Raw genomic sequence first — 115343 nt, 5'->3', positions numbered from 1 at the left:
CGGTCAGCGCCCGCACCTCGCGCTTGACGTTCTCCAGCCCGACGAGCGCGTCCAGTTCCGCCAGCACCTCCCGGGCGGGCCGGGCCGCGGGCTGCGCCTCGACCGCCTGCCGTACGGCACCCGCCGCACCCGCCTGCTGCGGCGCGAACGCGCCCAGCAGGCCGTCAGGTTCCGGCTCGGTGCGGGCGGCGGGCACGGTGGGGCGGGCGCTCGCCGTCTCCGCGCTCTCGTCGCTCGTGCAGTCCTCCACGACGGGGCCGCCGCCTGAGCCCTCGGGCGCGGACGGGCCCGCGTCCGCGAACTCGTAGCCGCCGCGCGCGCAGCGCTCCGTACGGCAGCGGGTCAGGGTCGAACGGCAGCCGTCGATGACGTGGAAGCCGTACCCGAGGCTCCCGGTGACGCGGCAGCCGGTGAACGAGCCGCGCCCCGCCGCGGAGACGAACACTCCGGCCTCCGTGGGCGAGGTGATCGTGCAGCCCTCCACCGCCGGGTCCGCGCCTTTGGTGACGATGATCCCCGAGGCGACCGAGTCGACCGTGGTGTCCCGCACCGTGCCGCCGCTGCCGTGGTCGCGGAACCAGGCGCCGGTCGCCGCGTCCCGGATCCGGCACTGCTCCAGCGCGACCGTGGCGCCGTCGCTCACCGACACCGCCGTGCCGCGGATCTGCGCGAGGTCGGTGTCCGTCGCCTCGACCGCCGAGCCGCGGTCGAGGACCACGAGCGCGTCGGGCACGTCGTGCACCCGGCAGGACGTGAACGACGCGGCGGCGCCGTCGCTCACCCACACCGCGGGATAGTCGCCGGTGCTGTCGTGGATCTCGCACTGCGCCGCCTCGGCGCGCGTGCCCGCGTCCCACACCGACAGGCCGTTGCGCCCGAACCGGCGCACGGTGACCCGCGCCAGCTTCGCCTGCGCGCGCGAGCGCAGGTCCACGGCGTTCTCCGGGACGTCGTGGACCTCGCAGTCGGTGAGCGTGACGACCGCCTCGGTGTCGAGCGAGATGCCGTCCCCTGAGGTGCGGTGCACCGTGCAGTCCGTCAGCTCCCCGGTGGCGCGGGACGTCAACTGCACACCGGCGCCCTTGATCTCGTAGACCTCGCAGCCCACCGCCTCGACCGTGCTGCCCTCGCCGGTGAGCAGCAGCCCGGCGCCGCCCGCGTGGTGGATGCGGCACTGCGACAGGTGGGCGCTCGAACCGCCGCGCACCGCGACGCCGCTGCGCCCGGCGGCCAGCACCTCGCAGCCCTCCAGCGCGCCGCCGGACCCGTCGGCGAACGTGACCCCCGTACCGGCCGGGTTGTCGACGGCGCAGCGGCGGACCGTGGGCCGGGCGTCGCCGCGGACCTCTATGCCCGCGGCGGAGCGGGTGACGACCCGCAGCCCGGTCAGCTCCGGCCGGCCCGACTCGACGAGCACCGCCGGGACCGCCGCGTCCTCCCCCTCGACGTGCAGCCCCTCGACCACCGCGGACGCCCGGACGGTCAGCGCCACGCCGTCGGCCGGCGCGATGCGGACGGAGCCGACCGCGCCGCCCGGGCCGCGCAGCGTCACCGCCCGCTCCAGCACGACGTTTTCCCGGTACGTGCCCGGGGCCAGCGACAGCACGTCACCGTCGCCCGCGGCCTCCAGGGCCGCCGCGAGCGACCCGTACTCCCCGGTGCGCCGGCGCCATCGCCCGGTCCTTACGGAGCCGGTGTGCGTGACCTGGACGGAGCCCTGTGCCATGTCCTGCTCTGCCCCCACCTCGTGCGTCGGCTTGGCTGAGGCACCACCGTAGCGCGCGCGGCGAGGTCGGCCGGCCACTGTTCAGGGCCGGCCGGTGCTCAGTAGCGCTGTCCGTCCTGGTAGTACGGCCTGGCGTACTGATCCGCGTACGTCTGCGGGGACGCAGGACGGGCGGGCTGGGCCGGCTGCGGCGGCGCGGGCCGCGGGGCGACGGGGCGCATCGCCTCGTATCCCGGGGGCGCCGACTGCTGCTGCGGGCGCGGCTGTTGCGGCTGGGGGCGCTGCTGCTCGTACCCCTGGTCCCAGCGGGCGGGCTGAGGCTGCTGCGGTATGAACGGCTGCGGCGGGGCCGGCTGGGGGGCGGGCTGGTGGCCGTAGACCGTCGGCTGCGGGGTGTGCGCGATGTGCGTCCCGTGCGGCTGGTGGGGGTGCGGCGCGGGAGCGGGCGCCGGCGCCGGTACCGGGGCGGGCGGCAGGGCGGCGCGGGGCGCGGGCAGGGCCGGCAGGTGGGGGCCGGAGTCGTACGAAGGCACCCGGATCGGGGCGATCTGGGGGGTACCCCGCTCTTCGACCAGACTGTCGTAGATCGGGGTGTCGGGGAAAGCAGGCGCGGCATAGTAGCCACTGCCGTACGGGCGGGGGGAGGTCATACCCCATAAGTTAAGCCCACGATGTGGTCGTTGGGGAGACCGATAAGAGGGTTGTTTTGCGGGTTCCAAGTGACCGACCCTTATCAATGCGTGTCAACAAGGGTAAATCAGGCTTCTCGACGTGTTGAGATTCTGTAAAGAGCAGGTGGACGGGGGGAGTTGAGCTACTCGTGCGTACGTACGCGTGCGTTCACGCGTACGTACGCCCCTTCCACGCGGCGCCCTTGCCGCGGTGGTGCCGTACGGCCGAATCCACCGTCATGAGCAGATACAGCCCGGCCGTGAACGGCAGCAGCGCGGCGGCCCACGGCGGCTGTCCGTAGTACCGCAGCACGGGCAGGTACGTCCCCGCCATCACCGCCCACGCGAGCGCGCCCGCGACGGCGACGGCGGGCGCGCCGCCCAGCAGCCCGGCGGCCACCGCCAGCGGCGGCACGAGGTACACCAGCGCGAGCCCGCCCACGGCGGCGGCCAGCAGCAGCGGATTGTGCCGGAGTTGGGCGTACGCGCTGCGCGAGACCATCCCCCACAGCTCGGCGAGGCGCGGGTAAGGACGCACGCTGTCGACCCGCTCGGCGAGCCCCAGCCAGATCCGTCCGCCGGTGCGCTTGACCTCCCGCGCGACGGACACGTCGTCGATGAGCGCCCCGCGCACCGCCTCGGGGATCCCCGCCCGGCGGGCGGCGTCGGCCTTGAGCAGCACGCAGCCGCCGGCCGCGGCGGCTGTCCTGCCGCCGGCGCGGTTGACCCAGCGGAACGGGTAGAGCTGGGCGAAGAAGTACACGAACGCCGGCACGACCAGCCGCTCCCAGCCGGTGGCGGTACGCAGCCGGGCCATCTGCGACACGAGGTCGTACCCGCCGGCCTCGGCGGCGGCGACCAACTCCCGCAGGCTCTCGGGCCGGTGGGCGATGTCGGCGTCGGTGAGCAGCAGATACTCGGCGTCGGCCCGGTACGCCTGCTCGATGCCGTGCCGCAGCGCCCAGAGCTTCCCGGTCCACCCCTCGGGAGGCTCACCGGGGGAGGAGACGGTGAGCGGAAGGGCGCGGTCCCCGGCTTTCTCCGCGAGCGCACGGGCGGTCTCGGCGGTGCCGTCGGTGCTGCCGTCGTCGACGAGGAACACCCGGGCCTCCCCCGGATACGCCTGCGCCAGCAGGGACGGCAGGCTGTCGGGCAGCACGGCGGCCTCGTCCCGCGCGGGCACGACGACCGCCACGGAGGGCCACTGCGCGGGGGGCGGCCGCAGCGGCAACCGCACGTCGGTCCGCCAGAAGAGCCCCTGCCCGAGCAGCAACCAGCCCCAGGCGGCAAGCGAAAACAGGACGATCCACGCCAGAAGAGTCACGCGCCAAGTCTCCCGCGCCGCCGCCGCCGGGGCGAGCACCACGGGGCGGGTCGCGGCGGACGCCGGTGCGGGAGCCGGCCGACCCTCATGCCGGTCCCTGCGCGCGGCCACCCGCCGCCCGGCTCACGCCGCGGCGAATCGTGCGCAGCCCGCGTACGCTGCCCGCCCCGGGGCGCTGCGTCCCTGGTCCGTGCCGGGGCGGCGAGCTGCCGGTGGGTCGCGGATCGGCCGGCTCCGTCGCCCTGCCGGAGGCACTACAGTGACCGGCGTGAAGATCGCGCTTGTGGATTCCGGGCTCGGGCTTCTGCCCGCCGCCGCCGCCGTGCGGCGGTTGCGGCCCGATGTCGAGCTCGTGCTGTCCTCCGACCCCGACGGCATGCCCTGGGGGCCCCGGGAGCCCGGGGACCTGGGGGAGCGGGTGCTCGCGTGTGCGCGGGCCGCCGTCGCGTACGGGCCCGACGCGCTCGTCGTCGCCTGCAACACCGCCTCCGTACACGCCCTGCCCGCGCTCCGCGCCGAGCTGGAGCCCGCGCTGCCCGTCGTCGGCACCGTGCCCGCCGTGAAGCCCGCCGCCGCCGGCGGCGGCCCGCTGGCCGTCTGGGCGACGCCCGCCACCACCGGCAGCGACTACCAGCGCCGGCTGATCCGCGACTTCGCCGGCGGTGTCGCCGCCACCGAGGTGCCCTGCCCCGGCCTCGCCGACGCCGTCGAGCACGGCGACGAGGCGGCCGTCGACGCCGCCATCGCCGCGGCCGCCGCCCGCACCCCCCGCGACGTCACCGCCGTGGTCCTCGGCTGCACCCACTACGAGCTGGTCGGCGAACGCATTCGCGCGGCCGTCCGGCAGCCCGCCGCCCCGGCCCCGGCGCTCTACGGCTCCGCCGGCGCCGTCGCCGGGCAGGTACTGCGCCGTATCGGCGCCGCCCCCGACCCCGCCGCGGCGCCCTCCGGCGGTCTCACCGTCCTCCTCTCCGGCCGCCCCGGCGCCCTGCCGCCCGCCGCCCTCGGGTACGCGGAGGGGCGGCTGCTGGCCGGTGCCCCGGCCCGCTCCGGGGCCGTACCCGGATAGCCGCCGGCCGCACTGCCGCCGCCGCCCGGCTGGCGTACCCTCGGGGGTATGAAGGACGACCGCCCCTTTGTCTGGACCGGGCGGGCCACGAGCCGTGTGCAGTGGCTGCTCGCCCTGGTCGGCGCTGCCTGTATGGCCCTCGGCATCGAGCTGGCCATCGAGGCGCCCTGGACCGGCGGGCTCGCCCCGCTGGTCATGTCCGTCGTCGGCTGCATCGCCGCGGGACTGCTGGTTCTGGCCGGCACCCTGGCCTTCGTGCACGTGGCGGTCAGTGTCGACGACCACGCGCTGGAGATCCGCTGCGGCCACTTCGGCCTGCCGCGCCGCCGCATCCCCCTGACCGAGGTGCTCGCCGCCGACTTCGAGCCCCGCGTCACGCCCCGCCACTGGGGCGGCTGGGGCTACCGCTGGCGCCCCGGCAAGGGCACCGCCGTGGTCGTGCGCCGCGGCGAGGGCCTGGTGCTGCGGCTCGCGAACGACCACGACTTCACGATCACCGTCGACAACGCGGAAGAGGCCGTGCGCGCCATCCGCGACCGCCTGCGCCACCCCCTCACCGGCGGCACGGCCGAGGCGTAGTCTGCCGGTCACACGGCGTTTCCCGGCCGCCCGCCGGGCTCGTTTACGCTTACGACCATGGCGACACCCGACTTCATCCGCGAGCTGCGCGCGACCGCCGGCCAGCAACTGCTCTTCCTCCCCGGCATCAGCGCCGTCGTCGTCGACGACGGCCGGGTGCTGCTCCACCGGCGCGCCGACACGGGCCGGTGGAGCATCGTCGGCGGCATCCCTGAGCCGGGCGAGCAGCCGGCGCAGGCGGCGGTCCGCGAGGTGCGCGAGGAGACGGGCGTCGTGTGCACGGTGGAGCGGGTCGTGGGGGTGGAGGGGCTGGACCCGATCGAGTACCCGAACGGGGACAAGTGCCAGTTCATGGACATCACGCTGCGTTGCCACGCGACGGGCGGTGAGGCCCGGGTCAACGACGACGAGGGGCTGGAGGTCGGCTGGTTCGCCCCGGACGCGCTGCCGGCCGGCCTGGAGGACTTCGCCCGCCACCGGATCCGGCTGGCGCTCGCGGACGGCCCGACGTGGTTCGCGGAGGCGGCGGCGACACCGGGCGCGTAGAACGCTGCCCACGCCCCCTCAGCCGCTCTGCCGGCCCTCCGCGCCCCTCTCAGCCGTTATCTCAGCCCTCCGCGCCCCCCAGCCCTCGGCCGCTCCCTCAGCCCCCCGCGCCGCCCGTCACCGCCGTCAGCTCCGCGAGCAGTTCCGCGCCGCCCCAGTGGCGCCGCTCGCCCGGCTTGCTGGACTCCGCCTCCAGGACCAGCTCCGCCAGCCGCGCGTTCGCCGGTGCCCGCAGGCCGTGGCGCGCCGCCAGCCCCGTCACCTCGCCCTGCAGCGTGTCGATCTCGGTGGGGCGGCCCTGCTGGAGGTCGTCCCACATCGACGAGCGGGCCTGCTCGTCCACGCGCAGCGTCGCCGCCGCCAGGCGGCGGAAGAGCCAGTCGGGCAGGCGCAGCACCAGCGGCATGAGGCCCGGCGGCACCGGCCCCAGGCGGGCGGGGGCCAGGTTCGCCGCGCGGAAGGCGGCCAGCGCCTCGCGCTGGCAGAGCGCCAGGCAGGCGCGGTACGCGCGCTGCCCCAACTGCTCCCGCAGCGGCAGCCCGGACAGCGCGTTGATCGCGTTGTTGAGGTTCATCAGCAGCTTCGCGTGCTGTACGTCGGGCATGTCCTCGCGCTGCTCGATCTCCAGCCCCGCCTGCGTCATCGCCACCACCAGCGGTGCCGAGCGCTCGCCCCCGTCGACCATCAGCACGCCCGCCGTCCCCTGGTGGAACACGCCGGGGGCCGCCTGCACCACGTTGTACGGGACCATCCCCGTGACCACCGCCCGCCCCGGCAGCCCCTGGCTCAGCACCGCCGGGTTACGCAGCCCGTTCTGGAAGCTGACGACCGTCGCGCCGGGGGCCAGGTGCCCGGCCAGCTCGCGGGCGGCCTGCGCGGTGGCCGCGGACTTCACGGTGACCAGTACGTAGTCCGCCCCCGCGGCGGCCTGTGCCCCGGTCGCCAGGCGTATCTCGGCCGGTGCGACGCGGCGGTCCGCCCGCCCGCCGCCGGTCAGCAGCAGGCCGCGGGAGCGCAGTACGTCCATCGCCGCCGGCCGGCCGACTAAGGTCACGTCGGCCACCTCCGCCAGCATGCCGCCGAGATGGCAGCCGATGCTGCCCGCACCGAACACGGCTATCTTCACGGTCCCGCCCCTTCGTTCCCGGCGGCGCCTCCGCGCGCACGCCGACTCCGGCGGCGCACGCCGGCGCCGCTCATACCTTCGACTGCCTTCCCCGCCGCGAGCGCTCCCATCCGGACCACCACCGACGGGATCCCCCGGCGCACGTCTGCCCCGGCCGCCCCTAGGACGCCGCGGGCCCGCTCAGACCTTGCGGTACCCGTACGCCTCCTGCGCCGCCGCCTCCACCGCGTCCAGGTCCGCCCCCGTCGACGCGGTGACCACGGCCGCCACCGCGCCCTCCACGAACGGCGCGTCCAGCAGCCGCGCTCCCGCCGGCAACTCCTCGTCCTCCACCAGCGACTTCACCGTCAGCACCGCGCTGCCCAGGTCCACCAGCAGCCCGACGCCCGCGCCCCGGTCCGCCGCCCGCGCCACCGCCGCGATGCGGTCCGCGTCCGTGCCGAAGCCGCCGTCCGCCGTGCCGCCCGCGTGCTCGACGGCCACCGTGTCCACGCCCGCCAGCGCGACCGCCATCCCGGCCACCGACTCGGCGACCGCGGCGCTGTGCGAGACCAGCACGAGGCCGACCAGCGGGCCCTCAGTCACCGGACACCGCCTCCACCGCGTCGGCCAGCGCGCCGACCAGCAGCGCCGACGACGTCGCGCCCGGGTCCTGGTGGCCGATGCTGCGCTCGCCGAGGTACGAGGCCCGGCCCTTGCGGGCCCGCAGCGGAATGGTGTCCTCCGCGCCCTTGTCGGCCGCCGCGCGCGCCGCGCCGTAGCCGTCGCCGAGCGCCGCCACGGCCGGGGTCAGTGCGTCGAGCATCGTCTTGTCACCGGGCGCCGCACCGCCGAGCTTGGCGACCGCGCCCACCCCCTCGTCGAGCGCCGCGCGCAGCGCCGCGTCCGTGACCTCCGTGTCGTCGCCGAGGGCCTTGCCGGTGGCGCGCAGCAGCGTCCCGTACAGCGGCCCCGAGGCGCCGCCGACCTTCGAGATCAACTGCCGCCCGGAGAGCACCAGCACCGCACCCGGCGTCTGCGGTGGCTCGTCCTCCAGCGCCGCGCGCACGGCGGTGAAGCCGCGCTTCAGGTTGGCGCCGTGGTCAGCGTCGCCGATCGCCGAGTCGAGCTCGGTGAGGCGGTCGGCCTCCTGGTCGACGGCCGCCGCGGTGGTGAGCATCCAGCGGCGGAAGAATTCCGCGTCGAGCACGTGCCGCATCCCTTCTCGTACCTGCTTCTGCACACTCCGTCGGACCTGCCGCTACGGGACCGGTGTGCGGGCCCCGTACCGCGGGACCTCACATCCCCCAGCGCAGCCCCGGCGTCCGCACCGGCGCGTCCCAGAGCCGCAGCAGCTCCTCCTCCGCCTGGCACAGCGTCAGCGAGACCCCCGCCATGTCCAGCGACGTCACATAGTTCCCGACGAGCGTACGGGCCACCGACACGCCCCGCTCCGTCAGCACCCGCTGCACCTCCGCATTGAAGCCGTACAGCTCGATCAGCGGGGTCGCGCCCATGCCGTTGACCAGCGCCAGCACCGGGCCCGAGGGCCGCAGGTCCTCCAGCACGGCGTCCACGGTCACGTCCGCGATCTCGTGTGACGTCATCATCGGCCGCCGCTCGCGGCCAGGTTCGCCGTGGATGCCGATGCCCAGCTCCAGCTCGCCGTCCGGCAGGTCGAACGTGGGGCTGCCCTTGGCCGGCGTCGTGACCGCGCTCAGCGCGATGCCGAAGCTGCGCGAGGACTCCACGACCTTGCGGGCCAGCGCCTCCACCCGCTCCAGCGGCGCGCCCTCGTCGGCCGCCGCCCCGGCAATCTTCTCGACGAACAGCGTGGCGCCGACGCCGCGCCGGCCCGCCGTGTAGAGGCTGTCGGTCACCGCCACGTCGTCGTCCACGAGCACCTTGGCGACCTGGATGCCCTCGTCCTGGGCGAGGTCGGCGGCCATGTCGAAGTTCAGCACGTCGCCGGTGTAGTTCTTCACGATGAACAGCACGCCCCGGCCGGCATCCACGGCCGCCGCGGCGCGCGTCATCTGGTCGGGGACGGGCGAGGTGAAGATCTCGCCGGCGCACGCGGCGTCCAGCATCCCGGGGCCGACGAAGCCGGCGTGCAGCGGCTCGTGCCCCGAGCCGCCGCCGGAGACCAGGCCGACCTTGTCGGTGACGGGCGCGTCCCGCCGGACCACCACCCGGTTCTCGACGTCGACCGTCAGGTCGGGGTGGGCGGCGGCCATGCCGCGCAGGGCGTCCGGCACGACGGTCTCCGGCACGTTGATGAGCATTCGCATGGGTACCTCCGGTGGCGTTCGTGCCCGGTGACGATCGGCTCTGGCTTGCCCAGTATCACGGCAGCGGCGGTCCCGGTCACTCCCTGGGCAGGCGTCGGAGGTACACCCGTACGGGAAGTCGGGCAACCGTCGCCCGAACGGACGCTCGTCGGTGCGGCCCGCTTGCGTATGCGTGTTCGGCACCTAGACTCTGCGGCCACCGTCCGGCCCGTACGACTGACGTCCCCCATCCCTCCCACGCTCGTTCCACCGCAATTCACCAGGGGTGCACCTTGCCGCGGAAGAACCTGACAGCAAACCGGACAACCCTCACCCACCGCGTCCGCTACGCCGCCCGCCACCCTGGCCGCGTCCCCCGCTACCTCGCCCGCGCCGGCCGCGACGCCTGGCTGCGGCTGCGCCACCCCCGCGACCACGTCGCGTACTACCGCGCCGTGATGCGGTCCGACTCCGCCGACCCGGAGGCGGCCGTGGGCAGCAAGTCGCACGACCGCTGGCTGGCGCTGGGCAAGATGCAGTTCGACTACCTCGTGGAGCACGGGCTGCGGCCGGGCGACCGCATGCTGGAGATCGGCTGCGGCAACCTGCGGGCCGGCTGGCGCTTCATCGACTACCTGGAGCGCGGCCGCTACTACGGCCTCGACATCTCCCCTGACATCCTCTTCGCCGCCCAGGACACCATCGTGCGGCACGAACTGCAGGACAAGCTGCCGCGCCTGACGCCCGTACGCGACCTGACCTTCGCCTTCCTCCCGGCCGCGCACTTCCGCGTCGTCCACGCGCACAGCGTCTTCTCGCACTCCCCGCCGCACGTCATCGACGAGTGCCTCGCGCACGTCGGCCGCGTGCTGCGGCCCGACGGGTGGTTCGACTTCACCTTCGACCGTACGGAGACCGAGGAACACCACGTGCTGCGGGAGGACTTCTACTACCGCACCGAGACGCTGGTGGGCTTGGCGCAGAAGCACGGGCTGCGGGCGGAGTTCATGGCGGACTGGGAGAAGCTGCCGCACGGCCAGTCCAAGATCCGCGTACGCCCCCCGGCCGCCACCTGACCCCGGCCGCCACCTGACCCCGGACGCCCCCTTCGCCCGTACGAACCGGGCCGGAACCCGGGCTCCGGCGTGCGCGCCCGGCGGGTGACAATGGACCCGGCGCACGGCGGGCGCCCGCGCGCCGTTGGGGAGGGGTCCGTATGGGCGTGCCCGAGGGGGAGCCGGATCCGGGGCTGTTCGGGCCGGCGTCCGTGACCTGGCAGTTGCACAGCGACCCGGTGATGTGGATCGGCGGGGTCCGCGCGCTCTACCTCCAGGCGCTGCACCCGCGCGCCGTCCGCGGCGTCATGCAGAACTCCGACTTCCGCGCCGACGCCTGGGGCCGGCTCATGCGCACGGCCGCCTTCGTCGGCACCGTCACCTACGCCGCCGCCCCCGCCGCGGAACGCGCCGGCGCGCGCGTCCGCGGCATCCACCGCCGGCTGCGCGCCGTCGACCCCGACACCCGCGAGCAGTACCGCGTGGACGAGCCCGCGCTGCTGCTCTGGGTGCACTGCGCCGAGGTCGGCTCCTACCTCGACGTCGCCCGCCGCTCCGGCCTGACGATCCCCGACGCGTACGCCGACGCCTACCTACGCGAACAGCGCACCGCCGCCCGCCTCGTCGGCCTCGACCCGGCCGCCGTCCCCGGCGACACCGCCGACCTCGCCGCGTACTTCTCCGATGTGGCCCCCGAGCTGGCCGCGACACCCGAGGCCGCCGACGTCGACGCCTTCCTGCGCCGCCCGCCCGTCAACGCGCTCCTCGTCCCCGCCCGCCGCCTGCTCTGGCGCCGGGTCGCCGGCCTCGCGTACGCCACGCTGCCGCCGATCGCGCACGAACTCTACGGCCGCCCCGCGCCCCCGCCCGCCGTGGTCGACCGCAGGCTGCGCGCGACGGCCGCGCTGCTGCGCGCCGTACCCGCCGGGCTGCGCTGGCGGCTGCCGCCGCGAAACATCCTGAAAGCCGTGGACCGCCTCGGTCCCACATCGCGGCCCTCGCCTTCCACCCTCGTACGAACGGCAGCCATACTGGACGAGTCGGGGGATAAGGCCACGGGTAACAGCCACGAGTGACGACGAGGCGGCGGCAGCGACAGCGGGGGCGGCAGGGGGAGATGGCGGAGACCAGGCTGATCCAGGGCCGCTACCGGCTGCTCGAACTCCTCGGCCGCGGCGGCATGGGCGAGGTCTGGCAGGCCCGCGACGAGTCCCTGGGCCGCCGCGTGGCCGTCAAGTGCCTGAAGCCCGCGGGCCAGCACCGCCAGGGACACCCGCTGTCCACGGCGATACAGGAACGCTTCCGCCGCGAGGCCCGTGTCGCGGCGCTGCTCCAGCACCGCGGCGTCACCGTCGTGCACGACTTCGGCGAGGACGAGGGCGTGCTGTATCTCGTCATGGAGCTGCTGCAGGGCCGCAACCTCAGCCAGTTGCTGGAGGCGGGCGGCCACCGGCCCTTGCCGGTCGAGGAGATCATCGACATCGCGGAGCAGGTCGCGGCGGCGCTCGCGTACACCCATGACCAGGGCGTCGTGCACCGGGACCTGAAGCCCGCGAACATCATGCGCCTCGGCGACGGCACGGTGAAGATCCTCGACTTCGGCATCGCGCGCCTCGCGCACGACATCGGCTTCACCTCGCGCCTCACCGGCGCGGGGGGCATGGCCATGGGCACGCCGCACTACATGTCGCCGGAGCAGATCTCCGGCGGCGGGGGCATTGACCACCGCAGCGACCTGTACTCGCTGGGCTGCGTGCTGTACGAACTCGCCACCGGCGTCCCCCCGTTCGACATGGACGACGCCTGGGCGATCCTCGTCGGCCACCGCGACACCCCGCCGGAACCGCTGCGCACGCACCGCCCGGAGATCCCGGAGCCGCTGGAACGGGTGGTGCTCGACCTGCTGGCGAAGGCCCCGGAGGACAGGCCGGCGGACGCGGGCGACTTGTCGACGCGGCTGCGCGGGAGCCGCGCGGCGGCGGAGGCCGCGGGCCGGGGTAACGGGACGGGGCAGGGGAGCGGAGGAGGCCGGGAGAGCGGGGAGGACGGGCAGGCGCGGGAGGAGGGAGCGACCCCGAGGGAGAGCCGCGGGAGCGGTGAGGCCGGGTTGCCGGCGTGGACGGTCGGCCTCACGGCGGGCGCCCGCTCCGTACGCGCGCCCCGCGCGACCCCGGAGCACGGCCGCCCGGAGGACGCGCTGCTACGCACCTGGCCCCCGACGAACGGCACGCCCCCGCCCACGTGGCCGGAGCGGGGCACGGGCCCGGGCATCCCCACGAACGGTACCTACGGCCCGGGCGGCACGCCGAGCCCGGCCACCGCCTACGCCGCAGGCCCACCCCCGCCGTACGGCCCGGGTCCCGACGTGGCGTATGGCGTGGGTGGGCCCGCGGCTGGTGCCGACCCTTCCCGAGACCCCGCCCACGGCTCTGGCGGCGCCCCAAGCGTGTACGGGCCCCTCCCCGACAACTCCGGTGCCCCCACCGGGCACCACCCCTTCTCCCACGCGCCCCCCTCCTTCCACACCCCGCCCCACTCCACCCACCCGCCGCACCCCTACGCGCCCCCCACCACCCAGCCCGGCCGGCCCTCCACCCCCCAGCACGTCCTCGACGCCTTCGCCGGGCGACACGACGCGGCCGTCAGCCTCGCCCGCCTCGGCCGGTGGGAGGAAGCCGCCGCCGCCCACCGCGCCCTCGGCGCCGAACGCGGGGCCGCGCTCGGCGGCGACCACCCCGACACCCTCTCCTCCCGCCACCAGACCGGCCTGTGCCTCGCCCGGCTGGGCCGCACCGCCGAGGCGCTGGAGGAGTTCAGGACCGCCGCCGCAGGCAGGGAGCGGCGGCTCGGCCGGGAGCACGTCGACACGCTCGCCGTCCGGCAGGAGACCGCGTACGCCCTCGGGCAACTCAACCGGCACGCCGAGGCGCTGGAGGTCTACGGCGGCGTGCTCGCGGACCGCGAGCGGACCATGGGCTACGAACACCCCGACACCCTGCGCTGCCGCCACAACCTCGCGTACACCCTCAGCCGCCTCGGCCGCTACGAGGAGTCCTACCGCGTCGCGAGCGAGGTCACCGCCGTCCGCACCCGCGTGCTCGGCGCCGACCACCCCGACACCCTCGTCACCCGCTACGAGGTCGGCCACGCGCTCGGCAGCCTCGGCCACTGGGAGCAGGCCCTCGCGACGTACCGCGAGGTCGCCGCCGCCCGCGCCGCCACCCTCGGCCGCGACCACCCCGACACCCAGGCCGCGCGCTACGAGGCGGGCATCTGCCTGGGCCGCCTCGGCCGGCACGAGGAGGCCCTCGGCCACTACGAGACCCTCATCGCCGACCGCACCCAGACCCTCGGCACCCGCCACCCCGAAACGCTCCGCGCCCGCCACATCCGCTGTGTCACCCTCGGCCGCCTCGGCCGCTGGCAGGAGGCGCTGACGGAGGCCCGCGAGGTCACGGCGGTACGCGAACGGGCCCTCGGCCCCGAACACGCCGACACGCTCGCGGGCCGCCGCGAGATCGCGGTCGCGCTGGGCTGGCTGAACCGCTGGGCGGAGGCGCTGACGGTCCACCGCGAGGTCGCCCGCGCCCGCGAACGCACCCTGGGCGCGGCCCACTCGGAGACCCTGTCGAGCCGCCACGACGAAGCCCACTGCCTGGAGCAACTGGGCCGCACGGCAGAAGCGGCGGAGGTCTACCGCCTGGCGGCCTCCCGCCGCGCCTCGGGCTGAGGCGGCCCCGGCGCCCGTGGCGCCGCCGCGTCACGCACGGGCCGTATGCGGCCCGGCCGACGCACACCCGGCCCCGCCCCCTCGCACCGCCGCCCGCTTACGTCCCCACGCGGACCGATCCGACGAGCCCCTGACCTCGAAACTCTCTCCACGGCACGCTCCCGGCACCCCGCCCGCCGGCACCCGCCCCCGGTCGCCGCCCGCAGGCGCCCCGTGTCCCTCTGGCCCGCCGCGATCTTCCGTGTTACCAAGAGCCATGTCCCTCCGTAGCAGCTACGACGCCGTCGTCGTCGGCGGCGGTCACAACGGGCTCGTCGCCGCCGCCTACCTCGCCCGTGCCGGGCGGTCCGTGCTCGTGCTGGAGCGTCTGGACCACACCGGCGGTGCCGCCGTCTCCGCCCGTACGTTCCCGGGTGTCGACGCCCGGCTGTCGCGCTACTCGTACCTCGTCAGCCTCCTGCCCCGCACCATCGTCGACGACCTCGGGCTCGCCTTCGCCGTGCGCAAGCGCGCCGTCTCCTCCTACACCCCCGCCGTCCGCGCCGGCCGGCCCACCGGGCTCCTCGTCGAGACCGACCCCGGCTCGGTCACCCGGGAGTCCTTCGCCGCCCTGACCGGCGGTGACCACGAGTTCGACGCCTGGCAGCGGTTCTACGGCATGACGCAGGACGTCGCCCGGCGCGTCTTCCCCACCCTCACCGAGCCCCTGCCCACCCGCGGCGAGCTGCGCGCCCGTATCGGCGACGACGACGCCTGGCGCGCGCTCTTCGAACGGCCCCTGGGCGAGACCGTGGAGGAGACCTTCGCCGACGACCTGGTGCGCGGCGTCGTGCTCACCGATGGACTCATCGGCACCTTCGCCTCCGCCCACGACCCGTCCCTCGCCCAGAACCGCTGCTTCCTCTACCACGTCATCGGCGGCGGCACCGGCGACTGGGACGTCCCCGTCGGCGGCATGGGCGCCTTCACCGACGCTCTGGCGACCGCCGTCCGCGCGGCGGGCGCGGAGATCGCCACCGGGCACGAGGCCGTCGCCCTGGACACGGACGGCGAGCAGGCGGAGGTCACGTACCGGAACGCGGAGGGCGAAGGGACCGTCGCCGCGCGCACCGTGCTCGTCGGCGCCTCACCCGCCGCCCTCGCCGAACTCCTCGGCGAGGACCCGCCGCGCCCCGCCCCCGAGGGCGCGCAGCTCAAGGTGAACATGCTGCTGCGGCGCCTCCCGCGGCTGCGCGACGAGCGCATGGACCCCCGGCAGGCATTCGCCGGTACGTTCCACATCGCCGAGGGCTACGCGGACCTGGAGACCGCCTATCGGGAGGCCGCCGCCGGCGGGCTCCCGCAGGCGCCGCCGTCCGAGATCTACTGCCACTCCCTGACCGACCCGTCGATCCTCGCCGACGACCTGGTCCGCGACGGCTACCAGACCCTCACCCTCTTCGGCCTCCACACGCCCGCCCGCCTCTTCGCCGCCGACAACGACGCCACCCGGGACGAGCTGCTGCGCGCCACCCTCGCCCAGCTCGACGCCCACCTCGCCGAGCCGCTGGCCGACTGCCTCGCCACCGACGCCGAAGGCCGCCCCTGCATCGAGGCGAAGACCCCGCTCGACCTGGAGCGGGACCTGCGGCTCCCGGGCGGCAGCATCTTCCACCGCGAGCTGGCGTTCCCGTACGCGACGGAGGAGACGGGCCGCTGGGGCGTGGAGACGCAGCACGCGAACGTGCTGCTGTGCGGGGCGGGCGCGGTACGAGGCGGGGGAGTGAGCGGGATCCCGGGCCACAACGCGGCGATGGCGGCGCTGGGACAGTAGGTCGGGGCGCGCGCCCGCCACCCCGTCCCGTACGAACCCGGCGCGGGGGCCGCCGTGAAGCGCCCCCCGCGCCCGCGGGCTCAGTCCGCCGACGCCGTCCAGCCGTCCAGCTCCACCCGCTCCGCGTCGCCCCGCCGCCCGTCGTCGAAGAGCACCCGGCGCCCGTCCGTCACCCGTACGTCGTCCACGTACACCCCGCGACCCACGTACTGCCGGTCCGTCACATACCGCCACCGCACCCGCAGCGGCCGCCCGCGCCACGCGCCCAGCTCCGCAGACGCCCGGTGCCACACCCGCCCGGACCACCCGTCCGCCGTGCCCTCCGCGTGCTCCTGCACGCCCCCGCCGCGCAGGCGGCGGCTCGTGAACGGCACCGGCTCCCACGTCCCGCCGTCGTCCGCCGACGCCTCCAGGTAGACCTTGTCCCACTGCGGCTCGGTGTCCCACCACAGTGCGAACTCCAGCGCCGCACGCGCGTCCCGCACCGTCACCTCGGGCAGCGTGAGGGTCGACGTCTGCTGATTCGCCATCCCGCTGAACCACGCCGTACGCCCGTCCTCCGGCCGCACCGCCACCGCACGCGCCAGGTTCTTCCCCGCCGCCACCCGCGGTGCGCTGCCGCTGCGCCAGCTGCGCACCGGATGGACGGAGTTGCCGAGAAGAACGAGGAAGGTGTCGGTCGTCGGGTCGATGACCAGCGCCGTGCCGGTGAAGCCCGTGTGCCCGGCGGACTCCGGCGTGGCCATGGCGCCCATGAACCAGTGCTGGTACAGCTCGAAGCCGAGCCCGTGCTCATCACCCCCGAAGTCGGTGTTGAAGTCGGTGAACATCAGCTCCACCGACTCCCGCTCCAGGATCCGCGTCCGCCCGTACGCCCCGCCGTTGAGCAGGGTCCGGCAGAGGATCGCCAGGTCCCACGCGGTGGAGAACAGCCCGGCGTGCCCGGCGACCCCGCCGAAGGAGTACGCGTTCTCGTCGTGCACCTCCCCCCGCACCATCCCCCGGTCCAGCCCCGACCACGGCTTGCGCGCGTCCTCGGTGGCGGCGATGCGGGGAAGCCAGGCGGCGGGCGGGTTGTAGCGCGTGTGGTCCAGACCGAGGGGTCCGGTGATGTCGTCGGCGAGGAGGCGGTCCAGGGACTTCCCCGTGATCTTCTCCAGTACGAGCTGGAGGCTGATCAGGTTGAGGTCGGAGTAGAGGTACTTGGTCCCCGGCGGATTGACCGGCGCCTCCCGCCACAGCCGCGCGAGCTTGGCCTCCCACGTCGGCTCGGCGTACAGCGGGATCCAGGAGGCGAAACCGGAGGTGTGCGTCAGTAGTTGAAGGATGGTGATGTCCTGCTTGCCCGCGGCGCCGAACTCCGGGAGGTAGGAAGCCACGGGTGCTTCGAGGGTGAGAGCACCGCGCTCGATCTGCTGCACGGCGAGGAGAGAGGTGAAAAGCTTGGAGACGGAAGCGAGGTCGAAGACGGTTTCCATCGACATGTCGACCTGCTGCTCGGGCGGCAACTCGACACCCGTGTCGGTCGCCTCGTCGTACCGCTCGTAGCGCACGGCCTTCCCGATCGCCCGCTCCAACGCGACCGTCCGCCCACGCCCGGCGAGAATGACGGCCCCCGCGTACCACGGATACTTCGGCGAAGGGCCGAGGAACGTCTCCGCGTCGGCCACCAGTTGCCGCAAATGCGGCTCCAGCAAGCCGGCCCGCGCGCCGCTCCCGCGCCGCAGCACGGGCGCGCCGGACGGTGCCTCTGCGGCGTGAGCGGGGAGTCCGGTGGAACCGGGGACCACGAAGAGCGCACCTCCAGTAGCAACAACACCGGCGGCGAAGCGCCGCCGGCCCAACTGACCCGTCATGATCCCAACCCCTCCTGAAAGAATCCTTCCGAACGCGCGGGAACGGTGAAACTTTCTTCCAGGGGGTTCGGCCTGTCAAGACCGGCGCACAACGACGGTTGTAGGCACCGCACATGGACTAGGGGGAGTACCGGGTCACCTGTACTGACTACTGTCGGTTGTCGACCGATGACACAGGAGGTACTGGTGGTGGCGAACTCCGACGAACAGTGGGTACGGCAGGATCCGTCCCACTCCACGCGCGCATTCTTCGGCGACGAACTCAGGTATCACCGCGAGGCCGCAGGGCTCAGCACGAAGCAACTCGCCGACATGCTCTTCGTCAGCACCTCCATGGTGGGTCACATGGAGACGGGTAGGCGGCGGATGCAGCCGGAGATCGCCGAACTGGCGGACCGGGTGCTGGAGACGAACGGGTTCTTCGCCCGGCGATGCAACGACGCGAGGCCGGCGGGCATCGCGAACCATTTCGCGGAGGCGTACGACGCGGAGCAGCGGGCGGTACGGATCAGGGAGTTCGCAGGCACTTTGGTTCCGGGGTTACTGCAGACGGAGGCGTACGCACGGGCGGTCTTCCGGGCCGTGTTCCCCACGATGCCGCACGACGAACTGGAGGAGTTGGTGCGGGCGAGGACCGCCCGAGGCGGCATTCTGGACGATCCCAGGGCACCCGAATACACGGTGGTGCTCGACGAGGCCGTACTCCACCGGCCTGTCGGAGGCAGGCAGGTGATGGCGACCCAGCTCCGCCATCTCGCAAGGCTCATCCGTAACCATCGCGTACGTGTACATGTATTGCCGTACATCATCGGCGCCCATGCGGCCCTGGGAGGTCCCTTGCAGCTCTTCACCTGCGCTGATGAGCCACCCATGGCGTACGTGGAAGGTCTCGCCGTCGGAAAGCTCCTGGACGAGCCGGTCATGGTGGCTCACCATGAGGAGTTGTATGCGCGGCTAATGGCGGAAGCCTGGCCGTGTCAAGCCTCCCTGGAGCGGATCGAATCCGCGGCGAAGGAGCTGGATGACTACCCAGAGCTGGCGCAAGAGTAGTTACAGCGACGGGCACGGCGGTAACTGCGTAGAGGTGCACGACGGCCACCCCGACCGTCTGCGCGTTCGCGACAGCAAGGACCCCCTGGGCCCACAGCTCGCCTTCACCTCCGACGGCTGGACCGCGTTCGTGTCCGCCGTCAAGAGCGGCGAGTTCGGCGACGTCTGAGACCGAGGCGGGTGGCTGTCCGGCCGCCCGCCCGGCGTCTTTTCACTCCGGTACGAGGCAGAACGGATGGCCCGCCGGATCCTCGTAGACGCCCCAATCGCCCTCGTCCCGCAGGACCTTCGCGCCGTTGGCCAGCGCGTCGCGCTCGGCCGCCGCAACGTCGTCAACGGCGATGTCGAGGTGGAACTGCTGCGGGTGGGCCGGGTCCGGCCAGCGGGGCGGCCGGTAGTCGTGGGCCCGCTGGAAGCCCAGCACCCCGCCGTCCGGCAGGTGCAATGTCGACCAGTCGTCATCGAGGGACCATCGCGGGTCGGCCCGGTCGACTTCCCCGCCGAGAAGGGCTTGGTAGAACGCGGCGAGTTCCCGGGGCCGCGGACAGTCCAGCACGGTGCACTGCAAACTGCGCGTCATCCCCCGACTCTATAAGTCCGAGTCTCCTTGATCGGCCCTCAGGAACGCGGAGCGGTGTATCGGTGAGTGCGGTCGGACTTCCCAGGTCGGCCGGTGGATGTGATCGTTGTACACGATGATGTCGGCGTGGTCGGTCGGGCGGGCTGTGGCGAAGTAGAGCTGCTGGGCGGGGATATAGCGGTCGTTCCAGGACCGTTCGATGTCCGCTGCGTCGACGGTGGATTCCCGGTCCCGGGCGCGCTCTACCGTCTGCTCGAAGGGGACGGACACGAAGATGCGCAGGTCCCACCGGTCGATGAGTTCCGGGCGCAGGAGGAAGACGCCGTCGAAGAGCAGGACGGCGTCTGCGGGGGCGGTCGTGGCCGGTGGGGACGAAGGGGAGTCGGTGTCCCTGTCGTAGACCGCGTGCTGGAACCTTCGGTCTCCGGCTGGACCCAGCGGATCGAGCAGGACCCGGCACAGCGCGGCGTGGTCGTGGGCGTCGAGGTAGCAGCCTTCGGCCGAGTACCGGCCGCGCCGGTAGCGCTGTGCACGGGGGACCAGGAAGTCGTCGACGGACGCGCGGACGACGTCGCGGCCCTCCGCGCGCAGGACGACGGCAAGCTCGTCGGCCAGTGTGGTCTTCCCGGCGGCGGGCGACCCGTCGATGGCAACCCTCAGCGGATGCGCGATCGCGACGGACCTGATCGCCTCGCCCAGCCGACTGATGAACTCGCCCCGGGCGCCTTGGCCCTTAGCTGCCTCTCTCACGGTGTCCCTGTCTAGCACCACCCTTGTCCGCTCACACAGTGGCCTCGAATGTCCAGCCGAGACAGCTCGGTGGGCGTAGTCCCACCCTCAAGGCGGTCCAGCACCGGTCGAGCGCAGCCAGTGTCCGCGAAAGCCCTGGCGTCGAACGGGACCAGGGGGTCAGGATCTTGAGCCATGCGTGCGGTTGTCTTCGATATGGACGGGACGCTCTTGGCGAGCGTCCCCACGGTGTCCCGGGCATACGCCGACGCGATTCAATCGCTCGGCGGCCTGCCGGTGACGCCGGATGACGTGGTCGCCGGCTGGCATGTCGGCCACACGGAGCTGGTTCTGGCACACTTCCTCGGCCGCGCATGCCGCCCCGCCGAGGTCGAACGCTCTGGTCGCCTTGCTGGCGCCGCCAGGCAGGCACACCGTCAGCCCTGTCATAGCCACTTCTTGATCGCCGCGACCAGCACGGTTGCGTTATAGCGGACGGTAAGCTTGTCGTACTTGCTGGCAGTGCCGATACAAGTCGTGCACCCCGGCCTCACGGCCCTCATACCGCTCTGTCGATGAGCGGTCTCGCCCTTCTCCTTGCCGTCCGGCAAAGTACGGGTTCGTACACAGAAGCCGGCTTCGCCACAGCGGTGTTCGGGATCGCGAATGTCATCGCCGGAGAGTCGCGGATATCTGGTTTCTCGTGCTCAGCACAGTCGCCTTGCCGTTCGCCCGACTACGCAATGCCCCCCAATCCCCGGGCGGAACTTCCTGATTCGTAGGCCGGGCGAGTGATCAAAGGCTGGATTTCCTTACGCGTCGATCTTGCGCGTGGTTCCCTACCGTATCTGCCCATTCCGAGGGCAGAACAGCGAAGGAGAGAACATGCGGAACGTCAGGAAGATCGCAGGGGTGGCCATGGCCACCTGCGGAATCCTCTTCGCCACGGTCGGCGTGGCCGGTGCCAGCAACGGTAAGGGGACCGAGGCGAACAACATCCCCGTGCTCAGCAACATCGACGAGTTCGACTGGGAAAACTCGCCCTTCTGCGGGTTCCAGATCAAGACCAAGGAGACCGCGCAGGAGACGTCGTGCCCGGTGGTCACCCTGGAGAACAGCCCCAACAGCGTGGTCGTCCTGTTCCCCAACTAAGAACCACACGCGGATAGACGCGAGGGAGCACCCCAAAAGCAGAACAGCCAGAGGATCTAGTGATCACACTGTTGCGACCCTCTGATCTCCCTGCGCATCCTCATCCGTCGTGCTTGGACCACCCGCTGCTGGGACGATCGCCCCACCCGGCGACCATGACCCCATGCCTATCTGCGCGGCCTCTTGAGCCCGCGTGAACGCGGATTGCGGTGAACACTCTCGGACGGCTTTCCGTCCGGGAGTGTTTCGCTTTCAGCGCTCGTCACACGATCTGCACCGGGACCACATCAGCGGCGAATCACAGAGATCGTGTTGCGCGCTCTCACCCGCCCAGCGCCCGCCGCAGGCGGCGGGCCTCGCTCGGAATGAGGTTGGGGTCGGCCAGGCGGGCGGGGAGGGCGTGGGGGTAGCCGGGGGTGGGGTCCGCGGAGGTCGTGCGGAGGAGGGTGCGCAGCAGGACGCGCAGGCAGAGGGTTTCCGGCGGGTTGAGTTCGACGCCGCGCAGGATGCACACCGTCATCGCCACGTCGCACGCCGGGGCGCCCGCGGCCGCGTTGGGCCAGTCGATGACGTACGGGCCGCGCGCGGTGAGGATCACGTTCTCCGGATGCAGATCAAGGTGGAGCACCCGGTCGCCGCTCCCGGACGCGGCGGAGGGCGGCAGGAACTCCGGGGCGGGCACGGTGTGCAGCCGGTCGTGGAGCCGGGCGAGCATCCGGCCGTAGGCGGCGCAGCGCCAGGGGCGGCGGCGCAGCGCGGTGGCCATGGTCGGGCCTTCGAGGCGTTCCATCACGAGGTCCGTGGCGTCCGCGTCGTACACCTGCGGCACGGGGAAGCCCCGCTCGCCGAGGTGCGTCATCAGCCGGGCCTCCGCGGCCGCCTTCCGCGGGCCGCCCGCGCGGTAGCGCCTCAGCACCCGGCCCTCGGCCAGCGCGTACACGTCCGCGTCTCGTCCCCGCCCGATCAGCTCCATCCGCGTGACTCTCGCACATCATTCCGGGCTCGTAGAGATAGCCTCTGATCGCAAAGCCGGCCCGTGGTTGGGATACGAACGCATGATCCGCGTCATGACCTGGAATCTCTGGTGGCGCTTCGGGCCGTGGCAGGAGCGGAGCAAGGCCATCCTCGAGACCCTCCGCGACGAACGCCCCGACGTCGTCGGGCTGCAGGAGGTCTGGGGCCGGGGCGGCGACAACCAGGCCGGGTGGCTCGCCAACGAGCTGGGCATGTACTGGGCCTGGGCGCCGTCACCCGAACCCGGCCGCTGGCAGCGGCGTATCGACGATCCCACGGTCGACGTCGGCAACGCCGTGCTCTCCCGCTGGCCGATCACCGAGCAGGAGACCGCCGTGCTGCCCGCGGGCGAGGAGGAGCCGGACGGGCAGCAGGCGCTGTACGCGCGCGTGGCCGCGCCCGGGGGCGTGACGGTGCCGTTCTTCACCACCCACCTGATCTCCTATCCCTACGCCTCCGCCACCCGCTGCGCGCAGGTGTCGGCGCTGGCCCGGTTCGTGCACGAGCGGCGCGGGGACGGTGACTTCCCGCCCGTGGTGACCGGCGACTTCAACGCCGAGCCCGACTCCGACGAGATGCGGCTGCTCTGCGGCACCAAGACCGCGCCCGCCGTCCGGGGGCAGGTCCTCCTCGACGCGTGGCGCTACGCCCATCCGACCGCGGTCGGCGCGACCTGGGACCTGGCCAACCCGTACGCGGCGCGGACCCTGGAGTGGCACACGCGGATCGACTACGTGCTGGTGGGGCCGCCGGGACCGGTGGGGGAGGGGCACGTACGGGAGGTGCGGCGGGCGGGGGACGGGCCCGTCGACGGGGTGTGGCCCTCGGACCACTGCGCGGTCGTCGCGGACCTGGCCACGGAGGCCGAAGGACCCGTCGGCTGAACCGCGCGATCCGGCGGCCCTTACCACCTTTCCCGGTCCCTCTATCGTGGCCTGTTCCGTCGCCCGTCGTCGTGGATACCCTGGCTGCGGACGACGCTCACCGGGAGGAGCAGGACGTGGCCAACAGCACCACTCAGCAGCCGGCGGCGGGCAGCGGGAAACCGCAGCTCGATCTGACAGGCGCCACGTGGCAGTCGAGCAGCCAGGGGGCGGGGGACGTCGAGATCGCGTTCGTGGAGGGATACATCGCCATGCGCGACGGGCGGAACCCGGAAGGACCGGCGCTGATCTTCACCCCGGGGGAGTGGCGTGCCTTCGTCCTCGGCGCCCGTGACGGCGAGTTCGACCTGACCTGACGCCCGCCCCCGCATGCCGGATCCGGGACCGCCGGCGTGACCCGACCCGTCCGTCACGCCGGCGGTCCCGTCCCGTCACACCAGCACGACGCAGCCCCGCTCGCGCAGCGCGACGAGCGGGGCTTCGGTGCCTTCGACCTCGTTCCAGCGCAGATCCAGCTTTTCCAGCGCGGGCATGTGCGCCACCCACGGCGGGACGTCGCGGATCTTGTTGGCCCGTAGATCCAGGCGGCGCAGCATCGGCAACTCCGCCAGCACGTCGGGCACCTCCGGCAGCGCGTTCTCGCGCAACTCCAGCTCGCGCAGCTCGACGAGCCCCGCCACCGAGTCGGGCAGCCAACCGAGCGCGTTGCCGCGCAGCCACAGCTCGCGCAGGGCCGGCAGCCGCCCGATCGACTCCGGCAGGAAGGCCGGCCCGCTCGTCCCGCACTCCTGCGCGCGCAGCTCCACCAGGCCCGTCATGTCGCCCACCTCCTCGGGCAGGGCGTGCAGCGGGTTCGAGCCGACGTTCAGGTAAGTGAGCGCGTGGAGCTTGCCGAGCGCGGCGGGGAGCACGGTCAGGTGGTTGTGGTGCAGGTACAGGCAGCCGCTGAGGTCCGGCAGCTCCCCGATGGCCTCGGGCACCGAGACGAGTGCGTTGTGCCCGAGGTCCAGGGTGTGCAGCCGGGTCAGGGCGGCGATGTCGTCCGGGACATGCGTCAGCGCGTTCTCGGCCAGGACGAGCACTTCGGCGTCCGTCTCCTGCCACACCTGCGGCGGTACGGCGCTGAGGCCGGCCCGCCACAGGTTCACGACACGGGTCACGGCCAGGGACCCAGCTCGGGCAGGCGGCCGTCGAGCTGCTGGTGCGGCTGGCGGCCCGCGAGCCACGAGGCGAGGTCCGTGAGCCGGCCCCTGACCACCGCGGCGCGGCCGACGGAGTCGTCACCGGCGACAGTGCCGTAACTGCCCGCGCCTCCCACGCTGAACGTGTGCCGTAGGGACCCGTCCGATTCGACCAGCGTGAGCCCCGCGGGTGCGCGCGGTGCAAGGAAGTCGAAGAGGTGCAGGCACAGCTCGCGCGGCCAGGCCGCCGAGCAGGTCGCCAGATTCACGTCCGCGGTGTGCACCTCCAGCTCGCGCCACCAGCAGTGCAGCGCGCCCAGCAGGTCGCCCTCGCGATAGCGCACCGGGCGGTCCCAGTCCGCGTCTCCCACCGACCCCCAGACGGCCTCCGCCTCCGCCAGGGTGGCCGTGACCGCCGCGGTCAACTCCGCGGCGGTCCGTACCGCACCGGCCTCGATGCCCGCGTCGCGGGCCGGCCGGCCGCCGTCGTACACCTCGATCAGCTCGCCCTTCAGGGCGTACCGCGCCTGGCGCGTCTGCGCCCGGCAGACGCCTTCGATGTGCGACAGCACGTGCGCGCGTGTCCAGCCCGGCAGTCTGGACGATCCGCGCTCCTTTCCTTCGGTGAGCTCTGCCAGCGCGATGCGCAGCCGTTCGTGCCCGTCCAGCACGTACGCCCACACCTCCGGTCCCCGCAGCAAGCCCCCGGCAGCCGCCATCCGACCCCTCCTCTGTCGTCGACGGGGAGACACTACTCGCGTAGCAGCAGGCGTACGCCTCTTCCGGCAATGCCGGATCGGCAATGGGGTGGAGGCCGCCCCAGGCGGCCGGCGGTGCCGCGGGACCCGTACGATTGGTGCATGGCATTTCTCCGCCGCCGCAGCAGCGCCGCCAAGCCCGCGGGCCCGGACTTCGACGTCCTGGCCATGGACCCGGGCGACTGGCCCGGTGACCTCGGCGCCGGCCTGCTGCCCGGGCCCGACGGGAGCTGCCAGGGCGTCTTCCTGCGGTACGACCTGTTCGGCGGCCGCGGCCCCGCGATGATCATCGGGAACCTGCCCGAGGGCTCGCCCGCGCGCGACGTGCCGGAGGGCCAGCCGCCCTTCGAGGTGGCGCAACTGCTGCTGGCGCTGGAGCACGAGGAGCCGGTCACCGTCACGGAGGTCGAGGACGCGCCCGTGATGCAGGGCGACAATCTGCTGATCGTGCGCCGGCTGAAGCTCTCCGAGAGCCGCGTCTCGTGCGTGCAGTTCGACCGCAGTGACCACGTGCTCGTCACCATCGCCGCGTGGGACCGGCCGATCTCCGAGGACCTGTACGCGCTGCTCAAGCCGCTGCCCGCGGAGCTGTTCCAGCAGGGCTGAAATCCGCCCCGCCCCCGCCTCACCCCTCCCACCGGCAACGTCCGGCACTGCGCGATGTCTTGTCATGCAGTCATCGGACCTCTAGCGTGACGCGTCATGACTGAGGGGATCTCGCGAAGAACCACTGTCAAGTCCGCTATCGGTGCCGCAGGCGCGATAGCCATGGGACCGGCCGTCTTCTCCGGGGAGGCGTTCGCTTCCGAGTCCGTTGATTCCTCCGATGAATTGAGCCTCTGGTACGACAAGCCCGTCGCCGACTGGGAGCGCGAATCGCTGCCGCTGGGCAACGGGGCCCTGGGCGTCGGCGTGTTCGGCACGCTCGGCTCCGAGCAACTCAGCCTCAACGAGAAGACCCTGTGGACCGGCGGCCCCGGCTCCCCCGGCTACGACTTCGGCAACTGGACGGAGCCGCGGCCGGGCGTGCTGGAGGCGGTGCAGGACAGGATCGACGCCGAGGGGCGGCTCAGCCCCGAGACCGTCGCCGCGGAGCTGGGCCAGCCCAAGCACGGCTTCGGCGCGTACCAGGTGCTCGGCCACCTCCGGCTCGACCTGGCCGCCGCCCCCGGCGCCCCGGACGCCTCGTACCGCCGCGGGCTCGACCTGCGGCGGGCGGTGGCCACCGTCGCGTACGAGCACGAGGGCGCCCGGCACCTGCGGGAGTTCTTCGTCTCCTACCCGGACGGGGTGGCCGTGGGCCGGCTGAGCGCGGACCGCCCCGGGCGGGTGGCGTTCACCCTGCGCTACACCTCGCCGCGCAACGACTACACCGCCACCGCGAGCGGCGACCGGCTCACGATCCGCGGCGCGCTCCAGGACAACGGGCTGGTCTTCGAGACGCAGATCCGCCTGGTCACCGAGGGCGGCAAGGTCACGGCCGGGGACGGCACGCTGACCGTGACCGGCGCCGACGCGGCCTGGTTCGTGCTGGCCGCGGGGACCGACTACGCCGACACCTACCCCGACTACCGCGCCGCCGACCCGCACGAGCGGGTCACGCGCGCCGTCGACGGGGCGGCCCGCTCCCCGTACGCCGAGCTGGTGCGACGCCATGTCGCCGACCACGGCGAGCTGTTCGACCGCGTCGCGCTCGACGTCGGCGGGCAGGTGCCGGACGTACCGACGAACGCGCTGCTGGCGGGGTACGGCAGCGGCTCGGCGGCCGACCGGGCGCTGGAGGCGCTGTTCTTCCAGTACGGGCGCTACCTGCTGATCGCCTCGTCGCGGCCCGGGTCGACGCCGGCGAATCTGCAGGGCGTGTGGAACAACGTCACCAACCCGCCGTGGAGCGCCGACTACCACGTCAACATCAACCTGCAGATGAACTACTGGCCCGCGGAGATCACCAACCTCGCCGAGACCACGATCCCGTACGACGAGTTCGTGGAGGCCCTGCGCGCCCCCGGCCGGGTCAGCGCGAAGGAACTGTTCGGCACCGACGGGTGGGTGGTGCACAACGAGACCAACCCGTACGGCTTCACCGGCGTGCACGACTGGGCTACCGCCTTCTGGTTCCCGGAGGCGGCGGCCTGGCTGACGCAGCAGATGTACGAGCACTACCGCTTCGACGGCTCGACGGACTACCTCCGCAAGACCGCGTACCCGGTGATGAAGGAAGCGGCCCAGTTCTGGCTCGCGAACCTGCGCACCGACCCGCGCGACGGCAAGCTGGTGGTCACCCCCAGCTACTCGCCCGAGCAGGGCGACTTCACCGCCGGCGCGTCGATGTCGCAGCAGATCGTGTACGACCTGTTCACGTCCACGCTCGAAGCCGCCCGCACCCTGGGCGACGACCGGGCGTTCCGCGGGCGGCTGGAGCGGGCGCTGCGGGACCTGGACCCGGGGCTGCGGATCGGGTCCTGGGGGCAGTTGCAGGAGTGGAAGGCGGACCTGGACGACCAGAACAACGACCACCGGCACGTCTCCCACCTCTTCGCGCTGCATCCCGGGCGGCAGATCGAGGTGGGCAGCGAGTGGGCGGAGGCGGCGAAGGTGTCGCTGACGGCGCGCGGTGACGGGGGTACGGGCTGGAGCAAGGCTTGGAAAATCAACTTCTGGGCGCGGCTGACGGACGGCGACCACGCGCACAAGATGCTGAGCGAGCAGTTGAAGTCCTCCACCCTGCCGAACCTGTGGGACACCCACCCGCCGTTCCAGATCGACGGCAACTTCGGCGCCACCTCCGGCATCGCCGAAATGCTGCTGCAGAGCCAGCACGGCCCCATCGAGGTGCTCCCCGCCCTCCCGGACGCCTGGCCCTCGGGCTCGGTACGCGGCCTGCGCGCCCGCGGCGGCGCCACGCTCGACATCACCTGGGACGAAGGCCGGGCCACCCGCATCGCCCTGCACGCCGGCCGGACGCGGCGGCTCACCCTGCGCAGCGACCTGCTCCCCGGCGGGGAGGAGATCGTCAACGCGCGTGCGGGGCGCAGCTACACGTTCGGCTGACCGCCGCTCCGGGGCCGCACCACGGTCACGTCCGCCGCCTTCACGTACCCGATCCGGTGGCCCACCTGGATCTGGTGCCACAGGGTGCGGCCCCGGATCACGCGGCTCGCGGCGCCGGTCTCGTCGGTGAGGCCGGGGGCGTGGAAGTACTCGCCGGGCATGGTGTCGCCGACGACGTAGCGCTGGCCTGGGCGCAGTTCGTACGGCAGCGGCCGGGGCTCCTGGGGCTCGACGCCCTCGGGGTACGCGGACGCCTCGGGCAGCGCGCGGCCGTAGACCCGGACGGGGCCTGCGCCGGGGCGCGGGGTGAGGGTGGTGCCCTCGTCCGGGATGGCCGTGGGGGCGGCGGCGGGGTTGTGGAACCACGCCTTGCGGCCCAGGTACCAGATCGCCGTCCAGTCCCCGCGGCGGCCGGCGACGGCGAACTGCTGGCCCGTCGAGGCGCGGGCTCCGGTGTCGTTGACGCCCGTGGACGCGGGGGCGTCACCGTGCAGCCCGGGGTCGCCGGCCAGCGGGGCGTCGGGCGCGGGGCGGGTGCGGAGGCGGACGGCGCCGGAGCCGTGGGGCGGGCAGGGAGCGGCGGCGTCCTTCGCGCAGGCGGTGTAAGCGGGGCGGTGGGCGGCGTAGTCGGGGCGGATCGTCACGATGCCGCCGTCGGTCCGTGCGGCCGGCTCCAGCGGGGCACCGAGCAGGTCGAAGTAGTGCGCCCAGTCCCAGTAGGGGCCCGGGTCGGTGTGCATGTCCGGGACGTGCTCCGGGTCGGGGGCGGGGACGTTGTCGTGGCCGATGATGTGGTGCCGGTTCAGCGGCACGTCGTACTCCCGGGCCAGATAACGCACCAGCCGCGCCGACGAGCGGTACATCGCCTCCGTGAACCAGGCGTCCGGGTCGGTCAGCCGCGCCTCGTGCTCCAGGCCGATGGACTGGGAGTTGACCTGCCAGTTGCCCGCGTGCCAGGCGACGTCCCCGGTGCGTACGTGCTGGGCGACATGGCCGTCGGAGGAGCGCAGGGTGTAGTGCCAGGAGACGAACTCGGGGTCCTGCACGGCCCGGACGGAACCGTCGTAACCGCCCTCCGTGTCGTGCACGACGATGTACCGGACGCGCTGGTCGTGGGGGCGGCGGGCCTTGTCGTGGTTGCCGTAGTCGGGCTTGCCGTCCTTGCCGCCGTAGACCTCGTACGGCGCGGGCAGCCACTCGCAGGCCAGCTCGCGGGGGCACTCGGCCGCGGCGGGGGCGGCCCGGTGGGCGGCGGGGGCGGCCGCGGTACGGGCGGCGGTACGGGCCGCGGCGTCCGCCGGGAGCGTGACGGTCTCGCCCGAGTCGGTCGTACGGCGCACGCCCGCACGCAGCACCGCGTACACCTCGTCCGCGAACACCCGCGCCGTCGCCGCGTCCCTGGCCTGCGCGTACGCCGCCACCGCCGGGTACCACCCGGCCGCCCCGCCGGCGCGCGCCGCGCCCAGCCGGCGGCCGTGGTCGGCGAGGAGCGCCGCGCCGCCGCGCACGTTGGCGGTCGGGTCGCTCCGCAGCCGGGCCGCCGGGATCCCCGACAGCCGCGCCGCCCGCCGCACCGTCTGCGTACCCCGCCCGCCGCTCTCGCCCGTCGCCGCGCGCAGGTCCGTCAGATGCATCGGCCCGTAGCCGCCCGCCACGCTCGGCGCCCCCTCGTGCGCGTCCCAGCGCGACTCCAGGTACGCCACCCCCAGCAGCACGCTCTCCGGCACCCCGTACTGCCGCGCGGCCGCCGCGAACGACTCCTGGAGCGCACCGGCTCCGGAACGCGCACTGCCCGCGGCGGGCGAGCCCGCGGCGAGCAGCGGCAGGAGAACGGCGGTGGCGGCGGCGCAGCGCGCGAGGCGTCCTGGCACGGGGTCCTCCGAGGTGCGTGGGCGAACGATCACCCAGCACTATCGGCAGACTGACAGACCGTCAATCATTTGAATGGCGAGTCGCCGCACGTCAGGCCGATGCGCGGAACCGCGGAACCGCGGAACCGCGGAACCGTGCTACCGCGGGGCGAGAGGGCGGGGTGGCGCTGTCACGGCGCGCCACCCCGCCGGGCTCACCGTGTTCCGACCGCCGCCCGCACCGCGCGGCGCGCCATCTGCACGTCGTCGTGGAGCCGGCGCAGCAGCAGCCGGTGCTCCTCCCCGGCGCTCATCCCGCTGTGCACGCCGACCGGCGGCGCCGGGTCCTTCATCGTGCGCTGCACGGCGGCCTCGTACGCACGGACCTCCCGTACCAGCACCAGCATCAGGTTGACCAGGAACCCGTCCCGGTGAACCGTTCCGCCTGCCTGGGCGAGCTGGCTGATCTGCCTGCGCGCGGGCGAACCCTCGCCCAGCACGGCCCAGAGCGTCGCCAGGTCGTACCCCGGGAGGTACCAGCCGGCCTGCTCCCAGTCCACGAGGACCGGGCCCGCGGGCGACAGCAGCACGTTCGACAGCAGGGCGTCGCCGTGGCAGAACTGCAGGTGCCCCGGGCCGATGCCGTGCAGCAGCGTCTGCAGGTCGCCCATGTCGCGGTCGGTCAGCAGGCCCAGCTCGTGGAACCGGCCGAGCTGCGTGCCGTAGTCCAGCGGCGCGCCGAACGCCCCGGCGGGGGGCCGCCACATCCCGATCCGTACCAGCGCGGCGAGCGTCGCGCGCACGTCGGCGTGCGGCGGGACCTCCAGCGGGTGCCGCTGGAGGGCGGCGGCGCGGCCGGGGGTGCGCTCGATGACGAGCGTGCAGCTCTCCGGGTCGGCGGCGATGAGCCGCGGCACCCGCACGGGCGGCCGGGCCCGGACGAACGTACGGTAGGCAGCTATTTCCTGCTGCAGCTTCTCCACCCGCGCGGCCGATTGGTCGACCAGGCACTTCGCCACCGCCGTGGTCCGTCCCGTGGAGCCGACCAGCAGCACCGTGCGGCTGCTGCGGCGCAGCACCTGCACGGGGTGGAAGTCGGGGACGACGCGGTGCACGGAGTCGACGGCGGCGCGCAGGAGCGCGCCGTGCGGGCCGGTCAGGTCGAGCCGGCCGCTGACGGGACGGCGTGCGGTGGCGGGAAGCTGTCGCAGGCGTGCGCCGGCGGCCGGCGCGCGGCCCGGGTCGAGGAACGGCGCGCCGCCGGCCGCGGTCCGGTGCGGGGCCGGGGGGCGTACCGTACGGACGGGTGCGGACACGGATGCCGATGCTGCATACATGGGCGAGACAGATCCCTTCAGGCACGGGCCGGTTGCGCGCCGCGGGCCACCGTCCGCTGCCGTACCCTCCCTGGTCACTCGTCCGGGTGGCCGGCTGGGGTCCGGTCCCCGGCCGTGGGGCCCGGGTTATGCGGATGGACGGTGCGGCTGGCATGTGCCCCGATCTCCGGGGCCGGTTGGCGCAGTCATAGCCCACACCGCTATACGGGTGGCACACCATCTGGCGAACCCTGGCGAACCCTGGCGAATGCTCGCCGGGCCTTGGGCGCGTCGGTACTGTCAAGTGAGCCGAGACCCTGGGGGCTTGACGTGAGCAAGGGACCCAACACCAGGCTCGCCGACCTGTTCGGGATGACCGGCTGGTCGAAGGGCGAGCTGGCGAGGCTGGTCAATCGGCAGGCGGCGGCCACCGGCCACCCCCAGCTCTCGACCGACACCTCGCGGGTGCGGCGCTGGATCGAGACGGGCGAGATCCCGCGCGAGCCGGTGCCCAAGGTGCTGGCGGTCCTGTTCACCGATCGACTCGGCCGTGTCGTGACCACCGAGGATCTCGGTTTCGAACGGGCCGGAGGGCCCGGGCGGGTCAGGCGGCAGTCCGATGACGCACTGCCCTGGGCACCCGAGCAGACGGCCGAGGTCCTCACCGAATTCACGGGAATGGACCTCATGCTCAATCGACGCGGCCTGGTGGGCGCGGGAACGGCGCTCGCGGCCGGCTCCGCCCTGACCAGTTCCCTGCACGAGTGGCTGCACTCCGATCCCGCCGCCCCGGGCACCGCCGCCGGGAGCGGCCCGTTCACCGTCGAACCGGCACGCTACGGCAGATACGAGGCGACGCCGGTCGGCGCTCAGGAGGTCGACGCGCTGGAACGTTCCGTCGAGGTGTTCCGCGCCTGGGACGCCGAGCGCGGCGGCGGACTGCAGCGCAAGGCCGTCGTCGGCCAGCTCAACGAGGTCGGCGGCATGCTCGCGTACCGGCACCCGGAGCCGCTGCAGAGCCGGCTGTGGGGCGTCGCCGCCAACCTCGCCGTGCTGGCCGGCTGGATGTCGCACGACGTGGGCCTGGAGCCCACCGCCCAGCGGTACTTCGTCATCGCCGCGCACGCCGCGCGCGAGGGCGGCGACCGGCCGCGCGCCGCGGAGGCGCTGTCGCGCGCCGCCCGCCAGATGATCCACCTGGGCCGGCCGGACGACGCGCTGGAGCTGATCGGACTGGCCAAGTCCGGGACGGGGCCCGGGACTCACCCGCGTACGCGCTCCATGCTCCACACCATCGAGGCGTGGGCGCAGGCGGCGAAGGGCCGCACGGGGGCGGTGCAGCGCACGCTGGGCGAGGCGGAGGACCTGTTCGCCGCGGACGGCGGTGACGCGGCGGCGCCCACCTGGATGCAGCTCTTCGACGAGGCCGACCTGCACGGCATGCAGGCCCTGGCCTACCGCACGCTCGCAGAGCACGGCCCGTCCGCGGCGCTCCGCGCCCGCGAGCACGGCGAACTGGCCCTCGCCAAGCGGCCGGACGGGCGTCAGCGCTCCCAGATCCTCGACTACGTGTCCCTGGCCGCGGCGGGCTTCCTCGCCGACGACCCGGACCGGGGCGAGGACTACGCCCGGCTCGCGCTGGAGCGCATCGGCGAGAACTCCTCGCACCGCACCTGGGACCGGTTACGGGAGACGTACCGGCTGACCGCGCCGTTCTCGGACGATCCGGTGGTCAAGGCGCTGCGCGAGGAGATGAAGGACACGCTGGCCAGGGCGCCGAAGGGGCGCACGAGCCCCATCTGACGGCGGCTCCGGCGCTGCCGGAGGCTGCCGTACGGGGACGGGTGGGGGTGACGGGCCGGGCCGCCGGGGCGCGGTGGCTCAGCCCGTCACCTTGGCCACGAGCACGCAGGCGTCGTCCCCGCGGCGTCCGCCGCCGAACTCCTCGACGACGGCGCGCAGGCAGTCCTGCGCGCCGGGTGCGGCGGCGAACCGGGGGGCGAGCGCGAGCAGCCGCTCGCGGGCCGGCTCCGGGCTGCGGGCACCGAGGCCCGGGGTGTGCAGCAGGAGCAGGTCGCCGGGCTGCAATGGCTCGCTGACCTGCGCGTACGACGTGTCCGCGGTGGCGCCGAGCAGCATGCCCTCGGGGGCGGTCAGGGGGCGGCCCGCGCCGTCGCGGAAGAGCAGCGGCGAGACGTGCGCGGCGCGGGCCCAGCGCAGGGTGCGCGTCGCCGGGTCGTAGCGGCAGCAGACCGTGCCGACGAGCACCGGCTGCGCCGACACCTCCAGCAGCTTGTTGGCCCGGCCGAGGAGCGCGGCGGGATCCGTACCGCCGAGGGCCATGCCGCGCAGGGCGCCGAGGAGCATCGTCATCCCGGCGGCGGCCGGGACGCCGCGGCCGGCGACGTCGCCGACGCCGAGGAGGGTGTGGCCGCCGGGCAGCGGCAGCGCGTCGTACCAGACGCCCCTGACAGGGGTGTCGGCGGCGGCCGGAAAGTGATGTCCGGCCACGGTCAACGAGGCCGGGTCGCCGGCCGGCAGGTGGAGGGCGCCGCGCCACGGCGGCAGCACCGACTCGTGCAGCTCCTGGGCGATGCGCCGGTCGGCGGCCGCGAAGTGCCGCTCGCGCTGGAGCGTGGACTCCGACTCCCGCACCGCCTGGCGGCTGCGGCGCAGCTCGGTGACGTCCCGTACGACCGTCCACATCGACTCCGTCGCGCCCCCGGCGTCCAGGACTGGCTCGCCGACGACGTGCAGGGTACGCGGCGCCCCGTCCGGGCGGCGGATGCGGAACTCGCCGTCGATCGGCTTGCCGTCGACCAGGCAGTCCGTGACCATCGCGGTCAGCCGCGGCTGGTCGGCGGGGTCGAACCAGGACGGCAGGTCGTCCAGTGACAGCGGGCCGTCGCCGGGGTCCCTGCCGAAGATGTCGAAGAGGTCGTCCGACCAGTCGACGATGTCCGAAAGCAGATGCCACTCCGCGCTGCCCACCCGGGGCTGCGGGCGGTCCAGCGGGTCCGCGGGGAACTCCCCTTCCGGTCCATCGACCTCGTCGCGGTCCGCGTCGACCGGGTGACCCGCGCGCAACTGCCCGAGCTGGATCGTCAGCGAGTCGAGCTGCCGCGCGGCGAGGTCGCACAGCGCGCGCTGCCAGCGCAGCTCGGCCTCCTCGGCGTCCCCCGCGGCGGCGATCGTCTCCCGCCGTACCGCCTCCAGGCTGCCGCGCAGCCGGGCGATCTGGGCGAGGAGCGTGGCCACGGCGCTGCGCTCGGGCTGCTGCGGAGCGTGCGGGCCCGCGGCGCGGGGGAGTCGTGAGGCGGCGGCCATGGCGTGATCTCCGATACCTTCCGGCCCGAGCTCCGGCGTCGTTGCCGGCCTGCGGTTCGCCGTTACGACTGTGGCACAGGCGACGACGCTGCGTAAGGCGTTTCGCGAGACCGAGCAGATGCTTGTGGCATATGCCCTCCGGCCGGTTCACCACCGCACTTCACCCGCCCTCCGCACTCCAGTAAGCTGCCGCGGCAATGGAGCCGGCAGCCGGTCGGTGGCCCGGTCTGTCCGTTCCGCGGAAAATTCCGTTGCCAGCGGTCCCACCACCCCGGATGCTGACGTCATGTTCGAGCCAGCCATAGCGCCCAGCGGCACCCTCCTCGGCCTCCTCCAGCGAGGCCGGGGCGACGGGACCCTGCACGCACTCGCCGCGCCGAGGGCAGAAGCCCTCCAGGCGCTCTACGAGTGCGTGATCGACGACCCCAGGCACGACTGGCAGGTGGAGAACCGCTCGCTCTATTACGCCCGGCTCTGCCTGGAGCTGGACGCCCCCGTGGACGCCCTCGCCGACCACCTCTTCGCCCCCGACGACGTGCTGCGCCCCGACGAGCAGCGCACCGGGCTCACCCTCTCCGTCCTCGGCCACCTCGCCTCGTACGGCCGCGACGACGCCCTGAAGCTCCTCCGCCGCTACGCCGCCGCCGGCGGCTGCTGGCAGTGGGCGCTCGACGAGCTCGCGCTGCGTGACGACGACGCCGGGCTGCGCGCCCTCGCCCCGCACGTGCTGGCCCGCTTCCCGCGCACCCCCGAGGGCGAGCGCGAGCTGGCCGCGGAGATGCGCGGCGCGTTCGAGCCCCGGCCCTGGCGGCTGTGGGCCGAGGACCCCGAGCTGGGCGCCCGGGTGCGCGCCGCACAGGAGCAGGAGAGTTTCGACCGCTGGCAGCGCCAGCTACGCTCCCGCGGCCCGCGGCCCGGCTGGAGCGTCGCCGAGATCCTCCAGTGGGCGCAGGACGGCCTGGAGCAGTACCCGGCGCAGCCCCGGCACGCCGCCGCGGCCCGCTGCCTCGCCGCCGTCGCCGGGCCCGAGGACCGGCCGGAACTGCTCGCCGCGGCCCGCGCCGGCGGCGACGGCGCCCGCGCCGCCGCCGTCGCGCACCTCGCGGCGACCGGCGACCCCGAGACGTACGACCTCATCGAAGCCGCCGCCTGCGGTCCTTCCGAGATCCTCGCCGAGGCCGCGCTCGCCACCTTCGGCCGCATGTGCTCCACCGCCGCCCTCGGCACCGCCCGCCGCTGGGCGGGCCGCGAGGACGCGCTCGGCACCGCCGCCGGGGTGATGCTCGCCCGCCGCGGCGCCGCGCGCGACGCCCGTGCCGTACGGGCCGTGCTGCTGCGCCGTGTGCGCGACGGGGGTCCCGGCGCGCCGGAGTTGTGCGATCTCGTCGCCGGCGCGGGCCGGCTGGCGATCACCTCCGCCGCGCCCGTGCTGCGGCACATCTACCGCGAGACGGGCAGCTCGCAGCTCCGCGGAGTCACCGCCCGCGCGCTGGCCGCGACCGACCCGTCGTTCCCCGCCTCCTTCGCCGTCGAGTGCCTGTGGGACTGCGAGGACACCACACGCGAGATCGGCGCCCGGCACGCCGAGACCGCCGACGCCCGTGTCGTCGCCCGGCTGCGCAGCCTGGCCGCCGACCCGGCGGAGGACGGCGACGTGCAGAGCACCGTGCGCACCCGCATCACCCCCGACGGCGCCGCCGGCTGACCCGTCACGCGTCCTTCGCGTACGGTCGCGCCCTGCGACAATGAGCGCATGACGGCGCGCTGGCAGTTCTGGATCGACCGCGGCGGCACGTTCACCGACGTGGTGGGCAGACGACCGGACGGCACCCTCGTCGCCCGCAAGCTCCTCTCGCACGACCCGGGACGCTACGGCACCCACGACGACGCCGCGGTCGCGGGCGTGCGACTGCTGCTCGGGCTCGGGCCCGACGAGCCGGTGCCCGCGGAGCACGTCGAGGTGGTCAAGATGGGCACCACCGTCGCCACCAACGCGCTCCTCGAACGGAAGGGCGAGCCGACGGTCCTCGTGGTCACCGAGGGGTTCCGGGACGCGCTGCGGATCGCGTACCAGAACCGGCCGCTGCTCTTCGAGCGCCGCATCCTCAAGCCGGAGGCGCTGTACGAGCGGGTGATCGAGGTCCCCGAGCGCGTCGGCGCCCACGGCGAGGTCGTCCGCGCGCTGGACCTCGATGCCGCGCGGGCGGCGCTGGCGGACGCGTACCGCGACGGGTACCGCAGCGCGGCCGTCGTCCTCGTGCACGGCTACCGCTACGCGGATCACGAGCGGGCCGTCGCCGAGGAGGCCCGCCGGGCGGGCTTCACGCAGATCAGTTGCGGGCACGAGGTCAGCCCGCTGATGAAGCTCGTGCCGCGCGGCGACACGACCGTCGTCGACGCCTACCTGTCGCCGATCCTGCGCCGGTACGTCGACCGCGTGGCCGGCGAACTGCCCGGCATCCGGCTGCAGTTCATGCAGTCCAACGGCGGCCTGCGCGAGGCCACGCACTTCCGCGGCAAGGACGCGGTGCTCTCCGGGCCCGCGGGCGGGGTCGTCGGCATGGTCCGCTCCTCGGCGGAGGCGGGCCACGACCGCGTCATCGGCTTCGACATGGGCGGTACGTCCACCGACGTATCGCACTACGCGGGCGAGTTCGAGCGCGACTTCGACACCCGGGTCGCGGGCGTACGGATGCGCGCGCCGATGCTCAGCATCCACACCGTCGCCGCCGGCGGCGGCTCCATCCTGCACTTCGACGGCCGCCGCTACCGGGTCGGCCCCGACTCCGCGGGCGCCGTCCCCGGGCCCGCCTGCTACCGCCGCGGCGGCCCGCTGACCGTGACCGACGCCAACGTCATGCTCGGCCGCGTGCAGCCGCAGCACTTCCCCGCAGTCTTCGGCCCCGGCGGCGACCAGCCGCTCGACGGCGAGACGGTGCGGCAGGCGTTCACCGAGCTGGCCGAGACCACCGCCGCGGCCACCGGCGACCGGCGCTCGCCGGAGGAGGTCGCGGCCGGGTTCCTCGACATCGCCGTGCTCAACATGGCCAACGCGGTGAAGAAGATCTCCGTGCAGCGCGGCCACGACGTCACCCGCTACGCGCTCACCAGCTTCGGCGGCGCCGGCGGCCAGCACGCCTGCGCCGTCGCGGACGTGCTCGGCATCTCCACCGTCGTCGTCCCGCCGCACCCGGGCGTGCTCTCCGCGTACGGCATCGGGGTCGCCGCGGCGACGGCGATGCGGGAGCAGGCCGTGGAGGCGGAGCTGACCGGGGAGTCGATGCCGCGTATCCGGGAGGTCTGCGCGGAGCTGGCGGAGCGGGCCGCGGCCGACCTCACCGACGAGGGCATCCCGGCCGCCGCGGTGGACACCGGGGCGCGGGTGCACCTGCGGTACGCGGGCACCGACTCGGCGATCGCCGTGCCGCTGGCGGCGGAGGCGGAGATGCGGGCGGAGTTCACCGCCGTGCACCGCAGGCGGTTCGCGTTCACGATGGACAAGCCGATCGTCGCCGAGGCCGCGTCCGTGGAGGCCGCCGCCGAGCAGGCCCCCACCACGCGGGAGGAGGTCGGCGAGGCCGCCCGCACCGGGGGCGCGCCGCAACCCGCCGACTGCCTACGGATCTTCACCGACGGGCAGTGGCGCGAGGCCGGGCTGTTCCAGCGCGCGGAGCTGCGCGCCGACGACACCGTCACCGGACCCGCGATCATCGCCGAGGAGGGCTCCACCACCGTCGTCGACCCCGGCTGGCAGGCCGCCGTGCACCACCGCGGCCACCTCACGCTCACCCGCGTCCGGCCGCGGCCCGCGACACAGGCGGTCGGCACGGGCGTGGATCCCGTGATGCTGGAGGTCTTCAACAGCCTCTTCATGGCGATCGCCGAACAGATGGGCGTACGGCTGGAAAGCACCGCCCACTCCGTCAACATCAAGGAACGGCTCGACTTCTCCTGCGCCCTGTTCGACGCCGAGGGCAACCTGATCTCCAACGCGCCCCACATGCCCGTGCACCTGGGGTCGATGGGGGAGTCCATCAAAGAGGTGCTGCGGCGCAACCGGGACGGCGGCCACGGGCTGCGGCCGGGTGACGTCTACGCGATCAACGACCCCTACCACGGCGGCACCCATCTGCCGGACGTCACCGTCGTCACGCCCGTCTTCGACGCTGTGACATCAGCGGCTGGCGCCGCGGGGGGGCAACAATTGCTGTTCCTCGTCGCCTCCCGCGGCCACCACGCCGAGATCGGCGGGATCACGCCCGGATCGATGCCCGCGTTCAGCCGCACGATCCAGGAGGAGGGCGTCCTCTTCGACAACTGGCTGCTCGTCCGCGACGGCGAGCTGCGCGAGGCCGAGACGCGCCGGCTGCTGACCTCCGGCCCGTACCCCTCGCGCGCGCCCGACGCCAACCTCGCCGACCTGCGCGCCCAGATCGCCGCGAACAACAAGGGCATCGACGAACTGCGCCGCATGATCGGCATGTTCGGCCTGGACGTGGTGCAGGCCTACATGGGGCACGTGCAGGACAACGCCGAGGAGTCCGTGCGGCGCGTCATCGCCGCCCTGGGGGACGGCACGTACCGCTACGAGACCGACGCCGGCGCGGTCATCGAGGTCGCCGTGCGCGTCGACCGCGACGCGCGCGGCGCGGTGGTCGACTTCACCGGCACCTCGCCGCAGCAGCCCGGCAACGCCAACGCGCCCAGCTCGGTCGTCATGGCCGCCGTGCTCTACGTCTTCCGCACCCTGGTCGCCGAGGACATCCCCCTCAACAGTGGCTGCCTGAAGCCCCTGGACGTGCGCATCCCGCCCGGTTCGATGCTGGCGCCGGAGTTCCCCGCGGCCACCGTCGCCGGGAACGTCGAGACCTCCCAGGCCGTGACGGGCGCGCTGTACGCGGCGCTCGGCGTACAGGCCGAGGGCTCCGGGACGATGAACAACGTCACCTTCGGCAACGACAAGGCGCAGTACTACGAAACCATCGCCTCCGGCTCCGGCGCGGGCGACGGCTTCCCCGGCGCGGACGTGGTGCAGACCCACATGACCAACTCCCGCCTCACCGACCCCGAGGTGCTGGAGTGGCGCTACCCGGTGCGCGTCGAGGAGTTCGCCGTACGGGACGGCAGCGGCGGCCGGGGCCGCTGGGAGGGCGGCCGCGGTGCGGTGCGGCGCATCCGGTTCCTGGAGCCGATGACGGTGGCGCTGCTGACCGGCCACCGCAGGGTGGCCCCGTACGGGATGGCGGGCGGCGCGCCGGGCGCACTCGGCCACAACGCCATGGAGCGCGCGGACGGCACGGTGGAGCCGCTGAAGGGCTGCGACACGGTGGAGGCGGCCGCGGGGGACGCGCTGGTGGTCGAGACCCCGGGCGGCGGCGGCTACGGCGGACCGGAGTAGGCGACCGCGGGGCCCGGCGTCGCCGGGCCCTCGCCGGTCGCCGGGCTCAGGTCGCCGCCCCTCCCCGCCGTCCGGGCCGGAAGCCGGTCGTGCCGTTTCGGCCGATGTCGGTGGCACCGCCTAATCTGTCCGTCGTGACTGCTCCGACCACCGCGACGCCCGCGCCCGGCGCGCCGCGGCCCGCTCCGGGTCCCGCCGCCGACGAGGGGCTGGCCCGCCGGCTGCGCGCCCTGGCGTGCACGGCTCCGCTGCACGACCTGGACGCCCGCAAGGCGATGCTCGCCGGCGAGTTCGGGGTGTACGCGATGGCGGAGGTGGCCCTCTCCGCCATCGATCTGGTCACCCTGCAGATGGACTTCGACACCGGCGCCGAGCCCGACGAGGTCATCGCCCGGCTGCTGCCGCGCGTCGCCGCCCAGGCACCGCTGCGCCCCCGCGCCGAGCACGAGCGGGTGGCGCACTGGGTGCTGGACAGCCTCGTCAACGTCGGCAGCGTCGACCGCGGCTTCCGCGCGGTGTACGGCACCTTCGGCCACGACGGCGCGTACGTGCGCAGGGAGTACGACTTCAAGCTCCTCGAAGAGGTCCCGGGACCCGGCGGCGCCGTCTATCTGCGCACCACCGACGAGGCGGTCAACGTGCTGGTGGGCGCGCTCGACACCGACGTCACCAGCGCGCAGATCGCCGCCGAGGTCAAGCTCGAAGTCCTCATCAGCCGCGGTCGGCTCGCCGACGCCCAGCTCGCCGCCGAGCAGGCCCGCTACCGCACCGTGCAGTACGCCGAGACGCTGCGCCGCGCCCTGGAGGCCACCCGGCGCAACGTGCGCGCGGTCGACTGGCTGCAGACCGTGCCGGCGATGATCGACGAGGCGCTGGACCACGTCGCCGACCGGTACCGGCACGAGAACGCCATCCTCACCAACATCCGCCGCGCCCGCGACGAGGCAGAGGATCCCGACCACAAGCGCCGCGCCGCCGAGCTGGTCGACATCGTCAAGGACTGCATCCGCCGCCACACCCAGCTCCAGACGCGGCTGCTGGACGCCGGCCCGCTGTTCCGCGCCGAGCAGGACCGGCAGGCGTTCGCACCGCCCGCCGCCCGCACCGGCGTCGACCTCTACGGCCAGCTCCTCGCCCCCGTGCTGCCGCTGCCCGTCTCCGCCGCCCACCGCGTCACCGACGCCTTCTTCGCCCGCGGCACCGGGCTGCGCGCCCCGCACGCGGTGCGCCTCGCCGACCTCGCGGAGCTGCTGCTGACGCCCCCGCTGGAACGGGCCCACCTGGGCGCCGAGATGCCCGAGCCTGACCTCGTCGCCACCCCGGACGACAGCCGGTTCAGCGAGGAGCAGCTCGCCGCCGCGGGCGAACTGCTGGACCTGCCGCCGGACGCGCCGCGCCGGCTGTCGGGGCTGCTCGCCGACGCCCGCCGCCGTGACCCCGAGCTGCCGTATCTGGTCGCCCTCCTCGCGGTGCACGCCGCGGGTCCCGCGGTGGGGACGGCGTACCGGCAGGGCGACGAGCGGCTGCTGTTCGCCGTGGACGACGGGACGCAGATGGAGGACGCCGAGTTCGGCGGCGCCGACCTCATCGTCGGCACGGCACTGCTGGACGCCGCCGGGATGGCGGCAGGTCGAACGGAGGCCGCCTCGTGACCCCCGACCCCGCGACCGCCCCCGGGGCGGCCGCCTCGGCCGGGAGTGCCGACGGGCACTCGCCCGCGGTCACCCCGGCCGACGCCGCCGACGCCGCCCGCCTGGTCTCCTTCGGCCTCCAGCCCAAGCTGCTGCCCGCGCGCGACCTGGAGTACGCGGAACTGCTCCGGCGCTACCGGGAAGAGCCGCCCTTCGCCCGCCTCGCCGACGCCGTCGCCACCGGCCTCGGCCTCGTCGTGCTGGAGGTCTCGACCCGTACGGGCATGGCCGTGACCGCCGCCGAGGACTCCGTCTTCGCCGTCCGCATGGGCGACTACGCCCGCCGCGCCGCCACCGACTCCGCCGACCGCTTCCTGCACGGCCTGGCCCATCTCGCCGTCGCCGCCATGGCGTTCCCGCGCCCCGAGGACCTGGCCGACGACGGCTACATCGGCCGCGTCAGCGTCAACGGCGTCGACGCCTTCGTCCGCCAGGCGTGCCGCCGCCTGGAGGAGCGCGCGGAGGAGGCCGGCGAGAACACCGACCCGGCCGAGGGCGAGCGCGGCCTGGAGGCCGCCTGGCGGGTGTACGCGCGCCGCAGCGCCACCGGCGCCACGAAGGACGCCCGCCGGCTCGCCGGCTCCACCACCGGCATCATCGGCAAGGCCATGGCGTTCCTCACCGACTCCGGCTTCCTCCAGCGCACGTCGGACGACGCCGGCGGCACGTACCGGACCACCGCCCGCTACCAGTTGCAGGTGCGGGACATGGCGGGCAGCGCGGCCATGTCCGAGCTGCTGGAGCTGGGCGTCGTGCCCGTCGCCGACGGCAGCGCGACCCTGGTGCCCGCCGCCGACGACGGCGAGATCGCCGGCGGCGCGCTGCCGTTCTTCCCCAGCCAGCACGAGCGGGCCTGACGGCCGGTCGAGACGTCACGAGCGAAGGCCGCAATCGCATGTACGAGCTGTCCCGCATCCGCCTCTACTCCATCGGACCCGCCGGTGCGCGGTACGCCGACACCGTGCTCGACCTGCGCGGCGTCGGCGCCGAGGTGCCCCAGCCCGCACCCGCCCAGGGCGACTTCTTCGCCGCCGAACCCACCGGCCCGCCGCGTCGGCCCGCGCCCGCGGGCGTGCTCTTCCTGGAGAACGGCGGCGGCAAGTCCGTCCTGCTGAAGCTGATCTTCTCCGTGATGCTGCCCGGCCACCGCAACACCCTGGGCGGTGCCAGCTCCGGCGTGCTGCGCAAGTTCCTGCTCGCCGACGACACCGGGCACGTCGCGCTGGAGTGGCAGCACACCGTCACGGGCGAGCAGATCGTCGTCGGCAAGGTGAGCGAGTGGCGCGGCCGGCAGGTCTCCGGCGACCCGCGGAAGTTCGCCGAGGCGTGGTACTCGTTCCGTCCCGGGCCCGGGATGAGCCTGGACGCGTTGCCGGTCGCCGAGTCCGCGGCGGTGCGCCCCGCCGCCGAGGGCGTCTCGGGCGCGCGCGGGCGGCGCCGCACCATGAAGGGCTTCCGGGACGTACTGACCGAGGCCGGCAAGGCGTACCCGCACCTGGACGTGGCGTGGGAGGAGATCCACGAGCGGTGGAACGAGCACCTGACGCGCCTCGGACTCGACCCGGAACTCTTCCGCTACCAGCGGGAGATGAACGCTGACGAGGGCGAGGCCGCCGGGCTGTTCGCGGTGAAGAACGACTCCGACTTCACCCACCTGCTGCTTCGCGCCGTCACCGACACCCGCGACACCGACGGCCTCGCCGACCTCGTCCACGGCTTCGCGCACAAGCTGGGCCGCCGCGCGGAACTGACCGCGGAACGCGACTTCACCGCCGGCTCCCTGGACCTCCTCGAGCACATCGTCGCGGGCGCGGAGCAGCGCGCCCGCGCCCGCGACATCCTCGGCGGCGCCGAGCGCCGGGCCCGGGCGCTGGCCGCACGGCTCACGGCGCGGGCCGACGCGGAGCGCGCCCGGGCGGCGGAGCTGGCGGGGCAGGAGCGGACGGCGGCGGAGCGGGTCACGGCGGCTGAGTCGTCCCGGCGGGGCAGCGAGCTGATCGCCGCGGAGCTGGCGTACCGGCACGCGTCGCTGGCGCTGGCCGCCGCGGAGAAGAGCGCGGCGGGCAAGCGCCGCGAGCTGACCGACGCCCGTACGCTGCACGCCGCCTGGCAGGCCGCGGAGGCGGTGCTGCGGCACCGCGCCGCCGCCGACCGGGCGGCGCGCGTCTCCGCCGCCATCCGCGAGGCCGAGCGCGACGCCGCCCCGGCGCTGGCCGCCCGGGCGACGGCGGCCACCGGGCTCGTACGCGCGCTGCACGCCGCCGCCCGCGACGGCGAGACGCTGGCGGCGGAGCAGGAGGAGCGCTCGGCCGTCCTCCAGCAGGAGTCGGAGACGGCGCACGCCGATGCGGTCGCCGCGGCCACGCGGGCGCAGCGCGCCCGCAGCGAGACCGACCATCTGCGCCAGCGGCTCGCGGAGGTCGAGCAGGAGACGGCGGAAGCGGTACGGGCCGGCTGGCTCGACACCGACCCCGCCGCCCCCGACACGGACCCGGCCCGCGCGGCCCTCGTCGCCGGGGACGCCGAGAAGGCGGCTGTCGCCGCCTGGGACGAGGCCCGCGAAGCGGCCCGTACGGCGACGGACCGCGCGCGCGAGACGGCGGCGGCCCTGGCCCGCGCCGAGCTGGCGGCGGCCCGCGCCACGGACGCCGCGGAGGCGGCCGAGGCGGCGTACGGCACCGAGCGCCGCGCTGCGGAGTCGCTGGCGGGGGAGCGGCGGCTGGTGGAGCTGCTGGGCCTGCCGGAGGCGGACGGCGAGGGCAGAGAGCAACGGGCGCTGAGCGCCGTGGAGTTCGACCGGGCGGCCGACGAGCTGCGGACGCTGCTCGACGCGCGGGTCACGGACGACGAGCGGCGGCTGTTCGACCTGCGCACCGCCGCCGGGGACGACGCCCGGATCCTCGCCGCGCTCGGTGACGGCGGGCTGCTGCCCCCCGGCCCCGACGTGCTGGCCGTCGTGGACTGCCTCGGCGAGCACGGCATTCCCGCGCTGCCCGGCTGGCGTTACCTCGCGCAGGCCGTCGACCCGGCCGACCACGCCGCCGTGCTCGACGCCCGCCCGGAGCTGGTCGACGGCGTCGTCATCACCGACCCGGACACCCACGCCCGCGCCCGCGAGGTGCTGCGCGAAGCGGCGCTGCTGCCCCGCTCGGCCCTCGCCGTGGGGACGGCCGCCGCGCTCCTCGCACCGCCGCCGCCCACCGGGGAGCGCGACGGCGGCGTGTTCCTCGTGCCGCCCAACCCGGCCATGCACGACGAGCGCGCCGCCGACGACGAACGCCACGCCCTGCGTGCCCGCGCCGCCGACCGGGACGAGCGGATCCGCGACCTGGCCGCCCGCCTGGCGGCCGACCGAACGCTGGCGGCCCGGCTGGCTTCGTGGCGTACGGGCTGCCCCGCCGGCCGGCTGGCGGAGCTGGCGGCCGCCGCGGCGTCGGTCCGTACGGCATCGGCCGCGGCGGACGAAACGCTGACCCGCGCCCGCGCCGAGGCCGAGGACGCCGCGGCCGCCGCAGAGGAGACCGCCCGGGCCCGCGAGGAGCGCCAGGACCAGGCCCAGCGCGCCCGCCGCAGCGCCGACGCCCTCGCGGGCCTGGCCCACCGCCTCCGCGAACGCTCCGGCTGGCAGGCCCGCCTCCGCGAACTCGCCGACGAGGCCCTGGAGTACGAAGCCAGGGCCGCCGACTGCACCGCCCGCGCCCGCGCCGCCGACGAGGACCGCCGCGCCGCCCAGCGCGCCGCGGACGACGCCCGCCGCACGTCGCGCGCGCTCCGCGCGGAGCGCGCGGAGATCGCGGGCGTGGCCGAGGAACTGGAGGCCGAGGCGGCGGACGAGGCGGCGGAGGCCGGTGGCAGCCCGTCACCCGGGACGCTCCAGGAGCCGGAGCCCACGGCGGCGGACGGCGGCACCGACCCCGACGCCGCCCATCGCCCCGAGGGCGGCGCCCGGCGCCGGGCCCGGCTCGCCCAGGCTGCCGCCGCGGACGCGGCCCGCGCCTCGCTGCCCGCGCTGCGGGAGGCGTACCGGGCCGCCTCCCAGGTCTACGAGAAGGTCGGCGTCGGAGCCGATCTGCGCGCCGAGCAGGCGCGGGCCGAGAGCGAGGAGTCCGCCGCGCTGGCGGAGCTGAACCGGCTCAGCAACAAGGTCCGTACGCGCGCCGCCACCCTGCTCGCCGGGCCCGACGGCGCCGACGCGCCGTCGCGGCAGGCCGCCGCCGCCCGCGCCGAGTCCGTCGTGCACCTGCTGGAGTCCCGCTCCGCCGCCGCCAGCGAGACCCTGGGGCGGCTGCGCGGCGACGCGGAACGGCTGGCGCCCGCGGCGGGCGAGGCGCACACCGAGCTGCCCGAGGACCTCGTGCCGGACGGCGCCGAGCAGGCCCAGGCGCTGCTGCGGTCCGCCGCCGCCACCGCCGCCGAGCGCGCCGACGAACTCACCGCCGCCACCGAGGCGCACGCCGGGCTGCGCCGCGCCTGCGCCGCCGCCGAGGACGCCGCCGGCGCCTTCGCCGAGACCGCCGCCATGCTGCGCGACCTGCTCCGCGGGCCCGCCGCGGGCGAGGAGCAGGACGACGCGGGCGAGGCGGAGCCGTTCCCCGGCGGGCTGGACGGCGCCCGGCAGGCCGCCGCCGAGTCCCGCCGCTCGCTGCGCGGCTGCGCCGCGGACCTGGCCACCGCCGAGTCCGCCCTGCGCGACGCGTGCGACGTCCTCGTACGGCACGCCAACTCCACCCGCTACGAGCAGGTCCGCACCCCCGCCCGGCAGCAGATCCGCGAACTGCCCGCCGCCGCCCTCCCCGAGCACGCCGCCGCCTGGGCCGCGGCCTTCGCGCCCCGGCTGCGCGTACTCACCGACGAGCTGGCGCAGTTGGAGCGCAACCGCGACGGCATCGTCGACCGGCTGCGCGGCCTCGTCGAGTCCGGCCTCGCCACGCTGCGCGCCGCGCAGCGGCTGTCCCGGCTGCCGGAGGGGCTGGGGGAGTGGTCCGGGCAGGAGTTCCTGCGCATCCGCTTCGAGGACCCCGACCAGGCGACCCTCTCCGAGCGCCTGGGCGAGGTCATCGACGAGGCCACGCGCGCGGCCGTACGCAAGAACAGCGACCTGCGCCGCGACGGCACGACCCTGCTGCTGCGCGGCGTGGACGCCGCGATGGAGCCCAAGGGCGTGGCGGTGGAGATCCTCAAGCCGGACGCGGTGCTGCGCGCGGAGCGGGTGCCGGTCGGGCAGATGGGCGACGTGTTCTCCGGCGGCCAACTGCTCACCGCCGCCATCGCGCTGTACTGCACGATGGCCGCCCTCCGCGGCAACGACCGCGGCGACGACCGGCACCACCACGCGGGCACGCTCTTCCTCGACAACCCGATCGGCCGTGCCAACGCCACGTATCTGCTGGAGCTGCAACGCGCCGTCGCCGACGCCCTCGGCGTGCAGCTCCTCTACACCACGGGCCTGTTCGACACCACGGCGCTCGCGGAGTTCCCCCTGGTGATCCGGCTGCGCAACGACGCGGACCTGCGCGCGGGCCTGAAGTACATCACCGTCGAGGAGCACCTGCGCCCCGGACTGCCGGCCCAGCGCGACGGTGAGGAGCCCTCGGTCGGCGAGGTGACGGCCACCCGCATCTTCCGCCGCCCGCCCGCGGTGACGTAGCGGCGGCCCCTTCGGCTACGGAGCCGGGGCACCGCACTCAGCGGCCCGGCTCCACCGCCCGCCCCGGCCCCCGGTCCGCGGCCAGCGCCTCGACCACCTCGGCCTTGTCCCGGTACCGGGTGCGCAGCAGTTCCTCGATCGCGTCCCGCAGGCGGCGGGTCTCGTCCAGGTGGCCGCCGTCGCGGTGCAGGTCGCGGTCGATGCGCAGCAGCTCCGGGCCGTCCGCCTCCACGACGAAGCTGCGCAGCTCCGCCAGGTCCAGGCGGCGGTTGAACTCCCGTACCGCGTCCCGCCACTTGTGCAGCAGCGCCAGCAGTTCCTGGTGCTCCCGCCCGGCCAGCACGCCGGAGACCAGCGTCGCGTCCGTCGCGGACAGCATCGGCCGCGGGAAGACCCGGTGCACCGGGCGGGCCGGGTCGAGGGGCGCGAAGCGCGGGTCGTCGAGGACCGCGGTGTTCTTCACCAGTTCCTCGGCGAGCGCGCGCAGCGTCTGCTTCTCCCGCTCCCGCGCCGCGGCCCGCCGCTCCGCGATCACCCCGCTCATCGCCGCGAGGATCGCCGGCACCTGGATCGCCGGCTCCCACCTCCCGCCGTCCGAGGCGCGCACCAGCCAGGCGACGCACAGCCCGAGGGCGACGACGAGCGCGGAGGCCGTGAACACCCCGTAGAACGCGCTCCGTGACGGACGCACCATTCCCCGCGCGCCCGGCTCAGCCGAACGGGTTCGGGGCCGGGACCTCCGCCGGCGCCTCGTCGGCCGCCTCCGCCGCGGGGCGCAGCAGCACCAGGTCCATGCCGAAGCCCGTCTCGCCGAACCCGGAGTGCAGGCCGGAGCTGGTCCGGGTCACCTCCGCGGCCCCGGCGTCGGCGAGCAGCTTGTCGAGCCCGGCCGCCGAGTACTTGCGGGTGGTCAGGAGGCGGATCGTGTCCCCGTCGGGGAACTCGACGCCGCTGCGGTCGGGCAGGGTGAGGAGCACCTGCTCGCCGGTGCGGTTGCGGTAGACGACCTTGACCTTCAGCGCCCGGTCGTCCTCGACCGATGGCTCGTACTCGACGCTGGCCATGTCGATGTGCAGATCGGTGTACTCCATGACCGCGCTGGTGACGAACTCGGCGAAGCGCGGGCTCGACCGGTACTCGCGGGCCGCCTCGTGCGCGGCGTCCTCGTCCAGCGCGGCGGAGCGGGCGACCTCCAGCAGGAACCGGTCCTGCGGCCGCAGCAGGCTGCCGGTGAGCATCGTCAGCAGCCCCGTGTCGTCGGTGAAGTTGGCCAGCGTGTTGCCCAGCAGCGAGTACAGCACCGGCTCGTCGCCGACGAGGCGCTCCACCAGCCGGCGCAGTTCGCGCACGCTGCGCACGTTCGCGAAGTCGAGCTGCACCGGTACGACGCCGCCCATCGGCAGATCGAGGTGGCGCAGCGCCTCCCGCTGCCCCAGCCGCAGCATCTCGGGGCTGACGTCCACGGGGACGTACGTCAGCGAGCCGGGCTCCCGGCCGCGGCGCAGCCGCTCCAGGATCGTCTGGTCCTTCTGCCCGGTGCCGGTGCCCAGGCTCACGTAGTGGCGGGGCGCGCCGTCGAGGTCGCCGGCGATCTGCCGCCAGCGCTGCGCGAAGGACTCGATGCTCTCCCGCATCACCGGATAGAACAGGTCGGAACAGGCGTGCACCCACGCCATGGTCGACGCGACGCCCCAGTACGAGAACCCGGACGCGATGTACTTCCCGTCGCCCGTCTCGGAGTACGGCTCCCGCAGTGCGCTGCTCATCTGGGAGAACTTCTGCGACTGGTCCTCGCCGACCATGCAGAGGGACCAGGGGGAGTCCCACCCGGACAGTGCGGCCTCAAGGCGGTGAAGCCCCCTGCTGCCTGTGGTCATACGAAACGGCCGCCCTATGAATAAGTTCCGACTCCTGCTGGTAGAACCGTAGTTGGCGGATGCAACGACAACAAGCCGAAACCGCCGGGGGGCGTTCGGGTTCGGTCACCGCACAGGGGCGCGACGGCGCGGCAGCCGCCGGTGGGCCCGGTCAGACTCTCAGACTCCCGCGGGCACCGCTCCGGGCGGCCGGCCGCGCTGCGTACGGCGGCCGCCGCGGCGCTCCCTGCGGGCGCGGCGGGCGGCGCTGCTGGGCCGCGACTCCACCCCGTACCGCTGCTTCCACACCTGCCGTGTCACCCACACGTCCAGCACGCCCCAGGTCGCGACCACGGTGCTCACGACCGTGCTCAGCAGCAGCGGAAAGGCCGGCCACGACCCGCTGACGGTGAACAGCAGGGCGGCCATCGCCTGGCTCAGGGTCACGGCCACGATGATCACGGCGCGTACGGCCGCCGTCCGCACCGGGTCGGGAAGCCTCGGTGTGCCGACCGGCTCCTCGACCCAGAGCGGCGATTCGGGGCGCCGTAGCTCCTCCTCCGCAGCCATCAGGTTCCTCTCCCGCTCGACTGCCGGGTGCCCAGGGTCACTGCCCCGCACGCGGGGTGACGAAAGCCCGGGGTACCCATGTTCACACGTTCCGATGTGTCAACGTTCGAAGGGGGCTACGAGTTGCCGGGGCGACGGTAGTAGGCTGCGCCGACTGGGGAAGGGACGCGGGCATGGTTGTGCAGGGTGGGAACAGACGGCACCCGGCCGGGGGCCGGTTGAACTGGCTGCTCGACGATCTGGTGGGACGGCTGGCGAGCGTGCGGATGGCGCTGGTGCTGTCCTCCGACGGGCTGCCGATGAGCGTCTCCGAGGACGTGAGCAGGGAGGACTCCGAGCATCTGGCGGCGGTCGCCTCCGGCATCCACGGCCTGGCCAAGGGCGTGGGCACGCACTTCGAGGCGGGTTCCGTACGGCAGACGCTCGTGGAGCTGGACGACGCGTTCCTCTTCGTCACCGCCGCGGGCGACGGCAGTTGCCTCGCGGTGATGGCGGCGTCGGACGCCGACATCGGGCAGATCGCGTACGAGATGACGCTGCTGGTCAAGCGGGTCGGCGAGCATCTGGCGGCGGCGCCGCGGGGCAGCAGGTCCTGACGGCGGACGGCCGCGCCGCGGCGCCGCGGCGTCAGCCTGCGCCGTCCTCCTGGTCGTCCTGCCAGCCGAAGCTGCGCTCGACGGCCTTGCGCCAGTTGCGGTACTCGCGCTCCCGCGTGCCCTCGTCCATGCGCGGCGTCCACTCGGTGTCGCGCTTCCAGTGGGAGCGCAGCTCGTCCTGGTCCCGCCACACGCCCGTGGCCAGGCCCGCGGCGTAGGCGGCGCCGAGGCAGGTGGTCTCGGAGATCACCGGCCGCATCACGGGCACGCCGAGGACGTCCGCCTGGTGCTGCATCAGCAGATTGTTGGCGGTCATCCCTCCGTCCACCTTGAGGTCCGTCAGGCGTACCCCCGAGTCCTGGTACATCGCGTCGACGACCTCGCGCGTCTGCCAGCTCGTCGCTTCCAGCACGGCGCGCGCCAGGTGCGCCTTGGTGACGTACCGGGTCAGGCCGGTGACGACGCCGCGCGCGTCGCCGCGCCAGTACGGGGCGAACAGCCCGGAGAACGCCGGGACGATGTAAGCGCCGCCGTTGTCGTCGACGCTCGCCGCCAGCGTCTCGATCTCCTCGGCGGCGGAGATGATGCCGAGTTGGTCGCGGAACCACTGCACCAGCGCCCCGGTGATGGCGATGGACCCCTCCAGACAGTAGACGGGCGCCTCGCCGCCGATCTGGTAGCCCATGGTGGTCAGCAGCCCGCTCTTCGACGCCACCGGCCGGGTGCCGGTGTTGAGCAGCAGGAAGCTGCCCGTGCCGTACGTGTTCTTGGCCTCGCCGACGCCGTAGCAGGTTTGGCCGAAGATCGCCGCCTGCTGGTCGCCCAGCGCGGAGGCCACGGGCACGCCGTCGAGCTGTCCCGTGCAGGTGCCGTAGACCTCGGCGGAGGAGCGGATCTCCGGCAGCATCGCGGCCGGGAGGTCCATGGCCGACAGGATGGACTCGTCCCACTGATGGGTCTCGATGTTCATCAGCATGGTGCGGGAGGCGTTGGTGACGTCGGTGACGTGGACGCCGCCGTCCACGCCGCCGGTGAGGTTGTAGATCAGCCAGGAGTCGACGGTGCCGAAGGCGATCTCGCCGTTCTCTGCGCGGCGGCGCAGACCGGGCACGTTGTCGAGCAGCCAGGCGGCCTTGGGTCCTGAGAAGTAGCTGGCGAGCGGCAGCCCGGTGCGGTCGCGGAAGCGGTCCTGGCCGTCCTCGCCGCCGAGTTCCGTGCACAGGGCGGCGGTGCGGGTGTCCTGCCAGACGATGGCGTTGTGCACCGGCTTGCCGGTGGCCCGGTCCCACAGCACGGTCGTCTCGCGCTGGTTGGTGATGCCCACGGCACTCAGCTCGTCGGCCCGCAGCCCCGCCTTGGCCAGCGCCCCGGCGACCACGGCCTGGGTCTTGGCCCAGATCTCGGTGGCGTCGTGCTCCACCCAGCCGGGCCTGGGGAAGATCTGGCGGTGCTCGCGCTGGTCGACGGCGACGATGGCGCCGTTCTGGTCGAAGACGATGCAGCGGCTCGATGTGGTGCCCTGGTCGATGGCGGCGACGTACTTGTCCGTCATGACGTCCCCTTGCTGCTAGAAGGCGAGTTTGTAGATCAGCGCGCTCAGCACGCCGCCGATCAGCGGGCCGGCCACGGGTATCCAGGCGTAGTTCCACTCGCTGGTGCCCTTGTTGGGTATCGGCAGCAGCGCATGGGCGATACGGGGACCCAGGTCGCGGGCGGGGTTGATGGCGTAGCCCGTGGGGCCGCCGAGTGACAGGCCGATGCCGACGACGAGCAGCGCGACGATGAGCACCTGGGTGCCGGACTCGGCCAGCCCCTCGGTGAGACCGAAGGCGAGGATCGGCAGGACGAGGCCGACGGTGGCGATGATCTCGGTGACGAGGTTCTGCCACGGCTGATAGATCTCCGGGCGGGTGGAGAAGATCCCGAGCGTCTCGACGGACGTCTCGCGGTTGGCGTTGCGGGCGAACTGGCCGTAGTAGACGAGCCAGGCGAGCACGGCGCCGATGAGCGCGCCGAGCATCTGCGAGACGATGTACAGAGGCACCTTCCCCCAGTTCTCGTTGCTCTCGACGGCTACGCCGAGGGTCACGGCCGGGTTGATGTGCCCGCCGGACAGCGGCGCGGCGGTGTACGCGCCGGCCAGCACGGCGAAGCCCCACCCGAAGGCGATGACGACCCAGCCGGACGCTTTGGCCTTCGATTTCTCCAGGGTGACGGCGGCGCAGACGCCCGCGCCGAACAGGATCAGAATGGCGGTGCCGATCACTTCACCGGCGAAGATGTCCCCATTGGGATAGTCCACTGCGGCTCCTCGATCAACCACCGGGATCGCCGTCCCGGCCGAGACGAAGGGTGCGTTCTTCCCTGGCTGTTGCCATGACGTCGAGCGCCGGCAGGGGAGGGAGGTGCACACCCCGACCGGCGTCGCTGCGAGCGCGCGTCAGCGAGGCGTATCGCCGGTGGGAGACAGAGCGGCGGAGGCCGTCGTGCGGCGATGCCCGACTGACATCCGGCAGTGTTCACCTGCCCTGATGGGCCGTCAAGACACTGGACACGACGGCCTCAAATGTATTTTCGACACCGCTGGTCCGGGGCCGGACCGTGCGCGTCACGCCGGGCGGAGGAGCCTCGCGCCGTCGCGTAGCAGGCGGTCGATCGCGTCGGCGGAGAGGGTTCCGGCCAGCGGCTCCCAGAAGCCGTCGTCGGGTTCTGCGGCCACGTCGACGCGGCTGCCGTCGCGCCAGGAGGCGTCGAAGCCCAGCCGCCAGGAGTGCAGATGCGTCCGCAGGCCCGCCGCCGCGGCGGCCTTGTCGAAGAGGGGGTCGCCCAGGATCGGGTGGCCGATCCAGGCGAGGTGGACGCGGATCTGATGCCGCCTGCCGGTGACCGGGCGGGCGATCAGCACCGAGTGCTCACCGTCGCTCCAGAGTGTCCGGACATGCGTGGTCGACGGGTAGTTCTTCCCGTCGAGTACGTCCTCCTCCGCGACCCACCAGCGGCCGTCCGCCGCGTCGGCCCGGATCGCCTCGCGCGCCGCGGCGATACGCACCTTGTTCTTCCGCCCGACTCCGAGCGGCAGCTCGATCGTCCCCTGGTCGGGCAATCCGGTGGTCGCGGTGACGACCAGATACGCCTTGTCGACGGTCCGCTTGTTGAACTGCCGGGTCAGGCCGCCGTGCGTGGCCAGGTCCTTGGCGAAGAGAACGACGCCGGAGGTGACCTTGTCGACGCGATGGGCCGGATAGAGCTGCTCTCCCGCCTCCGCGGCAAGTTCCACGAGATCGGTGCCGTGCCGCTCGCCCATCACGGAAATCCCGGCGGGTTTGTTCAGCACCAGGACCGACTCGTCCTCCATGAGTACGCACGCGTCGCGGATTTCCCGCCAGCTCGGCACCGTCATCAGCATGTCTCTCATCGAATTCGGGCGTGTTCCGGATCAGCCTTCGGGGTACTGTTTGCAGTACTCGTACAGCGCCATGGCCGTCGCGGTCGCGACATTGTAGCTGTGCGGCATTCCCCAGACGGGAATCTCGACGCAGTCGTCGACGAACTTCAACTCCTCCTCGGTGAGGCCGAGCCGCTCGTTTCCGACGGCGAGGGCCGTTTTCCGGGGGAAGGAAAAGCTGTGCAGAGTGTGGGAGTTGGTCGTCTGCTCCAGGCCGACGACCCGGTAGCCGGCCGCGCGGAGATCCTTCAGCACCGGCGGAAGGGTCCTGCGGACCTCGATCGTGACGTGGTCCGTGCTGTCCCGGGCGACATCGGGGTCGACTTTCGCATTGCCGCACGCGATGACCCTGGTGATTCCGCAGCATCCCGCGGTGCGCACGATGCTGGACAGATTGGCGCGGGTGCGAAGAGGAGCACATGCCACGACGATTTCGCGCTCTCTGGTGAGCGTGGCCGGCGGCCGATGCCGAATGTGGTCGAACATAATCGGCCCAGTCTACAAGGGCGGACTGGGCCGGCAGGCCGCCGGCCGCGCTCCGTCAGCGTCCGTTACCGGACAGCGAGCGGCGGTGGACCGGGAAGTCGAAGTATGTGTCCGGGAACGGCTCGCCCGCGAGAGCGAAGTGCCACCACTCGTACGCGTAGTTCACGAAGCCCGCCGCCTCCAGGCCGTCCTTGAGCCGCAGCCGGTTCGCGCGCTGCTCGCCCTGGACCCGCTCGTCCAGCGTGTGGCTGAGGGTGTCGAAGCAGTCGTAGCCGGTGCCCATGTCGATCGAGTTGTCGGGGAAGCGTTCCTTCTGCGGGGCCGCGCAGTCGACGAGCGGTTCGCCCGGCTCGTACGGGCGCGTGTTCGCGGCCGGCAGCTTCACCAGGGTGAGGTCGACGACGCTGCCGCGGCTGTGGCCGGAGCGGGCGGCGATGTAGCCGTCCTCGAAGAGCCGGGACTTGTCGACGCGCGGGTAGAACTCGTCCTTCATCCGCTGGTCGCCCAGGTCCTCGGCCCAGGTGACGAACTGGTCCACGGCACGCTGCGGGCGGTAGCAGTCGTAGACCTTCAGGGTGTAGCCGTCCCGGAGGAACGCCCGCTGCGCCTTCTTCAGCGCCCGGGCCGCGTCCTCGGTGAGGATGCACATCGGCTTGCGGTAGCCGTCGATGCGCTCGCCGGTGAAGTTGTGCGGGGTGACGTAGCGGATGTCGTGCAGGATCGTCGGGTCCACGTCGGAGAGCGCGACGAACTCCTTCGGAGCCTTCGGCTCCGGCTTCGCGGCGGCCGGGGGTGCCGTGGTGGCCGTGACGGCGAGGGCCGCGGCGGCGGCCAGGACGGCGAGCCGGGAAAGGGGGCGCGCGAGGGCGGCGTTCATTGGCATGGCCCTTTCACTATCGCAGCGGGCGCGCGCGGGGAAGGGGACGGCACAGGGCTGTCCGGGTGTACGGAAGGGGGCGGCCCGCCTGTACGGGCTGCTACTCGCCCCGTACCCGCACCGGCAGGTCCGGCTCCGTGCCGTCCTCGCGCTGCACCGTCGTACGGCCCGTCCACCGCGTCACGTACCGCTCCAGCCGCGGCGCCTCCCAGCCGTCGCCGTCGTCCCGTACGACCACGCCGCCACCCGTGACGCCGGGCGGCGGCGCCCAGACCTCCAGCTCCGTACCGCCGTCCGCGCCCGCCACCGGCAGCACCGCGCCCGCCCGGGCCAGCACCGGCACCCGGGCGAGCGGCGCTTCCAGCTCCACGGTGCCCGGGCCCGTCAGGGCGCGGCCCGTCGCCGTGTCGTACCACCGCCCCAACGGCAGCCGCACCGCACGGCGGCGGGCTCCCGCGGCCAGCACCGGGGCCACCAGCAGCGCGTCGCCGAGCAGAAAGGCGTCCTGCGTCTCGCGCAGCGCCCGGTCCGTCGGGTCGTACCACCACAGAGGACGGACGAAAGGTGCACCGGTGCGTTCCGCGAGCCGGGCGAGCGTGGCGAGATACGGGCGCAGGCGCTCCCGCTCGCGCAGCGCCGCGCCGGCGTGCTCCAGCACCTCGGGCCCGAACTCCCACGGCTCGCGCCGGCCGGCGTCGAACGCGCAGTGGGTGCGGAAGAGCGGCAGGTACGAGCCGAGCTGGAGCCAGCGCAGATACAGCTCAGGATCCGGCCGCCCGCTGAACCCGCCGACGTCCGGGCCCGAGTAGGGCACCCCGCACAGGCCCAGGCCGACGACGAGCGCCAGGGACGCGGACAGGCCGGGCCAGCCGGTGGCCACGTCGCCCGACCAGGTGCCGCCGTAGCGCTGGAGGCCCGCCCAGCCCGAGCGGGAGAAGAGGAACGGGCGGCGGTCCGGCTGCAGTCCGGTCAGCGCCCCGTACGCGGCGCGGGCCATCTGGAGGGCGTAGACGTTGTGCGCCTCGCGGTGGTCGCCGCCGCGGCCCTCCAGGGCGTGCCGGGCCGAGCGGGGCAGGGTCTTCTCGCCGAAGGCGGCGAAGGACGCGGGTTCGTTCATGTCGTGCCAGAAGCCGGTGAAGCCCTGCTGGAGCCGCTCCGCGTAGAGCCCGCCCCACCACTTGCGCGCCCGCGGGTCGGTGAAGTCGGGGAAGACCGCGTCGCCCGGCCACACCACGCCGCGTACGGGGCGGCCGCGCGTGTCCCGTACGAAGGCGTCGGCGGCCACGCCCGCGTCGTACACCGGATAGCCCGGCTCGGCCTTCACGCCCGGGTCGACGATCGAGACCATGCGCACGCCGTCGGCGGCCAGCTCGCGGGCCAGCCGGGGCAGGTCGGGGAAGCGGTGCGGGTCGGCGGTGAAGACGCGGTGGCCGTCGTAGTGGTCGATGTCCAGGTGCACCGCGGCGAGCGGCAGGCCCCGCTCGCGGTAGCCGCGCACCACGCGGCGTACGCCGTCGGCGCCGCCGAAGTCCCAGCGCGCGTGCTGGTAGCCCAGCGCCCAGGCGGGCGGGACGGCCGGGGCGCCGGTGAGCGCCGTCCAGCTCTGCAGGACGCGGGCGGGGGTGCCGGCCATCACCCAGTAGCGCAGCGGGCCGCCGGCCATGCGCACCTCGACGCGGCCCGGTTGGTCGTGGCCGGAGCCCGCGCCCTCCGCGCCGCGGTACAGCTCGACGCTGCCGTCCCAGGAGTTGTCGTGGAACAGCAGATGGCAGCCGGCGTCGGAGACGACGAACTGCACGGGCATCGTCAGGGACAGCGGGTCGTCGCCGGGGGCGAAGGCGCCGCCGGGGTCGCTGTTCCACAGGCGGTAGCGGCCGTCCGGCAGGGAGGGGCCCGCGGAGCGGCCGCCGAGGCCGAAGAACCGGGCGTCGGGGCCGACGTGGGCGCGCTGCACCCAGCGCCGCACCTCCTCGCGCGCGTCGTCCTCCGGGGCGCCGGCCGGCGACTCCCACCAGCGCGGCGGCTGCTCCCGGCGCAGCACCACGCCCGCCGGCGTACGCACCTCCACCGCCCCGCGCCGCGACACCGCCACCGTGACCCGCTCCGACACCACCCGCCAGCCGCCGCCCGCCGCGTCCGGTTCGAGCTCCACGCGCGCGTCCGTCTCCGGCCCGCGGGCGAGCGCGTACGACGGCTCCGGCTCCGCGCCGTCCCAGCCGCAGAACACCGCGCCGGTCGTCGTCACCCGCAGTTGCAGCGTGGAGCGGGCGAAGCGGATCACGCCCCCGCCGGGCGCCGGCTCGGCCCCGGCCGCGAGCCCCGGCACCCGGGCCCGCTCCACACGGCGGCGGGGGAGCGCGGCGGCGTCGGCCCGCCGGTTCCGCACGGCGGCGCGCAGGGCGCGGGCACGCCGGGTGAGGGCGGAGGGATCCATGCTGATCAGCCTGCCACCGCACACCACGGCGGGCGAGAGAGTTCAACCGCTGTTCACCGGGAGTGCGGTCGCGCGCCCCCTGCGCGGGTCGTCCGACGGCTCGGACGGGTCGTACTGGTGCCGCTTTCGATCACGTGGCATCGTCTCACCGGAGCACCGGCCACCCTCGCCGGGCGCTCCGTGCGCGCCGCGGCCGCCCCACCGGGCCGGCGGCGGCGCAGACCCTCATGCGGATGCCGTACCACGGGAGTCACGCCATGCCGAGCCAGCCGCCCACCGAACAGTCCGCGCCGTCGGCGCCGTCTGCGGGCTCCGCGTCGCCCGAGCCGTCCGAGCCGCCCGCGGCGCTGTGGCGGCCGGGTCCGGAGCGCGTCGAGAAGGCGCAGCTCACCCGCTTCCACCGCTGGGCGGCGGAGCACCACGGCGCGCCGGCGCCGGTATCCGGCGACCCGGAGGCGAACTACGCGGCGCTGCACCGCTGGTCGGTGGCGCCGGACGGCGGCCTGGAGCGGTTCTGGCGGGCGGCGGCCGAGTGGTTCGACGTCCGGTTCTCCAGCCCGTACGAGACGGTCCTCGCGGACGCCGCGATGCCGGGCGCCCAATGGTTCCCCGGCGCCCGGCTCAACTACGCGGAGCACGCGCTGCGCGACGCCGGCGCCGCAGCGGGACCCGCGCTGCTGCACGTCGCCGAGGGCGCAGAGCCGCAGCCCGTGAGCCGGGCGGAGCTGCGGGCGCAGGCCGGCTCGCTGGCGGCGGAGCTGCGCCGGCTCGGCGTACGGCCCGGGGACCGCGTGGGCGCGTACCTGCCGAACATCCCGCAGGCCGTCGTCGCGCTGCTGGCGACCGCCGCGGTCGGCGCCGTGTGGACCTCCTGCTCCCCGGACTTCGGCGCCCGCAGCGTCCTGGACCGCTTCCGCCAGGTCGAGCCGGTGGTGCTCGTCACCGTCGACGGCTACCGCTACGGCGGCAAGGAGCACGACCGCCGCGAGACGGTCGCGGAACTGCGCCGCGAACTGCCCACCCTGCGCGCCGTCGTACACGTCCCGCTGCTCGGCACCCCACTGCCCGAGGGCGCGCTGGAGTGGGACGCGCTGGTGGCCACGGGCGCGGAACCGGTCTTCGAGCAGGTGCCGTTCGACCACCCGCTGTGGGTGCTGTACTCCTCCGGCACGACCGGCCTGCCCAAGGCGATCGTGCAGTCCCAGGGCGGCATCCTGCTGGAGCATCTGAAGCAGCTCGCGCTGCACTGCGACCTCGGCCCGGGCGACCGCTTCTTCTGGTACACCTCCACCGGCTGGATGATGTGGAACTTCCTCGTCTCCGGCCTCCTGGTGGGCGCCACCGTGATCACGTACGACGGCAGCCCCGGCCATCCGGACGTCGCGGCGCAGTGGCGGGTCGCGGAGCGCACGGAGACGACGTTCTTCGGCACCTCCGCGGCGTACGTCATGGCCTGCCGCAAGGCGGATGTGCACCCGGGCCTCGACCTGGACCTGACGCGGGTGCGGTGCGTGGCCACGACGGGCTCGCCGCTGCCTCCGGACGGATTCCGCTGGATCCACGACGAGTTCCACCGGGCGGGCCCCGCGGGTCCCGCGGACATGTGGATCGCGTCGGTCAGCGGCGGCACGGACGTGTGCAGTTGCTTCGCCGGCGCGGTGCCCACGCTGCCGGTGCACACCGGCGAGCTGCAGGCGGCGTGCCTGGCCACGGACCTCCAGGCGTGGGACCCGGCGGGCGAGCCGGTCACGGACGAGGTGGGCGAGCTGGTGGTGACGCAGCCGATGCCGTCGATGCCCGTACGGTTCTGGAACGACCCGGACGGCGAGCGCTACCGGGACAGCTACTTCTCCACATACCCCGGTGTGTGGCGGCACGGCGACTGGATCACGCTCACGTCGCGCGGCTCGGTCGTCATCCACGGGCGCTCCGACTCGACGCTGAACCGGCAGGGCGTGCGGATGGGCTCCGCGGACATCTACGAGGTGGTGGAGCGGCTGCCGGAGGTGCGGGAGTCGCTGGTCATCGGCGTGGAGCAGCCGGACGGCGGGTACTGGATGCCGCTCTTCGTCCAACTGACCACGGGTGCACGGCTGGACGACAGCCTGCGGGACCGGATCCGCGCCGCGCTCCGCGAGCAACTGTCGCCGCGGCACGTGCCGGACGAGGTGATCGAGGTGGAGGGCGTGCCGCACACGCTGACCGGCAAGCGGCTGGAGGTGCCGGTGAAGCGGATGCTGCAGGGCACGCCGCTGGAGAAGGCGGTCAATCCGGGGTCGGTGGACCGGGTGGACCTGCTGAGGTTCTACGAGCGGCTGGCGCGGTCGCGGAGCTGACCCCGCGGGGATTGTCAGACCCCTCGATTACGGTGCGTAGTGATTGGTTGCGTTCCGTAGAGGGGGAGTCATGGCGCGTACGAGGACGGATGCCCGGCTGCTGCGCCGGGAGATGCCGGGTGCGGTGGGGCTGTTGGCGGATGCCGCGGACTTCGCGGCGATGCGGCGGTATGCGAGCTTTCTGTTCGACGATCACGCAGCGTATCTGCGGCAGGTCGAGGGCGTCCTGCGGGCCCGGGCGACGCAGGGGGCGTACACGACGGTGGCGCTCTTCGACCCACCGGGCTTCGCCCGCTTCTGCGCGGAACGGGGCCTGGAACCGGACACCCCGGCGAGCCGCTGCCGCTACGTGGCGGAGTCCGCCGCCCGCGGCCCGGCGGTGCCGTACGGCGGCCAGCCGATGGACCGCCTGGTGCCCCAACTCCTCGACGCGGCAGCCCGCAGCCGCTCCCGCGAGCGCGCGGCGACGCTGCTGGCGGCGGCGGGCCGCTGCGAGGACTGCGGCGAGCACCGGGCCGACGCGGCACTGGCCCGCGCGGGCCTGCTGGTCGACCGCCTGACGGAGGCCCTGGGCCCGGGCGCGCAGCACGTGGTGACCACGGTCCGCTCGGCGGGCTTCCCGCTGGTCGCGGTGGCCCGCAGCGTGGACCCGCCGGGCCCGCCGGGCCCGCCGCGCCTCCGCCCGCCGGACGGTGAGGCGCTGCGGCTGGTGCTGGCGGCGGGCATCGCCACGTCGGGCACGGGCGGGGTGGTGGCCCGCACGACGGGCGCGGACGGCAGGGAGCGGGTGCGGGGCTGGCGGCTACGGGACGGCTGGCTGGCCCCGTTGACGGAAAAGGAGGTCTACGCGGCGTACTGCACCAACGCGAGAACAGGCGCCCCCCTGCCCCCGGAACCCGACGTCACCTACAGCGCCGGCACCCCGCTGCCCCGCCCGGAGAAGGGCTGCCACCGATGACGGCGGGAGGGGGACGGCGGCTGTCGGCGAGGCGCCGGGGGCCCGAAGGGCCAAGCGACACCGCAACGCCGCGCCGGCGGGCCCGAAGGGCCCTGCCGGATGGTTCGGATCCGGGAGGGGCGTCCCTATCCGCCCATCTGTGCGCGGGCGGGACCGCCACCCGCCTCCGGCGGGCCCGGAGGGCCGCGCCGTGCGGGGTCCGGGGCGGCAGCCCCGGTTTCGGGAAGGGGCGGGGTCGGGGAACAGCCCCCTCGCCGCAACCCCGCGCACAACCCCCGTGGCGCCCTCCGCAGCCCCGCCCGAGTCGGCACCCCGGCCCGGAACAGCCCCTACTCGCCCGACAAGACCGCCCGCGCCGCCTCCCTGGCCTCCTCCGCCGTGTCTGCCGCCCGCGCCGCCGACGCCGCGCGCTCGCACTGTGCCAGCGTGTGCTGCGCCAGCGTCGCCCGGACGTACGGGATCGCCGCCGCGCCCATCGACAGCGACGTCACCCCCAGCCCCGTCAGCACGCAGGCCAGCAGCGGATCCGACGCCGCCTCGCCGCACACCCCGCAGCTCTTGCCCTCCGCCTTGGCGCCCTCCGCCGCGAAGGACACCAGGTCCAGCAGCGCAGGCTGCCACGGGTCCTGGAGCCGCGACACCGCCCCGACCTCCCGGTCGGCGGCAAAGGCGTACTGCGCCAGGTCGTTCGTGCCCAGCGACAGGAACTCGACCTCCTGGAGGATCGCCCGCGCCCGCAGCGCCGCCGCCGGGATCTCCACCATCGCCCCGGCCTTCGCCGCCAGCCCGGCGGACCGGCACGCCGCCGCGAAGTCCGCGGCGTCCTGCCGGTCCGCGACCATCGGCGCCATCACTTCGAGGTACACCGGCAGCCCGGCCGCCGCCTTGGACAGCGCGGTGAGCTGCGTGCGCAGCACGTCCGGGTGGGCCAGGAGAGACCGCAGTCCGCGGACGCCGAGCGCCGGGTTCGGCTCGTCGGCCGGGGTGAGGAACTCCAGCGGCTTGTCGGCGCCCGCGTCCAGGACGCGTACGACGACGCGCCCCTCCGGGAACGCCTCCAGCACCTGGCGGTACGCGTTGATCTGCGCCTGCTCCGACGGCGCCGTCCTGCTGTCGTCCAGGAACAGGAACTCCGTGCGGAACAGCCCCACGCCCTCCGCGCCCGCCGCGACGGCCGCCGGCACGTCCGCCGGGCCGCCGACGTTCGCCAGCAGCGGCACCTTGTGCCCGTCGGAGGTCGCCCCGGGGCCGTTGGCGGCAGCCAGCGCCGCCTTGCGCTCGGCCGCCATCTGCTCCATCTCCGCGCGCTTCTCCGGCCCGGGTGCGACGAACACCTCGCCGGTCGAGCCGTCGACGGCCACGACCGTCCCCTCCGCCAGTTCGACGGCGCCGGGCAGCGCCACCACCGCGGGCACGCCGAGCGCGCGGGCGAGGATCGCGCTGTGGCTCGTCGGCCCGCCCTCCTCGGTGACGAAGCCGAGGACGAGCGAGGGGTCGAGGAGCGCGGTGTCGGCGGGCGCGAGGTCGCGCGCGATCAGCACGTACGGCTCGTCGCTGTCGGGCACCCCCGGCATCGGGACGCCCAGCAGCCGGGCGATGATCCGGTTGCGTACGTCGTCCAGGTCGGCGACCCGCCCGGCCATGTACTCGCCGGCCCCGGCGAGCAGTTCGCGGTACGCCGCGAAGGCGTCGTACGCCGCGCGCTCCGCGGAGGAGCCGACGGCGATCCGCCGCTCCACGTCCGCCGCCAGCTCCGGGTCCTGCGCGATCATGGCCTGCGCTTCCAGCACGGCCTGCGCCTCGCCGCCGGCCAGGTTGCCGCGCGCCACCAGGTCGGCGGCCACCGCCTCCACGGCCTTACGCACCCGCTCCTGCTCGCGCGGCGCCTCCGCCGCGGGAATCTGCCTCGCCGGCGGTTCGAGCACCGCCGTGCCCATGTGCCGTGCCTCGCCGATCGCCACCCCGTGGCTCACGCCGACGCCTTGCAGGGTCGTCTCCATGTCACCAGTCTTCCGCAAGTGCGCGGCGGCGTCCCGCCGAGGCTGTCGTACGCGCACGGGTCGCAGCGCCGGTGCCCGCCGATGGGTCACCGCCGGCCCGTCACTTCCAGGTGAACAGCGTCTCGCCGGCCTTGATCTCCCCGTCCTCCGCCACCGCGGACAGTGCGCCCTCGGCCGCCTCCAGCGCCACCACCGGCGAGATCGGCGACTTGCCGGCCTCCTCGACGGCGACGGTGTCCCAGCGGATGACGGGCTGCCCGCGCTCGACCCGGTCGCCCTTGGCGACGAGCAGTTCGAAGCCCTCGCCGTTGAGCTGCACGGTGTCGATGCCGAGATGGGTGAGCACCCCGTGCCCCTCGTCGTCCACGACGACGAAGGCGTGCGGGTGCAGGGAGAGCACCAGGCCGCCGATCGGCGCGACCGCCTCGGAAGGCCCGCGCTCGGGGTCCACGGCGGTGCCGGGACCGACCATCGCCCCGGAGAAGACCGGGTCGGGTACGGCGGCGAGCCCGATGGCGCGGCCGGTGAGCGGAGACGAGACTTGGGTCATGCCGGGGCCTCCAGAAAACAGCGGGGGGTCGGCGCCGCCCGCATCCGTGGGGGCCGCGCCGCTCCTGAAGCGTAACCAATCGGAACTTGCCATTCCGAACCGAGGGAAGCCGGCCGCGCCCGGCCCCCTCCCGCCCTCCGGGCAGCCCGCAGGGCCGCCTCCCACGCTGCCCCGTGCCCAGCCTCCCGAACCGGCCTGCGCGCGGGCCCGTTCCCGCCGACGGGTAAGGTCAGAGCGCATCGTCGGCGCGTCTGACGGCACCGGCGGGAACGGACGGGGAGGCAGGCGGGTGGAGGCCCAGGAGACGGCTGAATCGAAGGACCGGATCTTCACCGTCCCCAATCTCCTGAGCATGTCCCGGCTCGTCCTGGTGCCGGTCTTCCTGTGGCTCATCCTTTGGCCAGAGTTCGGCGGCCCGAACGCCGACGGCTGGGCGCTGGCGATCCTGGCGTTCAGCGGCATCAGCGACTACCTCGACGGCAAGCTGGCCCGGCGCTGGAACCAGGTCTCGAACCTGGGCCGCATCCTGGACCCTGCCGCCGACCGGCTCTACATCCTGGCCACCCTCGTCGGCCTGACCTGGCGCGGGATCCTCCCGCTGTGGCTCACCATCCTGCTGCTCTCCCGCGACGCGATCGTCGGGGTGGCCGTCTGGCTGCTCGGCCGGCACGGCTACCCGCCGCCCCAGGTGAACTTCCTGGGCAAGTCCGCCACTTTCTGCCTGATGTACGCCTTCCCGTTGCTCCTCCTCAGTGACGCAAGTGGATGGGTGTCGTCACTCTCTGCTATTTTCGGATGGGCGTTCGCCGGCTGGGGTACAGCGCTGTACTGGTGGGCCGGCGGCCTCTACCTCATCCAGGTGCGCCGTCTCATCCGAGGGGACGCCCGCGCGGACACCACCCCCGACTAGGCGGCAGCCGGCATCGCCGTCTCACGCCCAAGGAGGACGCTTCCGATATGAAGGCCGTCGTGATGGCTGGGGGCGAAGGCACCCGCCTGCGCCCCATGACCGCGAGCATGCCCAAGCCCCTGCTGCCGGTGGTGAACCGGCCGATCATGGAGCACGTCCTGCGGCTGCTCAAACGCCACGGGCTGACGGAGACGGTGGTGACCGTCCAGTTCCTCGCCTCCCTGGTGCGGAACTACTTCGGGGACGGCGAGGAGCTCGGCATGGAGCTCACGTACGCCAACGAGGACCGTCCGCTGGGCACCGCGGGCAGCGTGAAGAACGCCGAGGAGGCCCTGAAGGACGACTCGTTCCTGGTCATCTCCGGCGACGCGCTCACCGACTTCGACCTCACCGACCTGATCGCGTTCCACCGCGAGAAGGGCGCGCTCGTCACCGTCTGCCTCACCCGGGTCCCCAACCCGCTGGAGTTCGGCATCACCATCGTCGACGAGGAGGGCAAGGTCGAGCGCTTCCTGGAGAAGCCCACCTGGGGCCAGGTCTTCTCTGACACCGTCAACACCGGCATCTACGTGATGGAGCCCGAGGTCTTCGACTACGTCGAGGCCGACACCTCCGTCGACTGGTCGGGCGACGTCTTCCCGCAGTTGATGAAGGACGGCAAGCCCATCTACGGCTACGTGGCGGAGGGCTACTGGGAGGACGTCGGCACCCACGAGAGCTACGTCAAGGCCCAGGCCGACGTGCTGGAGGGCAAGGTCGACCTCGATCTCGACGGCTTCGAGATCTCGCCCGGCGTCTGGGTCGCCGAGGGCGCAGAGGTGCACCCCGAGGCCGTCCTGCGCGGCCCGCTCTACATCGGCGACTACGCCAAGGTCGAGCAGGGCGCCGAGGTCCGCGAACACTCGGTCCTCGGCTCCAACGTCGTCGTCAAGCAGGGTGCGTTCCTGCACCGCGCCGTCATCCACGACAACGTCTACATCGGTGGCCACACCAACCTCCGCGGCTGTGTCATCGGCAAGAACACCGACGTCATGCGCGCCGCGCGGATCGAGGACGGCGCCGTCATCGGCGACGAGTGCCTGATCGGCGAAGAATCGATCATCCAGGGCAATGTGCGCGTCTACCCCTTCAAGACCATCGAAGCGGGCGCCTTCGTCAACACCTCGGTGATCTGGGAGTCGCGCGGTCAGGCCCACCTCTTCGGCGCCCGCGGCGTCTCCGGCATCCTCAACGTCGAGATCACCCCGGAGCTCGCGGTCCGGCTGGCCGGGGCGTACGCGACGACGCTGAAGAAGGGCTCCAGCGTCACCACCGCCCGCGACCACTCCCGCGGCGCCCGGGCGCTCAAGCGCGCGGTGATCTCCGCGCTCCAGGCCAGCGCCATAGACGTACGGGACCTGGAGAATGTGCCGCTGCCCGTGGCCCGGCAGCAGACCGCGCGCGGCAGCGCCGGCGGCATCATGATCCGCACCACCCCTGGCGTACAGGATTCCGTCGACATCATGTTCCTCGACGAGCGCGGCGCCGACCTCTCGCAGGCCGCGCAGCGCAAGCTCGACCGCGTCTACGCCCGCCAGGAGTACCGCCGCGCGTTCCCCGGCGAGATCGGCGACCTGAGCTTCCCCGCCAGCGTCTTCGACTCCTACACCGGCTCGCTGCTGCGCGCCGTGGACACCGGAGGCATCGCCGAGGCCGGCCTCAAGGTCGTCGTGGACGCCTCGCACGGCAGCGCCGGCCTGGTGCTCCCGAGCCTCCTCGGCCGCCTCGGCGTGGACGCGCTCACCATCAACCCGGGCCTGGACGAGTCCCGGCCGACCGAGACGCCGCAGTCGCGCCGTGCCGGCCTCGTCCGCCTCGGCGAGATCGTGTCCTCCGCGCGGGCCGCCTTCGGCGTGCGCTTCGACCCGGTCGGCGAGCGCATCTCACTGGTGGACGAGAAGGGCCGGATCGTCGAGGACGACCGGGCGCTGCTGGTCATGCTCGACCTGGTCGCGGCGGAGCGGCGCAGCGGCCGGGTGGCGATGCCGGTGACGACGACGCGTATCGCCGAGCAGGTGGCCGCGTACCACGGCACACAGGTGGAGTGGACGACGACCTCGCCCGACGACCTGGCCCGGGTGGCCCGGATGGACGACACCGTCTTCGGGGGCGACGGCCGCGGCGGCTTCATCGTCCCGGAGTTCTCCTCCGTCTTCGACGGCGCGGCCGCCTTCGCCCGCCTCACCGGCCTGGTCGCCCGCACCCAGCTCACCCTCAGCCAGATCGACGCCCGCATCCCGCAGGCGTACGTGCTCTGCCGGGACCTCGCGACCCCATGGGCCGTCAAGGGGATGGTCATGCGCCGGGTGGTGGAGGCCGCGGGCTCCCGCGACGTCGACACCACCGACGGCGTACGGGTCGTGGAGGCCGACGGCCGCTGGGTGCTGGTCCTGCCGGACCGCGCCGAGGCGGTCACGCACCTGTGGGCTGAGGGACCCGACCAGGCGTCCGCCGAAGCCCTGCTCGACGAGTGGGCGGCGGTCGTCGACGGGAGCGGCGACTGACCCGGGCACAGCGGAGCGAGAGTTCACCCAACCCAGGGGTCGCGGCACCATAAGGGCTCCCGGCGTGCAACGATGTCCGGCATGCCGCAGCAGCCCCCCGAACGGAGCAGCGCACCGGCACGCCCCCGTCCGGACGCCTCCATGTCGCTGCTGACCCGGCTGATGGATCACAGCCTGGACGACGGGTACGCCGAGGCCGCCGCGCGCCACGGCACCCGCCCGCGCGGCGAGCGGCTTCCGCAGCGCCTGCGCGGGCGGGCCTGGCTCGCCGCCGGCCTGGTGCTGACCGCGCTGGTCCTCACCGTCGGCGCCGCCGAGGCGCGGATCGAGGCACCCGACCTCGCCCGCGAGCGCGAGGAGCTGATCGAGCGGGTCGAGGACAGGACCGCCGCGGCGGACGACCTCGACCGCACGGTCGAGCGACTGCACGGCGAGGTGGCCGACCGGCAGCGCGAGGCGCTGGAGGAGCACGGCAGCGACGAGGCGGCGCTGCTCGCGCTGCTGGCCGGCGCCGCCGAGGCCCGGGGCCCCGGCGTACGCCTCGTGGTGGACGACGCCGCCGATGCGGGCACCGGCGCGGCCGGCGGCCCGCGCAGCTCCACGAGCTTCGCCGACGACGGCCGGGTGCGCGACCGTGACCTGCAGCGCATCGTCAACGGCCTCTGGCTCGCCGGCGCCGAGGCCGTCTCCGTCAACGGCCGCCGGCTCACCGCCCTGTCCGCGATCCGCGCGGCCGGCGACGCCATCCTCGTCGACAACCGCCCGCTGGCGCCGCCGTACACGGTGCTCGCCATCGGCGACGGCGAACGCCTCCTGGAGCGGTTCCGGGAGAACGCCGACGGCCACTACCTGGACGTGCTCCAGGACAACTACGGCATCAGGGCCGGGATCTCCGCACGCGACGACCTCCGGCTGCCGGCCGCCACCGGCCTGTCCCTACGCCACGCAGAACCGAAGGAGAACAACCCCTCGTGATCGCCGTACTGGGCCTTGTCGCGGGCATCGTCATGGGCCTCGTGGTCCAGCCCGTGGTGCCGGCGGGCCTGGAGCCGTACCTGCCCATCGCCGTCGTCGCCGCGCTCGACGCGGTCTTCGGAGCGCTGCGGGCCATGCTCGACGGGATCTTCGACGACAAGGTCTTCGTGGTGTCGTTCCTGTCGAACGTCGTCGTGGCCGCGCTGATCGTCTTCCTCGGCGACAAGCTGGGCGTCGGCGCGCAGCTCTCCACGGGCGTCGTGGTCGTCCTCGGGATCCGGATCTTCTCCAACGCCGCCGCCATCCGGCGGCACGTCTTCCAGGCGTGATGCCCGTGTCCGACGAGACTCCGCCGAACTCCCCGCGCCCGGGCGACCCGCCCGCCGCGTACCCGCAGGGCACGCCGGGCGTACCGCCGACACCGCCCGCACCGCCGCGCCCACCGGCGCCCCGGCACCAGCCGCCGCGGCACGCCTCGCGCGAGCACTCGCCGCCGCGCCACTCGCGCGACCAGCCGCCGCAGCCGCCGCGCAAGCCGCCGCAGCAGCGGCCAGAGCCGCCCCAGCGGCGGTCCGAGGGGCCGCAGCCGCCCGCACAGCGGCCGCCCGCTCAGCAGCCGCCCCGGAAGCCCCCGGCGCAGCAGCCTCCGGGGCAGCAGCCTCCCGGGGGGCAACAGCAGCCGCCCGGGCAGCAGCGCCCCTCCGGGCAGTCGCGCACCCCGGCGCCGCAGCAGCGTCCGCCCACGCAGCAGCGTCCGCCCACGCAGCAGCGTCCGCCCACGCAGCGGCGGCCTCCCGCGCCGCAGCTCCCCGGCCCTCCCTCGCCGCCCGAGCGCACCGCGCCCGCCGAGCGCTCCGCGCCTCCCGAGCCGCCTGCCCCGCCCGAGCCGGAGCTCGGCGCCGGCCGGCGCCGCCTGGTCGACGCCGTGTGGCCGCTCCGGCTGACCCGCTCGCAACTGATCGTCGCCCTGCTGCTGTTCGTCCTCGGCCTGGGTCTGGCCATCCAGGTCCGCTCCACCGGCGAGTCCAGCGCGCTGCGCGGCGCCCGCCAGGAGGACCTCGTACGGATCCTCGACGAACTCGATGACCGCACCCAGCGGTTGGAGGACGAGCGGGAGCGGCTGGAGGACCAGAAGGCGGAGCTGGAGAACAGCTCCGACCAGGCGGAGGAGGCGCGCCGCCAGACCGAGGCCAAGGAGCGCCAGCTCGGCGTGCTGGCCGGCACGGTCGCCGCCGAGGGCCCCGGCATCGAGATCACCGTCCGTGGTCCCGAGGGCGCCGTCGAGGCGGACATGCTGCTGGACACGATCCAGGAGCTGCGCGCGGCCGGTGCGGAGGCGATCCAGATCAACGGCGTGCGCGTGGTCGCGGGCACGCACTTCGCCGACGCCGGCGAGAGCGACGTGGCGATCGACGGGCGCCGGGTCTCCCAGCCGTACGTCTTCCGCGTGATCGGCCGGGCCGAGGATCTGCAGCCCGCGCTGAACATCCCCGGTGGGGTGGTTCAGACCATGGAGGAGGAGCAGGCTACGGTGTCCATCGAGCCCCGGGACACGGTCCTCGTGGACGCCTTGCGGCGGGAGAAGCGGCCTGACTACGCTCGGTCGTCGTCGTGACCTCATGGTTACGGGGGGTCGACGCATCGGCTGCGGTCGCGTAAGGGAAACTGTCCGGGGGTTGTGGACGTTCAGTGAATGTCCGGTGCCGCTGATGCGCGTGTCGAGTGACCTGCTCGTACACGGGCCTGTCCGACGGTCAAGGGGAAATCGCCCGTGAAGTTGTTCGCTAAGTTGTTCGGGAGGGGCTCGGCGGATCGGCCGGGCCGGCACCGCGCCGCGTCCCAGGGCGGCGAGGCCGGCGAGCGCGCCTTGTACCGGGATCAGGCGCCTCCGCCGCCCGGCGACATTTCGGGTGGTCAGGGCGAGTCTTATGTTGACCCTGCCGCGTCGGGCCGCATAGGTTTCGGGGAACCATCAACCTCAAGTGCGGGTGGAGGGTTCGCCCCCGGCTCGCATCCGCCCGACGCCGCTGCGGGCGCTCCGCAGCAGGAGGCACAGTCCATGGACCTGCCGGTATGCAACAGGTGTGGGGCCCGGAACGCCCAGGCGAGCCGGTTCTGCTCCAACTGCGGCGCCCCGCTGCGGGCCGGTGTGGCCGAGCGTCCCTCGGAGACCACCACCACGATCTCCATCTCGGGCATCGAGGCATACGAGGCCGAGGCCGCCAGCGGCGGGCAGACGCTGCCGCCGCTGTCGCCCGAGGCGCAGGCGGCCGTCGACGCGCTGCCGCCCGGCTCCGCGCTGCTCGTCGTCCGCCGCGGCCCCAACTCCGGGGCGCGCTTCCTGCTGGACAGCGAGCTGACCACCGTCGGGCGCCACCCGCAGAGCGACATCTTCCTGGACGACGTCACGGTCTCCCGGCGGCACGTGGAGTTCCGCCGGACCCCTGACGGCCGGTTCTCGGTCGCCGACGTCGGCAGCCTCAACGGCACGTACGTCAACCGCGAGCGGATCGACGAGTTCGAGCTGACCAGCGGGGACGAGGTGCAGATCGGAAAGTTCCGGCTGGTGTTCTTCGCCAGCCGGCGCGCCGCCTGAGGGCGGGGAGCACACGACCACGGGACGGAAGCGATGGGCGACACCCCGAGGGGCGGCACCGCCGCTCCGGAAGCGGACCGGCCGGACCGACGCCGGGCGCGCGACCGGCAGTTGAGCATCGGGGGCGTCCTCGCCGTGCTCCGCGAGGAGTTTCCCGAGGTCACCATCTCCAAGATCCGCTTCCTGGAGTCGGAGGGCCTGGTGGAGCCGCAGCGCTCGCCGGGCGGCTATCGCAAGTTCGGCGCCGCGGACGTCGAGCGGCTGGCCCGGATCCTGCGCATGCAGCGGGATCACTACCTGCCGCTCAAGGTCATCCGTGAGCAGTTGGACGCCGACCCCGTGGCCGGCGCCGGGACCGGGGCCTCCGCCGTCGCGGAGGCCCCGCACGATCCCCGTATCGACCGGGAGACGCTGCTGCGCACCGCCGCGGTCGGCGAGGACGAGCTGGCGTCCTGGGAAGAATTCGGTCTGGTCGCCCCGGACGCCGACGGGCTCTACGACGCGGACGCGGCCGCCGTCGCCCGCCTGGTGGCCGAGCTGGGCAGCTACGGGGTGCAGGCGCGCCACCTGCGCGGCCTCAAGGCCGCCGCGGACCGCGAGGCCGGCCTCGTCGAACAGGTCATCGGCCCGCTCCGGGGGCACCGCAGCCCGCAGACGCGGGCCCACGCGGAATCCACCGCCGAACGGCTGATCGAGCTGTCCGCGCGGCTGCACACGACCCTCGTACGGTCCTCACTGCGGGTCGCCGGCAACTGACCGGTCCCGTGCTCGACTACCCAAAACCGCCGGGGTCGGCCTAGGGTTGCTGTGTGAACGAGCTCGACGTTGTGGGTGTCCGGGTGGAAATGCCCTCGAACCAACCGATCGTTCTCCTGCGTGAAGTGGGCGGCGACCGGTACCTCCCCATCTGGATCGGTCCTGGGGAGGCGACGGCGATCGCCTTCGCGCAGCAGGGCATGACCCCCGCGCGCCCGCTGACCCATGACCTGTTCAAGAATGTGCTGGACGCGGTCGGCCAGGAGCTGTCCGAGGTCCGGATCACCGACCTGCGGGAGGGCGTGTTCTACGCCGAGCTGGTCTTCTCCGGCGGCGCCGAGGTGAGCGCCCGCCCCTCCGACGCCATCGCGCTCGCGCTGCGCACCGGCACGCCGATCTACGGCAGCGAGGGCGTGCTCAACGACGCGGGGATCTCGATCCCGGACGAGCAGGAGGACGAGGTGGAGAAGTTCCGCGAGTTCCTCGACCAGATCACGCCCGAGGACTTCGGTACGAACCCCCAGTGAGAGCCGCCCCCGGTAGCCCGCCCGGGCCTACCGCACGGGCGCCGTCGGCAAACCACCCGTAGGGTGATGAGCACCCGGCGTGCGCCGTGTGGCGTTCGTTGACGCGCCCGGGGCGACTGCCTACCGTCGGGTGGCAGGTCAGGGAGCGGGAGGTCGGCGTGGTGGTCACGGGCGGCGGGAGATCGGCCGGTGGGGGCGGAGCTGTTCCGCTGTACGGGCACGGCGCGGAGCCCGCGAGGCGGCCGCAGGCCGCGTCTGCGGCCCCGGACGAGGTCGGCTACCGGGGACCGGCGGCGTGCGCCGCGGCCGGCATCACGTACCGGCAGCTCGACTACTGGGCCCGTACGGGCCTGGTCGAGCCGAGCGTCCGCCCCGCGAACGGCTCGGGCGCCCAGCGGCTCTACGGCTCCCACGACGTCGTCGTACTCAAGATCGTCAAGCGGCTGCTGGACGTCGGGGTCTCGCTGCAGAGCATCAGGACGGCCGTGCGCCACCTGCGCGCCGCAGAGCCGGCCGACCTGCGGCGGATGACCCTCATCAGCGACGGCGCCACGGTCTGCGAGTGCACGTCACCCGACGAGGTCGTCGAGCTGCTCCAGGGCGGCCAGGGGATCTTCGGCATCGCCGTCGGCGTGGTCTGGAGAGACGTGCAGGCCGCCCTCGCGCAGTTGCACGCGGAGCGCATCGACACCGGCGAGACGCTGGTCGGGCACAACGCCGCCGACGAGCTGGCGCGCCGCCGCAGCCGCGCCGGCTGACGCCCCTCCGGCAGCCCGGCCGGTGGCGTCCCGCGCCCCGGCCCGCACGGCGCCGTCACGGCCGTCTGACGGCCGCTGCGGGGCCGATGTCGTACCCATGGGGGACCATCACCGTGTGAGAAGCGCCCCGTCAGTCCTGCACCTGGACATGGACGCGTTCTACGCCGCCGTCGAGCAGGCCGCCAAGCCGAGCCTCAGGGGCAAGGCCGTGATCGTCGGCGGTCTCGGCCCCCGCGGCGTGGTGGCCACCGCGTCGTACGAGGCCCGGGTCTTCGGGGTGCACTCGGCCATGGCCATGGGCATGGCCCGCCGGCTCTGCCCGAACGCCGCGTTCCTCATCCCCCGATTCCGGCTCTACCAGCAGGTCAGCGGCCAGGTCATGGCGCTGCTCGGGGAGCTGTCGCCGTTGGTGGAGCCGCTGAGCCTGGACGAGGCGTTCGTCGACCTCGAAGCCGGCGGCACGCCCGCGGAGGAGGCGGCGCTACGGAGCGTGGCGCGCCGGCTGCGCGCCGACATCCGCGCCGCCACGGGCCTCACCGGGTCCGTCGGGCTCGCCGCCTCCAAGATGCTCGCCAAAGTCGCCTCCGAGCTGGCCAAGCCGGACGGGCTCGTCGTGGTCCCGCCGGGCGGCGAGCGGGCGCTGCTGGGGCCGATGAACGTGCGTACGCTGCCGGGCGTCGGCCCGGCGACGGCGGACACGCTGCGCCGGGCCGGGATCACCACGGTCGGGGAGGTCACGGACGCCGGCGAGGACGAGATGGTGCGGCTGCTGGGCAAGGCGCACGGCACCGGGATTCACGTGATGGCGCTGGGTCTGGACGAGCGGCCGGTGGTCGCGGACCGGGACACCAAGTCCGTGTCCGTCGAGGACACCTTCGACGTCGACCTCACCGACCGGGTCCGGATCCGCACCGAGGTCGAGCGGCTGGCGCGGCGGTGCGTGACGCGGCTGCACGGCGCGGGGCGCTCCGGCCGCACGGTGGTCCTCAAGGTCCGGCGGTACGACTTCTCCACCCTCACCCGCTCCGAGACCCTGCGCGGGCCCACGGACGACCCGGCCGTGGTCACCGAGGCGGCGCTGCGGCTGCTGGACAGCGTGGAGACGACCGCGGGCGTGCGGCTGCTGGGCGTCGGCGTGAGCGGGCTCGCGGACTTCACGCAGGAGGACCTGTTCGCGCAGGCGGGCCAGGCGCCGGAGGTGCAGCACGGGCCGGTGGACGCCGACGGCCCGGTGGCGCTGCCGCCGCCGGAGCCGCCCCCGCGGCCCGCCGCGGCGGAGCCGGAGCCGGCCGCGCCGCAGTGGCTGCCGGGGCTGGACGTGCGGCACGCGGAGCACGGCCCCGGCTGGGTGCAGGGCAGCGGCGTCGGCCGGGTCACCGTGCGGTTCGAGGTGCCGGGCTCCGCGCCCGGGCGGGTGCGTACGTTCGCCGCGGACGACCCGGCGCTGACGCCCGCGGACCCGCTGCCGCTGGCGCCGGGCGGCTGACGCCGGCGCTGATGTCCGGCGGCTGCCGGTCAGTCGTCGGAGCCGGCGACCTCGCCGAAGTCCCGGTCCTGCGGCGGCTGCTGCTGCGGCTGGGTCTTGGCGACCTCAGGCGGCAGCGTCATGCCGTAGTGGTGGTAGAGCTGGAGCTCCTGCGCGGGGGAGAGGTGCCGGCCCACACCGAAGTCCGGCGCGTCCTTGATCAGCTCCCGTTCGAACGGGACCCGCAGCCCTTCGTCCGCCAGCTCGCTCGGCCCCAGCGGCACGAACGCGTCCCGGTGGAACAGGCCCGTGCGCACCGCCGCCCACTGCGGGGCGCCGGTGGCGTCGTCGAGGTACACCTCGTCGACGGTCCCGAGCTTGTCGCCGTTGCTGTCGTACGCGCGCACGCCGATCAGGCTCCGGGGGTCGATGTCGGTCTGCACGGTGCCTCCCACGTCTCGTCACAGCTCCGCTGCCTCCACGTAACGGCACAACCCGCCCCGCGGCCACTCGGCGGGCGCCGCCCGGGCGCACGGGAGCCGGCGCCCGCGCCGGGATGCGCGGGGGCGTGCGCTGGTACGCTGATCGTGGCTGCAGACCCCGTGCGGGAGAGTCCTCCGCCCGCCAGCCGGAGGCGCCGAAGGAGCAACTCCTCCCCGGAATCTCTCAGGCCCCCGTACCGCACGGACGAGGTCACTCTGGAAAGCAGGGCGGGCCGCCGCGCGGCCCTTCCTCACCGACGGTGCAAGCCGGGCCGCCCGCAGTCAGGGCGTGCCGGTGAAGCTCTCAGGTCCGGATGACAGAGGGGGAGGCCGTACGGGTGCCCGGCCCAGGGGCATCCGCGAAGGTCCGCGCGACCAGGAGGCCCCTTTGTCCGAGACGAACGCCCACCGCATCCCGCTTTCCGCCCTGGAGCGCGGCACGCCCTTCGAGCAGCGCCACATAGGACCGGACGCGGGCGACCGGGCCAAGATGCTCGCCCAGGTCGGCTACGGCTCGCTGGACGAGCTGACGGAGGCCGCCGTACCCGGCTCGATCAAGGGCACCGGCGCGTTCACGCTGCCCGCGGCCCGCTCCGAGGCCGAGGTGCTGGCCGAGCTGCGCGGCCTGGCGGCGCGCAACGAGGTGCTCACCTCCATGATCGGCCTCGGTTACCACGGCACCCACACGCCGCCCGTCATCCTGCGCAACGTCATGGAGAACCCCGCCTGGTACACGGCGTACACCCCGTACCAGCCGGAGATCTCCCAGGGCCGTCTGGAGGCGCTCCTCAACTTCCAGACCGTCGTCTCCGACCTCACCGGGCTGCCCACCGCCGGCGCCTCGCTGCTCGACGAGGGCACGGCCGCCGCCGAGGCGATGGCCCTGTCCCGGCGCGTCGGCAAGGTCAAGGACGGCGTCTTCCTGGTCGACGCCGACACCCTGCCGCAGTCCGTCGCCGTGCTGCGCACCCGGGCGGAGCCGACCGGCGTCGAGGTCGTCGTCGCGGACCTCGCCGACGGCATCCCCGCGGAGGCGGCGGAGCGCGGCGTCTTCGGCGTGCTGCTGCAGTACCCGGGCGCCTCCGGTGCCGTACGGGACCTCGCGCCCGTCATCGAGCGGGCGCACGAGCTGGGCGCCGTCGTCACCGTCGCCGCCGACCTCCTGGCGCTCACCCTGCTGACCTCGCCCGGGGCGCTCGGCGCCGACATCGCGGTCGGCTCCAGCCAGCGGTTCGGGGTCCCCATGGGCTTCGGCGGGCCGCACGCCGGCTACATGTCCGTACGCGAGAAGTTCGCGCGCAGCCTGCCCGGGCGGCTCGTCGGCGTCTCCAAGGACGCGGACGGCGCGCAGGCGTACCGGCTGGCCCTCCAGACGCGCGAGCAGCACATCCGCCGCGAGAAGGCCACCAGCAACATCTGCACCGCGCAGGTGCTGCTCGCGGTGATGGCGTCGATGTACGCCGTCTACCACGGCCCCGAGGGCCTGGTGGCCATCGCCCGGCGCACCCACCGCTTCGCCGCGATCCTCGCCGCGGGCCTGCGGGCCGGCGGCGCCGACGTGGTGCACGGCGCGTTCTTCGACACCGTCACCGTCCGCGTCCCCGGCCGGGCCGCCGAGGTGACCGCCCGCGCCCGCAACGCCGGCGTCAACCTCCGCCTCGCCGACGCCGACCACGTCGGCATCTCCTGCGACGAGACCACGGTCCGCGAGCACCTGGCCGTCGTCTGGGACGCCTTCGGCGTCACCGGCCGGGACGTCGGTGAGCTGGACGCCGCCACCGCCGACGCGCTGCCCGCCGGGCTGCTGCGCACCGACGAGTACCTGACCCACCCGGTGTTCCACCGGCACCGCTCCGAGACCGCGCTGCTGCGCTACCTGCGCACGCTCGCCGACCGGGACTACGCGCTGGACCGCGGCATGATCCCGCTCGGCTCCTGCACGATGAAGCTCAACGCGACCGCCGAGATGGAGGCTGTCACCTGGCCCGAGTTCGCCGGGCTGCACCCCTTCGCCCCCGCCGACCAGGCCGCGGGCTATCTGACCCTCATCCGTGAGCTGGAGGAGGGCCTGGCCGCCGTCACCGGCTACGACAAGGTCTCCCTGCAGCCCAACGCGGGATCGCAGGGAGAGCTGGCGGGCCTGCTGGCCGTACGGGCGTACCACCGCGCCAACGGCGACGAGCGCCGCACCGTCTGCCTCATCCCGTCCTCCGCGCACGGCACCAACGCCGCCTCCGCGGTGATGGCCGGCATGAAGGTCGTGGTGGTGAAGACCGCGGAGAACGGCGAGGTCGACGCGGACGACCTGCGCGCGAAGATCGAGCAGTACGGCGACGAGCTGGCCGTCCTCATGGTCACCTACCCCTCGACGCACGGCGTGTTCGAGGAGCACATCACGGAGATCTGCGACGCCGTGCACGCCGCCGGCGGCCAGGTGTACGTGGACGGCGCCAACCTCAACGCGCTCGTCGGCCTCGCGGGCCCCGGGAAGTTCGGCGGCGACGTCTCGCACCTGAACCTGCACAAGACGTTCTGCATCCCGCACGGCGGCGGCGGCCCCGGCGTCGGCCCGGTCGCGGTCCGCGAGCACCTGGCCCCGTACCTGCCGAACCACCCGCTGCAGCCCGCCGCGGGTCCCGAGACGGGCGTGGGGCCGGTCTCGGCGGCGCCGTGGGGCTCGGCCGGGATCCTGCCGATCTCGTGGGCGTACATGAAGCTCATGGGCGAGGACGGGCTGCGCCGCGCCAGCCAGGTCGCGGTGCTCGGCGCCAACTACGTGGCCAAGCGGCTGGAGCCGCACTTCCCGGTGCTGTACGCGGGTCCCGGCGGGCTCGTCGCGCACGAGTGCATCGTCGACGTACGGCCGCTGACCAAGGCGACCGGCGTGTCCATCGACGACGTGGCCAAGCGGCTGATCGACTACGGCTTCCACGCCCCGACGATGTCGTTCCCGGTGGCGGGAACGCTGATGATCGAGCCGACCGAGAGCGAGAACCTGAGCGAACTCGACCGGTTCTGCGAGGCGATGATCGCGATCCGGCGGGAGATCGAGCGGGTCGGCACGGGGGAGTGGGACAAGGACGACAACCCGCTGGTCGGCGCGCCGCACACCGCGGCGCAGCTCGCGGGGAAGTGGAAGCACCCGTACGGGCGTGAGGAGGCCGTCTTCCCGGCCGGGGTGACGCCCGCGGACAAGTACTGGCCGCCGGTGCGCCGGATCGACGGCGCCTACGGCGACCGCAACCTGGTGTGCTCGTGCCCCCCCTTGGACGAATACGACGCCTGACGTACGCCGGCGCGTGTCCCGCACCCGGCCCGGCGCCCCCGCGCCGGGCCGGCGGCGTGCGGGGCGGGTGCGCGGCCGCGGAAACCGGCCGGCGGGCGGCGGCCGGGACCGCCGCCCGGGCAGGTCAGGCCGCGGCGGTCACGTCGTCGGCGTTCGGCGGCCGGTGCGGCGCGATGATCCGGCCGTCGGGCAGCAGCTCGCCGGTGTCCTCGAACAGCAGAACGCCGTTGCAGAGCAGGCTCCAGCCCTGCTCCGGGTGGTTCGCCACCGGGCGCGCCGCCTCCCGGTCGGTGGACTGGGCGGTGGGACAGGATGGCTGGTGCTGGCACATGGCTGGGTACTCTCGCCGTTTCGTGGTCTCGGTCCTGCGGTCTGCAGATGTCATCGCCGCCCCCGTGTCGACTCGTTCCGCAACCAGTGTTCCCCCGCGCGCGTCAATTCGCAGGGATTTACCGTCAGGTGGTCTCCGGGGCAGAAGACGCATCACCCTCGCGGGCGGTTGCTCGGTGCCGGACCATCCTTTCGGGGGGTGCACCGGCAGGGAGTGGACTAGTCCACAGCGGTGATCAGACCGTGACCTCGCCGTGATCAGGCGGACGAGCCGAGCAGCCGCGCGCCCGCCAGCCGGTCGCGCAGCGCCGGCAGCAGGTCGCTGGCGCGGTGCGCGCGGTGGGCCCGGATGCCGGGCGGCGCGGGCGCCAGCGGCACCAGCAGATCCGCCGGGTCGACCGTGCCCGACTCGGCCGGAGCGGTGGCGTCGGCGCGCAGCCAGAGCGTCACCATGTACAGCTCGGGTACGGACAGCAGTCGCGGCTGCAGCAGGGCGGGCAGCGACTCGGCCTGGCGCAGGGCGCGTTGGGTGGAGGCGACGTACGGGCCCTCGGAGAAGTGCGAGAAGGCCCAGCCGTCCGGGGTGATCCGCGCCTCCGCGGCGGCGACGACCCGGCCCTCGGCGGCGAGGTGGAACCGCCAGCCGGTGAGCGCCGCGTGCGGTGTGCCGTCCGCCGCGCCGACCCCCGCCAGGACGTGGACGGGCAGCGCGTCCGTCGCGTCCGCCGCGCTCCCGGACACCGGCGCGAGCGCACGGGTCCCGCGCACCGCCGTCGGGGACTTCAGCGCGGCGTTGACGCTGCGCAGAGCCGGGGAGGGGGGCGTAAGGACGCTGAGCGTCATAGGGGTCGCCTACCTTCGACAGACGTGGAGCAGAGCAGGGGGCAAGATGCGGACGGCGCTGTCTGCAAGCGGGGCCAGAGGGGACCGCATCCGTGCAAGGGGGCGCCAACTCTCTGCCTCGTTCGCGAATTTTATACGACTACCGGTGGAGGTCCTTCCGCCTAGCCGTCCGGGTGAATTCCGCAAGAGGATTCTCGGTCGAATATCCGCTGGTCTTTCCGGAACATCAGCGAGAATCACCTGACGGGCGCGGTAACGGCCGGCACCCGGGGTCGGCCGGATCTCGTCGGGGATGGCGACCCATCGGCGAGCGGTGGTGCGCGCGACCGGCGGTGTGCGGTCGGAACGATGCCGTCCGGCGCGGCGGTCAGCGTAGCCGACGATACGGCGGCTGCGGGCGTCAGGGTACCCGCGTCTGGGCATCATCCCGGGCAGCCGAGCCGAGGAGGAACCTCGATGGGCGAGAAGGTCGTGGCCGGCGGGTTCGACCTGTCCGACCGCCGCCGCTATCGGCAGCGGCTCCGCGAGTGTCTCGTGGTGCTGGAGCGACTGCTGGAGGAGAAGAGATTCGACCGCCCGCAGAACCTGATGGGGCTGGAGATCGAGTTGAATCTCGTCGGTGCGGACGGCATGCCGCAGATGATGAACACGGAAGTGCTGGAGCGCATCGCGAGCCCCGACTTCCAGACCGAACTGGCCCAGTTCAACCTGGAAGTCAATATCGCGCCCCACCGGCTCACCGGCCGGGTGCTCGACCAGCTCGCGGAGGAGCTGCGCACCGGCCTGTGGTACGCCGACCGGCAGGCGCGCGAGGTGGGCGCCGGGATCGTGATGATCGGCATCCTGCCGACGCTGACCGCCGCCGACCTGGTCTCCGCCAACCTCTCCGAGGTCGACCGCTTCCACCGGCTCAACGAGCAGATCCTCGCGGCCCGCGGCGAGGAGATCCACCTCGACATGCGCGGGGTGGAGGAGCTGACGTACACCACCGGCTCCATCGCCTCCGAGGCCGCGTGCACCTCCGTCCAGATGCATCTCCAGGTCACCCCCAACCGGTTCGCGGACGTCTGGAACGCCTCGCAGGCGGCGGCGGCCGTGCAGGTCGCGCTCGGCGCCAACGCGCCGTTCGTCTTCGGCCGGGAGCTGCTGAGCGAGTCGCGGCCCGAGCTGTTCCTCCAGGCCACCGACACCCGGCCGCCGGAGTACCGCGCCCAGGGCGTGCGCCCGCGCGTCTGGTTCGGCGAGCGCTGGATCACCGAGCCGCTGGAGCTGTTCGAGGAGAACCTCCGCTACTTCCCGTCGCTGCTGCCGCTCTGCTCCGCGGAGGACCCGCTGCGCGTCCTGGACGAGGGCGGGGTGCCGGAGCTGTCGGAACTGGTGCTGCACAACGGCACCGTCTACCGCTGGAACCGGCCCGTGTACGACATCGCCGGCGGCGTCCCGCACCTGCGGGTCGAGAACCGGGTGCTGCCCGCGGGCCCGACCGTCACCGACGTCGTCGCCAACGCGGCGTTCTACTACGGCCTCGTGCGCACCCTCGCCGACGAGCAGCGGCCCGTCTGGGGCCGGCTGCCCTTCGACGGCGCGGCGGCCAACTTCGCCGCCGCCTGCCGGGACGGCATCGACGCCACGCTCGTGTGGCCAGGACGGCGGCGGCTCGGCGGGGTGGCGCGGGTGCCGGTGGTCAAGCTCGTACGGGACGAACTGCTGCCCATGGCCGCCTCCGGGCTGGACGCCTGGGGCGTCGACCCGGCCGACCGGGACCGCTACCTCGGCGTCATCGAGGAGCGCTGCCGGCGCCGGGTCAACGGGGCGTCGTGGCAGTCGGCGACGTTCCACCGGGCGCTCGGGCGCGGGCTGGACCGGGGGGCGGCGCTCGCGGAGATGACGCGGCGCTATGTGGAGCTGACGCGCACGGAGGAGCCGGTGCACCGCTGGCCGGTGGACTGACGCGGGGCCGGGGCGCGGCGGCGGCGGGCCGGGCGCGTAGGCCGGTGCGTCGGCGCGTACGGCCTGCGCCGCGGGCCGTACGGGCCGCGCCCCGGCCCGTACGGCTCAGGACAGCGCCGCCTTCGCGCCGGCGTCCGTCACCGCCCGCAGCAGCACCGCGTGGATCTCCTTCGGGTCCGTCACCCGGTACGACTCGCCCCCGACGGCCTCCGCGATCCGCCCGCACGCCTCGATGTCCGCGTCCGGGCCGATGCCGATCGCGATCAGGCCCACCGGCCGCTCCGGGTCCGCGGCGTCGCGCAGCCGCGCGGCGAGGTCCGCGGCGGAGATGCTGCCCGGGTCCTCGTTGGCGCCGTCGGTGAGCAGCACGACCGCGTTGAAGCGGCCCGGCGCGTACTCCTTGACCTGCCGCTCGTACGCCGCAAGCGCCGTGTCGTACAGGCCCGTCGCGCCGTCCGGCACCGGCTGGAGGCCGCCGAAGGCGCTCGCGAGAAGCTCGCGGTGGCTGGCGCCGTCGTCGGTGCGCTGGGCCAGCCGCGTGGTGCCGGTGACCTCCTCGTAGTCCTGCTCGCCTTCGAGCCGGGTGGAGAACCGCCACAGGCCGATCTCGTCCTCGCCGGTGAACTGGGAGAGCGCCTGGATGAGCGCGTTCTTCGTGACGTCCATCCGGGTCTGCCCGGCCTCGCCGGGGACCAGCTCGCCCATCGAGCCGGAGACATCGACCACGGTCGTCAGCCGGGCACTCTGCACCGTGACGGTCCACATGCCGAGGACCGAGGCGATCTCGTCGGGGGCCGGCGGTTCGGCGGGCGGCGCGTCGAAGGGCTGCGGGGCGGCACCGCCGGCGGCCATCGCGAGGTCGGCGTCGAGGCGCCCCTCGGGGGAGCGGAAGCCTTCGCGGCGCAGCATGTCGGTGGTCTTGGCATCGGTCAGGAGCCGCTGGAAGCGGCTGGCGGCGCGGACCCGGTCCATCGCCATGGCGTCGTTGTCGACGATCGCGTACGGGTAGTCGAGCGCGACCGTGCCGCCCTCCGGGTAGAACATGTCGAGCCGCCCGCCGGTGCTCGCGCCCGCGTTGTGGTGGAACGCGGCCTGCTCGGAGAGGAAGAGCGCGTCGTTGTCCTTCGGGTCGTCGAGACCGGAGTCCGGGAGGGACGCCAGCACCGCCGTGTCGCCGGGCTCGACGCGCTCGGAGAGCAGCTTGGCGGTCGCGGCGGTACGGGTGTCCGCGTCCTTGCCGCCGGCGCGGTGCATCGCCGTCAGCGCGAGCGCGCCGGTGGCGCTCACGGCCGGGTCGGCGGTGCCGAGACGCAGGCCGGCGCCCTCGCCCAGCGCGGCGTCCGTCAGCTCGGCCCAGCCGTACGTCTTCTCCGGCCAGCCGAGTTTGCGGGCGCCGTCCCGGAGAGCGGCCATCCCGACGGGTGAGCTGGCCAGCCGGGTCACCTCGTCGATGCTCGCGACCCCGCCGCCGGCGGTGACCATGCCGGTCCAGATGCTGGAGTCGGGTATCCAGACCTGGAAGTCGGGCCGGGTGTCCTTGCTGCGCAGCGACTGGGCGACCTCGGCGGCGGGCCGCGCGCTCACCTCGATGTCCAGGCAGCGGCCGTCCGACTTCAGCTCCGCGGCGCGGGCGCGCTCGGCGGTCTTGCGGACGACGGGGGCGATGTCGGGCGAGGCGACGACGGCGAGTTCGAGGTCCGTACCCGCGCACGGGTCGTCCTGCGGCAGCAGCCCGGCCTGCACGGCGACCACCGCCCCGGCGCCGATCGCCAGGACGAGGGCGGTCGCGATGACCACCGTGCGGCCCCGTACGCTGCGCCGCAGCACGGCTTCGTCCGTTCCGTACGCATCGGGCAAGCTGTGTCGTCCCATGGTCGTCCCCCCGGACAGCCGCATATTGGTCACGTGTTTTTCCGCGACCCTAGCGACACGGTGGGGCCCATGGGGAGGGATTGACCAATTGGAGGAGCGAGTGCAGGACCAGTCCCGCCGGATGCTGAGCGGCGAAACGCTGCTGGTGCTGGCGCTGTCCCTGGGGGCGAGCGCGGTCTCGGCCCTGATCAGCTTCATTGGCTCGGTGACCCGGTCCGGCGGGCTGAAGGAGCAGTCGGCCAACCTCAACTCCTCTGCCGCGCCCGGGCGTCCGTGGCTGGATCTCGCGTGGCAGCTCTTCGGGATCACGACCGCGCTGGTTCCGGTGGCGCTCGTGGCGTACCTGCTGGTGCGCGAGCGCGCGGGCGGGCTGAGCGCGGTGGGCTTCGACCATCGGCGGCCGGGCTTCGACCTGGGCTGGGGCGCGGCCGTGGCGGCGGTGGTCGGCGGTACGGGGCTGGCGTTCTACCTGGGCGCGCGGGCGGCGGGGTTCAACCTGACCGTCGTACCGGAGTCGCTGCCGGACGTGTGGTGGAAGATCCCGGTGCTGATCCTCTCCGCGGTGCAGAACTCCGTGGTGGAGGAGGTCATCGTCGTCGGCTATCTGCTGCGCCGGCTGGACCAGCTGGGCTGGACCCCGAAGGCGTCGCTGGCGGCCAGCTCGCTGCTGCGCGGGACGTACCACCTGTACCAGGGGATCGGCGGCTTCATCGGCAATGCGGTGATGGGCGTGCTGTTCGTCCTGCTGTACCGGCGGTGGGGGCGGGTCGGGCCGCTGGTGGCGGCGCACGCCTTCATCGACATCGTGGCGTTCGTGGGGTACGCGCTGCTGGCGGGGAAGGTGGGGTGGCTGCCTACGGAATGAACGACTCCGGCCCGGTGGGCCGTTGTCGGCGGCCAATTCTCCCTGCTCCACAGTCTTGACGGTGGTCTGACAATAGATAAAGTCTAGACCAATGCCCCCCATGCAGGGAGAGACAAGATGCGCAGTCTCAAAAAGCGTGCAGCGATCGTCGCCGCGACGGTGACCCCGTTGGTCGTCCTCGCCCTCCCGGCCCCGCAGGCGAGCGCACACGGCTGGATCACCTCGCCCCCGAGCCGGCAGCAGCAGTGCAAAGCGGGCACGGTCTCGTGTGGTCAGATCCAGTGGGAGCCGCAGAGCGTCGAGGGCCCCAAGGGTCTGACGAGCTGTCACGGCGGCAACAGCCGGTTCGCCGAGCTCAACGACGACAGCAAGGGCTGGGCGGTCACCGACATCAGCAGGACCCAGTCGTTCAACTGGCAGATCACCGCCAACCACCGCACGAGCACGTGGCAGTACTTCGTCGGCGGTCAGAAGGTCGCGGAGTTCAACGACGGCGGCGCACAGCCGCCCTCGCAGTTCAGCCACACGGTCAACTTCGGCAACATCACCGGCCGGCAGAAGGTCCTGGCCGTGTGGAACGTGTACGACACCTCAAACGCCTTCTACGCCTGCATCGACGTCAACATCCGCTGACGCCGAGCGGCCCGTAACGGCAGCAGTAGACCCCCGGGGAGCGACCGGCCCCCGGGGGTTCGGTGTGTCCCGGGGTGCCGCTGGTGGAGCCGCTGAGCCTGGACGTCGGGTTCGGCGCTTCCAGGGCGCCCGCCGAGGCCGGCGCCGGCTCACCCGTCACCGGGAGCGCATGTTGCATGCGGATTCGGCGAGACGCCCTCACCTGCTCCGGGCGGCGGATTGCTTTGCGAGTGTTGGCGATATATCGTTGACGTGTCGCAATCGATCGTAGAAGAAATCTGGAAGAGGTGATGACCATGGGATCCCATGGACACGGATACGGCCCGCGTGGCGGGCGGCGCTCGGCCTTCGGGGGGTTCGGGCCGCCGTTCGGGCCGCCCTTCGGGCGGGGGCGTGGAGGGCCGCGGGGGCGGGCTCGGCGGGGGGATGTGCGGGCGTCGATCCTGGCGTTGCTCAAGGACCGGGACATGCACGGGTACGAGATGATCCAGGAGATCTCCGAGCGCAGTGGCGGGGCCTGGAAACCCAGTCCCGGCTCGGTGTATCCGACGCTGCAACTGCTGGAGGACGAGGGGCTGATCGTCAGCGCCACGGAGGGCGGGAAGAAGCAGTTCTCGCTCACCGGCGCCGGCCGCGAGGAGGCCGAGTCCGGACCCGAGGCGCCCTGGGAGGACGCCGGGCGCGGGGTCGACTGGGAGGCGCTGCAGGAGGTCCGGCAGTCGGGCTTCGCGCTTGCCGAGGCGTTTCGGCAGGTGTACACCACGGGCACTCCCGAGCAGCGCCAGGAGGCGCTGGCCGTCGTCAACGACGCCCGGAAGAAGCTCTACCTGATCCTCGCCGAGGAGAACTGAGCCCCGGCGCCCGGTTCGGCCGGCCGGGCGCCGCGGCTCAGCCGCGCAGGAGCCGTCAGCGCGCCGGGCCCGCTCCCTTCGCCAGCGGCAGCGACTCGATGCGGCCCGCGTCGCAGACCTCGCCCAGCGGCCACGCGGTGTCCGTGTGGTGGTACGTGTCCGGCGGGATGACCTGCAGCTCCGCCGGCTTCGGGCGGCAGGCGCCGGTCGTGTTGTCCGAGCCGCTTGCCACCACCGTCCAGTGCAGCCGGCTCCACGCCGAGGCGCCGGGGGCGAGCGTCTGCATCGACGGGGTGCGGCTGCTGTCCCGTACCACCGTGGTCGGGACCTTCGTGCCGTCGGCCCTGACGAGTTGCAGGCCCGTCCAGCCGCGGGTGCGGCAGGTGGCGTCCGAGTCGTTGGTGAGGACGAGCGCCGCGTAGCGGTTGCCCGCCGCCGAGTTGAGCGGGCGTACGGAGGCCGCCAGGTCGCCCGTACGGCACCACGGGGCCGCCGCCGAATCGCCGGCCGCCGCCTTCGGTTCGGTCTTCGGCTCCGCCTTCGGCGGCTCCACGGCCGCGTCTTCGTCCGTCTTTCCGTCCGCCGCCTCGCCGGCTGTCTTCTCCGGTTCTGCGCCGTCCTTCGCGGGCGCGTCCTGCTCCGCCCCGTCCCCGTTCCGCGCACTGTCGTTCCCGTCGGCGCTCTGCGCCGGCAGGGGCTTGGGGTTGCCCGCGTTGTCCGCGTCGCCGGCAGCTCCGTCGGAGCTCGCGCCGCAGCCTGCGGCCAGCAGCCCCGCCGCCGCGAGGGCGGCGAGGGCGATGCGGGTGCGGGCGCGGCCGGGCTGTCGTCTCATGTCTTCCCCCTGGCTGCTCGGAGTGACCAGATCGTGGGGTGTCGGTCGTTGGACCCGGGCGGGGAGCGATCGGTTCCACCGAGTGGATGCCCGCGTGCGGGGGGCAGGATACGCGGTCTGCGCCCGCGCGCCTCATGTCAGTAGCAATGAAGAATGACACTCATGTACGGCCGCTGACATAATCGCCCGCATGCAGCAGTCATTCGACAGGCGCGCCGGGCTCGGGCTCGCGCTGGCCTCCGCGCTCGCGTTCGGCGGTTCCGGGGTGGCGGCGAAGCCGCTCATCGAGCAGGGCATGGACTCGCTGCACGTGGTGTGGCTGCGTATCGCCGGGGCCGCGCTGGTGCTGCTGCCGCTCGCCTGGCGGCACCGCGCGCTGGTACGGGAGCGTCCTGCGCTGCTCGCCGGGTTCGGCGTGCTCGCGGTCGCCGGCGTGCAGGCGTTCTACTTCGCGGCCATCGCCCGGATCCCGGTGGGGGTGGGGCTGCTCATCGAGTTCTTCGGTCCCGCGCTGGTGCTGGGCTGGGTGCGGTTCGTCCAGCGGCGGCCGGTCACCCGGCAGGCGGCGGTCGGTGTGCTGTTCGCGGTCACCGGGCTGGCCTGCGTGGTCGAGGTCTGGGCCGGCCTCGGCTTCGACGCGCTCGGGCTGCTCCTCGCCTTCGGCGCGGCCTGCTGCCAGTGCGCGTACTTCGTCCTCGCCGGGCACGGCACCGACTCCGCCGACGGCAAGGCGCCGGACCCGCTGGGCGTCATCGCGTACGGGCTGATCGTCGGCGCCGTCGTGCTCACCCTCGTCTCCCGGCCCTGGAACCTGGAGTGGTCGCTGCTCGGCGAACGCGCGGAACTCGGCGGCATGCGGCCGCCGGCCTGGACGCTGATCGTCTGGATCGTCCTGGTCACGACCGTGCTGGCGTATCTGTTCGGCGTCCTCGCGGTGCGCCGGCTCTCGCCGCCGGTGGCGGGGGTCGTCGCGTGTCTGGAGGCGGTCGTCGCGTCGGTGCTGGCGTGGGTACTGCTGTCTGAGCACCTGGGCGCGGCGCAGATCGTGGGCGGTGCGCTGGTGCTGATCGGCGCGTTCACCGCGCAACTGGCGGCGCCCGCGCCGGGTTCCGGCGAGCGTGGCGAGCCGGTCGCCGGGAATGTGCCGCGGCTGCGTGAGGCCGGCGGGGAGCCGTCCGGCGACGCGCCCGCGGCATCCACCGCCGACGCGCCGCCGCCCGGTCAGCCAGCGGGCAGGTAGCCGGGCGGCTCGACGCCCGGCGCGAGGTCGTCGGCCGGTACGGGTGCGCCGTACACGGGCGCGACGGGCACCACCCCCGTCCAGTACGGCAGTTCCAGGTCCTCCGGCTCGTCCCCGGGACCGCCGGTGCGCGTCTTGACCGAGACCTCCTCGATGGCGAGCCGGAGCACCGCCGTCTTGGCCAGTTCCTTGGCGTTCGCGCGCCGGGAGTCGTCAGCCCGGCCGGGGACGATGTGGTCGACGATCGCGTCGAGGGCCATGGTCCGCTCGTCGTGGTCGGTCACGGCGTAAGCGTCGCCGTGCAGCATCGCGGAGCGGTAGTTGATCGAGTGGTGGAACGCGGAGCGGGCCAGCACCAGCCCGTCCACGTGCGTGACCGTCAGGCAGACCGGCAGCCCGGCGTCCTCGGCCCGCCCGGCGGTACGCAGCGGGCGGGAGCCGGTGGAGCCGTGCACGTACACCTGCTCGCCGACGCGCGCGTAGAGCGTGGGCAGGACGACGGGGCGGCCGTCGCGGACGAAGCCGAGGTGGCAGACGTAGCCGGCGTCGAGCACGGAGTGCACCACTTCGCGGTCGTACGACGCGCGCTCGCGGGAGCGCGTCGGCACGGTGCGGTCGGTGGGGCGGTAGGCGGCGGGGGGCGTGGTGGACACGGGCGGCTCCCTCTGTGCTCGGCGGTGCTCGGTGGTACGTGCCGCCGGCTGTGCGGCGGCGGTGTCGAGTTGCGGTCCTTATTGCACTAGTGCAATATATACTTTGTGCTAGGAGAGTATCGGATCGAAGGCCGGGGCGCAGCAGAGATCTCCGCCAGCATCGAGCGCGCCATCGGCGCCGGTGCGCTGCAGCCCGGCGCCCCGCTGCCGCCGCTGCGCGCGCTGGCGGCGGAGCTGGCGGTCAACCCGAACACGGTGGCCGCCGCGTACCGGATGCTGCGCGAGCGCGGCGTCGTCGAGACCGCGGGCCGGCGCGGCACCCGCGTGCGTGCCCGCCCCGCCACCGCGCCCCGCGAGCAGATCAGCGTCGCCGTCCCGCCCGGCGCCCGTGACCTGTCCACCGGCAACCCCGACCCCGCACTGCTGCCCCCGCTCGCCGGTGCCCTCGCCGCCGCGGCCGCCCGGCACGCCACGTCCCCCGTGCTCTACGGCGACGAGGGCGTCGCCCCCGAGCTGGCCCGCCTGGCCCGCGCCGACTTCGACGCCGACGGCGTGCCGCCGGGACCCGTCGCCGTCACCTCCGGCTCGCTGGACGCGATCGAGCGCGCGCTCGCCGCCCATCTGCGCCCCGGCGACGCGGTCGCGGTCGAGGACCCCGCCTGGGGCAGCCTGCTCGACCTCGTGCCCGCGCTCGGCCTGCGGCCCGTGCCGGTCGAGCTGGACGACGAAGGGCCACTGCCGGAGCGGGCCGCGGCGGCGCTGGCCTCCGGCGCGCGCGCCCTCGTCGTGACCTCCCGCGCGCAGAACCCGACCGGCGCCGCGCTCACCCCGGCGCGCGCCGCCGAACTGCGCGCCGTCCTCGCCCGGCATCCGGACGTGCTGCTCGTCGAGGACGACCACGGCCACGCGATCGTCGACCTGCCGTTCCAGCCGCTGGCCGGCGCCGCGCGGCACTGGCTCGCGGTGCGCTCCGCCGCCAAGGCGTACGGTCCCGACCTGCGGCTCGCGGTGCTCACCGGGGACCGGGTGACCGTGGACCGCGTCGAGGGCCGCCAGCGCCTCGGCCCCGGCTGGGTCAGCCGGCTGCTCCAGGACACGGTCGTCCACCTGCGCCGCAGCGGGATCCTTGACCCGGCGGGGGTCGCCCGCTCGTACGGCGAGCGGCGCGAGGCGCTGCTGACGGCGCTGCGGCGGCGCGGGGTCGAGGCCACCGGGCGCAGCGGTATGAACGTGTGGCTGCCCGTCCCCGACGAGACCTCCGCGGTCACCCAGCTCCTGCGGTCCGGCTGGGCGGCGGCACCCGGGGCCCGCTTCCGCCTCGCCTCGCCGCCCGGCATCCGGCTGACCGTCTCGCCGCTGGCGGGCGAGGACGTGGAGCCGCTGGCGGACGCGGTGGCGGCGGCGGTACGGCCCGTGCCCGGACGGCGGTGGGTCTGAGGGGCGTACGGGCTGCCCGTCCGGCGGGCGTACGCAACGCCCGTACGGACGCCGCTACCTCCGCTCCTCCCGCGGGCGGCTGCGCGAGAGCGCCGCGCCCGCCAGCACCACCCCCGCGCCCACCGGCGTGTTCCACGTCAGTTCCTCGCCGAGCAGCGCCACCCCCGCGGCGGTGGCGATGACGGGGATGACGTACGTGACCGTGTGCGCCGTCGTCGGCCCCACGTCCGCCACCAGCCCGTGCTGCACGAGCACCGCGAGCCCCGTGCCCAGTACCCCCAGCGTCATGACCGCCAGCAGCGGCCCGGCCGGGAACGCGGTCGGCGCCGAGGTGAACAGCGCGGTGGCCACGGCCAACTGGGCGGTGCCGAGGAGCAGTTGCGTGCCGGCGACCGACAGGTGGGAGTGCCCGAGGCCGGCGAGCGTGCGGCGGACGTAGATCCAGCCCACGGCGTAGCTGGCGGCGGCGAGCAGCGCGAGCACGGTGCCCAGCGGGTCCTGGCCGGTGAAGCCCCGCCACGCGCCGAGGACGGTCAGCACCCCGGCGAACCCGAGCCCGAGACCCGCGACCCGGCGGCGCGTCGGCCGGTCCTCCCGCAGCGCGACGAGGGCGAGCAGCATCGCCCACAGCGGCGAGGTGGCGTTGCAGATCCCGGCGAGCGAGGAGCTGATGTGCAGCTCGGCGTAGGCGAAGAGGGAGAAGGGCAGCGCGTTGACGAAGAACGCGGCCACCGCGATGTGCCCCCACGTACGGGCGCCGCGCGGCAGCCGCTCCCGGCGTACCGCGAGCGCGGCGACGAGGACGGCGGAGCCGAAGGCCATCCGGCCGAGCGTCACTTGCAGCGGGGCGAAGCCGTCGGTGCCGACCTTGATGAGCAGGAAGCTGAAACCCCAGACGACCGACAGGGCGGTGAAGCGGACGCGCCAGTCGAGGAACGCGCGCCGCGGCGCCCGGGCCGGGCCGGTGGCCGTGTCAGTTGGCGTGTCAGTTGCCGTGTCGGTGGCTGCTGCCGGTGCCGTGGTCATGGAGCTACGGTGAGCCACGCATTCCTCGTAGCACAAGCGAGACTTTATGGCACCTATCTCGTAGCATCACTTACATGTTGAACCTGGAACGGCTGCGTACCCTGGCCGCCGTCGCCCGGCACGGCTCCGTGAGCGCGGCGGCCGGGGGGCTGCACATCACCACCTCCGCCGTCTCCCAGCAGCTCGCCAAGCTGGAGCGGGAGACCGGGCAGCAGTTGCTCGCCAAGAACGGCCGCGGCATCCGCCTCACCGACGCAGGACGGCTGCTCGCCGAGCACGCCACCCGGATCCTGTCGCAGGTGGAGGCCGCGCAGTCCGAGCTGGAGGCGCACCGCGGGCGGCCCGTCGGGGAACTGGGGCTCGCGGCCTTTCCGACCGCCGCCCGCGGGCTCTTCCCCGCCGCGCTCGCAGCGCTGCGCCGCGACCATCCCGAGCTGCGGGTACGGATGCGGGAGCAGGAGCCGGACGAGACGGTGCCCGGCGTCATGCGCGGCGACCACGACCTCGGCGTCGTCCTGGACTGGTACAACAAACCCCTTCCGCTGCCGCCGGGACTGTCCCGGGCGCCGCTGCTCGACGACCGCGCGGACGTCGCCGTCCCGGAGGGGCACCCGCTCGCGGACCGCGCGGACGTGGTCTTGGAGGACTTCGCGGCGGACGACTGGATCTCCTGGCCGGAGAGCGAGTTCTGCCACGACTGGCTGGTGTTCACCCTGCGCGCCAAGGGCATCGAACCGCACATCGCGCACACCGCGGAGGAGCACCACACGCAACTCGCGCTCATCGCCGCCGGGCTCGGCGTGGCCGTCGCGCCGCGGCTGGGCCGCGGGGCGGTGCCCGCGGGGGTGCGCATCCTGCCCGTACGCGGCGCGATGCAGCGGCACATCTACGCGATCTGGCGCTCCGACGCCGACCGCCGGCCGTCCATCAGGGAGGCCGTACGCGCGCTGCAGGCGGCGGGCCGCGCCCTCTGAGCGGCGCCCGCGGGACGCTGTGAGCAGGGCGCCGCGAGCCGGGGCGCCGGGACCGGTGGCCGCCCCACCCGCGGCCGCCCGTCCCCGTACGCCACCGGTGCTCTGCCTTCTGCTCCGTGCGCCGTCAGCCCTGGCGCAGGACGTCCCCGTCCACCCGTACGTCCTCCGCCGGCAGCGGCTGCGTGGCCGGACCCTGCGCGACGCTGCCGTCCGCGATGGCGAACTTGCTGCCGTGACACGCGCAGTTGATCGTGCCGTCCTCGACGCTGCTGACCAGGCAGCCCAGGTGCGTACAGACCGCCGAGAACGCCTTGAACTCGCCCGGCTCCGGCTGTGTCACGACCACCTTCTGGTCCTTGAAGATCTTGCCGCCGCCCTCGGGCACCTCGCCCGTGGTGCCGAGCTGCGCGCCGTCCTCTTTGCCGCCTTCCTGCGGCCGCACCTCCGTGCTGCCGGAGTCGCCGGAGCCGCCGTCGCCCGGGTTGTCGCCGCAGGCGGCGAGCGCAGCGGTGAGGCCGCCGGCGCCGACGGCGGCCACGACGGTGCGGCGGGCGGTGAGCCGGGCCGGGTTGGGGGATTGCGTCATGGTGGGGCCCTTTCCTGGTGCGCCGGTCGCCCGCCTTGGGCCGGCGGGCCCGGCGTGCTGTTCGTGTGCCTCAGGCCCGTCATACGTACGCCGGGGGGTCGGTGTTCAGCTCCCGCCGCAGGAACGCCAGCTCGAACCGGAGGAGATTCTCTGCAATCGCGTCGTCGGAGACCATGTGCGACGCGCCGGGCACCGGGAGGACGCTGTGCGGCTTGCCCGCGGCCAGCAGCTCGCCGGACAGCCGCAGGGTGTGGGCCGCGACGACGTTGTCGTCCGCCAGGCCGTGGACAAACAGCAGGGGCCGGCGCAGCCGGTCGCTGAGCCCCACGAGCGACGAACGGTCGTAGTTCTCGGGGTACTTCTCGGGATGGCCGAGGAAGCGCTCCTGGTAGTGCGTGTCGTACAGCCGGGCGTCGGTGACGGGCGCGCCCGCGATGGCGGCGTGGAAGACGTCGGGCCGGGTGAGGACCGCCGCCGCGGCGAGGAAGCCGCCGAACGACCAGCCGCGGATGCCGACCCGGTCCAGGTCGAGGTCCGGATTGCCGGCCGCCGCCGCCTGCAGCCCCCGCACCTGGTCCGCGACGGCCTTGTCCCGCTTGTCCCCGGTGTTCATCCGCTCCCACGACGGCGCGCCGGGCGTGGCCCGCCCGTCGGTGACCAGCACCGCGAAGCCCTGCTCCGCGAACCACTGCGAGACCAGCGTCCACCACCCGCGCGCCGGCACCGCCAGCCGCAGCCCCGGCCCGCCGTACGGGTCGCACAGCACCGGCAGCGGGCCGTCGCCGGGGCTGTGCCACGACGGCAGGAACAGGTTGCTGCGCAGCCCCTCAGGACCGTCGAGGCGCTGCGGGCGGGGCCGGATCTCCGGCTCCTCGGCGCGGGAGGCCAGCGCCGCGGCCGGGCGGCCCGTGGCCAGCACCCGCGTCGCGGGACCGGCGGGCGTCACGCTCTCCAGCACCGTCGTCCCGCCGCCGGCGGCCGCCGTGTGGTGGCCCCGCTCCTCGGTCAGCGGCGTGCAGCCCGGCCCCGGTTCGTACGACCACACGTGCCGCTCCGCCGGGTCCTCGGCCGCCGTGAACAGCACCCGCTCGCCCGCCACCCCCAGCACCGCGCGCACCTGGAGCCCGGCGGGCGAGACGGGCTCGCCGTCGCGCAGGAGGCGGTACGTGTCCGTGGCGGTGTCGTTCGCGACCCGGAGCAGCGCGCCGGACGCGGTCCTGGCCGGGGTCCCCGGCACCAGCCGGGTCCAGTGCGCGTCGCGCGTCTCGGCGAGCACGCGGGTGTCGCCCGTGTCCGGGTCGGCGGCGAGCGTGAGCAGGGTGCGCTGGTCGCGGCTCTGCACGCCGAGGAGCGGGCCGTGGGCGTCCCAGCGGACGGTGGCCAGATACTCGTACGCCGCCCGGTCCCACCGCACCTCCGTACGGCGGCCGTCGAGCGTGACCACGTGCAGCGAGACGTCCGCGTTGGCCGTGCCGGCGACGGGGTAGCGCACGGTCCGCGGCTCGGCCGCCGGGTCCGCGGGGTCGGCGAGGTGCCAGCGACGCACCCCCGACTCGTCCACGCGCGCGACGAGCAGCGCGGCGCCGTCCGGGGCCCACCAGTGGCCGCGGTCGCGGTGCATCGACTCGGCGGCGACGTGCTCGGGCAGCCCGTACGTCACGTCGGGCCCCTCCGGGGCCGCGAGCTGCCGGCCGGCGCCGTCCGCGACGGTGGCGACGTGCAGCGCGCCACCGGTGACGTACGCGACGCGCGTGCCGTCGGGGGAGAGGCGCGGGTCGACGGCGGGCCCGGCGGCCGGCACCCGGAACGGCGCCGAGCCGTCGGTCCGTACCGCCCACAGCTCGCCGCCCAGCGCGAACACCGCGAGCCGCACGGCGGCGTCCGTCGTGTACGAGGTCACCCCCGACGTCCGCGTCCGCGCCCGCTCCCGCCGCACCCGCTCCGCCACGGGCTCCGTCCCGCCCGGCACCAGCCCGCCCGGATCCGCCAACTCCCGCTCCGCACCCCCCTCGTACAGCCACAGCCGCGCCACGGCATCCGTGCCGCTCCCGGTGCGCAGGAACAGCACGCGTTCGCCGTCCGGGGAGACGGTCACGCCGTGCGGCAGGCCGAGGGTGAACTTGCGGGTACGGGCGAGGTGGCGGGGGAACTCTGGCGAGGGGTTTGCGTTCATGCCGAGACCATGCCCATAGATCGGCCGCGGCCACCAGGGGTTTGCCCTTTGCGGCCGCACCTCACCGTGGGGCCGACGGGCAACCGCGGTGCGGACGGCGGCGCCGGCCGCGCGGCGTTCACGCCCCCCGGGGCGGGGCGGCGGCGGGTGCGAGGAGAGTGCGGAGACGGCCCGGGGGGAGTCCGGACTCGGCGCGTACGACGTGCGTCATGTGCGCCTGGTCGGCGAAGCCGAGTGCGGCCGCGAGGCCGCCGAGGTCGCGCTCGCCCGCGGCCAGGCGCTCCAGCGCCCGCGCGGCGCGGAGCCGGTTGCGGTAGCGGCTCAGCGTGGCGCCGGTCACCGCCCGGAACACCCGGCTGAGGTGGTGCGGCGAGCAGCCCAGCTCTGCGGCGAGGGCGAGCAGCCCGAGCCGCGGGTCCGCGGCCAGCGCCTCCCGGGCGCCGTCGGCGAGCCGCCGCCGGGCCGCGGCCGTGGCCGGAGCGCCGCTCGCCACCCGGCGCGCGTCGAGTTGCGCGAGCGCCGCCGCGGTCAGGGCGACGGCCGACTCGGCGGCGCCGAAGGAGTCCCCGGGGCCGCGGCCCGCGGACGCGCACAGCAGGCGGTGCCGCAGCGCCATCGCGGGCGTGGTGAACACCAGCCCCTCGGGTACGGCGGGGTCGCCGCCCAGCAGCGAGGCGAGTAGCGGCTCCGACGGGACCAGCTCGGTGTACCGGTCGGCGCCGCGCGGATGCGCGAACTGCTGCTCGCTGCCGAGCCGTTCGACGTACACCGACGCCGGGTCCATCGTCTGTTCCACGCCGTCCACCCGCGCCCGTACGACACCGTCGCGTACGAGGACGAGCCCGAAGACGTCCGCGGCGCGCAGGGGCGTCCACCCGGCGGGCGGATCGCCGCAGCGCACGTCGGCGACGCAGAGGTCGTCGGCGGTGACGAGCGGGTGCCGGATCACGGCCATGCGCTGAGCCTTGCACACGGGGTCGGGGATCGCGCACGAACTTACAAGCGCGGGCGGGGCGATGGGCGGAAGGGTTGCTGCCAGACGGTGCCCGCGGGGCGGCCGGCGGAGGAGGGAGCGGAGATGGGACGGACGTACGACGGGGGCGCGGGACCGGGGGCCGGGGTGGATGCGGGGGCCGGTGGGGGGAGCGCAGGAGCCGGTGGGGGGAGGCCCGTGCCGGGCGGCGAGGCGGCCGGTGGCGCGGGGGACCCGACGGGCGACGTGACCCGCGGGGCGGAGGGCTCGCGGGGAGGAGCGGCCGCCGTCGGCGTGTGGGGGCGCCGGCGGATGCTGCGGGGGGTGGGGGCGGTGGCCGCGGGGGCGGCCGCCGCCTCGGCGACAGGCGCTGCCGCCGCTGCCGCGCCCCGGTCGCGCCGCGTGCCTGCGGACGGTCCGGCCGCCGGTTCTGGTGCGTCCGGCCCCGCGTCGTCCGACCTCGCGTCCTCCGACCCGGGTTGGTCCCGCCCGGAGGCGTCCGGAGCGGCGCCCGCCTGGCCGGAGGTCGCCGGGGTGGCCGTGTGCCGGGCCGGGCGGTTCGAGGTGGTGGCGCTGCTCGACGCACACGGGACGTTCCCCCTGTCCCGTACGGACGCCTTCCCCGGCGCCTCCGCCGGTGCGTGGGCGGACGCGCGGCGCGTCGACCCGCGGGCGTTCGGGCCCGGCGACGCCTGGGAGCTGGACTTCCGCTGCTTCGCCGTACGGAGGCCCGGTGGCCGGGTCGTGCTCGTCGACTCCGGAATCGGCCCGGCCGGCAGCCCCGCCGCGAGCTGGGCGCCGGTGCCGGGACTGCTCCCCGGGCGGCTGGCCGCCGCCGGCATCGCGCCCGGCGACGTGGACGCCGTCGTCCTCAGCCACCTGCACGAGGACCACTACGGCTGGTCCGTCACCCCCGACGGCCGGCCCGCCTTCCCTCGCGCCCGCTACGTCGTCCAGGCCGCGGAACTCGCCGCCCTCGCCCCCGGCGACGCCGCGGTCAGGCACGCCGTCGACCCGCTGCGCGCCGCCGGGCGGCTCCACGTCGTCGACGGCGGCACCCGGCTGGCCGGCGGCCGCGGCGGCGCCGTGACGCTCGTACCGACGCCGGGACACACCCCCGGCCACCAGTCGGTGGTCGTGGACGGCGGCCGCCGGCAGATCGTCATCGCCGGCGACGTCCTCGTCCACGCGGTGCAGCTCGCCGATCCGGCCGTACGGTACTTCTTCGAGGAAGACCCCGGCCTGGCCCGCCGCACCCGGCGCCTGCTGCTGGAACGGGCCCGCGAGCGCGGCGCGGTGCTCGCCACGGCGCACCTGAACCGGCCGTTCGTACCGCTGGGCTGACGGCGTGCGGGCGGTCGCCCGTCTGCCCTCAGTTGGGGGTGACGGTGCCGTCCGCGTCCATGGTCGGATGGATCTGGCTCGGCCCGTAGTCGTCCACGTCCGAGGGGCGCGGTGTCTCAGGACCGTCGGCTCCGATACGCATCGTCCGCTCCACCCGCACGATCACGAACTTCCGCCCGCACACCTCGACTTCGTTGCCCCGGCGGCGCCGGCGGTAGGCGTCCGCGGCCCGCCGGCAGGCCGCCGCGTCCGCCTCGGGCGGGCCCATCGGCGGGGGGAAGCCGTGCTCGTTGGTGAGGAAGTCGGCCAGCAGGCGCCGCGCCTGCTGCGGCGTGGCGTGCTGGCAGCCGATCATCTCCCACGTCTTCTCGTGCTGCTCCAGCACCCGGAACGCCGGGGGGAGCATGACCACGTCCGGGTGGGAGACGACGGCCGCCGCGGAGTCATCGAGCACCTGGCGGGGAAAGCGCGGAGACGAGTACGAGTAGTCCTTCAGCGCCATCCGCAGGAGCGCTTCCGCCGGGCCGGTCGCGGCGTCGGGGTCGACGACGAAGCCCTCGGTGCGCGAGGGGGTGTCGTCGTCCTCCCAGCCGTCCGAGTCCGGGTCCGTCGGGCGCGGCGGCTCGGGGCGCCGGCCGTCGGTGCGGGTGAACTCGTCGGCCCGCACGATGCGGTGGCGGACGTCGCCGACCCTGACCTCGTCGACCGGCTCCCGCTCCAGCACCGCCACCGCGTCCAGCAGCCGGCGGCGCTGCTCGCGATCGCTGACCTTGTCCCGGGCGGTGAACCACAACTGCGAGTTGAGCGCGTCGCGGGCGTCCTGCGGCATGCCGGAGTCCATGTCGGAGCGCAGCCGCCAGCGCCGTGCGTCGCCGGTGCGCTGCTCGGCGACGCCGAACAGCGGGCCGCGTACCACTATGTACGGGTAGCGCATCGCGTACTGCGCGGCATCCGTTTCGGTGACGTGGCCGACCGGGTCGTCCGGGTCGGGGAGGCGGATGGTCACCCGCTGGGGCTCGCGGTCGGCGTTGTCGGGCATGTGCCTCAGTGTGCCCCACCCGTCACCAGAGAGTGACGGCTTTCGCCCGGGCGGCCCCCGAGGAGCGCGGCCGGCTGTAGGCTTCGCGCGGCATGCACGATGCTGCACCCTCCCGCGCAGCGAGTCCGGCGGCCCGCGGCGCCGCTGCGCGGACATGATCGTCGGCATGGACCGACTGGATGTCATCGACACCTGCACCCGTATGGCCTGGTACGCCGACCAGCGTGACTGGAACCGACTGGCCGGCGTCTTCGCCGACAACGTCACCCTCGACTACACCAGCCTCAACGGCGGCGAGCCCGCCGTCATGACCCCCGGCCAGATCGCCGACGGCTGGCGGGAACTGCTCGGCGCGTACGAGACCACCCAGCACCTGCTCGGCAACCACCTCGTCACCGTCACCGGTGCCTCGGCCGTGTGCACCGCGTCCTTCCAGGCGACGCACCGCAGGGCGGAGGCGTACGGCGGCTCGCTGTGGACGCTGGGCGGCACCTACCGCTTCGACCTCGTACGCACCGCCGGGGGCTGGCGGATCCACGGGATCGTCATGACCGCCCTGTGGGGCGACGGGAACCGCGGGCTGCTGTCGTGAGTGAGCCGGCCGGCCGCCTCAGCCGGGTTCCGCCGAGGCGGAGAGTATGGCGTGCACCTTCACCGCCAGGTGCGTCTGCAGCCTGTGGTCCCCGTGCCGCCACTGCGGGCCGAGCAGCGAGGTGATGCGGTCGATGCGCTGGTAGAGGGTGTTGACGTGGACGTAGAGGGCGGCGGCGGTGCGGGTGAGGTTGGCGTCGCAGGCGAAGTAGGTCGTCATGGTACGGGCCAGGTCGCCGCTGCGGCGCTCGTCGTAGTCGAGCACCGGGCCGAGCGTCCGGCGTACGAAGCGGCGCAGCTCGTCGCGGCCGGTCTGGTGGAACAGCAGGCCGTAGACACCGAGTTCGTCGGGTGACGCGCCCTCGCCGTCGCGGTCCAGGGCGAGCAGGACGTCCAGGCAGCGCACCGCGTCCGGATGGGCTTCCACGATGGCCTCAAGCCCGGCGGACGCGGCCGCGGCACCGACGGTCACCGCCGCGTCCAGGGTGCGCCGCAGGTGCTCCGCGAGGGCACGGGCCTGCGCCCCCGGGTCCGTGTCGCCGGACAGCAGCACCACGACGTCCCCGTGGTGCTCCCCGGCCAGGCCGCCGTGGCGGGCCGCGTAGGGGGCCGCGGCGTCCGCGATGCGCCGCCGGGACGCGCCGTCCCGGGAGCGGGCGGTGAGCACGGTGTGCGGACGGCCGTGGGCGATGCCCATCAGCGCGGCCCTGCGGTGCAGCCCCTCCGGGTCGCGGTGGGGGGACGAAAGCAGGTCGTCGAGGAACTCGCCGCGCAGCCGGTGCTCCGCCTCTGCCACCGTCCGCTCGCCGAGCAGCAGCAGCGCGGTGACCATCGCCGCCCGCTCCAGCAGCCGTACGTCGTCGGCACCGATGCGACGGCAGAGCAGCAGCAGGACGCCCTGCACCTCGCCGCCGGCGACCACGGGGGTGGCGCAGGCGGCACCGCCGCCGTCCGCGGCCGCTACCCGGCGCGTCCTGCGCGCGTCGGTGCTCAGCACGCGCGCCTCGCGTACGGCGCGCGCCGCAGGACAGGAGTCGGGCAGCGCGCCTTCGGCGCGGGCCTGCTCGACCACCGGGTCGGTGCCGGCCGCGGCCATGGTGCGGCCGCGCGGGTCGAGGACCAGGAGGCCGCCGCCGAGCACTTCGGCGAGGGTGTCGGCCACGTCCGCGAGGCCGCCGCCGTCCAGGACGATGGTGGTCAGCCGCTCGTGCAGGGCCGCGGCCCGCTCGATGGACCGGCTGTGCGCCTGGATGACCGCGTTGGCCTCGGTCAGCTCGTCGACCGTGCGGCGCACGTCCTGGAAGAGGGTGGCGTTCTCGATGGCGATGGCCGCGTGGTTGGCGAGGGACACCAGCAGCGCCACCTCGGCCTGCGAGAAGGGGCGGGCCCTGCGGTTGGCGGCGAAGAGCACGCCGATGACCCGGTCGCCCAGGGACAGGGGCACGCCCTGGATCGCCGTGACCCCTTCGCCGCCGACGGCGTCGTCGATGGTGTGGTCGAAGCGCGGGTCGTTGAGGTAGTCCGGGGTGTGGTAGGGCACGCCCGTCTTGGCGACGAGGCCGCCGAGCCCCGCGCCCATCGCGAGCCGCACCTGCTTGAAGGAGTCGGTGCGGATGCCGTCGGTGACGCGCATGTAGGTGTCGCCGCGGTCGTCGTCGTTGAGCATGAGGTAGGCGGCGTCGGTGCCGATGAGCTGGCGTACGCGGCGGACGATCGCCTGCAGCACGGCCTCCAGGTCGCGCAGCGAGGACAGGTCGCCCGCCGTCTCGTACAGCGCGGCCAGCTCCGCCTCGCGCCGGCGGCGCTCCTCCAACTGCGCGCGTACCGCCAGCGCGTCGTCGACCAGGGGGCGCAGCGCCACGGCGGCCTCGCCCTGCGCGCCGGCGAGCAGTTCCTCGTACTCCCGCCTGGACGCGCCGTCGCGCAGGAGCCGCAGCAGGCGCTCGGCCGCCATTCCTGCCGTGCCTGCGGCGTGGGCGGTGGTGGGCAGGTCCGTGCCCATCGCGGCCTCCTCCCTCACGGCTCCCTTACCAGGGAGCGCTCCGGCCGGTCGCCGGCGGCGGGGTCACGCACCGTACCGTTCCCGGAGTCGGCGGACCGCATGCTCGCGGTGTCGCCGCGCGGCCGGAGCAGATGCGACACGGTGCCCCAGATGCCGCGGCGGAACAGGAGGACGACGAGGATGAACAGGCTGCCGGTGACGATCCCGACCTCGTCGAACCCGGAGGTCGACAGCCAGTCCTCCAGCCGTACGACGGCCGCCGCCCCCAGCAGGCTGCCCCACAGGGTGCCGATGCCGCCGAGCACCGTCATCACGACGACCTTCCCCGAGGTCGTCCAGTACACCTCCTGCAGCGAGGCGAACCCGTGGTTGACGGCGTACAGCCCGCCGGCGAGCCCGGAGAGGAACGCGGAGACGGTGAAGACGACCACCTTGTAGCGGTCGACGGAGTAGCCGAGCGCCCGGGCGCGGGCCGGGTTGTCCCGTACCGCGGCGACGACGCGGCCGAACGGCGAGTGCACGATGCGCCAGGCGGCGGCCAGGCCGGCGAGGACCAGGGGCAGCGCCGCGTAGTAGTAGACGAAGGAGTCCGACAGGTCGACACCCGGCAGTTCGCGCGGAATGCCCTGAAGCCCGTTCTCGCCGCCCGTGAGGTCACCCCACTGGTTGGCGATGAAGTAGATCATCTGCGCGAAGGCGAGGGTCACCATGGCGAAGTAGATGCCGCTGCGGCGGACCGCGAGCAGCCCGATGGGCACGGCGACGACCGCGGCGGCCACCGCGCCGCCGGCCACCGCCAGCGGGAACGGCACACCGGCGTGGATGGCGATGAGCCCGGTCGTGTACGCCGAGGTGCCCCAGAACGCGGCGTGCCCGAAGGACAGCAGCCCGGCGTGCCCCAGCAGCAGGTCGAACGCGACGGCGAACAGCCCCCAGCAGAGGATGTCGGCGGCCACCGGGGGATAGAGGACCCACGGCAGTCCGAGGACGGACACGAGGCCGGCGGCCAGCAGCCCCCAGCGCAGCCAGGCGGGCCTGGTGCCGAGCCGGTCGAGCAGGGCGAGGATCATAGGGCGTGTTCCTCCTTGCCGAAGAGTCCGGCCGGCCGGACCAGCAGCACCACGGCCATCAGCAGGAAGACCGACGTCTGCGAGAGGACGGGGACGTAGAGGTTGCCGAGTGCCTGGAGCATCCCGATGGCGAAGCCGGCGAACACCGCGCCGGGGATGGAGCCGAGGCCGCCGATGACGACGACCGCGAAGACCACGATGATCAGGTCCGCGCCCATGCCCGAGTTGACCGCGCGCATCGGCGCGGCGAGCACCCCGGCCAGCGCGGCGAGCGCGACGCCGAAGCCGAACACGGGCATGACCCAGCGGGCGGTGTCGATGCCCAGCGCCCTGGTCAGCTCCGGCCGTTCGGTGGCCGCGCGCACCACCGTGCCGACCCGGGTGCGGGTCAGCAGCAGCCAGACGGCGAGGCAGACGACGGCCGCGGCGCCGAGGACGAAGACCTGGTACGCGGGGTAGTCGAAGAGCCCGAGGTCGACGGTGCCCGGGAAGGGGCCCTCGTCGTACGGGGTGGACTGGGCGCCGTACTTCATGCGCAGCAGGTCCTGGCAGACCAGCGCGATGCCGAAGGTGAGCAGGAAGTTGTAGAGCGGGTCGAGGGCGGCGAGCCGGTGGATGAGCAGCCGCTCCAGCAGCATGCCGGCCAGCGCGGCGGCGAGCGGCACCAGCAGCAGCGCCCACCAGAACCCGAGACCCGCGGAGTCCTGCAGGGCCACCGCGCCGAACGCGCCGAGCATGTAGACGGCGCCGTGCGCGAAGTTGACGACGTGGAGCATGCCGAAGATGACGGCGAGGCCGAGGGCGAGCAGCGCGTAGAAGCCGCCGGAGACCAGGCCGTTGAACGCCTGTTGCAGGAAGGAGGTCATCGTGGTCCCGTCCGTCCGCCGCGGCCCGGGGCGGGAGTTCCGCGGGCCGCGGCCGTGGGTGCGCCGGTCAGTTCATCGAGCAGTCGGGTGAGACCGGGCCGAACGCCTCGGTGGCGGGGATGGTCTCCACCTTCTCGGTGAAGTCGCCCTCGGTCTCGCTGTCGGCTGGGTCCTTGACCCGGGCCAGGTAGGCGTCGTGCACGACGCGGTGGTCGGCCGCGCGCACCTCGGCGTTGCGGGCGAAGAAGTCGTCGAACTTCATGCCCTCCAGCTCCTTGTTGACCTCTTCCGCGTCGTCGGTCCCGGCCCGCTGCACGGCTTCGAGGTAGTGCGTGGCGGCGGAGTAGTTGGCGGCGTGGTCGAACGTCGGCCACGTGCCCGCCTTCTCCCTGAACCGCTCGGCCCACTGCCGCGACTCCTCGTCGACGTTCCAGAACCAGGGGGAGGTGAACATCGTCCCGGCGAGCTTGTCCTGCCCGATCGCCTTGATGTCGGTGTCGAACATCAGGCCGATGGCGAGCTGGATGTCCTTGTCCTTGAGTTTGAACTGCTGGTACTGCTTGACGACGTTGACCAGGTCGCCGCCCGCCTGGAGCGTGCCGAGCACGTCCGGGGCCGGCTTCTTCGCGGACGCCTTGAGCAGGAACGTGGAGAAGTTGTCGTTGGGGAACGGGGTCGGGTCCTTGCCCACCACCTCACCGCCGGCCCCCTCGATGGCGGTGCTGAACTGCTTCTCCATGTCCTGGCCGAAGGCGTAGTCCGGATAGATGAGATACCAGCTCTCGCCGCCCTGCTTCGTCACCTCGGTGCCGGTCCCGTTGGCCAGCATGTAGGTGTCGTAGGCCCAGGCGTACGTGTACGGGTTGCAGGACTCGCCGGCCAGCTCCGTGGTCGCGGCGCCGATGTTGAAGTACAGCTTCTTCGACTGCGCGGCGACGTTCGCCACGGCGAGCGCCGCGGAGGAGGTCGGCACGTCGAAGACGGCGTCGGCCTTCTCGCGGTCGTACATGTCCCGCGCCTGGGTGTTGGCGACGTCCGGCTTGTTCTGGTGGTCCGCCGAGATGACCTCGATGTCGTCGGTGACCGCGTCGCCGCCGTGCTTCTTCTCGAAGTCCGCCACGGCCATCTCCACCGCCGTGACCGCGTCCTCGCCGGCCAGCTCCGCGTAGACGCCGGAGAGGTCCGTGAGCACGCCCAGGGTGATTCCGCCGTCGCTGATCTTGCCGCCGCCGGACCCCGGTCCGCCGCCGCCGCAGCCCGCCAGCAGCGATCCCGCCACCACCGTGGCCGTGGCGACCGCGGCTTTCGACCATGGGTGTCCCATGCTTCCTCCTTGAAGTGGTCGATGTTGCCGTGAGGGCCCTTGCGATGGCCGGGCTACAGGCCCAGGTAGTCCAGGAGTTCGTGCTCGCGCTCGCGCACGTCGTCGTTGGCCAGCGACTCGGCGATCCGGCCGCGGTCCAGCAGGTAGTGGCGGTCGGCGACGGTGGCGGCGAAGCGCAGGTTCTGCTCCACCAGCAGCACCGCGGTGCCGTGCCGCTTGGCCTCGCGCAGGATCTCGCCGATGCGCTCGACGACGATCGGCGCCAGTCCCTCGGTCGGCTCGTCGCAGAGCAGCACCCCGGCGCCGGTGCGGAGCACCCGGGCGAGGGCGAGCATCTGCTGCTCGCCGCCGGAGAGCTTGCCGCCCGCACTGCGGCGGCGCTCGGCGAGCGCCGGGAACTCCTCGTACACGCGCGCCAGCGGCCAGGCCGAATCCGCTGTGGCCGGCGGCAGGGTGAGGTTCTCCTCGACGCTGAGACCCGCGTAGATGCCGCGGTCGTCGGGGACGTACCCGAGGCCCCGGCGGGCCCTGCGGTGCGGCGGTACCGCGCCCAGGTCCCGGCCCGCCAGGCGGATGGTCCCGGTGGTGCGCTTGTGTAGGCCCATCACACAGCGCAGGAGCGTGGTCTTCCCCGCTCCGTTGCGGCCCACGAGCGTCACGACCTCGCCGGCGCCGACGGTCAGCGACACCTCGCGCAGCACCTCGGCCTCGTCGTAGTGGGCGGTCACGCCCTGCACCTCAAGCAACGCCGGCCCCCAGGTACGCCTCGACGACCCGCGGGTCGGAGCGGACGGTCCGGTACGGACCCTCGACGAGCACCCGTCCGCGCTGCAGCACCGTGACGGTGTCGGCCAGTGAGCCGACGACGCTCATGTTGTGCTCGACCAGCACCACCGTGCGGCCGGCGCGGATGCGGTCCACCAGCGCGACGGTGCGGTCCACGTCCTCCAATCCCATGCCGGCCGTGGGTTCGTCGAGGAGCAGCACCCGGGGGTCGAGGGCGAGCGCGAGGGCCAGCTCCAGCGCGCGCTTCTGCCCGTACGGCAGGCTGCCCGCCGGCGACTCGGCCCGCTCCGCCAGGCCCACCTGGTCCAGCAGTTCCCGCGCGCGCTCGGTGAACCGCGCCAGCAGCTTGTCCGACCGCCAGAACCGGCGGCCCAGGTCGGTGCCCGCCTGCAGCGCGAGTTCCAGATGCGCGCGTGCCGTCACGCCGGGGAAGAGGCTGGTGACCTGGAAGGAGCGGGCCACGCCGAGACGCGCCACCCGCTCCGGCGGCAGCCCGGTGATGTCCTGCTCCGCCAGCTCGATCCGCCCCGCCGACGGCGGCAGGAAGCCGGTCAGCAGGTTGAACAGGGTCGTCTTCCCGGCCCCGTTGGGGCCCACCAGGGCGTGGACCGTGCCTTCCGCGACGTCCAGGTCCACGTCGTCGACGGCGCGGAAGCCCTGGAACGCCTTCGTCAGGCCACGGGTGGACAGGATGGCGCGCGGGAGTGCGGTGGTGTCACCGCTCGTCGTTCTCGTCGTGCTCGTCATGCCGACCTCGGATGCCGCGGGGTGGGTGCCGACAGGGCGTCGGCGTCGGGGAGAACGTAGAAGCGGACGGCACGCGCGACTACAGAGAAGGTCTCCACAAGGCGGCGGTCCGGAGTGTGGTTTTCCTCCGTGGTCCGGGTCCCGGACCCCGGTCAACATGTCCGCCATGGCGATGATGGACATCCCGCTCAACAGTTGGCTGCTGTTCGACCACGGGCCGCGCTACTTCCACGACACCGAGGTCGTCACCCGCTTCCCGGACGGGAGCCGGCACCGCTACACCTACGCGGACTTCGGGCGCCGGGCGCAGCAGCTCATGCACGCGCTCGACGCCCTGGCGCTGCCGTCCGGCGCCAGGGTGGCCACGCTGGCCTGGAACGGCTACCGGCACCTGGAGGCGTACTGGGCGGTGCCCTGCACCGGACGGGTGCTGCACACCCTGAACGTACGGCTGTCCGCGGACGAACTCGCCTACATCGTCAAGCACGCCGACGACCGGGTCGTGCTCGTGGACGCCGACCTGCTGCCGCTGCTGGAACAGGTCGCGGAGCGCGGCGGCCTCGCGGGCGTCGACCACGTGGTGGTCCTCGCGGACCGGGTGCCGCCCGGCACCACGCTGCCGGGCGCCCTGGCCTACGAAGAGCTCATCGCCGCGCAGCCCGTGACGTACGAGCCGCGCGAGATCGACGAGCGGTCGCCGCTCGGCCTCTGCTACACCTCCGGTACCACGGGCCGGCCCAAGGGCGTGGTCTACACCCACCGCTCGACCATGCTGCACGCCCTCGCAGGATCCTCCCGGGCCGCGATGTCCATCGGCCCGGGCGACGCCGTGCTTCCGGTGGTGCCGATGTTCCACGCCAACGCCTGGGGCCTGCCCTACACCGCCACCCCGTACGGCGCCAAGCAGGTGTTCTACGGCGGGCCGCTGGACGAGGCGGCGCTCGTGGAGCTGATGGCCGAGGAGCGCGTGACCGTCGCCGCCGGCGTGCCGACCGTGTGGATGGCCGTGGCGGACGCCCTCGCCGCCCGCGGCGGCGGCCTGCCGGACGTACGGCACCTGCTGTGCGGCGGGGCGCGGCCGGCGCGCGCACTCATCGACCGCTACCGCACCGAGTTCGGCATCCCGCTGGTGCAGATCTGGGGCATGACGGAGACGTCACCGCTCGCCAGCTTCGCCTGGCCGAAGGAGCGCATGCGCGGCTGGGACGAGGAACGGCTCGCGGACGCCGTCCGCGGCATGGCGGGGCTGCCCCTGCCGGGGGTGCAGACGCAGATCCGCGACGGGGACGGGCGCCCGCTGCCCTGGGACGGCGCGTCGATGGGCGAACTGCTGGTGCGCGGGCCCTGGGTGGCGGACGCGTACCTCGGGGAGGAGGGCGGCGGGCAGTTCACCGAGGACGGCTGGTTCGTCACCGGCGACATCGCGACCGGCTCGCCCGACGGCTACTTCGTCATCACCGACCGCGCCAAGGACCTCGTCAAGTCGGGCGGGGAGTGGATCTCCTCGGTCGACATGGAGTCGGCGGTGATGGCGATGGACGCCGTCACCGAGGCCGCCGTGGTCGCGGTGCCGGACGAGAGGTGGTCGGAGCGGCCGCTGGTGTGCGTCGTCCTCCGCCACGGCGCGACGGTGACCCTGGACGAGGTGCGTACGCACCTGGAGCGGAGCGGTTTCGCGCGCTGGCAACTGCCGGACCGCGTCGAACTCGTGGACGCGGTGCCCCGCACCGGCACCGGCAAGTTCGACAAGAAGGCGCTGCGCGCCCGCTTCGCGTCCTGAGCGCCGGCCGGGCGCGGCGCGCCGTACGCTCTTCTGCTACGGCGCCTCGTGCCGCGCGTCCGCCGCGGCGGGGCGCTCCGCCAGCCGGATGCCCGGCCAGCGGTCCGCGGCGGCCAGCTCCCGGGTGACCTCGACGATGCCCCGGCGGACCGCCGCGACGCTGTCCCGCGGTTCGTAGCGGTCCGTGGCGGTGAGGACGGCGACGTGTCGGCGGAGCGCCGGGGCCACGATGCGGCGCACGCCGAGCCGGTGCGGGTCGTGGTCCGCGACCACCGAGCGCGGCAGGATCGTGCACGCCTCGCCGCTCTCCGCGATGCGGATGAGCGTGCCGAGCGACTCCACGTCGCCGACGTTCACGGGCACCATCGCGTGCGCGGCGAACGCGCGGTCCACCAGGGTCCGCAGGTTGCTGCGCGCGCCCGGCGTCACCAGCGGCACGTGCCGCAGGTCGGTCAGGGGCACGTCGGCCTGCGCCGCGGGGGCGGGATCCGGTTGGCCGATCAGATACAGGCTCTCCGAGTACAGCGGCAGCTCCGCCGGGCGCGGCGCGGCGTCCTCGCGGAAGACGGCGGCCAGGTCCAGCCGTCCGGCGAGCAGCAGTTCGTGCACGTAGCCGCTCATCGACTCGAACATCTGCAGGTGGATGCCGGGGTAGTGGGCCCGTACCCAGGTGAACAGGGCGGGCGCGAGCGGCGCGGCCACCGTGGTCGGCAGCCCGATCGCGACCGGGCCGTGCACCGGCGGCCGGCTGACGGCGATGTCCTGCGCGAGCCGGTCGAACTGGCGCACCAACTGCTGGGCGTCCCGGTACAGCGCCCGGCCCGCGGACGTGGGCCGCACGCCGCGCGGGCCGCGGTCCAGCAGCCTGACCCCGAGATGCGCTTCGAGGTGGGCCATGCGCTGGCTGATCGCGGGCTGCGAGACGTGCAGCGCCCGGGTGGCCCGGGAGAGGCTGCCGGCGTCGACGACGGCGATGAAGTCTCGCAGTTGAGCGATGTCCACGGGTTTCTCCGCACCGCCTTCCCACTGATGCCTCGCCGACGGGACGTGTCCCGCCCGGCGCCTACGCGGAGGTGTGCCGTTCTGCCTGCGCGGCGATGCGGCGGGCGCGTTCGACGACCGGCCGGTCGATCATCTCACCGGCCACCGCCGCCGCGCCGTCGTGACCCGCGGCCAGCACCCGCCGGGCCCAGGCCAGCTCGTCCTCGTCGGGCGCGTAGGCGGCGTGCACCTGCTCCACCTGCACCGGGTGGATGCACAGCTTGCCGCCGAAGCCCCAGTCCCGGCCGCGGCCCGCGGCCCGGGCCACGGCCGGCGCGTCGCGTACCGCCGTGGTGACGCCGTCGACGGGCGCGGGCAGGCCGTGCGCGGCCGACCAGCGGACCAGATCCGCCCGCGCGGAGTCGAGCGCCAGGTCGTCGCGTACGCCCAGATCGAGGGCGAGGTCGACGCTGCCGAAGAGCAGCCGCAGGCAGTCGGGCTCCGCGGCGATGCCGTCGAGTCCGACCAGCCCGCGCGCCGACTCGATCAGGGGGAGCACGGGGGCGCCGCCCGCCCGCGCGGCCTGCCGTACCTGTGCCGCGGACTCCGCCTTGGGCAGCACGACGGCCGCGGGGGACAGCGCCCGGCAGACGGCGAGGTCGTCGGCGAACTCGGCGGTCCGGGGACCGTTGACCCGCACCGCCACCGGCACGGCCGCGTCCCGCGGCCAGCCGGCGGACAGGCTGTCCCGGGCGGCCGCCTTGTCGCGGGCGGCCACGGCGTCCTCCAGGTCGACGATCACGGCGTCGGCACCGCTGCCGACGGCCTTCGCGAACCGGTCGGGCCGGGTGGCGGGCACGAACAGCCAGCTCACCGCCGCGCTGAGCGCCACCGCCTGCCCGGTCATACGGTGCCTCCCGCGGCCAGCGCGTCGATCTCGTCGTCCGCGAGACCCACCTCGGCGAGGATGTCCCGGGTGTGCTCGCCGAGCCCGGGCACGGGATCCATCCGCGGGGCGTCGTCGACCGGGCCGGGCGGGGCCAGCGCCGGTATCGGGCCGGCCGGGGTCTGCACCTCGTGCCAGCGGTTGCGGGCCGCCAACTGCGGGTGCTGCCACACGTCGGCGAGCGAGTTGACCCGGGCGTACGCCACCGGGACCGCCGCCAGCAGCTCGACGGCCTCGGCGCCGGTCAGCTCGGCGAAGCGCGCCGCGATGAGCGCGCCGAGGGTCTCGCGGTGCGCGTTACGGGCCGCGTTGCCCGCGTAGTCCGGGTGCGCCGCCAGCTCTGGCCGCCGCAGGAAGCGCTCGCAGAAGGCCGCCCACTCGCGCTCGTTCTGGACGCACATCATCACGACCTTGCCGTCCCCGGCGGTGAAGGGGCCGTACGGATAGATAGTGGCGTGCGCCGCGCCCGCCCGCGGCGGCGGCTCGGCGCCGTCGTAGGCGTAATAGAGCGGGAAGCCCAGCCACTCCACCGTGGCCTCCAGCATCGACACCTCTACGTGCGCCCCCTCGCCGGTCCTGCCGCGCTCGATCAGGGCGGCGAGGACCGAGCTGTACGCGTACATCCCCGCCGCGATGTCGGACACCGAGATGCCCACCTTCGCCATCTCCGCGGCCGTGCCGGTCACCGACAGCAGCCCGGACTCGCTCTGCACCATCAGGTCGTAGGCCTTCGCGGTGGCGTACGGGCCAGGGGTGCCGTAGCCGGAGATGTCGCAGACGACCATCCGGGGGTGCGCGGCGCGCAGCTCCGCCCAGCCGAGCCCGGCGCGCTCGGCCGCGCCCGGTGCCAGGTTCTGCACGAAGACGTCGGCGCGCGCGAGCAGCCGGCGCAGCACGTCGCCGCCGCGCGGATCCTTGATGTCGAGGGTGAGCGACTCCTTGTTGCGGTTGGCCCAGACGAAGTGCGAGCTGAGCCCGCGCACGCGGCTGTCGTACGCGCGGGCGAAGTCACCGCTGCCGGGCCGCTCCACCTTGATCACACGGGCGCCGAGGTCGGCGAGCTGGCGGGTGGCGTACGGGGCGGCGACGGCCTGTTCGAGCGAGACGACGGTGATTCCGCGGAGGGGTTGCATGCGTTTCCTTCTCTCGGGCTTGCGCAGAGGACCGGCGGCGGACCTCAGACCACGAAGCTCACGGCGATGACGAGGGCGAGCGAGACGACCGAGGCCAGCGCGGTGACGAAGGTGAGCGCCTTGAGCGCGCCCCGGGTGGTCACCCCGAGCAGCGGCTGGAACATCCAGAAGAAGTTGCTGTTCACCTGGAGGGCGAAGAGCGATCCCGAGCCGATCGCCAGCGCCAGCACGGCCGGCGGTACGGCGAGTTCGCCCATGATCGGGGCGATGATCCCGGCCGCGGCGATGGCGGCGACGCCGATGGAGCCGATGGCCAGGTGCAGGAGCGCCGCGACCAGCCAGACCAGCAGGATCGTCACGACGGTGGACATGCCCGCGTCGGCGGAGAAGATCCCGGCGAGCACGTCGTCGAGGCCGGTCTCGCCGATCACCGCGCCGAGTGAGCCGCCGACCCCGGTGACCAGCAGGATCTGTCCCGTGCTGTGGAAGCCCTCGGTCATCGCCTCGCCCACCCGCTCGTCGGTGAGCACCCACTTCGCCAGGGCGTACGCGCCGACCAGGCCGGCGAACAGGGCGAACGCGGGGTCGCCGAGGAAGGTGAGCAGATCGGACTTCACCCCGGCGGCGTCGCTGATCGCGCCGGTCGCGATGAGCAGCAGCGGGACGACGATCGGCAGCAGCGAGAGGTACAGCGGCGGCATCGGCCTGCGGGCTCCGGGCACGTCGGCCTCGGGCGCGTCCGCCGCCACGGACGTGGCCGCGGCGGGGGCCTCGGCGGTGGTGACGGGGCCGGGTCCGCCTGCCGGGCGGCGGCCGGAGCCGGGCGCCGCGGCGTTCCCGCGGGATCCGCGCGGGGGTGCGGACCTCACGCCGCCCGCGCCGGTGGCCGGGGCGTCGCGGTCGTCCTGGTGGTCCGGGCCGTCCCGGTCGTCCTGCGCGTTCTCGGCGTCGGGCACCTCGTCGGTGTCCGCGTTCCACAGGCCGTGGCGCAGCAGCCGGCCGTAGAGGAACGTGGTGAGCAGCGCGGCGAGCGGGCCGAGGACGAACCCGTACACCAGCATCGTGCTGAGCGGTACGTGCAGCAGCCCGGCGATCGCCAGGGTGCCGAGGCCGGGCACGACGAACACGTAGCCGACCAGGATGCCCGCGCTCAGCGCGCCGCTCATCATCGGCAGCCCGTAGCGCCCCATCCGCGGCGCCGCGGACTTGGCCAGCGGGGCGGCGAGGACGAGCTGGACGTCCACGTAAATGGACGGGAAGACCGCGCTCAGGGCCCCGGCGAGCGCATAGGGGAGCTTTCCGGGGCCGAGGGCGCGCAGCAGTTTCTCGACCAGTTTCTGCAGCGATCCCATGGAGTTCAGCAGCGAGCCGAGCAGGACGCCGAAGCCGATCAGCAGACCGACTTCCGCCATGATGTCGCCGAATCCGTCCACGATCGTGTGGATGGTGCCTTCGAAGCCGAGGCCGGACGCGATACCGAGATAGAGGGAGCCGATGACCAGGGCGATCACCGGTTCCACCTTCGGTACCAGAATGAGCAGGATGACCACGAGGATGGCTATCGCTGTATGCAGTGCTGTCAAGGGAGTTCCTCTCACCACGGTGTGAGTGCATGAGATGGAAACACGGTGGTCACGGGGGCGGAAGGCGGAGATCCGCGATAGGGGTATCAGCCGCGGTTATGGCTTCCGGGGCACGTCGCGAAGCAATGTGCGACCGCGATATCCGGATCAGGTCACGAGGCCGTTTGTCCGGCCATCGCCGGAAAACGTGGTGGAATCCGAAGCCCCTCAGTGAGGGCCGGAACCGGGGTCGCCGTAGCGCACGACCTTCGTGGGAACGACGACACGCAGCGGCGCGGCGTTGTCCGGATCGGCATCCGACTCGTTCATGCGGCGCAGCAGCAGTTCCGCCGCCCGCCGGCCGAGTTCGCGCGGGTCGTACGCCACGATCAGCGGCACGCCGAGCACGTCGGCCAGCTCGAAGTCGTCGAAACCCGCCAGGCTGACGGGGCGCCCGAGCCGGCTCGTGGCGCGGAAGGCCCCGAGGGTGTTGCGGCTGTTGGCGCAGAAGAGCGCCGTCGGGGGCTGGGGGAGTTCGAGCAGCTCCAGGGCGGCGGCCTCGGCGGCCGGGATGGTGCGCTGCCGCAGCCGCACGTACCGCTCGTCCAGCGCGACGCCCGCCTCCTCCAGCGCGACGCAGAAGCCGCGGAACCGCTCGGCGCTGGTCCAGACGGACGGCGGCAGGCCGAGGAAGCCGAGCCGGGTGTGGCCGGCTGCCAGGAGACCGGCCGTCGCCTCGCGCGCGCCACCGAAGTCGTCCACCAGCACGCAGTCCAGCGGCACGCCGGACGGGGGGCGGGCACCCAGGACGATGGGCACCGAGCCCGGCTGCGCGGCGAGGTGGGAGTGGTCGTTGCCGGCGGGCACGACGATCATGCCGTCGACGCGGCGGGCCGTCAGCTCCTCCACGAGCCGCCGCTCGCGTTCGACGTCCTCGTCGGTGTTCGTGAGGACGACCTTCAGGCCGTGCCGGCTGACGCCCGACTCCACGCCCAGGGCGAACTGGGAGTAGAAGGGGTTCGCGAGGTTCGTGACCACGAGGCCGATCAGCCCGCTGGTCCGCCCCAGCCGGAGGTTGCGGGCGACCTCGTTGCGCCGGTAGCCGAGGGAGTCGACCGCGGCGAGCACGCGTTCCCGGGTCGCCTTGCTCACCCCGGGGTCGTCGTGCAGCACGCGGGACACCGTCATGGGACTCACCGACGCGTGCTCGGCGACGTCGCGCATCGTCGGAGGGCGACGAGATGGAGAATCCTCGGTCACCGTCTTCTCCCCCGCTGTGTCACGTCGAGGCGCCCCCGCGCCCGGCCCGCTGCACGACGGCGGACGAGGAGATTCCGCGATCCCTGCCGTCGACCTGCCGAGCAGCACCACGCTAGCACCGAACCCCATGGACCGAGGCCGGAGAGCGACGCCGAGACCACGGAACGTGTGGGGAAGCGTATCGATCTGAGTTCGGCAGGGCGATGGTAACGCTATCTTCGCGCTGAGCGCGATGCCTACGCACCGTAAAACCCGTTCGGTGACGGGGAGTTCGCCGACGCGGCGCATCGATCTTCTTACGTGCCAGCTCAGGAGGGTGCGGTCCAACCCGGGGGAACGCACCCCCTTGACGCCGGCGCGTCCGGCCTTTACGTTCCAACCGCACTGCCGCATGGTAACGATAACTCGCCCAGAGCTTCCGTCACTTGAAGGACCGGCGCACCGGGCCTTCGGCCCCAGAACGTGCTTGCAGCCCGCACTCCAGTGATGCTCCGTGCCGGGTCCCGAGCCCGTCGGCCGGACTGCCAGCGGCGCTGGAGCACCGGCACCACCAGGGTCATCGACAACGCAGGCGCACGGCACCGGACGGTCCCGTGCGCCGCAATCAAAGACAAGGCAGAGACATGTCGCAGCCCGATCCGTCCACCCCGGCCCCGTCCCGCCGCCGCTTCCTGGCCTCCACCAGCGGGCTGCTCGCCGTGAGCACCCTGGGCGCAGGCGCCCGTGGAGGCACCGCCGCCGCGGCGGTGCCGGGGGATGCGCCCTCGGCCGGGCCCGCCCGCGACTACGTACGCCTGGTCGACCCGTGGGTGGAGGCCGACGTCGGCCGGTTCTTCTTCTTCCAGTCGGCGAGTAACCCCTTCGGCATGGTCAAGCTGCGCCCGGACACCAGCACCCACTCGGTCTGGGGCACCGGCTACCGCAGGAGCGAGTCCCACGTGAAGGGCTTCAGCCACCTGCACTGCTGGCAGATCGCCGGAGTCCAGATGATGCCCACGTCGGGGGAGGGGGTGCCGAAGCTGGAGGGTGACACCGGCTGGCAGTCGTACGTGAACCACGATGTCGGCGAGGCGGCGGAACCCGGCTATCACAAACTCCACTTGGACCGGTACGGCATCACCGCCGAGCTGACCTGCACCGATCGAGTCGGTCTGCACCGCTACACGTACGACGAGCCGGGTCCGGGCGAGATCGTCGTCAACCTCGGCGGTGTGCTCGGTGAGGCCGAGATGCAGGACGCCCACGTCACCAGGGTGAGCGACCGCGTGATCGAGGGATACGCGGCACAGGTCGGCACGATCACCAACGGCTACTACTACGGGCAGAGCGACAACAAGCACACGAAGCTCTTCTTCAGCATTCAGTTCGACCGGGCCTTCGACTCCATGCACGGGTGGGCGGACGGCGAGCTGGTCGACGGCGGCGCGGCGGTCGGCGAGGTCGAGGGTGACGGGGCGGGCTTCTATGTCCGGTACGGCCGTCTCGATGCGGGTGAGCAGGTGCAGGTGAAGGTCGCGTTGTCCTTCACGGGGGTCGCCGGGGCGCGGAAGAACCTGGAGGCGGAGCTGCCGGGCTGGGACTTCGATGCGGTGAAGGCGGCGTCGCAGGAGCACTGGAACCGGCTGCTGGGCCGTATCGACGTTGAAGGGGGCAGCGACCAGCAGCAGGTGAAGTTCTATACCGACCTGTTCCACGTCCTGTGCGGCCGCAGCGTGATCAGCGACGCCGACGGCACGTACCTCGACAACACCTGGAGCCGCGGGCGGATCGGCCGGCTGCCGCTCGACAGGTCAGGTCACCCGCGGTTCGCGATGTACAACTACGACGCGCTGTGGTTGACGCAGTGGAACCTCAACACCGTGCTGGGGCTGGCCTATCCGGAGATCTACTCCAGCATCGTGAAGTCGCAACTGCAGATGTACCAGGACGGGGGGCTGCTGCCGCGAGGCCCCGTGGCCGGCAACTACTCGTTCGTCATGACCGGTTCCCCGGCCACCTCGTTCATCAGCGGCGCCTGGAACAAGGGGATCCGGGACTTCGACATCGACCTCGCGTACGAGGCCATGCTCGACGCCCACTCCCTCGGCGGCCTCTTCGACAAGGCCCCGTACGAATACGCCACCTGGGGGGAGAACCAGGGCGGCGGCCGCGCCTACCTCGACCTCGGGTACGTACCCCACGACCTGCACGCCGGATGGCGCAGCCGCGGCGCCGGGGAAACCGTCGAGTACGCGTTCCAGGACTGGACGCTGGGTCAGTTGGCGCGGCGGCTCGGCAAGTCGGGCCTCAACGTGGCGCAGTTCGCCGAGGTGTCGGTGTCGTCGGAGGTGAACGACTCGACACAGGCGGGCGTGCGGGCGGTCGACGGGCGGCCGCCGCGGTCCAGCGTGACCCAGCCGGGGAACGCCGGGTGGGTCTCGAAGGAGCGGAAGCCGTGGATCAGGCTGGACTGGGCGGAGAAGAAGCGCGTTCACAAGGTGGTGCTCACCGACCGCACCGAAGGTGATTCGCGGGTGAACTCCGGTGTGCTGGTGTTCAGCGACGGATCGTCGGTGAACGTGAACGGCGTTCCCGGTGACGGCCGGAAGAAGGCGGTGGAGTTCCGGCCCAGGCGGGTGAGCTGGGTGAGGTTCGAGGCGACCGGCGGCACCGGCGAGAACGTGGGGCTCGACGAGTTCGAGGTGTGGGACGACACCGATGCCGGTGCCTTTCTCATCGAGAGGTCCGGGAGCTGGCGTAACCTCTTCGACCGCTCCACCGGATTCGTCCGGCCCAGGGACGCGAACGGCCGCTGGAAGGACCCCTTCGACCCGCTGTCCCCCGACGACTTCGTCGAGGCCAGCTCCTGGCAGGCCACCTGGTACGCCTCGTACGACGTCCTCGGGCTGGCCAACAG

94 protein-coding genes, 1 pseudogene and 1 riboswitch (2 of these 96 only partly in view) are annotated in these 115343 nt (G+C 73.8%); of the genes and pseudogenes, 46 read left to right on the top strand and 49 right to left on the bottom strand.

What is annotated here, in order from left to right; translation table 11 throughout:
- The 3 genes from OG946_RS02910 to OG946_RS02900 all read right to left on the bottom strand — a co-directional run.
- On the bottom strand, positions 1-1726 hold the 5' portion of the coding sequence (locus OG946_RS02910; protein WP_326794588.1) for a right-handed parallel beta-helix repeat-containing protein. The gene continues 728 nt to the left of window position 1, outside the view; 1726 of the gene's 2454 nt are visible here — the first part of the coding sequence; the start codon lies at positions 1724-1726; its stop codon lies beyond the left edge, outside the window.
- Between the two features lie 98 nt (positions 1727-1824).
- On the bottom strand, positions 1825-2376 hold the full coding sequence (locus OG946_RS02905) for a DUF6643 family protein (protein WP_326794587.1): 552 nt from the start codon (positions 2374-2376) through the stop codon (positions 1825-1827).
- A 190-nt stretch (positions 2377-2566) separates the two neighbouring features.
- Positions 2567-3721 carry a glycosyltransferase gene (locus OG946_RS02900; RefSeq protein ID WP_326794586.1) on the bottom strand — a complete coding sequence of 385 codons (1155 nt, stop codon included), beginning with the start codon at positions 3719-3721 and terminating at the stop codon, positions 2567-2569.
- A gap of 268 nt (positions 3722-3989) precedes the next feature.
- Between OG946_RS02900 and OG946_RS02895 the strand changes: the two genes are divergently transcribed.
- From OG946_RS02895 to OG946_RS02885, 3 genes are read left to right on the top strand one after another with little or no spacing between them, the layout of a single operon-like run.
- Positions 3990-4790 carry a glutamate racemase gene (locus OG946_RS02895; RefSeq protein WP_326794585.1) on the top strand — a complete coding sequence of 267 codons (801 nt, stop codon included), beginning with the start codon at positions 3990-3992 and terminating at the stop codon, positions 4788-4790.
- A gap of 48 nt (positions 4791-4838) precedes the next feature.
- Positions 4839-5369 carry a hypothetical protein gene (locus OG946_RS02890; RefSeq protein ID WP_326794584.1) on the top strand — a complete coding sequence of 177 codons (531 nt, stop codon included), beginning with the start codon at positions 4839-4841 and terminating at the stop codon, positions 5367-5369.
- A 57-nt stretch (positions 5370-5426) separates the two neighbouring features.
- Entirely contained in the window at positions 5427-5915 is a 489-nt protein-coding gene (locus OG946_RS02885) for an NUDIX hydrolase (protein ID WP_326794583.1), read from the top strand.
- 97 nt (positions 5916-6012) lie between these two features.
- Here OG946_RS02885 and OG946_RS02880 read toward each other — a convergent pair whose 3' ends face one another.
- The 4 genes from OG946_RS02880 to dhaK form a co-directional block, all read right to left on the bottom strand.
- Positions 6013-7041, bottom strand: a complete 1029-nt coding sequence (locus OG946_RS02880; RefSeq protein WP_326794582.1) for a 2-dehydropantoate 2-reductase — start codon at positions 7039-7041, stop codon at positions 6013-6015.
- A gap of 180 nt (positions 7042-7221) precedes the next feature.
- A complete protein-coding gene (locus OG946_RS02875; protein ID WP_326794581.1) occupies positions 7222-7626 on the bottom strand; it encodes a PTS-dependent dihydroxyacetone kinase phosphotransferase subunit DhaM in 405 nt (134 codons plus the stop codon).
- Positions 7619-8230 (bottom strand): dihydroxyacetone kinase subunit DhaL, encoded by a 612-nt coding sequence (dhaL, locus tag OG946_RS02870; protein ID WP_326794580.1) that lies wholly within the window; start codon positions 8228-8230, stop codon positions 7619-7621. The genes OG946_RS02875 and dhaL overlap by 8 nt, the downstream gene beginning before the upstream one ends.
- Positions 8231-8318: 88 nt before the next feature.
- Positions 8319-9311, bottom strand: coding sequence for a dihydroxyacetone kinase subunit DhaK (gene dhaK, locus OG946_RS02865; RefSeq protein ID WP_326794579.1), 993 nt, complete (start codon positions 9309-9311; stop codon positions 8319-8321).
- A gap of 272 nt (positions 9312-9583) precedes the next feature.
- Between dhaK and OG946_RS02860 the strand changes: the two genes are divergently transcribed.
- From OG946_RS02860 to OG946_RS02845, 4 genes are all read left to right on the top strand, one after another.
- Positions 9584-10366 (top strand): class I SAM-dependent methyltransferase, encoded by a 783-nt coding sequence (locus OG946_RS02860; protein ID WP_326794578.1) that lies wholly within the window; start codon positions 9584-9586, stop codon positions 10364-10366.
- 140 nt (positions 10367-10506) lie between these two features.
- Complete coding sequence (locus tag OG946_RS02855; RefSeq protein ID WP_326794577.1) at positions 10507-11421, top strand: oxygenase MpaB family protein; 915 nt, start codon at positions 10507-10509, stop codon at positions 11419-11421.
- Positions 11422-11462: 41 nt separating this feature from the next.
- Complete coding sequence (locus OG946_RS02850; RefSeq protein WP_326794576.1) at positions 11463-14075, top strand: serine/threonine-protein kinase; 2613 nt, start codon at positions 11463-11465, stop codon at positions 14073-14075.
- A 256-nt stretch (positions 14076-14331) separates the two neighbouring features.
- The gene (locus tag OG946_RS02845; protein WP_326794575.1) at positions 14332-15888 is read left to right on the top strand and encodes a phytoene desaturase family protein; all 1557 of its coding nucleotides are present in this window, start codon (positions 14332-14334) and stop codon (positions 15886-15888) included.
- Between the two features lie 80 nt (positions 15889-15968).
- Here OG946_RS02845 and OG946_RS02840 read toward each other — a convergent pair whose 3' ends face one another.
- Positions 15969-17744 carry a serine hydrolase gene (locus tag OG946_RS02840; RefSeq protein ID WP_326794574.1) on the bottom strand — a complete coding sequence of 592 codons (1776 nt, stop codon included), beginning with the start codon at positions 17742-17744 and terminating at the stop codon, positions 15969-15971.
- 168 nt (positions 17745-17912) lie between these two features.
- On the opposite strand from OG946_RS02840, the gene OG946_RS02835 reads away from it, so the two are divergent.
- Together OG946_RS02835 and OG946_RS02830 are read left to right on the top strand one after the other, a co-directional pair.
- Positions 17913-18794: a helix-turn-helix domain-containing protein gene (locus OG946_RS02835; RefSeq protein ID WP_326794573.1), complete on the top strand. Its 882-nt coding sequence runs from the start codon at positions 17913-17915 to the stop codon at positions 18792-18794.
- Positions 18766-18963, top strand: coding sequence for a DUF397 domain-containing protein (locus tag OG946_RS02830; protein ID WP_326794572.1), 198 nt, complete (start codon positions 18766-18768; stop codon positions 18961-18963). The genes OG946_RS02835 and OG946_RS02830 overlap by 29 nt, the downstream gene beginning before the upstream one ends.
- A gap of 42 nt (positions 18964-19005) precedes the next feature.
- Here the strand turns inward: OG946_RS02830 and OG946_RS02825 are convergent, their stop codons facing one another.
- Together OG946_RS02825 and OG946_RS02820 are read right to left on the bottom strand one after the other, a co-directional pair.
- Positions 19006-19374, bottom strand: coding sequence for a VOC family protein (locus tag OG946_RS02825; protein WP_326794571.1), 369 nt, complete (start codon positions 19372-19374; stop codon positions 19006-19008).
- Between the two features lie 9 nt (positions 19375-19383).
- Complete coding sequence (locus tag OG946_RS02820; protein ID WP_326794570.1) at positions 19384-20124, bottom strand: cytidylate kinase family protein; 741 nt, start codon at positions 20122-20124, stop codon at positions 19384-19386.
- A gap of 174 nt (positions 20125-20298) precedes the next feature.
- On the opposite strand from OG946_RS02820, the gene OG946_RS02815 reads away from it, so the two are divergent.
- Positions 20299-20595 carry an HAD family hydrolase gene (locus tag OG946_RS02815; RefSeq protein ID WP_326794569.1) on the top strand — a complete coding sequence of 99 codons (297 nt, stop codon included), beginning with the start codon at positions 20299-20301 and terminating at the stop codon, positions 20593-20595.
- A 393-nt stretch (positions 20596-20988) separates the two neighbouring features.
- Positions 20989-21255 carry a hypothetical protein gene (locus OG946_RS02810; RefSeq protein ID WP_326794568.1) on the top strand — a complete coding sequence of 89 codons (267 nt, stop codon included), beginning with the start codon at positions 20989-20991 and terminating at the stop codon, positions 21253-21255.
- A 322-nt stretch (positions 21256-21577) separates the two neighbouring features.
- Here OG946_RS02810 and OG946_RS02805 read toward each other — a convergent pair whose 3' ends face one another.
- Positions 21578-22228: a phosphotransferase gene (locus OG946_RS02805; RefSeq protein WP_326794567.1), complete on the bottom strand. Its 651-nt coding sequence runs from the start codon at positions 22226-22228 to the stop codon at positions 21578-21580.
- 82 nt (positions 22229-22310) lie between these two features.
- Between OG946_RS02805 and OG946_RS02800 the strand changes: the two genes are divergently transcribed.
- A complete protein-coding gene (locus OG946_RS02800; protein WP_326794566.1) occupies positions 22311-23153 on the top strand; it encodes an endonuclease/exonuclease/phosphatase family protein in 843 nt (280 codons plus the stop codon).
- A 116-nt stretch (positions 23154-23269) separates the two neighbouring features.
- A complete protein-coding gene (locus OG946_RS02795) occupies positions 23270-23509 on the top strand; it encodes a DUF397 domain-containing protein (protein ID WP_326794565.1) in 240 nt (79 codons plus the stop codon).
- Between the two features lie 75 nt (positions 23510-23584).
- Here OG946_RS02795 and OG946_RS02790 read toward each other — a convergent pair whose 3' ends face one another.
- Both OG946_RS02790 and OG946_RS02785 read right to left on the bottom strand, forming a co-directional pair.
- Entirely contained in the window at positions 23585-24301 is a 717-nt protein-coding gene (locus OG946_RS02790; protein WP_326800124.1) for a leucine-rich repeat domain-containing protein, read from the bottom strand.
- Positions 24302-24309: 8 nt separating this feature from the next.
- The gene (locus tag OG946_RS02785) at positions 24310-25053 is read right to left on the bottom strand and encodes a maleylpyruvate isomerase family mycothiol-dependent enzyme (RefSeq protein ID WP_326794564.1); all 744 of its coding nucleotides are present in this window, start codon (positions 25051-25053) and stop codon (positions 24310-24312) included.
- A 141-nt stretch (positions 25054-25194) separates the two neighbouring features.
- Between OG946_RS02785 and OG946_RS02780 the strand changes: the two genes are divergently transcribed.
- A complete protein-coding gene (locus tag OG946_RS02780; protein ID WP_326794563.1) occupies positions 25195-25698 on the top strand; it encodes a hypothetical protein in 504 nt (167 codons plus the stop codon).
- Between the two features lie 162 nt (positions 25699-25860).
- The gene (locus OG946_RS02775) at positions 25861-28143 is read left to right on the top strand and encodes a glycoside hydrolase family 95 protein (RefSeq protein ID WP_326794562.1); all 2283 of its coding nucleotides are present in this window, start codon (positions 25861-25863) and stop codon (positions 28141-28143) included.
- Here the strand turns inward: OG946_RS02775 and OG946_RS02770 are convergent.
- Together OG946_RS02770 and OG946_RS02765 are read right to left on the bottom strand one after the other, a co-directional pair.
- Positions 28128-30014, bottom strand: coding sequence for an N-acetylmuramoyl-L-alanine amidase (locus tag OG946_RS02770; protein WP_326794561.1), 1887 nt, complete (start codon positions 30012-30014; stop codon positions 28128-28130). The two genes, OG946_RS02775 and OG946_RS02770, sit on opposite strands and share 16 nt — an antisense overlap.
- A gap of 194 nt (positions 30015-30208) precedes the next feature.
- On the bottom strand, positions 30209-31330 hold the full coding sequence (locus tag OG946_RS02765) for an aminoglycoside phosphotransferase family protein (RefSeq protein ID WP_326794560.1): 1122 nt from the start codon (positions 31328-31330) through the stop codon (positions 30209-30211).
- A 309-nt stretch (positions 31331-31639) separates the two neighbouring features.
- On the opposite strand from OG946_RS02765, the gene OG946_RS02760 reads away from it, so the two are divergent.
- Entirely contained in the window at positions 31640-33112 is a 1473-nt protein-coding gene (locus OG946_RS02760) for a DNA-binding protein NsdB (protein WP_326794559.1), read from the top strand.
- A gap of 78 nt (positions 33113-33190) precedes the next feature.
- On the opposite strand, the gene OG946_RS02755 is transcribed toward OG946_RS02760, so the two are convergent.
- A complete protein-coding gene (locus tag OG946_RS02755) occupies positions 33191-34636 on the bottom strand; it encodes a PP2C family protein-serine/threonine phosphatase (protein WP_326794558.1) in 1446 nt (481 codons plus the stop codon).
- Between the two features lie 286 nt (positions 34637-34922).
- On the opposite strand from OG946_RS02755, the gene OG946_RS02750 reads away from it, so the two are divergent.
- From OG946_RS02750 to OG946_RS02730, 5 genes are all read left to right on the top strand, one after another.
- The gene (locus OG946_RS02750) at positions 34923-36341 is read left to right on the top strand and encodes a HEAT repeat domain-containing protein (RefSeq protein WP_326794557.1); all 1419 of its coding nucleotides are present in this window, start codon (positions 34923-34925) and stop codon (positions 36339-36341) included.
- 48 nt (positions 36342-36389) lie between these two features.
- Positions 36390-40034 carry a hydantoinase B/oxoprolinase family protein gene (locus tag OG946_RS02745; protein WP_326794556.1) on the top strand — a complete coding sequence of 1215 codons (3645 nt, stop codon included), beginning with the start codon at positions 36390-36392 and terminating at the stop codon, positions 40032-40034.
- Between the two features lie 134 nt (positions 40035-40168).
- The gene (locus OG946_RS02740; protein WP_125933621.1) at positions 40169-41686 is read left to right on the top strand and encodes a hypothetical protein; all 1518 of its coding nucleotides are present in this window, start codon (positions 40169-40171) and stop codon (positions 41684-41686) included.
- Entirely contained in the window at positions 41683-42582 is a 900-nt protein-coding gene (locus tag OG946_RS02735; protein ID WP_326794555.1) for a hypothetical protein, read from the top strand. The genes OG946_RS02740 and OG946_RS02735 overlap by 4 nt, the downstream gene beginning before the upstream one ends.
- 38 nt (positions 42583-42620) lie before the next feature.
- Positions 42621-47372, top strand: coding sequence for a hypothetical protein (locus tag OG946_RS02730; RefSeq protein ID WP_326794554.1), 4752 nt, complete (start codon positions 42621-42623; stop codon positions 47370-47372).
- Between the two features lie 37 nt (positions 47373-47409).
- Here the strand turns inward: OG946_RS02730 and OG946_RS02725 are convergent, their stop codons facing one another.
- The 3 genes from OG946_RS02725 to OG946_RS02715 all read right to left on the bottom strand — a co-directional run bounded on the left by OG946_RS02725 (position 47410) and on the right by OG946_RS02715 (position 49798).
- Positions 47410-48066 (bottom strand): hypothetical protein, encoded by a 657-nt coding sequence (locus OG946_RS02725; protein ID WP_326794553.1) that lies wholly within the window; start codon positions 48064-48066, stop codon positions 47410-47412.
- Positions 48067-48082: 16 nt separating this feature from the next.
- Entirely contained in the window at positions 48083-49249 is a 1167-nt protein-coding gene (locus OG946_RS02720) for an L-histidine N(alpha)-methyltransferase (protein ID WP_326794552.1), read from the bottom strand.
- A gap of 159 nt (positions 49250-49408) precedes the next feature.
- Positions 49409-49798 (bottom strand): hypothetical protein, encoded by a 390-nt coding sequence (locus OG946_RS02715; protein WP_326794551.1) that lies wholly within the window; start codon positions 49796-49798, stop codon positions 49409-49411.
- Positions 49799-49971: 173 nt separating this feature from the next.
- Between OG946_RS02715 and OG946_RS02710 the strand changes: the two genes are divergently transcribed.
- Entirely contained in the window at positions 49972-50394 is a 423-nt protein-coding gene (locus OG946_RS02710; RefSeq protein ID WP_047014445.1) for a roadblock/LC7 domain-containing protein, read from the top strand.
- A 31-nt stretch (positions 50395-50425) separates the two neighbouring features.
- Here the strand turns inward: OG946_RS02710 and glpK are convergent, their stop codons facing one another.
- The 6 genes from glpK to OG946_RS02680 form a co-directional block, all read right to left on the bottom strand.
- On the bottom strand, positions 50426-51946 hold the full coding sequence (glpK, locus tag OG946_RS02705) for a glycerol kinase GlpK (protein WP_326794550.1): 1521 nt from the start codon (positions 51944-51946) through the stop codon (positions 50426-50428).
- Positions 51947-51961: 15 nt separating this feature from the next.
- Entirely contained in the window at positions 51962-52696 is a 735-nt protein-coding gene (locus tag OG946_RS02700; protein WP_326794549.1) for an MIP/aquaporin family protein, read from the bottom strand.
- Positions 52697-53002: 306 nt separating this feature from the next.
- Positions 53003-53800: an RluA family pseudouridine synthase gene (locus OG946_RS02695; RefSeq protein ID WP_326794548.1), complete on the bottom strand. Its 798-nt coding sequence runs from the start codon at positions 53798-53800 to the stop codon at positions 53003-53005.
- Between the two features lie 30 nt (positions 53801-53830).
- The gene (locus OG946_RS02690) at positions 53831-54325 is read right to left on the bottom strand and encodes a TrmH family RNA methyltransferase (RefSeq protein ID WP_326794547.1); all 495 of its coding nucleotides are present in this window, start codon (positions 54323-54325) and stop codon (positions 53831-53833) included.
- A 55-nt stretch (positions 54326-54380) separates the two neighbouring features.
- The gene (locus tag OG946_RS02685; RefSeq protein WP_326794546.1) at positions 54381-55208 is read right to left on the bottom strand and encodes a M15 family metallopeptidase; all 828 of its coding nucleotides are present in this window, start codon (positions 55206-55208) and stop codon (positions 54381-54383) included.
- Between the two features lie 94 nt (positions 55209-55302).
- A complete protein-coding gene (locus tag OG946_RS02680; protein WP_326794545.1) occupies positions 55303-57636 on the bottom strand; it encodes a glycoside hydrolase family 31 protein in 2334 nt (777 codons plus the stop codon).
- 257 nt (positions 57637-57893) lie between these two features.
- On the opposite strand from OG946_RS02680, the gene OG946_RS02675 reads away from it, so the two are divergent.
- Positions 57894-59972 carry an acetoacetate--CoA ligase gene (locus OG946_RS02675; RefSeq protein ID WP_326794544.1) on the top strand — a complete coding sequence of 693 codons (2079 nt, stop codon included), beginning with the start codon at positions 57894-57896 and terminating at the stop codon, positions 59970-59972.
- 70 nt (positions 59973-60042) lie between these two features.
- Positions 60043-60930, top strand: a complete 888-nt coding sequence (locus tag OG946_RS02670; protein ID WP_326794543.1) for a hypothetical protein — start codon at positions 60043-60045, stop codon at positions 60928-60930.
- A 329-nt stretch (positions 60931-61259) separates the two neighbouring features.
- Here OG946_RS02670 and ptsP read toward each other — a convergent pair whose 3' ends face one another.
- Together ptsP and OG946_RS02660 are read right to left on the bottom strand one after the other, a co-directional pair.
- Positions 61260-62930, bottom strand: a complete 1671-nt coding sequence (ptsP, locus tag OG946_RS02665) for a phosphoenolpyruvate--protein phosphotransferase (protein ID WP_326794542.1) — start codon at positions 62928-62930, stop codon at positions 61260-61262.
- Positions 62931-63030: 100 nt separating this feature from the next.
- Complete coding sequence (locus OG946_RS02660; RefSeq protein ID WP_326794541.1) at positions 63031-63480, bottom strand: PTS sugar transporter subunit IIA; 450 nt, start codon at positions 63478-63480, stop codon at positions 63031-63033.
- 289 nt (positions 63481-63769) lie between these two features.
- On the opposite strand from OG946_RS02660, the gene OG946_RS02655 reads away from it, so the two are divergent.
- The 10 genes and pseudogenes from OG946_RS02655 (at position 63770) to OG946_RS02610 (ending at position 74031) form a co-directional block, all read left to right on the top strand.
- Entirely contained in the window at positions 63770-64390 is a 621-nt protein-coding gene (locus OG946_RS02655) for a CDP-alcohol phosphatidyltransferase family protein (protein ID WP_326794540.1), read from the top strand.
- Positions 64391-64437: 47 nt separating this feature from the next.
- Positions 64438-66933 (top strand): mannose-1-phosphate guanyltransferase, encoded by a 2496-nt coding sequence (locus tag OG946_RS02650; RefSeq protein WP_326794539.1) that lies wholly within the window; start codon positions 64438-64440, stop codon positions 66931-66933.
- Between the two features lie 81 nt (positions 66934-67014).
- Positions 67015-67908 (top strand): DUF881 domain-containing protein, encoded by an 894-nt coding sequence (locus tag OG946_RS02645; protein ID WP_326794538.1) that lies wholly within the window; start codon positions 67015-67017, stop codon positions 67906-67908.
- Entirely contained in the window at positions 67905-68237 is a 333-nt protein-coding gene (locus OG946_RS02640; RefSeq protein WP_027744874.1) for a small basic family protein, read from the top strand. Before OG946_RS02645 ends, OG946_RS02640 begins: the two co-directional genes overlap by 4 nt.
- 452 nt (positions 68238-68689) lie before the next feature.
- A pseudogene (locus OG946_RS02635) lies at positions 68690-69523 on the top strand (DUF881 domain-containing protein); the annotation flags it as partial.
- 156 nt (positions 69524-69679) lie between these two features.
- Positions 69680-70504, top strand: coding sequence for an FHA domain-containing protein (locus OG946_RS02630; RefSeq protein WP_442814256.1), 825 nt, complete (start codon positions 69680-69682; stop codon positions 70502-70504).
- 33 nt (positions 70505-70537) lie between these two features.
- On the top strand, positions 70538-71260 hold the full coding sequence (gene ftsR, locus OG946_RS02625; protein WP_326794537.1) for a transcriptional regulator FtsR: 723 nt from the start codon (positions 70538-70540) through the stop codon (positions 71258-71260).
- Positions 71261-71313: 53 nt separating this feature from the next.
- Positions 71314-71787 (top strand): bifunctional nuclease family protein, encoded by a 474-nt coding sequence (locus OG946_RS02620; protein WP_026276413.1) that lies wholly within the window; start codon positions 71314-71316, stop codon positions 71785-71787.
- A gap of 158 nt (positions 71788-71945) precedes the next feature.
- The gene (locus OG946_RS02615) at positions 71946-72545 is read left to right on the top strand and encodes a MerR family transcriptional regulator (RefSeq protein ID WP_326794536.1); all 600 of its coding nucleotides are present in this window, start codon (positions 71946-71948) and stop codon (positions 72543-72545) included.
- Between the two features lie 115 nt (positions 72546-72660).
- Positions 72661-74031 (top strand): DNA polymerase IV, encoded by a 1371-nt coding sequence (locus OG946_RS02610; RefSeq protein WP_326794535.1) that lies wholly within the window; start codon positions 72661-72663, stop codon positions 74029-74031.
- Positions 74032-74060: 29 nt separating this feature from the next.
- Here the strand turns inward: OG946_RS02610 and OG946_RS02605 are convergent, their stop codons facing one another.
- Positions 74061-74465 (bottom strand): PRC-barrel domain-containing protein, encoded by a 405-nt coding sequence (locus OG946_RS02605; protein WP_326794534.1) that lies wholly within the window; start codon positions 74463-74465, stop codon positions 74061-74063.
- Positions 74466-74605: 140 nt separating this feature from the next.
- Positions 74606-74702: riboswitch (glycine riboswitch) on the top strand.
- Between the two features lie 178 nt (positions 74703-74880).
- Here OG946_RS02605 and gcvP point away from each other — a divergent pair.
- Positions 74881-77778: an aminomethyl-transferring glycine dehydrogenase gene (gene gcvP, locus OG946_RS02600; protein WP_326794533.1), complete on the top strand. Its 2898-nt coding sequence runs from the start codon at positions 74881-74883 to the stop codon at positions 77776-77778.
- Positions 77779-77902: 124 nt separating this feature from the next.
- On the opposite strand, the gene OG946_RS02595 is transcribed toward gcvP, so the two are convergent.
- Positions 77903-78109, bottom strand: a complete 207-nt coding sequence (locus OG946_RS02595; RefSeq protein ID WP_326794532.1) for a DUF5999 family protein — start codon at positions 78107-78109, stop codon at positions 77903-77905.
- Between the two features lie 257 nt (positions 78110-78366).
- Positions 78367-78951: a hypothetical protein gene (locus OG946_RS02590; RefSeq protein ID WP_326794531.1), complete on the bottom strand. Its 585-nt coding sequence runs from the start codon at positions 78949-78951 to the stop codon at positions 78367-78369.
- A 456-nt stretch (positions 78952-79407) separates the two neighbouring features.
- Between OG946_RS02590 and OG946_RS02585 the strand changes: the two genes are divergently transcribed.
- Positions 79408-80901 (top strand): glutamate--cysteine ligase, encoded by a 1494-nt coding sequence (locus tag OG946_RS02585; protein ID WP_326794530.1) that lies wholly within the window; start codon positions 79408-79410, stop codon positions 80899-80901.
- A gap of 105 nt (positions 80902-81006) precedes the next feature.
- Here the strand turns inward: OG946_RS02585 and OG946_RS02580 are convergent, their stop codons facing one another.
- Positions 81007-82773, bottom strand: a complete 1767-nt coding sequence (locus OG946_RS02580) for a substrate-binding and VWA domain-containing protein (RefSeq protein ID WP_326794529.1) — start codon at positions 82771-82773, stop codon at positions 81007-81009.
- Between the two features lie 121 nt (positions 82774-82894).
- Here OG946_RS02580 and OG946_RS02575 point away from each other — a divergent pair, with 121 nt between their 5' ends.
- The 3 genes from OG946_RS02575 (at position 82895) to OG946_RS02565 (ending at position 85122) form a co-directional block, all read left to right on the top strand.
- Positions 82895-83638: a CPBP family intramembrane glutamic endopeptidase gene (locus OG946_RS02575; protein WP_326800122.1), complete on the top strand. Its 744-nt coding sequence runs from the start codon at positions 82895-82897 to the stop codon at positions 83636-83638.
- 117 nt (positions 83639-83755) lie between these two features.
- Positions 83756-84271, top strand: a complete 516-nt coding sequence (locus tag OG946_RS02570; protein WP_326794528.1) for a lytic polysaccharide monooxygenase auxiliary activity family 9 protein — start codon at positions 83756-83758, stop codon at positions 84269-84271.
- A gap of 296 nt (positions 84272-84567) precedes the next feature.
- Complete coding sequence (locus OG946_RS02565) at positions 84568-85122, top strand: PadR family transcriptional regulator (protein WP_326794527.1); 555 nt, start codon at positions 84568-84570, stop codon at positions 85120-85122.
- 55 nt (positions 85123-85177) lie between these two features.
- On the opposite strand, the gene OG946_RS02560 is transcribed toward OG946_RS02565, so the two are convergent.
- On the bottom strand, positions 85178-85954 hold the full coding sequence (locus tag OG946_RS02560; RefSeq protein WP_326794526.1) for a DUF4232 domain-containing protein: 777 nt from the start codon (positions 85952-85954) through the stop codon (positions 85178-85180).
- Between the two features lie 190 nt (positions 85955-86144).
- Here OG946_RS02560 and OG946_RS02555 point away from each other — a divergent pair, with 190 nt between their 5' ends.
- On the top strand, positions 86145-87194 hold the full coding sequence (locus OG946_RS02555) for an EamA family transporter (protein WP_326794525.1): 1050 nt from the start codon (positions 86145-86147) through the stop codon (positions 87192-87194).
- Here the strand turns inward: OG946_RS02555 and OG946_RS02550 are convergent.
- Positions 87176-87847, bottom strand: a complete 672-nt coding sequence (locus OG946_RS02550; protein ID WP_326794524.1) for a pyridoxamine 5'-phosphate oxidase family protein — start codon at positions 87845-87847, stop codon at positions 87176-87178. The genes OG946_RS02555 and OG946_RS02550 overlap by 19 nt on opposite strands.
- A 105-nt stretch (positions 87848-87952) precedes the next feature.
- Here OG946_RS02550 and OG946_RS02545 point away from each other — a divergent pair, with 105 nt between their 5' ends.
- Positions 87953-89284: an aminotransferase class I/II-fold pyridoxal phosphate-dependent enzyme gene (locus tag OG946_RS02545; RefSeq protein ID WP_326794523.1), complete on the top strand. Its 1332-nt coding sequence runs from the start codon at positions 87953-87955 to the stop codon at positions 89282-89284.
- Positions 89285-89338: 54 nt separating this feature from the next.
- On the opposite strand, the gene OG946_RS02540 is transcribed toward OG946_RS02545, so the two are convergent.
- Positions 89339-90310: a DMT family transporter gene (locus OG946_RS02540; RefSeq protein WP_326794522.1), complete on the bottom strand. Its 972-nt coding sequence runs from the start codon at positions 90308-90310 to the stop codon at positions 89339-89341.
- A 74-nt stretch (positions 90311-90384) separates the two neighbouring features.
- On the opposite strand from OG946_RS02540, the gene OG946_RS02535 reads away from it, so the two are divergent.
- A complete protein-coding gene (locus OG946_RS02535) occupies positions 90385-91284 on the top strand; it encodes a LysR family transcriptional regulator (RefSeq protein ID WP_326794521.1) in 900 nt (299 codons plus the stop codon).
- Positions 91285-91408: 124 nt separating this feature from the next.
- Here the strand turns inward: OG946_RS02535 and OG946_RS02530 are convergent, their stop codons facing one another.
- The 3 genes from OG946_RS02530 to OG946_RS02520 all read right to left on the bottom strand — a co-directional run bounded on the left by OG946_RS02530 (position 91409) and on the right by OG946_RS02520 (position 94998).
- Positions 91409-91870 (bottom strand): Rieske (2Fe-2S) protein, encoded by a 462-nt coding sequence (locus OG946_RS02530; protein ID WP_326794520.1) that lies wholly within the window; start codon positions 91868-91870, stop codon positions 91409-91411.
- A 79-nt stretch (positions 91871-91949) separates the two neighbouring features.
- Positions 91950-94043: a S9 family peptidase gene (locus tag OG946_RS02525; RefSeq protein WP_326794519.1), complete on the bottom strand. Its 2094-nt coding sequence runs from the start codon at positions 94041-94043 to the stop codon at positions 91950-91952.
- A 118-nt stretch (positions 94044-94161) separates the two neighbouring features.
- A complete protein-coding gene (locus OG946_RS02520) occupies positions 94162-94998 on the bottom strand; it encodes a helix-turn-helix domain-containing protein (RefSeq protein WP_326794518.1) in 837 nt (278 codons plus the stop codon).
- Between the two features lie 216 nt (positions 94999-95214).
- Between OG946_RS02520 and OG946_RS02515 the strand changes: the two genes are divergently transcribed.
- Positions 95215-96360, top strand: a complete 1146-nt coding sequence (locus OG946_RS02515) for an MBL fold metallo-hydrolase (protein ID WP_326794517.1) — start codon at positions 95215-95217, stop codon at positions 96358-96360.
- Positions 96361-96388: 28 nt separating this feature from the next.
- On the opposite strand, the gene OG946_RS02510 is transcribed toward OG946_RS02515, so the two are convergent.
- Positions 96389-97399 (bottom strand): DUF5954 family protein, encoded by a 1011-nt coding sequence (locus OG946_RS02510; RefSeq protein WP_326794516.1) that lies wholly within the window; start codon positions 97397-97399, stop codon positions 96389-96391.
- A 166-nt stretch (positions 97400-97565) separates the two neighbouring features.
- Here OG946_RS02510 and OG946_RS02505 point away from each other — a divergent pair, with 166 nt between their 5' ends.
- Positions 97566-97991, top strand: a complete 426-nt coding sequence (locus tag OG946_RS02505; RefSeq protein ID WP_326794515.1) for a nuclear transport factor 2 family protein — start codon at positions 97566-97568, stop codon at positions 97989-97991.
- An 18-nt stretch (positions 97992-98009) separates the two neighbouring features.
- On the opposite strand, the gene OG946_RS02500 is transcribed toward OG946_RS02505, so the two are convergent.
- From OG946_RS02500 to OG946_RS02475, 6 genes are all read right to left on the bottom strand, one after another.
- Entirely contained in the window at positions 98010-99992 is a 1983-nt protein-coding gene (locus tag OG946_RS02500) for a helix-turn-helix domain-containing protein (RefSeq protein WP_326794514.1), read from the bottom strand.
- 14 nt (positions 99993-100006) lie between these two features.
- Positions 100007-101062 (bottom strand): branched-chain amino acid ABC transporter permease, encoded by a 1056-nt coding sequence (locus OG946_RS02495; RefSeq protein ID WP_326794513.1) that lies wholly within the window; start codon positions 101060-101062, stop codon positions 100007-100009.
- Positions 101059-101928, bottom strand: coding sequence for a branched-chain amino acid ABC transporter permease (locus OG946_RS02490; RefSeq protein WP_326794512.1), 870 nt, complete (start codon positions 101926-101928; stop codon positions 101059-101061). Before OG946_RS02490 ends, OG946_RS02495 begins: the two co-directional genes overlap by 4 nt.
- 67 nt (positions 101929-101995) lie before the next feature.
- On the bottom strand, positions 101996-103252 hold the full coding sequence (locus tag OG946_RS02485) for an ABC transporter substrate-binding protein (RefSeq protein WP_326794511.1): 1257 nt from the start codon (positions 103250-103252) through the stop codon (positions 101996-101998).
- Positions 103253-103305: 53 nt separating this feature from the next.
- Positions 103306-103980, bottom strand: coding sequence for an ABC transporter ATP-binding protein (locus OG946_RS02480; protein ID WP_326794510.1), 675 nt, complete (start codon positions 103978-103980; stop codon positions 103306-103308).
- 10 nt (positions 103981-103990) lie between these two features.
- Positions 103991-104785, bottom strand: a complete 795-nt coding sequence (locus OG946_RS02475) for an ABC transporter ATP-binding protein (protein WP_326794509.1) — start codon at positions 104783-104785, stop codon at positions 103991-103993.
- 166 nt (positions 104786-104951) lie between these two features.
- On the opposite strand from OG946_RS02475, the gene OG946_RS02470 reads away from it, so the two are divergent.
- On the top strand, positions 104952-106565 hold the full coding sequence (locus OG946_RS02470; protein ID WP_326794508.1) for a long-chain fatty acid--CoA ligase: 1614 nt from the start codon (positions 104952-104954) through the stop codon (positions 106563-106565).
- 36 nt (positions 106566-106601) lie between these two features.
- On the opposite strand, the gene OG946_RS02465 is transcribed toward OG946_RS02470, so the two are convergent.
- The 5 genes from OG946_RS02465 to OG946_RS02445 form a co-directional block, all read right to left on the bottom strand.
- Positions 106602-107567 (bottom strand): LysR substrate-binding domain-containing protein, encoded by a 966-nt coding sequence (locus OG946_RS02465; RefSeq protein ID WP_326794507.1) that lies wholly within the window; start codon positions 107565-107567, stop codon positions 106602-106604.
- Positions 107568-107628: 61 nt separating this feature from the next.
- The gene (locus OG946_RS02460; RefSeq protein ID WP_326794506.1) at positions 107629-108453 is read right to left on the bottom strand and encodes an HpcH/HpaI aldolase/citrate lyase family protein; all 825 of its coding nucleotides are present in this window, start codon (positions 108451-108453) and stop codon (positions 107629-107631) included.
- Entirely contained in the window at positions 108450-109625 is a 1176-nt protein-coding gene (locus OG946_RS02455; protein ID WP_326794505.1) for a CaiB/BaiF CoA transferase family protein, read from the bottom strand. The genes OG946_RS02460 and OG946_RS02455 overlap by 4 nt, the downstream gene beginning before the upstream one ends.
- Positions 109626-109669: 44 nt before the next feature.
- The gene (locus tag OG946_RS02450) at positions 109670-111208 is read right to left on the bottom strand and encodes a GntP family permease (RefSeq protein ID WP_326794504.1); all 1539 of its coding nucleotides are present in this window, start codon (positions 111206-111208) and stop codon (positions 109670-109672) included.
- Positions 111209-111415: 207 nt separating this feature from the next.
- Positions 111416-112411, bottom strand: coding sequence for a LacI family DNA-binding transcriptional regulator (locus OG946_RS02445; protein ID WP_326794503.1), 996 nt, complete (start codon positions 112409-112411; stop codon positions 111416-111418).
- A 659-nt stretch (positions 112412-113070) separates the two neighbouring features.
- Here OG946_RS02445 and OG946_RS02440 point away from each other — a divergent pair.
- Positions 113071-115343: the 5' portion of a glycoside hydrolase domain-containing protein gene (locus OG946_RS02440; protein ID WP_326794502.1), read on the top strand. It continues 1735 nt past the right edge of the window; 2273 of the gene's 4008 nt are visible here — the first part of the coding sequence; the start codon lies at positions 113071-113073; the stop codon falls past the right edge of the window.

The sequence above is a fragment of the Streptomyces sp. NBC_01808 genome, from assembly GCF_035917395.1.
Taxonomy (GTDB): Bacteria; Actinomycetota; Actinomycetes; order Streptomycetales; family Streptomycetaceae; genus Streptomyces.
Note: the sequence above shows the minus strand (reverse complement) of the source record. Positions and strands in the feature narration are given on the sequence as shown.

What these genes read in the sequence shown, in the direction of transcription:
- OG946_RS02595 (WP_326794532.1), bottom strand. Translation starts at nt 78,109, where the DNA reads ATGTGCCAGCACCAGCCATCCTGTCCCACCGCCCAGTCCACCGACCGG.
- OG946_RS02685 (WP_326794546.1), bottom strand. Translation starts at nt 55,208, where the DNA reads ATGCCAATGAACGCCGCCCTCGCGCGCCCCCTTTCCCGGCTCGCCGTC.
- OG946_RS02780 (WP_326794563.1), top strand. Translation starts at nt 25,195, where the DNA reads ATGGCATTTCTCCGCCGCCGCAGCAGCGCCGCCAAGCCCGCGGGCCCG.
- OG946_RS02510 (WP_326794516.1), bottom strand. Translation starts at nt 97,399, where the DNA reads ATGCCCGACAACGCCGACCGCGAGCCCCAGCGGGTGACCATCCGCCTC.
- OG946_RS02495 (WP_326794513.1), bottom strand. Translation starts at nt 101,062, where the DNA reads ATGATCCTCGCCCTGCTCGACCGGCTCGGCACCAGGCCCGCCTGGCTG.
- OG946_RS02825 (WP_326794571.1), bottom strand. Translation starts at nt 19,374, where the DNA reads ATGACGCGCAGTTTGCAGTGCACCGTGCTGGACTGTCCGCGGCCCCGG.
- OG946_RS02745 (WP_326794556.1), top strand. Translation starts at nt 36,390, where the DNA reads ATGACGGCGCGCTGGCAGTTCTGGATCGACCGCGGCGGCACGTTCACC.
- OG946_RS02650 (WP_326794539.1), top strand. Translation starts at nt 64,438, where the DNA reads ATGAAGGCCGTCGTGATGGCTGGGGGCGAAGGCACCCGCCTGCGCCCC.
- OG946_RS02585 (WP_326794530.1), top strand. Translation starts at nt 79,408, where the DNA reads ATGGGCGAGAAGGTCGTGGCCGGCGGGTTCGACCTGTCCGACCGCCGC.
- OG946_RS02720 (WP_326794552.1), bottom strand. Translation starts at nt 49,249, where the DNA reads ATGACCACAGGCAGCAGGGGGCTTCACCGCCTTGAGGCCGCACTGTCC.
- OG946_RS02690 (WP_326794547.1), bottom strand. Translation starts at nt 54,325, where the DNA reads ATGTTCGACCACATTCGGCATCGGCCGCCGGCCACGCTCACCAGAGAG.
- OG946_RS02715 (WP_326794551.1), bottom strand. Translation starts at nt 49,798, where the DNA reads ATGGCTGCGGAGGAGGAGCTACGGCGCCCCGAATCGCCGCTCTGGGTC.
- OG946_RS02520 (WP_326794518.1), bottom strand. Translation starts at nt 94,998, where the DNA reads ATGGCCGTGATCCGGCACCCGCTCGTCACCGCCGACGACCTCTGCGTC.
- dhaK (WP_326794579.1), bottom strand. Translation starts at nt 9,311, where the DNA reads ATGCGAATGCTCATCAACGTGCCGGAGACCGTCGTGCCGGACGCCCTG.
- OG946_RS02750 (WP_326794557.1), top strand. Translation starts at nt 34,923, where the DNA reads ATGTTCGAGCCAGCCATAGCGCCCAGCGGCACCCTCCTCGGCCTCCTC.
- OG946_RS02905 (WP_326794587.1), bottom strand. Translation starts at nt 2,376, where the DNA reads ATGACCTCCCCCCGCCCGTACGGCAGTGGCTACTATGCCGCGCCTGCT.
- OG946_RS02800 (WP_326794566.1), top strand. Translation starts at nt 22,311, where the DNA reads ATGATCCGCGTCATGACCTGGAATCTCTGGTGGCGCTTCGGGCCGTGG.
- OG946_RS02845 (WP_326794575.1), top strand. Translation starts at nt 14,332, where the DNA reads ATGTCCCTCCGTAGCAGCTACGACGCCGTCGTCGTCGGCGGCGGTCAC.
- OG946_RS02500 (WP_326794514.1), bottom strand. Translation starts at nt 99,992, where the DNA reads ATGGGCACGGACCTGCCCACCACCGCCCACGCCGCAGGCACGGCAGGA.
- OG946_RS02755 (WP_326794558.1), bottom strand. Translation starts at nt 34,636, where the DNA reads ATGGCCGCCGCCTCACGACTCCCCCGCGCCGCGGGCCCGCACGCTCCG.
- OG946_RS02490 (WP_326794512.1), bottom strand. Translation starts at nt 101,928, where the DNA reads ATGACCTCCTTCCTGCAACAGGCGTTCAACGGCCTGGTCTCCGGCGGC.
- OG946_RS02805 (WP_326794567.1), bottom strand. Translation starts at nt 22,228, where the DNA reads ATGGAGCTGATCGGGCGGGGACGAGACGCGGACGTGTACGCGCTGGCC.
- OG946_RS02785 (WP_326794564.1), bottom strand. Translation starts at nt 25,053, where the DNA reads ATGGCGGCTGCCGGGGGCTTGCTGCGGGGACCGGAGGTGTGGGCGTAC.
- OG946_RS02455 (WP_326794505.1), bottom strand. Translation starts at nt 109,625, where the DNA reads ATGCAACCCCTCCGCGGAATCACCGTCGTCTCGCTCGAACAGGCCGTC.
- OG946_RS02460 (WP_326794506.1), bottom strand. Translation starts at nt 108,453, where the DNA reads ATGACCGGGCAGGCGGTGGCGCTCAGCGCGGCGGTGAGCTGGCTGTTC.
- OG946_RS02530 (WP_326794520.1), bottom strand. Translation starts at nt 91,870, where the DNA reads ATGACGCAATCCCCCAACCCGGCCCGGCTCACCGCCCGCCGCACCGTC.
- OG946_RS02540 (WP_326794522.1), bottom strand. Translation starts at nt 90,310, where the DNA reads ATGACCACGGCACCGGCAGCAGCCACCGACACGGCAACTGACACGCCA.
- OG946_RS02670 (WP_326794543.1), top strand. Translation starts at nt 60,043, where the DNA reads ATGGCGCGTACGAGGACGGATGCCCGGCTGCTGCGCCGGGAGATGCCG.
- OG946_RS02680 (WP_326794545.1), bottom strand. Translation starts at nt 57,636, where the DNA reads ATGGATCCCTCCGCCCTCACCCGGCGTGCCCGCGCCCTGCGCGCCGCC.
- OG946_RS02590 (WP_326794531.1), bottom strand. Translation starts at nt 78,951, where the DNA reads ATGACGCTCAGCGTCCTTACGCCCCCCTCCCCGGCTCTGCGCAGCGTC.
- OG946_RS02855 (WP_326794577.1), top strand. Translation starts at nt 10,507, where the DNA reads ATGGGCGTGCCCGAGGGGGAGCCGGATCCGGGGCTGTTCGGGCCGGCG.
- ftsR (WP_326794537.1), top strand. Translation starts at nt 70,538, where the DNA reads ATGGGCGACACCCCGAGGGGCGGCACCGCCGCTCCGGAAGCGGACCGG.
- glpK (WP_326794550.1), bottom strand. Translation starts at nt 51,946, where the DNA reads ATGACGGACAAGTACGTCGCCGCCATCGACCAGGGCACCACATCGAGC.
- OG946_RS02775 (WP_326794562.1), top strand. Translation starts at nt 25,861, where the DNA reads ATGGGACCGGCCGTCTTCTCCGGGGAGGCGTTCGCTTCCGAGTCCGTT.
- OG946_RS02565 (WP_326794527.1), top strand. Translation starts at nt 84,568, where the DNA reads ATGGGATCCCATGGACACGGATACGGCCCGCGTGGCGGGCGGCGCTCG.
- OG946_RS02675 (WP_326794544.1), top strand. Translation starts at nt 57,894, where the DNA reads ATGCCGAGCCAGCCGCCCACCGAACAGTCCGCGCCGTCGGCGCCGTCT.
- OG946_RS02890 (WP_326794584.1), top strand. Translation starts at nt 4,839, where the DNA reads ATGAAGGACGACCGCCCCTTTGTCTGGACCGGGCGGGCCACGAGCCGT.
- OG946_RS02475 (WP_326794509.1), bottom strand. Translation starts at nt 104,785, where the DNA reads ATGACGAGCACGACGAGAACGACGAGCGGTGACACCACCGCACTCCCG.
- OG946_RS02560 (WP_326794526.1), bottom strand. Translation starts at nt 85,954, where the DNA reads ATGAGACGACAGCCCGGCCGCGCCCGCACCCGCATCGCCCTCGCCGCC.
- OG946_RS02485 (WP_326794511.1), bottom strand. Translation starts at nt 103,252, where the DNA reads ATGGGACACCCATGGTCGAAAGCCGCGGTCGCCACGGCCACGGTGGTG.
- OG946_RS02815 (WP_326794569.1), top strand. Translation starts at nt 20,299, where the DNA reads ATGCGTGCGGTTGTCTTCGATATGGACGGGACGCTCTTGGCGAGCGTC.
- OG946_RS02505 (WP_326794515.1), top strand. Translation starts at nt 97,566, where the DNA reads ATGGACCGACTGGATGTCATCGACACCTGCACCCGTATGGCCTGGTAC.
- OG946_RS02570 (WP_326794528.1), top strand. Translation starts at nt 83,756, where the DNA reads ATGCGCAGTCTCAAAAAGCGTGCAGCGATCGTCGCCGCGACGGTGACC.
- OG946_RS02765 (WP_326794560.1), bottom strand. Translation starts at nt 31,330, where the DNA reads ATGTATGCAGCATCGGCATCCGTGTCCGCACCCGTCCGTACGGTACGC.
- OG946_RS02470 (WP_326794508.1), top strand. Translation starts at nt 104,952, where the DNA reads ATGGCGATGATGGACATCCCGCTCAACAGTTGGCTGCTGTTCGACCAC.
- OG946_RS02810 (WP_326794568.1), top strand. Translation starts at nt 20,989, where the DNA reads ATGCGGAACGTCAGGAAGATCGCAGGGGTGGCCATGGCCACCTGCGGA.
- OG946_RS02580 (WP_326794529.1), bottom strand. Translation starts at nt 82,773, where the DNA reads ATGGGACGACACAGCTTGCCCGATGCGTACGGAACGGACGAAGCCGTG.
- OG946_RS02850 (WP_326794576.1), top strand. Translation starts at nt 11,463, where the DNA reads ATGGCGGAGACCAGGCTGATCCAGGGCCGCTACCGGCTGCTCGAACTC.
- OG946_RS02525 (WP_326794519.1), bottom strand. Translation starts at nt 94,043, where the DNA reads ATGAACGCAAACCCCTCGCCAGAGTTCCCCCGCCACCTCGCCCGTACC.
- OG946_RS02830 (WP_326794572.1), top strand. Translation starts at nt 18,766, where the DNA reads ATGACTACCCAGAGCTGGCGCAAGAGTAGTTACAGCGACGGGCACGGC.
- OG946_RS02840 (WP_326794574.1), bottom strand. Translation starts at nt 17,744, where the DNA reads ATGACGGGTCAGTTGGGCCGGCGGCGCTTCGCCGCCGGTGTTGTTGCT.
- OG946_RS02730 (WP_326794554.1), top strand. Translation starts at nt 42,621, where the DNA reads ATGTACGAGCTGTCCCGCATCCGCCTCTACTCCATCGGACCCGCCGGT.
- OG946_RS02445 (WP_326794503.1), bottom strand. Translation starts at nt 112,411, where the DNA reads ATGCGCGACGTCGCCGAGCACGCGTCGGTGAGTCCCATGACGGTGTCC.
- OG946_RS02645 (WP_326794538.1), top strand. Translation starts at nt 67,015, where the DNA reads ATGCCGCAGCAGCCCCCCGAACGGAGCAGCGCACCGGCACGCCCCCGT.
- OG946_RS02695 (WP_326794548.1), bottom strand. Translation starts at nt 53,800, where the DNA reads ATGCTGATGACGGTGCCGAGCTGGCGGGAAATCCGCGACGCGTGCGTA.
- OG946_RS02885 (WP_326794583.1), top strand. Translation starts at nt 5,427, where the DNA reads ATGGCGACACCCGACTTCATCCGCGAGCTGCGCGCGACCGCCGGCCAG.
- OG946_RS02575 (WP_326800122.1), top strand. Translation starts at nt 82,895, where the DNA reads ATGCTGAGCGGCGAAACGCTGCTGGTGCTGGCGCTGTCCCTGGGGGCG.
- OG946_RS02660 (WP_326794541.1), bottom strand. Translation starts at nt 63,480, where the DNA reads ATGACCCAAGTCTCGTCTCCGCTCACCGGCCGCGCCATCGGGCTCGCC.
- OG946_RS02725 (WP_326794553.1), bottom strand. Translation starts at nt 48,066, where the DNA reads ATGGTGCGTCCGTCACGGAGCGCGTTCTACGGGGTGTTCACGGCCTCC.
- OG946_RS02835 (WP_326794573.1), top strand. Translation starts at nt 17,913, where the DNA reads ATGACACAGGAGGTACTGGTGGTGGCGAACTCCGACGAACAGTGGGTA.
- OG946_RS02555 (WP_326794525.1), top strand. Translation starts at nt 86,145, where the DNA reads ATGCAGCAGTCATTCGACAGGCGCGCCGGGCTCGGGCTCGCGCTGGCC.
- OG946_RS02710 (WP_047014445.1), top strand. Translation starts at nt 49,972, where the DNA reads ATGGTTGTGCAGGGTGGGAACAGACGGCACCCGGCCGGGGGCCGGTTG.
- ptsP (WP_326794542.1), bottom strand. Translation starts at nt 62,930, where the DNA reads ATGGAGACGACCCTGCAAGGCGTCGGCGTGAGCCACGGGGTGGCGATC.
- OG946_RS02535 (WP_326794521.1), top strand. Translation starts at nt 90,385, where the DNA reads ATGTTGAACCTGGAACGGCTGCGTACCCTGGCCGCCGTCGCCCGGCAC.